Raw genomic sequence first — 115,343 nt, 5'->3', positions numbered from 1 at the left:
GGCACGAACAGGGTGGCGGCGAGAAGGCCGAGACCCCACCGTCGAATGTTCACGTCGTCTCTCTTCGCAGTAAGGGTCGCCCGGTCGACATCACGTCGCCGGGCGGGAGCCGACGCAGACTAGCCGATCCGATGCTCGGGTAGGTAAAGATTCAGCGCAGCGAGCCGGCGAGCTCGCGCAGCTCGTTCTCCCGAGCGTCGCCCACCACCATCACCGTTCGGTCCGGCTCCAGCAGCACCAGCGCCTGCTCGTTCTCGCGCGCGGTGTACCGCTGCCAGTTCCGCCCGTTCAGTTCGACCTGTCCCTGCGGTTGCGCCCGGTCGGTCAGCTCGGTCGGGATGAACTGCTCGGCGGGTACGTTGCTCTGCAGCAACTGGGCGCCCTTCCCCTCCGGCGTCACGTAGCCGATTCGCAGCGTCGAGCCGCCCTCCGCCGTCTGGTAGCGGGCGTTGACCGGGCGCCAGTCCTCGCCCAGACCGGCCGGTTGGCTCACCGGGAAGGCCTTGGCGTCCTGGGCCTGCTCGACGGCGGGCGCCGGGTCGACCGGGGTCGGCTGGTCGCCGCCGAGGAACCCCCGGTAGAACGCCAGCAGCAGCGCGATCGGAATCAGCAGGACCAGCAGCGAGATCGCCATGTCCTTCGGTGACCGGTCGGAGCGACGGACCTCGGCCGGGGCCGGCGGCGCGGACGACGTCAGCGGCGCGGCGGCCGGCTCAGGCTGGTCCTGCCGTGCGGCACCTGCCGACGCGACCAGGGCCGGTTCGCCGGCCGGCTGCCCGTCGGCCTCGATGCGAGCCTCGGTCGCCGGGGTCGGGCCGTCGGTCGGGGTCCGGTCGGCGGGTACGCGGTCGGCAGGCTGTGCGGGTTCCACCCTGCCATTCTCGCACCGCCCCGACGGGCGGTATCCAGGCCATCACCGCCCCGCCCCAGCGCCGTGTCCGGGATCGTGTGAGGATCAGCGACATAGCCGGCAGCGGAGGACACCCGCGACGCCGCACCACCCCGCACCGTCGCGAGGAGGAGCCGTCATGACGAACACCACGACCCGGGTCCCGCAGAATCTGGACCGCAACCTCGCCCTCGACCTGGTCCGGGTCACCGAGGCCGCGGCGATGGCCGCCGGCCGGTGGGTCGGCCGTGGTGACAAGGAAGGCGGGGACGGGGCCGCCGTCGACGCCATGCGCAAGCTGATCAACTCGATCCCGATGCGCGGCGTGGTGGTGATCGGCGAGGGCGAGAAGGACAACGCCCCGATGCTCTTCAACGGCGAGGAGGTCGGCGACGGGACCGGCCCGGCGGTGGACGTCGCGGTCGATCCGATCGACGGCACCACGCTGATGAGCAAGGGGATGCCGAACGCCCTCGCGGTGCTGGCGGTCGCCGAGCGGGGTGCGATGTTCGACCCCAGCGCCGTCTTCTACATGGAGAAGCTCGCCGTCGGCCCGGCCTACGCTGACGTGGTGGACATCAACGCGGGCGTGGCCGACAACCTGCGCCGCATCGCACGGGTCAAGGGCACCGACGTCTCCGAGGTGACGGTCTGCGTGCTGGACCGCCCCCGGCACAAGGACCTGATCGAGCAGATCCGGCGGGCCGGCGCGGGTATCCGGTTCATCTCCGACGGAGACATCGCCGGCGCCATCGCGGCGGCGCGGGGCGAATCGGACGTCGACGTGCTGATGGGCATCGGCGGCACCCCCGAGGGGATCACGTCCGCCTGCGCGCTCAAGTGCATGGGCGGGATGATGCAGGCGAAGCTCTGGCCCAAGGACGACGAGGAGCGGGACAAGGCCCTGGCCGCCGGCCACGACCTGGACCGGGTGCTCTTCACCGACGACCTGGTGACCGGGGACAACTGCTTCTTCGTGGCCACCGGCGTCACCTCCGGGGATCTACTGCGGGGAGTGCGCTACCGCTCGGGCGGGGCGTACACCCAGTCGATCGTGATGCGCTCGAAGAGCGGCACGATCCGCGTGATCGACTCGTACCACCGCCTGGAGAAGCTCGCGCTCTACTCGGCCGTCGACTTCGACGGCCGCCCGCTGGCCGAGCAGGAGTGAGCGCCGCCACCACCGACCGGCCCGTCCTGCCGGCGACCCAGCGGATCGCCGGGGTGGGTCTGGCGACCATCTCCGGCGTCGCCGTCGCCGTGCAGTCGAGGATCAACGGCGAGTTGGGCGTACGCCTCGGCGACGGGTTCGGCGCCGCGGTGATCTCCTTCGGCATCGGCCTGCTCGTGCTGCTGGTGCTGGTTCCCGCCTCCCCGGCCGGGCGGCGTGGCCTGGTCACCCTGCGCACGGCCCTGGGTAACGGCGCGTTGCGGCCCTGGCAGTGCCTGGGCGGGGTGTTCGGTGCGTTCCTGGTGGCCACCCAGGGACTCACCATCGGCACGCTCGGCGTGGCGGTCTTCACCGTGGCCGTGGTGGCCGGTCAGTCCGGCAGCAGCCTGGCGGTCGACCGGGCCGGCATCGGCCCCGCCGGCGCACACCCGATCACCGCCCAACGGCTGGCCGGGGCCTCGCTCGCCGTGGTCGCGGTGCTCCTGTCCGTCAGCGACCGGTTCGATCAGCCGGACACGCTGGTGCTCGCCGTGCTGCCGCTGCTCGCCGGCGTCGGCATCGCCTGGCAACAGGCGGTCAACGGGCGGGTGCGGGGCGCCTCGGGCAGCGCGCTGACCGCCACCCTGGTGAACTTCACCATCGGCACAGTGGCTCTGCTCGTGGCGTTCGCCATCGACGTGGCGGTACGCGGCTGGCCCACCGGGAGCCTGCCCGCCGAGCCCTGGCTCTACCTGGGCGGCCCGATCGGCATCGTCTTCATCGCGGTCGCCGCGGCGATCGTCCGCTTCACCGGCGTGCTGCTGCTCGGCCTGGCCACCATCGCCGGCCAGGTCGTCGGTGCCGTCCTGGTGGACCTGGTCGTGCCGACGGCCGCCTCGCACCCCACCCTCACCACCCTGGGCGGGGCCGCTCTCACGCTGGTCGCCGTGCTCATCGCCGCAGTGGCCCCGCAACGGTCGGCGCGGCACTGACGGCCTGGGTGGTGGGCCCGCCCGTCAGGCCGGTGGCCTGATCGGCACCCACGGGTACGGCGGGTCGACCAAGCGGGTGGGTGGCGCGACGAGACGGGCCGCGCGCCATCCCAGGAGCAGCCCCGGCACGCCGGCCAGGAGCGCCAGCACCAGCGCTGTCCACAGGTAAGCGGGCCGGCCGTAGAGCCACCCGACCAATGGCAGGGCGGCCATCGCCCCGGTCAGCGCGGCGGCCAGCGCAACCTCCAGCGCCCACCGGCGCGCGACGTTCGGGGCTCCGACCGGGGTCAGTGCCAGCGCGGCCACCCCGATCAGCAGCGGCACGAGCCCGACGGGCGCTACTGCGCCGAGCACGGCGGAATCGAGCCAGACCACCAGCAGCATCCCCACCACCAGCGCCCCGAGAAGCCCCAGAGTGACGGGCAGCCAGTGAGCCGCACCGGTTCGCCTCCCAGCCCGGGCACCGGACACGGCCAGGACGAGCACCGCCAACCCGGACAGCAGCAGCACCACCCGTAGCGGATCCTGACCCCGGGACTCGGGGCTGCTCTCGCCCAGCGTCGGTGCCCGCCCGTCGTACGGATGGTTGCCCACCGTCGCGCCGGCGAAGCCGATCCGCGCCCAGACACCGTCGGCGCTGCGGAGTGCGAAGCCGTCGCGGCCGTTGGCGACCAGCACCAGGTGCCGACCGTCCGTCGTGTCCCGGACGACCAGTTCCTGCCCGCTCACCCGCGGACCCCTGAGGCCGGACTCCTCGTACTGCCGGATCAGCTCCGACCGCTGCTTCTCGGTCACCTCCCAGGCTGTCCGCCATGTCCGGCCCGCGTCGTCGCTCTCGTCGACCCGGAGCCGTCCGGCCACGAGCCGGTAGCACCGCGCGGGGTTCGTCGCCGAACAGGCATGCCGGGCCGGCTCGCCCGCCGCGCCGATCCGGCTTCCCAACCCCTTCTGTTCCGTCTCGGTGGCGTCCCGCCAGGTGGCTCCGTCGTCCTCGCTGATCCGCCATGAGTCGGCTTCGGTCGCGTAGTCGCCGTAACCGCTGCCGATGGCGGCCACGAGACGATCCTCGACGACCGCGACCCGCACCGCGTCCGGGTAGTGGATCGCGCTGGTGGCCGCAGCCGCGAACGTCGCCGCCGGCAGCAGCACCAGTAGCCGGACCATCCGTGCCGTACGTAGCCGTACCCGCTCACGTCGAGCGCCGATCCAGCTCAAGGCGGCCACGGCCAGCGCGGGCAGGGCCAGCAGATCGGTGAGGTCCGCCCGGATCAGCGACGGTCCGCTCACGACGCTCCAGATCGCCGAGGCCGCGGCAGCGGCGCCGGCGTCGGACTTGACCAGAGTGAAGACGGCGCCGACCAGCCCGAACCCGAGCCCGACCGCCGTACGGGCCGGCAGGCGGGGTGCCAGCAGCGTGAGCAGGACGGCGGTCAACGGCGGCGCGACCACCAGACCCGCCACGTCGCTGAGCTTGCCGGTCACCGGTCCCGGGAACTCCACCTTGAGCAGCCGGTCGTTGACCAGGAGCAGGACGAGGGCGGCCACCGAGATGGGGTGCCCCAGCCAGGCCAGCATGGCGGAAGCGCTGTCCCGTGGCTGCGGACTCCGCTCGGTCATGCGCCCAGGCTGGCAGCGGTGCATCTCGATCCGGCCACGCGTTGAACAGCATCGGGTACCGGTGCGCGGTCAGGTGCCGTCCGAGGAGTGGCCCGGGAAGAGGTGGGCACCCGGGTCGATGGCGACGGCCGCGTTGTTCACCGCCGTGGCGGCCTCGCCGAACCCGGTGGCGATCAGCCGGACCTTGCCCGGGTACTCGGTGATGTCCCCGGCCGCGAAGACGCGGGGCAGGTTCGTGGCCATCGTGCTGTCCACGACGATGTGCCGGCGGTCCAGCCGGAGGCCCCACTCGGCGAGCGGGCCGAGGTCGGCGGTGAAACCGAGCGCCGCCACCACGGTGTCGACCGGCAGGAGCTCCGCAGCGCCACCCCGTACGGTGATCTCCGCACCGGTGACCGTGCCTTCGCCGTGCAGGCGGGTGACCTCGGCGTTGACCAGTATCCGGATCGGCAGCCCCAGCACCCGGGAGACGGTGGCCGCGTGTGCCCGGAACTTCTCCCGCCGGTGCACCAGCGTCACGGAGCGGGCCAGCGGGTGCAGCGTGAGCGCCCAGTCGAAGGCGGAGTCGCCACCGCCGACGATCAACACGTCCCGACCGGCCAGCTCGGCCGGCTGCGGCACGAAGTAGACGACCCCGGCGCCGACGAAGTGTTCGGCGACCGGCAACGGGCGTGGGGTGAAACTGCCCAGCCCGCCGGTGACGACCACCGCGCCGCAGTGGAGCCGCTCACCCCCGGCGAGGCCGAGCACCGGGCGCTCGTCGGCGTACGTCAGCTTCTCGGCGCGGGTGCCCAGCAGGTAGCGCGGATTGAAGGGCGCAGCCTGGGCGACCAGGTTCGCCACCAGATCCCGTCCCTTGATGGACGGGAACCCGGCCACGTCGAGGATGAGTTTCTCCGGGTACATCGCGGTGACCTGGCCGCCGGGCTCCGGCAGTGCGTCGATCACCGCCACCGAGAGCCCTCGGAAACCGGCGTAGTACGCGGCGAACAAGCCGGCCGGGCCGGCCCCGATCACGGCGACATCGACCTCGCGCATGGCGTACCGTCGCTTCCCACTCGCGGATCAACGCGTGCTGATGTCGACGGTATGGCCCCCGCGCGGCTCTGGGCAAGCGTGTCGCGCCGACGAAGCACCGGCAGGTCACGACGGGTACGCGGCCCGGCGGCGTGGCCCGGGATCGCGGGATCCGCGGCCCGGCCGGCCCGCCTCACGGCATCGAGAACGTGGACTCCGAGCGGCTCGGGTCGTGCCGGCGGCGCCGGAAAAGGATGGCGGCGACCACGCCGCCGAGCAGCCCGAACAGGTGCCCCTGCCAGGAGATCCGCTCGTCGGTGGGCAGGACGCCCACCAGCTGCCAGCCGTAGAGGAGCCCGACCAGCAGGAAGACCGCGAAGTTCCACCAGCTGCGTTCGAAGATGCCGCGGGTGAGCAGGATCCCCAGGTAGCCGAAGATCACCCCGCTCGCGCCGACCACCACCGAGTTGGGCGAGCCGGTGAACCACACGCCGAGCCCGCTCACCACGATGATCAACAGAGTGGACCAGAGGAAGCGGCGGGCGCCGGCGGCGAGCACGAACGTGCCGAGCAAGATCAGCGGAATGCTGTTGCTGTAGAGGTGGTCGAAGCCGTGGTGCAGGAACGGTGAGAAGAAGACGCCGTCCAGGCCGTCGATCCGCTTCGGGATGATGCCGGCGGAGGCGTCCAGTCCGAACGCGAGACCCTGGTCGACGACCTCGATGAGGAAGAGGAACGGCACCACCGCGCACATCGCGACGAAGGCCCGGCCGAGCGCGGCGTAGAACGCCTCGGTGCCGAACCGATGGGGGTCGTTGCTTCCGGAGAGCAGGGTCACCCCACCACTGCTATCAGTAAACCCGCCCGGCCGCCACTCGCGTCCCGCGCCGACGCACGGAAGAACGGGACGGATGTACGCCACCCGCCCCGTTCCCGACGTGCTCTCGGCTCAGTACCAGCCGCTGCTCTGGGAGTGCGCCCAGGCCTTGCACGGGGTGCCGTAACGCCCCTCGATGTAGCCCAGACCCCACTTCACCTGCGTGGCCGGGTTGGTACGCCAGTCGTCCGCGACCGAGCCCATCTTGCTGCCCGGCAGCGCCTGGGGAATGCCGTACGCCCCGGACGAGGAGTTGCTGGCCTTGTGGTTCCAGCCACTCTCCTTGGTCCAGAGCTTGTCGAGGCAGGGGAACTCCTTGATCGGGAAGCCCGCCTTGATCATCTCTGCGCAGCCGATCTTCCGGTTGCCGCTGTACTCCTCGCAGGAGGCGGGGATCGGTCCGTCGTACGGCTTCGCGGCCGCGTTCGCGGCCTCTTCGGCCTTCGCCCGCTCGCGCTTGCGGGACGCGGCTGCCTGCTCGGCCCGCTTGGCCCGCTCGGCGGCCTCCTTGGCGGCCTCGGCGGCCCGCAGCTTCGCCTGGTACTCGGCGGCGCGCTGCTGCGCGAACTGCATCTGGTGGGCCGCCTGGCGCTCGCGCAGGTACTCGTGCTCCGCCTGGTCGACCTCCGCGCTGACCTGCGCCGCCAGGCCATCCTGCTGGGCCTCCCGGTCGTCGCCCAGATAGACGCCGCCGGCAACGCCCACGGAGAGCAGCGCGACGGCGGCCGTGCGGGCGCCCAACCGGCTCCACAGCCGACTCACGAAGTGGTCCCTTCGTCGGGGGCAAGGACACGGCGGGGTCCCGGGCCGTCGAGGGCCGGGCCCACGCCGTGAGCGCCCCGACCGTCGCCGGCCGCAGCCGACGCACCAGTGTCGTGGCGGGTGTGACAAATGATCCGTGACGATCTTTCCGGTGCGTGGGCGCTCGTGGGACACGATTGCGCACGGTGAGGCCGATGGGAAACCAAGCGACGGATTTGTGACCTGGACCACACAAATAATCCGGACGAACCACCATCAAGGTGTCATTACGTCGGGATGTCCTCCAGCAGGTCGGTCACCATCGCCGCGATGGGCGAGCGTTCCGAACGGCTGAGCGTGACATGGGCGAAGAGCGGATGGCCCTTCAACGCCTCGATCACCGCGGTCACCCCGTCGTGCCGGCCGACCCGGAGATTGTCCCGCTGTGCCACGTCGTGGGTCAGCACGACCCGGGAGCCCTGCCCGATCCTGGACAGCACGGTGAGCAGGACGCCACGTTCCAGGGACTGCGCCTCGTCCACGATCACGAACGCGTCGTGCAGGCTGCGGCCACGAATGTGGGTCAGCGGGAGCACCTCGAGCAGCCCCCGGGAGGTGACCTCCTCCAGCACGTTCTCGTGCACCACCGCCCCGAGGGTGTCGAAGACCGCCTGCGCCCAGGGCGACATCTTCTCCGACTCGGTGCCGGGCAGGTAGCCCAACTCCTGGCCGCCTACGGCGTAGAGCGGACGGAAGACGACAACCTTCTTGTGCCGGCGCCGCTCCATCACCGCCTCCAACCCCGCGCACAGGGCGAGTGCGGACTTGCCCGTGCCCGCCCGGCCGCCCAGCGACACGATGCCGACCGACTCGTCGAGCAGGAGGTCCAGGGCGATCCGCTGCTCCGCCGAGCGGCCGTGGACGCCGAACGCCTCCCGGTCGCCGCGGACCAGCCGTACCGTCTTGTCCGGCAGCACCCGGCCGAGTGCCGACCCCCGTCCGGAGTGCAGCACCAGGCCGGTGTGGCAGGGCATCCCTGCCGCCTCGTCCAGGTCGAGCGTCTCACCGGCGTACAGCTGGCCGATCTGCTCCTCGCTCAGCTCCAACTCGGCCATGCCCGTCCAGGTCGGGTCGCTGGCCTGGCCGTGCCGGTACTCGTCGGCACGCAGACCCACCGAAGCGGCCTTGACCCGCAGCGGCATGTCCTTGCTGACCAGCGTGACCGCCCGCCCCTCGGCGGCGAGGTTCAACGCCACGGAGAGGATGCGGGCGTCGTTGCTCTCGTTCCGGAACCCGGGCGGCAGCACTCCGTCGTCGGTGTGGTTGAGCTCCACCCGCAGCGTGCCGCCGGCATCGTTCGCAGGTACCGGCCGGTCCAGCCGCCCGTGCTGTACGCGCAACTCGTCGAGCATGCGCAGCGACTGCCGGGCGAACCAGCCCAGCTCGGGATGATGACGTTTGCCCTCCAATTCGGAGATCACCACGAGCGGCAGGACCACCTCGTGCTCGGAGAACCGGTGGAACGCCGCCGGGTCGGAGAGCAACACCGAGGTGTCCAGAACGAAGGACTGGCCGGCTGGTGGGGGCTCCTTGGCGTCGGCCGGCGCGGTGGCCGCCGTGCGGCGGCTCCGGGTGGCTCGGCGGGTCACGGCAGTCGCAGCCGGGGTCTGATCGGCACCGGCAGTGGTACGGCGAGTCGTCACAGGCCTGCTCCGGCGGATGTGCACCCGGCCATCCGCGTTCCGCCTCCGCCGGTGCCCGGGGACACGGGGTCGGATGCGGGCCCCATGCGCGAGGGTCGCAGGTCCGGGCTTGCCGGTTGGCCGGGGGAACCCCGTGCCATGCCTAGACGCTAGCCCGGTACGGGCATCCCGGCTAGAGGTTGAAGGTTGCTCTCCGCCGACCGGTACCTGAACGGCAAGTCACCGGCACGGCGGCGCGCAGGTCCCCGACCGGGCTACCCAGCTCGTACGCCGGCCGCGCGGAGGACCCCGCGGCAGCCGGCGCGATCGGGCACGCCGGCTGCCGAACCGAGAGCGGCGGAGCCGGCCGGGATGCATGCCCCCTGCGCGCATCCCGGCCGGTGGGACCACCGTCACCGGTCTGACGTGGCCCCGACGGTGCGTGTCCGCCGCGGACGACGCACCGCGTCTTCGACCGGACCGCCGGGTGGCGGGCGGCGAACCCGGTCGACCGTCTCAACCGGTTCGCCTGACCAGAGTGCCGGTCGGGTGCCGCCCGGTGACCGGGGCGGCCGGCGCCGAGAACGACGAGCCGGTGTAGGTGGTGCCGGGACGGGCCACCGTCCCGCTCACCCGGATGGTGCTGGGCGGCGGGGGCGCGGAGAGCGCCGACGCGATGGCGGCCTGCGCGTCCCGGCGGCGCCGGTTCCAGGCGCCGCGGTCGCCGTCGAAGTAGCCCTGCCGGTAGCCGAACCGGTAGCCGATGCGGTAGCTCAGCTGCCCGTGCAGCCGGCCGGCGGCGTAGCTGGCGGCGCCGAGCACCAGCACGAGGAAGATCGCGAGGAAGGGACTCATCGGGCGGCTCCCGGGTGCCGCCGGGGCCGCGTCATCGCTCCTCCGGATCGACCGAGGCGGGATCGGCGACCAGCAGCTGGTCCAGGTCGCCGGTGCTGACCTCCTCGACCAGCTCGACGCTGACCCGGCAGCCGTCCAGGACCACCTCCGCCACCGACGATCGGCGGATCTCCCCGCCGGCGTCGTAGACCCGTACGCTCAGCTCCGGGCAGCCGAGGTGGGTACGCCAGGCGTTCCACTCGGCCCGGTCACCGACGCTCAGCGACAGGTAACGGCAGCCCCGGGCGAGGTAGAGGCGCCAGGGGGCGCTCAGGCCGGCGGCGACGCCCTCGGCGATCAGACCGAAGGCCTGGGCACGCGTCGCGAGTTCGGTCACCACACCCCCCTCGCACCGGGGGCGTGACGCATGTGAGCACCAATCGTCTCAGGCACGTGACACACCGTAGATTGTCCCATGGGCGTGACAGTATCAGCTTTTCGTCCGGTTACGGCACCACCAATGGTCATCTATTCTGCCCAGGTGACACCCCTCAGAAGCCGCACTGGATCGTTAACCGCAAAGCCGAGCCTGCCGTCACGTTCACGTGACAACGGCGTGCCAGAGACCGCGCCCGCAGCCGAGTGGCCGTACCGTCACGAGGTGACCGAGACCGCCAACGCACGGAAGATCGCCTTCGCCACCTTCGTCCGACGAGCGCTCGACGAGGCACGAGCCACCCGGGCCTGGAGCGGCACAGAGGTCTCCCGGCGCACCGGCGTCTCCAGGCAGACCATCAACCGGTGGGTGCGCGGCGACTGGGCCAGCGATCCGGAGGCCGAGCGGGTGGTCGCCTTCTGTGAGGGCCTCGGTCTGAACCCCGCCACCGCGTTCGCGGCCCTCGGCTGGGACCGCACCGCCGCTCCCCGCGACACCCGGGCCATCCCGCCGATGGACCCGGACGTGGAGGCACTACTGCGGCGACTCGTCGACCCGAACGTTTCGGACGCGGAGAAGTTCCACATTCGGGAAACCATTCGCTATCTCGCTTATCGCCCAACCCTCCCGGTCGATGTCCGAAAGCGCGGGAAACAGGCCGGGTAGTTCCTCAGATAGCGAAAGAACAGCAGGTCAGACTCATTCGTTTCGCTCCGGGGCCGTAACGGGCACGCTAGCGTCCCTATTCGTACTGCTTGGGCTCGTCGTCGGCGGGGGGACGGGACAAGGCCGAACCCAGCCCTGCGGGACAGAAGGAGGGGTCTGTCCATGACCCTGAAATGGTTGGCAGTCGTGGTGGCCACGGTGTCGATGACACTGTGCGTCACCGGGAACGCGGTGACACTCGTGGTCGACGGCGGGCAGCTTCCCCTGCTCGTCAATCTCCTCGCGCTCACCACCGCCGGCACCGCGGTCGTCCTGGCCGTCCTGGCCGAGCTGCACGAACGGCTGAACGACCGGGTCAGCGCGCTCACCGAGTTCCTCGTGGCGCGGCTGAACGAGATCGAGTCGCGCGCCGGCGACCGCAACACCGGCTTCGTGGAGGGCTACCTGCTCAGCCACGGCCAGGATGCGGCGATCGTACCGTTCGGAAGACGGGGAAGAGGAGCCGCCGAACGCTGATCCGACGGCCTCACCGCAGGGTCCGCTGGAGCACGAATGACCCCGCGGTGCCGGGGTACGCTGACGCGCGTGCCGCCGTTGAATCCGGGCAACCAGCAGCCAAGGGACCTGTCGAGCGCCGACGAGGCCTGGCGCGCGAACGCCGGCCGCGCGGCCGGGACCGTGCTCTTCTTCGACTTCGACGGCACGCTCGCCCCGGTCGGCGACGATCCGACCGCGGTCCAGCCCGCCCCGAGGGTGCTGACCGCGATCGAAGCGCTCGCGCCCCTGGTACGCCGGATCGCCATCGTCTCGGCCCGCCCGGTGGATTTCCTCCGTGATCGCCTCGGCGGCCTCGCCGGGGTCGACCTCTACGGTCTCTACGGCCTGGAGCACAGCCACTCCGGGGGTGACACGGTGACCGAGCCCGCCGCGCTGCCCTGGGTGCCCACCATGGCCGAGCTGGCCGAGCTGGCCCGCGCCGAGCTTCCCGCCGGCACGCTCGTCGAGTTCAAGCGGCTCTCGGTGGCGCTGCACTGGCGTACCGCACCCCAGCTCGGTGAGGCGGTGCGGGAGTGGGGCCAGGCTCAGGCCGACCGCCTCGGGCTGCGGGTGCAGGGCGGCCGGATGGTGCTCGAACTCAAGCCCCCGGTCGACCGGGACAAGGGCATGGTGATCGGCGAGGCGATCCAGGACGCGGACGCCGCGTGGTACTTCGGCGACGACGTCTCCGACATCAAGGCGTTCGCCGCGCTGCGCGCCCGCGCCACCGCCGAGCCGAGCTTCTTCGGCATGTGCGTGGCGGTCGCCAACCCGGAGACCGGTCAGGAGGTGGCCGACGCCGCCGACCTCACCATCGACTCACCCGCCGCGCTCGGCGACTTCCTCACCCGCGCCGCCCAGCACCTCGGTTAGCCCCGCACCACCTCGGGCAGAGGTCAGGCGCCGAAGCGCCGCTGGCGGTTGGCGTACGAGCGCAGCGCGCGGAGGAAGTCGGTCTGCCGGAAGTCTGGCCAGTTCAACTCGCAGAAGTAGAACTCGGAGTGCGCCGACTGCCACAGCATGAACCCGGAGAGGCGCTGTTCCCCGCTGGTCCGGATCACCAGGTCCGGATCCGGCTGGCCACGGGTGTAGAGGTGCTCGGCGATGTGCTCGACATCCAGCCCCTCGGCCAGCTCCTCGATGCTGCCTCCGGTCGCCGCGTGCTCCAGCAGCAACGAGCGCACCGCGTCGACGATCTCGCGCCGCCCGCCGTAGCCGACGGCGATGTTGACCTGCGCGCCGCCGCTGCGGCCCCGCGTACGTTCCTCGGCCGCCTTGAGCGCGGCGGCGTGGTGCGCCGGTAGCACGTCGAGCGCGCCCACCATCCGCAGCCGCCAGGGGTTGCCCTCCTCGGCCAGCTCGGTGGTGAGGTCTTCGATGATCTGGAGCAGCGGGTCCAGCTCGGCGGCCGGTCGGGAGAGATTGTCGGTGGAGAGCAGCCAGAGCGTGACGTGGCCCACGCCGGCGGCGTCGCACCAGCGCAGCAACTCCTTGATCCGCTCGGCACCCATCCGGTGGCCGTCGTTCGGGTCGACGTAACCCATTTCCCGGGCCCACCGGCGGTTGCCGTCACACATGACGCCGACGTGCCGGGGCACCGGCTTACCCACGAGTTTCGCCTTGAGGCGCCGCTCGTACGCCGAGTAGACAAGGTTCCGGAGAGACATCACCTAGCAGCGTAGCGACCTGCGCGGCGCATCAGCGTCGCGGAGCCTCATCACGCGCCGGAAGACCGATCCCGATCATCGCGAGGGTACGGGCGTTCAGCCGTCCGTCGCCCAGCCCGAGCTCCACGACGCTGCGGTAGACCCGGTCGTCGCGCCGGGCGGCACGGACCGCCGCGTCCACCACCCGCCGGTGCCGGGCCAGCGAGGCCGCCAACGAGCTGTGCCGCAGGTGGGTACCGAGTCGCCGGCGGAGCGAGTGGGCGTACCGCTGGGCGGCCCGGTCCGGCGTACCGGCCGCCGCAGCGCCGGCCAACGTCCCGGAGACCAGCGCGTAGAAGATCCCCTCTCCGGTGAACGGATTGATCAAGGAGAGGGCGTCGCCGGCCAGCACCACGCGCCGGCGGCCGGGCGCCGGACGGTGCGTCGACAGCGGCAGGTGATGGGCGCGCAGCCCGTCGACCGCGGCCGGGTCGATTCCCGGCAGCAACGCGGCGAGCCGGTCGAGCAGGTACGCCCGGGTCAGCGGCTCCCCCCGCAGCACCTCCCCGTACCCGACGTTCGCCCGCCCGTCGCCGATCGGGAACGACCAGGCGTACGCCGGCCAGCGCTCGCCCGAGGTGACGATGAGCTGCTCCGGTGACCCGGCCGGGGCCGGGGCGTACCCGCGCATGGCCAGCGCGAGGTGGCGGTCCGGGTTGACCGGGTGCCCGAGCAGCCGCCGGACCACCGATCCGGCGCCGTCGGCACCGACCACTGCCCGCGCCACGATGTCCTCGTCGAGCACCACCCGGTCGGTGGTCTGCTCCATCCGCCGCACGGTGTGCCGGCGCAGTTCCGCACCGGCCGCCACCGCCGCTGCGACGAGCCGGGCGTCGAAGACCTCACGGGGCACGGTGTACGCGGGGCGGGGCAGCGGGCGGGCCACCGTGCCGCCGCCCGGCCCGACCAGCCGCAGCGCCGGCAGCGGCGGATAACCGGCGACCGCATCCAGCACCCCCAACTCGGCGAGGGCGTCCACCGCGTGTGCGGCGATCCCGTCACCGCACGCCTTGTCCCGGGGGAAGTCCGCCCGGTCCAGCAGCAGCACCCGGGCGTGCGCCCGCCGGGCAGCCAGCGCGGCTGCCGCGCCGGCCGGGCCCGCGCCGACCACCACCACGTCGAACTCGTCGCTCACCGCGTCGCCCTCCTCCGGCCTGCTGATCGGGGTCGCGCTCGCCGGGTCGCACCCGCACGAAGCCCTCAGGTGACCAAGCTCACTGCCCCCATCCTGCCCGGTCCCCTCCCCCGACCGCTGACACCGCATCTCCGGCGCGTCCCGGTCGTGTGCCGGGACCGCAGGGAGGGTGGTCGGGCGAAGAGCCACCGCCCCTGCTCCGGACGCTGTCGGGCTGCCCCGGACATGCGGCGCTACCGTCACGGACGGTGCGAGCGCAGTGCAGTGCAGTGCGAGCGCCGTGCAGTGCCACCCCACCAGACGGCGGACGGCCGCCGGACCTCGGTCCCGGCGGCCGTCCTGACGACGAGCGATGATTCCCGTAACTCGGGAGCACCTAGCGGGTGGGCTGCTCCGCGTCGAGCCGGGCGCGCAGCGCGTCCAGCTCGGCCCAGAGGACACCGGGCAGCTTGTCGCCGAACTTCTCGAACCACTCGGTGACGAGCGGCAGCTCGTCGCGCCATTCCTCCGGGTCGACCTTGAGCGCGATCCGGACGTCCTCGGGCGTCATGTCCAGGCCCTCGACGTCCAACGCGTCCTGCGCGGGCACCATGCCGATCGGCGTCTCCACCGCTTCGGCCTGTCCCTCGATCCGCTCGACGATCCACTTGAGAACCCGGGAGTTCTCGCCGAATCCGGGCCACAGGAAGTTGCCGTCCGGATCCTTGCGGAACCAGTTGACGTAGTAGATCCGCGGCAGCTTCGACTCGTCGCCGTCGACGCCCTTGCCCATCTCGATCCAGTGCCGGAAGTAGTCGCCGCCGTGGTACCCGATGAACGGCAGCATCGCCATCGGGTCACGCCGCACCACCCCGACCGCGCCGGACGCGGCAGCGGTGGTCTCCGAGGAGAGCGTCGCGCCCAGGTACACGCCGTGCACCCAGTCGCGAGCCTCGGTCACCAGCGGAACCGTGTCCCGGCGGCGCCCACCGAACAGGATCGCGTCGATCGGTACGCCGTTCGGGTCGTAGTAGTCCTCGGCGAGGATCGGGCACTGCGTGATCGGGGTGCAGAACCGGCTGTTCGCGTGCGAGGAGAGGCTGTCGCTCTCCGGCGTCCAGTCGTTGCCCTTCCAGTCGATCAGGTGCGCGGGCGGTTCGCCCATCCCCTCCCACCAGATGTCCCCGTCGTCGGTCAGGGCCACGTTGGTGAAGATGGAGTTGCCCCGGTCGAGGGTGCGCATCGCGTTGGCGTTGGTCTTCCAGTCGGTGCCGGGCGCGACGCCGAACAGTCCGTACTCCGGGTTGACGGCGTAGAGGCGGCCGTCCGGGCCGAACCGCATCCAGGCGATGTCGTCACCGATCGTCTCGACCTTCCAGCCGGGGATCGTCGGCTCCAACATGGCCAGGTTCGTCTTGCCGCAGGCAGACGGGAAGGCGCCCGCGATGTGGTAGACCCGCCCCTCGGGCGAGGTGATCTTCAGGATCAGCATGTGCTCGGCGAGCCAGCCCTCGTCCCGGCCCATGACGCTGGCGATGCGCAGCGAGTAGCACTTCTTGCCGAGCAGCGAGTTCCCGCCGTAGCCGGAGCCGTACGACCAGATCTCCCGGGTCTCCGGGAAGTGCGAGATGTACTTCGTCTCGTTGCAGGGCCAGGCGACGTCCTGCTGACCGGGTTCGAGCGGCGCACCGATCGAGTGCAGCGCGTGCACGAAGTCCGCGCTGTCCCCCATGGCGTCGAGGATCTTCCTACCCATCCGGGTCATGATGCGCATCGAGGCGACCACGTACGGGCTGTCCGTGATCTCCACGCCGAACATCGGGCTCTCCGCCTCGACCGGTCCCATGCAGAACGGAATGACGTACATCGTCCGGCCGCGCATGGAACCGCGGTAGAGGCCGGTCATGGTGCGCTTCATCTCGGCCGGCGCCATCCAGTTGTTGGTGGGGCCGGCGTCCGCCTCGTCGACCGAGCAGATGAAGGTACGTTCCTCGACCCGGGCCACGTCCGAAGGATCGGTACGGGCGTAGAAGGAGTTCGGCTTCTTCTCCGGGTTCAGCCGGATCAGCGTGCCCGCCTCCACCAGCTCATCGGTGAGGCGACGCCACTCCTCGTCGGACCCGTCCACCCAGACGACCCTCTCCGGGGTGGTCAGTTCCGCGACCTCACGGACCCAGGCGAGAAGTTTGGGATGGGACGTCGGGGCCTGATCAATACCCCGAACAACAGCCGGAGCAACCATGACACATCTCCTTGTGGTCGACGCTGACCGATCTATGGGATGCACGAGTGTCGGCGGGCGGGAACCGCTTCGCCTTCGTGGAAACCTGGGATTGGGCTCAGCGTAAACCGGGCAGCCTCCCCAGTCAGTGGGACTGGTTGTGAAGAACTGCACAAGGTACGGCCACGCTGCGGCATCGCGATCTGATACCCGTTTTTGCGCGCAGTTTCACGCAAATCCTTCAGAGAACCTCTGCCGGCGCGGTATCTGATGGAGCGCGGCCCGGGACCTTCGGGCGTCGATGCGTCAGGCCGTGTGCCGCCGCGGACCCGCCCCGTGCGACGGATCGGGCGATTACACTCTGTTCATGTCGACCGCGGTCGCCGCGGGTACCGCCGATGCCAGTCGTCCCCGCTCGTCGTTGCTACCGGTGCCGCATGCCCTCACCCGGTAGGCTCAGCGCGTGGCCGCGACGATGACGGGAGAGCAACAGGGCTCTCCACGGACCGGTAGGGGCCCACTCCGAGCGCTCTTCGACCGTTTCGGTCACCTCGTCCACGAGCTGAGCAAGTTCGCCACGGTGGGCGGGATCGCCTTCCTGCTCGACTTCGCGCTCTTCAACTACCTGACCGCCGCGCAAGGTCTGGAGCAGGTCACCGCGAAGACCATCTCCACCGTGATCGCCGCGACCGTCGCCTTCCTGGGCAACCGGTTCTGGACGTGGCGGCACCGCCAGCGCAACAACCCGGCGCGGGAGTACGCGCTCTTCTTCTTCTTCAACGGGGTTGGCCTGGGCATCGCGGTCGCGTGTCTCGCCATCAGCCGGTACGGGCTGGGCAACGTCTGGCCGGAGGTGTTCCGCACCCCGCTGGCCGACAACATCGCCAGCTTCATCGTCGGCACCGGGCTCGGGACGCTCTTCCGATTCTGGTCCTACCGACGGTTCGTCTTCCCGGAAGCGGGAACCCCAGCCGTTCCGGAAGTGACGTACGACCGAGACCACGGGGCGTGACCTGCCGCCCAGTCAGTCCGGCCGGAGACTGCCGGCCCAAACCACTGTCTTAAGGTGTTTCGCATGCGTCTTGTCCGTCTGCTGCCCGAGCGCTGGCAGAAGTTCGTCCACGAGGCGCTCAAATTCGGCATCGTCGGTGGCATCAACACCGTCATCAATTACGCAGTGTTCAATGCGCTGGCACTCACCGTTTTCGAGGATGGCCAGCTGAAGGCGACCGTGATCGCCACCGTGGTGGCGACGATCACGTCGTATCTGATGAATCGCCACTGGACATACCGCGATCGCCCGAAGTCGGCACTTAAGCGCGAATATGTCCTGTTCTTCCTCTTCAACGCGACCGGCTTGCTCATTGAGCTCGGTGTCCTGGCCGCCGCCAAGTACGGCCTCGGCGTGACCAGTCTGCTGGCGTTGAACGTCGCGAAGACCGGTGGCGTGCTGCTGGCCACCTTGTTCCGCTTCTGGTCCTACCGGACGTTCGTGTTCCAGCCGGCGCCGGCTCCGGACGAGAAGACCTGGCACAGCGTTCCGCGGGACGAGTGGGACACGATGGCCGAGATGGACCCCGTCGCCGAGCTGGCCGAGTCCGTCTCCGAACTCGAGGAGGCCCAGCCTCCGACGGCCGGCGACCGGCACACGTCGACGAACGGCAACACCCCGCCGACTCAGAAGCGGCTACCGCGTCTGACCGACACGGACCTGGACGCCGCGCTGGCCGCCGAGTTCGAGCCGATCACCCGCCCCCGCCCCCGCCGCTAACCCCACCCCACCCGGCCCGGGGCCCCAGCCCGACCAAGCGGTGGGTGGGCCGGGTGAGCGCGAGGCGGGTCAGGCGGAGGGGTCGCGCAGGGGCTTGCCTTCCCGCATGTCGGCGAGGATCTCACGCATCTCGCCGTCGCCCAGCGAGTGCTTGTCGTGCTGCTCCTCGACCAACTCGTAGAGCTTCGTCTGCACCTGCCCCACCTGCGGCACGTCGACCAGGACGGACTGACCGCGCTCACCGGCCGACTCGATGGTCAGCGTGCCCGCGCCGAGCAGCCGCTCGATGAACTTCTGGCTCATCGAGTGGTCGTTGACCCGGGTGAGCGGGATGTCCCGCCGGTCGCGGGAGAAGACACCGTGCTGGAGCAGCACCCGCTCGTTGGTGAAGAGGTAGTGGGTGGTGCGCCAGACCAGGAACGGCCAGAGCGCGAACCAGAGCACCGCCACCAGGGCGAGCACACCGATCACGGCCAGCCCGATCGACCCGCCGGTACCGTCGGGAAGCAGGACCAAGCCGGCCACCACCGCGGCGACAGCCAGCACCAGCGCGACCACCGGCCCGATCAGGGCCTTCCAGTGCGGGTGCAGGTGCAACACGACATGCTCGTCCTCGGTGAGCACGTCTTCAGGGAACGCCACACGAACCTCCTCGCAGAAACGGACGCGGTGACCGTAACCGGCCACCGCACATCCGACCATCACCCGCCCGGTCGGCCCTCACTGACCCCCCGCGATCCTGCCGATCGGCACCGGGTGCGCCGCACGAACGTCCCGGCCGTACAGGTGGACACTCCGTCCGGCCAGCCGGCCCAGGTCAGCGCAGGTGCAGGACGTCGCCGGCGGCCAGATGACGCGGACCCTCCGAGGTCTCGACCACGAGTTGCCCGTCCGGGTCGATTCCGGTCGCAGTGCCGGTCAACTCACCACCGTCGGGAAGCAGCACGCGTACCGGCCGGTCGATCGTGGCGCAGGCGGCCACGTACGCATCCCGGAGGCCGCTGGCGGTCGCATCCCCACCGGCGGTACGCCAGCGGTCGTACCAGTCGGCCAGCGAACGCAGCAGCGACCGCAGCACCGGGTCACGGTCGGTCGCCGTGGCACCGGCCAGTAGCAGCGAGGTGGCCGGCAGCCCGGTGGGATTCTCGGGCAGCTCGTCGGCGCGGAGCGTCACGTTGAGCCCGATGCCGATGACGACGGCCGGCGGCTGGGCCGGCGACGTGCCCGGCACGGCCTCGGCGAGCACCCCGGCGCACTTCGCGTCGCCGATCAGCAGGTCGTTCGGCCACTTCAGCACCGCGTCCAACTCGGCCAGGCGGGCCACCGCCGACACGAGCGCGACACCGGCCAGCAACGGCAGCCAGCCGTACCCGGTGTTCGGTGCCGCCGACCAGCCGCGCTCCGCGACCGCCTCGCCGGGGCGGAGCAGCACGCTTGTCGCGATGCCCGCTCGCGGCGGCGACTGCCACGTCCGACCGCGCCGGCCACGCCCGGCGTTCTGCCGCTCGGCGACCACCACCAGCCCCTCGGGTTCACCGGCCCGCGCCGCCTCGGCCGCGTCGGCGTTGGTGGAGCCGGTCTCGGCTCGCAGCTCCAGCCGGGTCCACGGGCCGTACGGGACGACCAGCGCCCGGCGCAGCCGGGCCGCCGACAGCGGCGGTCGGTCCAGATCGGTGTACGGAGAGCCCGGCATTCCGCCAGCCTACGGCGGGGGTGAGCAAGCGTACTGAGGTGTACTGCACAGCGGCTCGGCCCTGAACCATCGTTATATTCCCTGGGTGACTACCGACACCGGGATCAACACCCACACCACCGCGGGCAGGTTGGCTGACCTGGAGCGCCGGGTCGACGAGGCGGTGCACGCCGGGTCGGCGCGGGCGGTCGAGAAGCAGCACGCCCGAGGCAAGAAGACGGCTCGGGAACGGATCGAACTGCTGCTCGACGAGGGCTCGTTCGTCGAACTCGACGAGCTGGCCCGGCACCGTTCCACCAACTTCGGGCTGGAGAAGACCCGCCCGTACGGTGACGGTGTCGTGACCGGCTACGGCACGGTGGACGGCCGGCAGGTGTGCGTCTTCGCCCAGGACTTCACCGTCTTCGGCGGGTCGCTCGGCGAGGTCTTCGGCCAGAAGATCGTCAAGGTGATGGACCTGGCCATGAAGATCGGCTGCCCGGTGATCGGCATCAACGACTCCGGCGGCGCCCGTATCCAGGAGGGCGTGGTCAGCCTCGGCCTCTACGGGGAGATCTTCTTCCGCAACGTACGCGCCTCCGGTGTCATCCCGCAGATCTCGCTGGTGATGGGGCCGTGCGCGGGCGGTGCCGTCTACTCCCCCGCCGTCACCGACTTCACCGTCATGGTCGACCAGACCTCGCACATGTTCATCACCGGCCCGGACGTCATCAAGACGGTCACCGGCGAAGACGTGGGCATGGAGGAGCTGGGTGGGGCGCTCACCCACAACACCCGCAGCGGCAACGCGCACTACCTCGCCACGGACGAGGAGGACGCGATCGAGTACGTCAAGGCGCTGCTGTCGTACCTGCCGTCGAACAACCTGGACGAGCCGGTCGCCTACGACGCTCCCGCCGAACTCGAGGTCACCGACGCCGACCGGGAACTGGACACGCTGATCCCCGACTCGGCCAACCAGCCGTACGACATGCACCGGGTGATCGAGCACGTGCTGGACGACGGGGAGTTCCTGGAGGTCCAGCCGCTCTACGCGCAGAACATCGTCGTCGGCTACGGCCGGGTCGAGGGGCGGCCGGTCGGCGTTGTCGCCAACCAGCCGATGCACTTCGCCGGCACGTTGGACATCGCCGCGTCGGAGAAGGCCGCCCGCTTCGTACGCACCTGCGACGCGTTCAACATCCCGGTGCTGACCTTCGTGGACGTTCCCGGCTTCCTGCCCGGCACCGGGCAGGAGTGGGACGGCATCATCCGCCGGGGCGCGAAGCTGATCTACGCGTACGCCGAGGCCACCGTGCCGAAGGTCACCGTGATCACGCGGAAGGCGTACGGCGGCGCGTACGACGTGATGGGCTCGAAGCACCTCGGCGCGGATCTGAACTTCGCCTGGCCGACCGCGCAGATCGCGGTGATGGGCGCCCAGGGCGCGGTGAACATCCTCTACCGCTCCGAGCTGGCGGGCGCCGAGGACCCGGCCGCGGTGCGGGCGGAGAAGATCGCCGAGTACGAGGACACGCTCGCCAACCCGTACGTCGCGGCCGAGCGCGGGTACGTCGACTCGGTCATCCCGCCGCACGAGACGCGGAGCCAGATCGTCCGCGCGCTGCGCGTGCTGCGCACGAAGCGCGAGACGCTGCCGCCGAAGAAGCACGGCAACATCCCGCTGTAGCCGAGCTGCCGGGGCGCCCGCGGGTGCCCCGGCAGGTCAGCAGCGTCGGTCGGCGTCGGCGCACATGCGGCCGGCCACCGTCCTCGCCAGCTCGCGCAACTGGTCGTCGGTGAGCTGCGGCTCGTCGATGACCGGACGGACGACTCCGGCGTTGGGCGTTCCGCCCACCGCTACCAGGTCACCGACCCGCACCACGAACAGCACCGCCGCCGGCTCTTCCCCCCGGGTGGACACCACTGGTGAGTTGTTCGGAGACGTGACCCGCCGGAGCAGGAGCGCACGATCGCCGGCGAAGTCGCGCGCCACCACCTGCCAGCCGTACTCGATCGCGGTTGCTCCGGACTGATCGTCCAGCTGGGTCGGCTGCCGCCACCACGGGCAGCTCGACACCGAACGGTCGAGATCGGCGAGGATCCGGTCGGCCTCGTCGGCGTTGACCCGGTAGAGATCCTGCGTGAGCACCGATTGCACATTGTTCAGGCGCCCGTCGATCTCCAGATGCCGCACCAGGCTACGAGACCGTGAGTAGCGGGAAACCACCGGAGTCACCGACAACCCGTGGTCCCTTGCGCACGCGTCGAGCAGCGGATCGACCCGCACGGATTCTCGGGCACCGGATTCGCCGATCTCGACATCTACCGGCACCGGCAGATCGGACTTCGACAACAGCGCTTCCGCGGGTACCCCCGAACTGGATGCGCCGGCCCGGCCCCCGTTCGCGGTGACCATGCCCGCCCCACCGGGGCGGTTGACCAACGTCACGGAGACGCCCGAGAGCACCAACACGGCGACCGCCGCCGCCATGACCCTTTGCCGGCTACGTCGACGGGCGCGGGCGCGCAGTTCGCTCGATTCAGCCCAGCGCACGCTCTGCAGATCGCGGTGCACGAGCTCCACGAACGACAGATCATCGTCACGCATCGGCGGCCTCCTCCAGGTCCGAGACGGCAAGCAAACGGGCGAGCGCGGTGCGCCCGCGGGAGAGCCGGGCCTTGACGGTCCCCACCGGGGCGTCAGTCTGCCGGGCAACCTCCGCTACCGGCATGCCGAGCAGGTAGTAGAGCGCGATCGCGGTGCGCTGCTCCTCGGGGAGCCGGCGCAGCGCGGCCACCACCTCCACGGTGTCGGTGCCGGGCGCCGGGATGCTCTCCGGCGCGCCGTGCCGCAGGTACGCCCTGGCCCGGCTGCGCAGGCTGCGCCACCGGCTCACCGCGATCCGGGATGCGACGACCCGGGTCCACGCCTCCGGGTCGTCGTAGCCGCTCACCGTCGACCAGCGCTGCCAGGTCCGGATGTACGCCTCCTGCACCGCGTCCTGCGCCTCGGCGAGGTTGCCGGTGAGCACGTACACGAAGCCGAGCAACCGTTGCCGGCTGCCTCGGTAGAACTCGTCGAACCCTTCGACGTCCGGCACCTGGCTACCTCCCCGTGTCGGGTCGCAGGGGACACGCGTCGGACGGTGTGCGTGGTTGCCCGGTCAGCCGAGCATTTTCTCCAGCTCTGGCGACGGGAACTCGCCGGCCGGGATCCGCTCCCGCACGGCCCGGCGGACCGCCTGCTGCACCGCGGCGTTGACCGGCGTCGGAACGCCGTGCAGCCTGCCCAGCAGCACGACCTCGCCGTTGAGGTGGTCTGTCTCGACCGAGCCGGCGCCCCGGGCCAGGCTCTGCCAGGTGGACCCGCCGGACCGTTGCTCGCCGCCGACCGGCCGGTGCTGCACGAGGTCGCCGCGTTCGGCCGCTTCCTCGGCCTGGTCGGTGTGCGGGATGCCGGCCGCGGCGAGTACCGCCTCGCCCTCGGCTCGGACCCGGCCGGTCAGCTCCGCGGGGATGTCCCGGCCGAAGAGCGCCTGGAGCCCGTTGCCGAGGTTCCCGAGGAGCTTGCCGTACTTCCAGCGCATCACGTCCGGCCGCACCGGCGCGACGAAACCGGCGACGGTCAGGTCGGCGGCGACCGCACGATCGGTGTCGTCCGAACCGGACGGATAGCGCCCGACGTGCAGCACCCCCGGATGCGGGTGACCGTTCGCCACGACCACGCCGGGTTCGAGGTGGGTGGCGGGGAGCCAGACGCAGACGCCGTGCACCCGGGCGAAGAGCCGCAGGGCAGCGGGCTCGTTGACCACGCCGTTCTGCGCGGTGAACAGGGGTAGCCGCTCGCCCGCGGTTCCGCCGCCGTCCACCGGGGCGTCGACCCAGGCGGCCAAGGCCCCGGCGGTGTCCTGCGACTTGACGGTGAGCACGAGCACGGTGTCGGGTGGCAGGGGACGCCGATCCGGACCGTCGACCGCCGGCAGCCTCACGGTGCGTTCCTGCTCCGGCTGACGAAGGGTCAGGCCGCGGTTCCGGAGCGCGTCCAGGTGCGCTCCCCGTGCCACGAGTGTGACATCGTGACCCGCCGCCGCGAGCCGCCCGCCGATGGTCCCGCCGACGGCGCCGGCCCCAATGATCACGTACCGCATGCGGCCCATTCTGCCCCGTCCCGCTCTGCCGGCCGACGCTCTCCACGGCCTCGCGCGGCGCGACGCACGCCCGACCGGCGGACGGCGAACCGGGCACGGTCAGCGGGTGGGGAGAAGGGTGCCGTCCAGGAGGGGGTCGGCCAGGAGGATGGCGCCGATGGCCAGCACGACCAGGTTGACCAGGGCGAAGACGGCGACCCAGAAGAACGCCGGGAACGGGGTCAGTCCGGCGAGCTGGTCGGCGTCGGAGGCGGGCATGCGCCCCCGGGAGCGCAGCCGTTGCAGCTCGACCACCGGCCGCACCCCGCCGAGCAGCAGGAACCACACCCCGGTGTACGCGAACGCGGCCTGCACCTGCGGTGAGGTGTACCAGGAGACGGCGAGCACCACACCGCCGGTGACGAGCAGCGACACCACGCCGAAGGCGTTGCGGATCATCACGAGCATCGCGAGCAGCAGCACGACGGCCACCCACAGCAGCAGCGTGATCCGGTTGCCGCCGAGCAGCCAGGCGCCGGCGAGCCCGACCAGCGGCGGGGCGACGTACCCGGCGAGCAGCGTGAGGATCATGCCCGGCCCGGAGGGACGACCAGCGGAGAGGGTCAGTCCCGAGGTGTCCGAGTGCAGCCGGATGCCGCGCAGCTTTCGGCCGGTGAGCAGGGCGACGAGCGCGTGGCCACCCTCGTGGGCGATGGTGATCGCGTTGCGCGCGACCCGCCACGGCAGACGGGTGGAGACCACCAGCAGCGCGGCGAGCCCGGTCAGCACGACCAGCAGCGGCGGCGGGTCGGGCTGCGCGCTGAACAGCCGGTCCCAGAGGTCGGTCAGCCCGTCGAACGACACCATGGGGCGCGAGCCTACCGGCCCGTGCCAGCAAAGATCACCTCCGTGACGCACGGTGACCCGTAGCGCACGTCACGTCCATACGTCGCGCCATCATGCCACCGCCGATGAAAGTTTCTTTTGCCCCCCTTGCGATCTTGGTTGCTTACCTCCAATGATTTTCATCAATGGATTCATCCTCGCCCCCCCCCCTGGAGGTATCCGTGTCCCGCACCGGATCGTCGCTACGTCGTCTCCTCGCAACCGGCCTCACCGTCGTCGCCACCGCCGCGACGGTCCTGGTCGCCACCGCCGGGCCGGCCGCGGCCGCCACCGTTCCCGGCATCGACGTCTCCCACTACCAGGGCGCCATCAACTGGACCAGCGTCCGCAACGCGGGCATCCAGTTCGCCTTCATCAAGGCCACCGAGGGCACCAGCTACAAGGACCCACGCTTCAACACCAACTACGTGGCCGCCTACAACGCTGGCGTCATCCGCGGGGCGTACCACTTCGCCCGGCCCAACATCTCCTCCGGCGCGGTCCAGGCGAACTACCTGGCCTCGAACGGAGGCGCCTGGTCCGCCGACAGCCGCACCCTCCCCGCGGCGCTGGACCTGGAGGCCAACCCGTACAGCGGCGGCTACTGCTACGGCCTCAGCACTACCGGGATGCGGAACTGGGTACAGGACTTCCTGAACACCTACCGCTCGCGCACCGGCCGCTACGCCGTCATCTACACCACCACCAGTTGGTGGAATCAGTGCACCGGCAGCTGGAGCGGGCCGTGGGGCAACCACCCGCTCTGGATCGCCCGCTGGGCCAGCGCTCCCGGCACCCTGCCGGCCGGCGCCCCGGTCTGGAGCTTCTGGCAGTACACCAGCACGGGCAGCGTCGCCGGCATCAGCGGCAACGTCGACCGCAACTACTGGAACGGCGACCGCTCGCGGCTGATCGCACTGGCGAACAACACCCCGTGACCCAGGTGGCGGCAGCGGGATCGACTGTCACCGTATGGTCGACAACCGGTCCGGCTGCCGCCACGCACCTGTGCGATCAGGCCCGACGCCGGTAGCGGACCGGCGCCGCCACCCGGGCGGGCAGCGCATCCTCGTGGACCTGGACGCCGCGCCGGGCCACCAGCCAGGCGCCCACCCCGGCGACGGTGACGGCCACGACGCTGAAGAGCGCGACGAGCGCCGGGATTCCGAGGCCGGCCAGGAGCAGAACGGCGTCACCGAACGCGACGAGCATCCACAGTGCCACCCGGGACCGAACGTCCCTCCGTCGGTAGCCCATGTCGTACCTCCTTCCGTCGTCAAGGTCCAGTTACCCCGGACGGCGGGAGGTCATGCGAGGACGACTCGCATCGGCGCGGTTAGCCGCTGTCAGTCCTGCCGATCCGGCACGAACTCGCGGAAGATCATCTCGAAGTCGGGCAGGCTGGCGTTCCAGTCCTTCTGCGCGACCTCCCAGCGGAGGGCGAACCCTCGGTTGTGGGCGGTCACGAAACCCCTGTTCCGGACGTGGATCCGGGTGCCGTCACGCGTCTCCAGCCAGTCCCAGTCCGCGCAGGTCCGCCACCGGCAGTCGATGGTCCGGATGCCGCGGTTCTCGTAGTTGTTGACCAGCCGATGCCGAGCCGGCTCGATGTCCCGCCACGCCTCTGCCGCGTCCGATCCCGGAGTGTTGGTCCGGTCGATCGTCAGCTCCCCGACGCCGTTCGGGTCCGCGTACCGCACCCAGGTGCCGCCGGCGCTGCGCGTCCAACCCTTCGGGATCGGCAGGGAGAAGCCGACCGGGTCCTTGCGCAACGACCAACCCGCCGGGAGGCCGCTGCTCGGGGAGACACTGGCGCTCGGCGTCACGCTCGGCGCGGCGCTGGTCGGCGGCGGCGAGGCGGGCGCGGACGTCGGCGGTACGGAGGCCGACGCCGAACCGACGCTCGATCCGGCCGTCGGGGTGTCACCACCCTCAGGGTCGTCGCCGCTGGTCAGCAGCGGCACGACCACCGCGAGGCCGACCAGGAGCACGGCCACCAGCACGCCGACGAGCAGGTTGCGCCGCTTGGTTTCGGAGGTCGTGCCGTCGGTCACCGGGATCGGCGCCCGCCCGGCCGGGGCGGCCGGTGGGCCCACCGGCAGCACCGACGTCGGGGTGGCCGGCCGGCGCGGTGTGGAGGCAGGCCGCTCGTCTTGCCGACCAGCGGACGGCTTCGCCGCAGTCCGGTCGGCCGCCTTTCCAGAGGCACCAGCACTCTTGGTCGGCTCACCGCCCCCCGCAGGTGCCGGACGGTCCACCTTGGCGGTGAGGTCGGCATCACGGGCCGGCAGGTCGACCTTTGTCGTCGGTCCGTCGTCAGTGCCCGACCGGTCGACCTTCGTCGTCGGCCCGGCGTCAGTGCCCGACCGGTCGACCTTCGTCGTCGGCCCGGCGTCAGTGCCCGACCGGTCGACCTTCGTCGTCGGCCCGGCGTCAGTGCCCGACCGGTCGACCTTCGTCGTCGGCCCGGCGTCAGTGCCCGACCGGTCGACCTTCGTCGTCGGCCCGGCGTCCACGGCCGGAAGGTCCATCTTCGCGGTCGCGCCCGCGCTCGCGGTGGACACCGACCGGTCGGCCTTCGTCGCGGCGTCCGCGGCCGAACGGTCGACCTTCGCCGTGGGGTCCGCGTCCACGGTCGAACGGTCCACCTTCGCGGTGGGCGCGGCGTCGGCACCGGCCGACACCTTCGCTGCGGCACCGGCTGCGGGGCCCGCCATGGCGGAGGCCGACGGCGTACGCGGTGCCGGCGGGGTGACCGGCGGGTCCGCCGGTTCGGCGGGACGCGGGGCCGGCACCACGGTCGGCCGCGGCACCCGTGGACCATTCGGCCCCGGCCTGCGTACGCCATCGAGCAGTGAGATCCCCCGCGCACGCCGGCCGTTGGCCCGCTGCAGCATGCGTTCCGCCGTCTCGGCGGTGATCCGCTCTCTCGGGTCCTTGCGCAGCAGCCCCTGCAGCACCGGCTTGAGCGGGCCGGCGTTCTTCGGCGGCGGCAGCTGCTCGGTGGCCAGCGCCGCGAGGGTGGCGATCGCCGACGGCCGCGCGTACGGAGACTTGCCCTCGACCGCGGCGTAGAGGGTGGCACCCAGCGACCAGAGGTCGGCCTCCGGCCCTGCGGTGCCGTCGTGCGCCCGCTCCGGCGCGATGTACGCGGGCGAGCCGAGCACCATTCCGGTGCGGGTCACGTTCGGGTCACCCGGGATGGTGGCGAGGCCGAAGTCGGTCAGTACCACCCGTCCGTCGTTGCCGAGGAGCACGTTGCCCGGCTTGACGTCACGGTGCATCACCCCGGCTTTGTGGGCGGCCTTCAACGCGCCGAGCACACCGAGGCCGATCTCGATCGCGCGGGCCGGCGGCACCGGGCCGGACTCGGCGAGGGTGTCCTGCAACGACTTCGACGCGACGTACTCCATGACGATCCACGGATCGCCGTCGGTACGCAGCACGTCGAAGATGCGGACGACGTTGATGTGGTTGAGCCGGGCGATGGCTCGCGCCTCCCGCAGCGAACGTTCCCGCATCTCACGGCGCTCGTCGTCGGTGAGGCTGGGCGGCGGAACAAGTTCCTTGATGGCCACGTCGCGGTGCAGCACCTCGTCGCGCGCCTTCCACACCCGACCCATGCCGCCCTGACCGAGCGGCGAAATCAGCCGGTATCGGTCAGCGACGAGTCGGGGAAGCGCGTTCGACATCGCAGAGACGGTACCCGGCCATGCTGACAGCCACACCGGCGGCACGCCACACTGAGGTGAAGCTGGAGTTCCTCGACGCGTACCCTGGCGTCCATGTCTGCCGAAGAGCCGCTGTTCCGGGTCGTCCGCGGGGTTCCGACCGCCGAGGAACTGGCCGCGCTGGTGGGCGCGGTCGTCGCCCGGTCGCGGCCGGCGGCCGTCGCCGCTCCGGTCGCAGCGTCCACCTGGGCACGCAGCGGTCGGCCGGCCGGCACGGGACCGGCCACCGGCGCCGGCGCCTGGCGCACCTCCGGCCTGCCCCGCTGACCCGGCGCGCTCCGCGCCACCGTTCCTTCACCGCAATCGTTCCGTCGCCCCGCATCGAGCCCACTCGCCATCGTGGGGCTGCCAAGGTCGCCTCCACCCGTTAACCTCACTCAGGGAAACGGAGCCGTCACGGCATGGGAGGGTCGATGATCCCTGAGGAGGACCGCCCCGAAGCCTGGCTGAGGGGCTACGGGGCCATCGACGCCGACATCCAGCAGCTGAGAGAGTTCGCCGACCGGCTCGCGGCCGAGGTCGAACGCAACTACGCGCCGCACCTGTCCTACATCGCCCAGGACGTGACGGCACCGCTGCCCAACCCCTGCGACGCATTCATCGAGCTGGTGCACTTCCTGCAGGCCCACCACGAGACGCAGCAGGCCAGCGTCGACATGGTCTGGGGCGTGTGCGGGGCCACCGGCCACCTCGCCGCCGCCGCGGGCACCGTCGCCGACCGGTACGCAGGCACCGACGCCCTCTCCGCAGCCCGGGTGGCCGACGTCGAGAACGCGCTCGCCGATCCGCGCGCGGTGCTGCCCGCCGGTCCGCCATCCGTGCTGCTCAGCGACCCGACCGGCCCGGAGACCGGCCTGGAGACCGGGCCGGTGGTGCGCCCATGATCGAGCGGGGCGGCGGCCGTACGTCCGGCCTCACCGACTGGCACCGGATGGACGTGAACAGCATGTGGGCCTGCCTGCAGGACCACGACACCACCAACCACTGGAAGCAGGTCGCCGGCTGGCGCAAGATCTGCGACCTGGCGCAGACCCACCTGAGCCGGCTCCAGGAGTACCGGCGAGGACTCGCCGAGGCGTGGCCTCCGGCCACCAGCGCTGCCGCCCACGCGTACCTCGCCCGACTCGACGAGCTGATCGACAAGGTCCGCCGCACCCACGACGCCGCCGCCACCAACTACACCACGCTCGCCGCCGCCACCCAGGCCATCAGCGGCACCCGGGCCAGATTGCAGAAAATCCACGAGGAGTACGCGGGCAAACTCCAGCAGAAGCAGGCGTACGAGGCGACAGCCGCCGACCCGAAGGCAGTCATGGGCAGCCGCCTACCGGATCGGCCAGTCACCGACGCCGACCTGGAGCAACTGAACGTACGAGCCCGCGGCATCATGTACGGCCTCAGCACCGAACTCCAACAAGCCCAAGCGGCACTGCGCCAACCACCATCAGCGCCGAAAGTCGGCCGGCAGCCCGAGGACCCGGACGTTTACGGATTTGGGCCGACACCCGTGATCCCAGCTATCGTGACGGCGCCGATGGCAACTAACCGCTCGACTCTTCGTAAACCGGCAGCGGAACGAGGCGGAGCAACTATTCACCCCTGGGGCTCACAATCTCCGGAGGCAGTTGGACCAATCTTAGGCGGAGTTGCCGGAAGCCCCGGGTTGCCAACAGGTGCCTCCACTCCATCCGGACTTCCGTCTACCACACCATCACCTACTCAATTCGAACTAGGCACGTCAGCACCCCCTCCCGCTAGGCCAAACGTTACGCCGGAACCGCCAGAGACATCAGCAAGGAAGCCTGGAATACCCAGGCCAGGAAATCAACTACTCCCAGACGGGTCGCTTCCATCGCAAAAACGGCCGCTGCCACACGGAGGCCTAATCGGTGGAATCCCTGGGATGGCGGTTGGTCAGCCCGCCGCGAGGACCAATCAATCATCTCGAGTCAGCCCTATCGGCGGTGTTATCGGTGGAGGAGGGGCCGGCACCGCCCCGACGGGCAGCGCAGGCTCACGTCCAGGCGGGAGCCGTGGTAGCTATTGCCCTCCACCCATTGACAAGTCGCCTCGTGGAGCGCCCGGACGATCCCACCATGAAGACGCCCGCGACCAACTCCGCCGATGGGACCCGGACCATCCGTGGCAGCTGGATCATGGAGTCGCCCCGGTGCTGCGGCCTCCAGATGAGGATGGACCCATCGACCCCGGCCCAGCCATTGGATTCATACGTTAATGCAGTCCAATTTTCCGATCGGCCTCGCCGCGATCGCGATTACCGCGACTCTCGCACCACCACCTCTGACGGAATCTGGGTTAGCCACTAAATTTGACGAGGCACGCAGGATCAGGAATGACCAATGGCACCTGCGCTATCTCCGTATCACCCAAGCCCACGAGTTCAATCAAGGCAAGGGCGTCATTGTCGCGGTCCCGGACACAGGCGTCGACCCACATCCCGACCTCCGCGATAACGTTCTTCACGGTACCGACATTATTGGCGGCGGCAGCGGAGAGGGGCGACAGGATAAAGACAGCCACGGCACTTCAATGGCTGGCCTTATAGCTGCTCATGGGAGATCCGAGAGCATCGGCGCGCTCGGAATAGCACCAAAGGCAAAGGTCCTACCCATCTTCGATAGCCCTCCCAACAGCGAGGGCAACCCGGATGATCTAGCATCGAGCATCGAGTTCGCACTGATGAAGGGCGCTGATGTCATCAGCATCTCCGCTGTGGCCGGTGCGAGCCCTCGCCTTCAACGGGCGCTTTCAGCTGCTCGCGCGGCTGATGTGGTCGTGGTCGCGGCGGCGGGAAATAGGCCGTCGGACGCGGGAGTCCGGTATCCGGCAACAGAGGAAGGCGTCGTCGCCGTAGGAGGCATCGACCGACTAGGGCAGCATGCCGCGGTTTCAGTCACCGGGTCACAGATTGATGTCGTCGCGCCGGCAGTAGACATCTACAGCACCAGCTACGACGGGAAATACTCAAAGGGGACTGGAACATCGGGTGCTACCGCGATCGTGGCCGGGGCGGTCGCTTTGATTCGGTCGAAGTACCCGTATCTGCCGGCGCGGGAGGTCGTGCATCGGTTGACCGCCACCGCCATCGACAAGGGCCCGCCCGGGCGGGACGACGAGTACGGCTACGGCGTGATCGACATCGTCGCGGCGTTGACTGCTGACGTACCGCCGCTTGGGTTCGAATCGCCGACGCCGAGCGCACCGGCCGGCGGTGGCCCGAGCACGACGGCGGCCGCTGCACCTCCCGACGACAGTCTCGGTAGCGACAGCGCGGCGACCGTCCGCGGGCTTGCCACGCTCGGTGTGATCGTGGCCGCCGGCGTGACGTGGGCGGTGATCGTGCGTCGACGGCGGCGCGGCGATGACCCGCCACCGCGGATCAGCCGCTGACGAGCCACGATGCGCGGTTTGTGGCAATCGCACCGAGGCGCGTGGCCTGGTGGCGGTTGGTCAACTCGCCTTCCTTGAAGTCGGGGTGTCCCAGGCGCGGCGATACCCCGACTTCAATGAGAGCGAGTTGATCTTGCCTTGCGTGACGCCAGGCCACGACAGGGCCGGCCGGGCGGGGCATGCGGGGTGCCGCACGGCCCATCGCTGACGTTGAGCCGGTAACGTCGACGAGGTGCGTGATCAGCTGCCGCTCCGCCTCGTGCTCGCATCTGCGAGTCCCGCCCGCCGAAAGATCCTGCAAGCCGCCGGCATCGAGCCGGATGTGCTGGTCAGCGGCGTCGACGAATCCCTGGTGGTCACGGACCGGGCCGACGAGCTCTGCCTGGAGCTGGCCCGGTTGAAGGCGCAGGCGGTGCTCACCCGGCTGCGTCCGGCCACCGACGAGCGCACTTTGGTGATCGGCTGCGACTCGGTGCTCGAGTTCGACGGCGAGATCCTCGGCAAGCCCGCTGATTCTGCGGACGCCGGGCGGCGCTGGCGGCGGATGCGTGGACGCAGCGGTGTCCTGCACAGTGGCCACTGCCTCATCGACGTCACGGCGGCGCGCCGCGCCGAGGCGGTCGCCTCGACGGTGGTCCACTTCGCGGACATCAGCGACGAGGAGATCGACACGTACGTGGCCACCGGTGAGCCGCTGGCCGTGGCGGGGGCCTTCACGATCGACGGCTTGGGCGGCCCGTTCGTGCAACGTATCGAGGGTGACCCGAGCACGGTCATCGGGCTGTCGCTGCCCCTGCTCCGCAAGCTTCTCGCCGACCTTGGCCTGCGGATCACCGACCTGTGGACGAAGGTCGCGCCGGGCGGCCAATCGGTCGAGCCGCTCGGTTAGCGTGCCACCATGACCACCAAGTCGATCCCGCTGACGGACGAGCTGCACGCGTATCTCGTCGGGCACGGCTCGCCGCCCGACGAGATCATCCGTGACCTCGCCGAGGAGACCCGCGCCGTGCTGCCGGACCAGGCGACCATGCAGGTCGCGCCGGAACAGGCGGCGTTCCTGACCTTCCTCACCCGGCTGATGGGGGCGCGGCAGGCGGTGGAGGTGGGCACGTTCACCGGTCTCTCCGCGCTGGCCATCGCTCGAGGGCTGGTCGAGGGCGGGCGACTCACCTGCTTCGACATCTCAGAGGAGTACACCGGGATCGCCCGGCGCTACTGGGCGCGGGCCGAGGTGGACGACCGGATCGACCTGCGTATCGGCCCGGCCGGGGACACCCTGCGCGAGCTGCCACACGAGCGGCACCTCGACTTCGCGTTCATCGACGCGGACAAGACGGGTTACCCGATCTACTGGGCGGAGCTCGTGCCCCGGATGCGCCCGGGCGGCGTCATCGCCGTCGACAACGTGCTGCGCGGCGGCAGGGTGATCGCCCCGCAGGACGAAGGCGACCGGGCGATCGCCGCCTTCAACGACGAGGTGCTCGCCGACGTCCGGGTCGATGCGGTGATGCTGCCGATCGCGGACGGACTCACGCTGGCCCGGGCGCGCTGACCGCACCACCAACGGCCGAGCCGACGGACTCACGCTGGCGCGGGTCCACTGACCGCGCCACCAATGGCCGAACCCCGCGGCCTGATCGACTCCAGTTCATTGATGTCGGGGTGTCGGACAGTGTCCGACACCCCGACATCAATGAAGCCGTGTGGATCAAGCGAGCCGCGGACCCCGAGCGGCCGCGAGCCGCGAGCCACCAGCCACGGACCGGCCAGATTTCAGCGGACGGTACGGGCGAACTGCCGGGCCGCCCAGTAGACGCCGAGCACGGCGAGCACGGCCACGATGCTCAACCCCTGCCAGACCTTGTCGTTGCCCAGGTCACCGGCGAAGAGCGCACGGGTCCCGTCGACGGCCCAGGAGAACGGGTTCCAGTCGGCGATGCCCTGCAACCAGCCGGGCGCGAACTGCAGCGGCAGCAGGATGCCGGAGAGCAGCAGCACCGGCTGAGCCACGGTGTTCATCAGTGGGGCCAGGGCATCCTCGCTCTTGACCTTGAGCGCGACGCCGTACGAGACGGCCGAGGTCATCAGCGCGATGAGGGCGAGCATCAGGTAGGCGAGCAGCAGGTCACCCAGGACGACACGCAGGTCGAACGCGAGGGCGAGCAGCGTGATGATGATCGCCTGCACGATCAGCGATACGACGTCCCGCAGCGAGCGGCCGAGCAGCAGGGCGAGCCGGCTGACCGGGGTGACCCGGGACCGTTCGATCACGCCGGCGCGCAGCTCGGCGATCAGACCGAAGCCCTGGAACAGGCCGCCGAAGATGGCCAGCAGCACCAGCAGACCGGGCACGAAGATCTTGTAGGCCGCGGCCTGGGTCGGCGCGTTGAGCGCCGGCTTGAGCAGCGGAGCGAAGAGCAGGAGGTACATCACCGGCTGGAAGACGCCGACGAAGACCCAGACCGGGTTACGGATGAGCAGCTGGAACTGCCGTTGGAAGATGAGCCAGGTGTCGCGGGCGAGCTTCATGATCAATCTCCTGCTGGTCAGGACTCGCGCAGCGAGCGGCCGGTCTTGGTGAGGAAGACGTCGTCGAGGCTGGGGCGGTGCAGCTCGATCGAGGAGAGCGCGACACCGACCTGGTCCAGCCGGCGGAGGATCTGCGGGATCGCCGTCGCGCCCTCCTCGACGTACAACCGCAGGCCGCCGTCGTCGACGGTCTCCAACTTCCGGACGTACGCCTCGCCGTCGAGCGCCTTCGCGGCCTGCGGCGTGGCGACGACGTCGAGGCCGACCTGAACCACGTCGCCGGAGATCTCACGCTTGAGGTCGGCCGGAGTCCCCTCGGCGACCACCTGGCCGTGATCCATGATGGCGATCCGGTCGCAGAGCGCGTCGGCCTCGTCCAGGTAGTGGGTGGTGATGAAGACCGTCATCCCATCGGTACGCAGCCGGCGGATCTCGTCCCACATGTGCGCGCGGCTCTGCGGGTCGAGACCGGTGGTCGGCTCGTCCAGGAAGACGATCTTCGGCTCGTGGATGATGCCGAGGGCGATCTCCACCCGCCGCCGCTGGCCGCCGGAGTAGGTCTTGCACTTGCGGTCGGCGAACTCGGCGAGCTGGAAGGCGTCGAGGGCGCGCACCGCGCGCTGGTGCGCCTCGGCTTTGCCGATCCCGTACAGCCGGGCCTGGAGCACCAGCTCTTCGCGGGCGGTGGATTCGTCCCAGGTGCTGCCACCCTGGGCCACGTAACCGATCCGGCGGCGCACCTCGCCCGGCGTCTTACGCAGGTCGGCGCCCGCGATGATCGCCTCCCCGTCGTCCGGCTCGATGAGCGTGGCGAGCATCCGCAGCGTGGTCGTCTTGCCCGCGCCGTTGGGGCCGAGGAATCCGAAGATCTCTCCCTCGGTGACGGTCAGGTCGACGCCCCGGACCGCTTCGACGGTCTTCGTCTCCCGCCCGGCGCGGGAGCGGAAGGACTTGCGTAATCCCCTGGTCTCGATCAATGCGTGCTCCTGGTCGTCCGGGCCGGTACGGCCGGTCGGCGGGGAAGGCAGCGCGTTCGGCCGCCGCCCGGGCCGCTGGTGGGCAGCGCGGGACGGCGTGCTTCCCCGTACGTCGCGAAGAGGCTAACGCGATATAGCTTTTCTGGTCAACGTTGATTATTCAGATTGGGACGGATGCCTGGGCAGGCGCTGCTCCCACCCGGACCAACCTTCCGCCCGTTCAAGTCCAGCAGGCAGGTACGACACACCGGAGTCGATACGTTCCGCGATGCGATCGCACCAGGCCGCCTCGGCTTCCGCCCGCCCCGTCCAGAGCTCGAACATCCACCCCACGTGGACCGGCTTGGTGTCGCGCAGCCAGTCCGACTCCAACGAGGTCCGCATCCACGCCATGCCGGCCCGCAGCAGGTTCGCCCGGTTACGCAGGGCGGCCGCCGCCTCGTCGCGCGGCAGCGCCGGCAGGAACGAGAAGGCCGCCGCGAACGGATCCGCCGGCTCGTTCAACTGCCACCAGAGCCCACGCAGCAGCGACTCGAACTCCTCCTGCCCCTTCTCGGTGATCTCGTACGTCGTACGGGCCGGACGGCCGCCGACCTGCTCGGTCGCGACCGTCCGCAGCAGCCCCTCCTCGGTCAGCTTGCGCAGTGCGTGGTAGATCGAGCCGGGCTGCACGTTCGCCCACTTGTCGGCGCTCCAGCTGAGCAGCTCGCGTCGCACGTCGTAGCCGTGCACGGGCTGCATCCACCGGACCAGACCGAGAATCATCATTCGCGTGGCAGACACGGAAGAAGCGTATTAGGCAAAGTTGACTAAGGCGCGATGTGACCGCGCCCCAACCCGCACTGAGCGATCGTTAGGGCCACTTCGGTGGCCTATACACTCCCGGGCAACGACCTCCCGGGAGGAGCCCCACGGTGCGTAAGGTACTCATCGCCAACCGCGGCGAGATCGCCGTTCGCGTCATTCGCGCCTGCCGCGACGCCGGTCTGGAGAGCGTCGCCGTCTACGCCGACTCCGACCGGGACGCGCTGCACGCGACGCTCGCCGACCAGGCGTACGCCCTGGGCGGCGACACCGCGGCGGACAGCTACCTGCGCATCGACAAGCTGATCGACGTCGCGGCCAGGTCCGGGGCCGACGCCGTGCACCCGGGCTACGGGTTCCTCTCCGAGAACGCCGACTTCGCCCAGGCCGTCATCGACGCGGGGCTGACCTGGATCGGCCCGACCCCCCAGGCGATCCGCGACCTCGGCGACAAGGTGACCGCCCGGCACATCGCCCAGCGCGCCGGCGCGCCGCTGGTCCCCGGCACCCCGGACCCGGTCGCCAGCGCCGACGAGGTGATGGCGTTCGCCGTCGACCACGGGCTGCCGGTCGCCATCAAGGCCGCCTTCGGCGGTGGCGGGCGCGGCCTCAAGGTCGCCCGCACCATGGAGGAGATCCCGCAGCTGTTCGAGTCGGCCACCCGCGAGGCGGTCGCCGCGTTCGGCCGCGGTGAGTGCTTCGTCGAGCGCTACCTGGACAAGCCGCGCCACGTCGAGGCGCAGGTCCTGGCCGACCAGCACGGCAACGTGATCGTGGTGGGCACCCGGGACTGCTCACTCCAGCGGCGACACCAGAAGCTGGTCGAGGAGGCGCCCGCGCCGTTCCTCACCGACGCCCAGCGCGCGCAGATCCACGAGAGCGCCAAGGCGATCTGCCGCGAGGCCGGCTACCACGGTGCCGGCACCGTCGAGTACCTGGTCGGCGGCGACGGCACCATCTCCTTCCTGGAGGTGAACACCCGGCTCCAGGTCGAGCACCCGGTCACCGAGGAGACCGCCGGCATCGACCTCGTCCGCGAGCAGTTCCGCATCGCGGACGGGGAGAAGCTGCGCTTCGCCGGGGACCCGACCCCTCGTGGGCACGCCATCGAGTTCCGGATCAACGGCGAGGATCCCGGCCGCAACTTCCTGCCCGCCCCGGGTGCCATCACCGCGCTGCGGCTGCCGACCGGCCCCGGCGTACGGGTGGACGCCGGCATCTCGGCCGGCGACGTGATCGGTGGCAACTTCGACTCGCTGCTGGCCAAGGTGATCATCGTCGGGGAGACCCGGACCGAGGCGTTGGAGCGGGCCCGCCGGGCGCTCGACGAGATGGTTGCCGAGGGCATGGCGACGGCCCTGCCGTTCCATCGCCTGGTGGTCCGGGACCCGGCCTTCACCTCGGAGCCGTTCACCGTGCACACCCGGTGGATCGAGACCGAGTTCGACAACACGGTCCCGCCGTTCACCGCGACTCCCGGCCCCGCCGCCGAGCCGGCCGAACGGGAGACCGTCGTGGTCGAGGTGGGCGGCAAGCGGCTGGAGGTCACCCTGCCGGCCGGTCTCGGTGCGGGCACGAGCACGGCCGCGCCGGCCGCCCGCAAGCCGGCCCGCCGGGGCGGTGGTGCCGCCAAGACCGGCGCCACGGTCAGCGGCGACGCGCTCACCTCCCCCATGCAGGGCACCATCGTCAAGGTCGCCGTGGCGGACGGGGACACCGTCGCCGAGGGTGATCTGATCGTGGTGCTGGAGGCGATGAAGATGGAGCAGCCGCTGCACGCGCACAAGGCTGGCACGATCAGTGGCCTGACCGCGGACGTCGGCGCGGTGATCACCGCGGGCGCCGCGATCTGCACCATCTCCTGACCTCTCCCGGCGGGGCCCGCCCAGGTGAAGGGGCCCCGTCCGGGTCTTGTCAGCGGAGGGTGTCGGCGGCCACCGCGCGTACGGCGGCGGTGAGGGCGTTCAGCGCCGCCGACTCCAGCCGCCAGTGCTGCCAGTACAGCGGCACGTCCACCTGCCGGCCCGGGGTGATGTCGACGCACGCCCCGGACGCCAGGTCGTCCTCGGCGATCTGCTCGGGCACCAGACCCCAGCCGAGCCCGTGCCGGATGGTTTCGCTGAACGCCGGCACCGACGGCACGTAGTGCACGGGCGGGTCGAGCGTCTGTCCGGTCAACGTGCGGATGAAGCGGTGCTGCAACCGGTCCTTCCGATCGAAGACGACCGCCGGCGCGGCGGCCAGCGCCGCCGGGGTCATCCCCTCGGCGAAGTGCGTCGCGGCCATCGCCGGGGCGGCCAGCGCCCGGTAGCGCATGGCACCGAGCCGACGTACCCGGCAGCCCTGGACCGCCTCGCGCTGCGCGGTCACCGCCGCCGTCACCACCCCGTCGCGGAGCAGTTCGGCGGTGTGGTCCTGATCCTCCTGCCGGATGTCGAGGGAGAGCTCCAGCCCTTCGGGCAGCCGGGCCAACGCGGCGGGGAACCAGGTGGCGAGCGAGTCCGCGTTCACCACCACGGCCAGCCGGGTCCGCGTACCGGCGCCGGTGAGCGGGCCGCGGGCGTCGGCCAGCGCCTCCCGCTCCAGGAGTACGAGTTGACCAGCGAGACGCAGCAGTGGCGCGCCCGCCTCGGTGGCCACGCAGGGGCGGGCCCGCCGGACGAGCACCTGCCCGACCGCCTCCTCCAGGGCCTTGACCCGCTGACTCACGGCCGACGGGGTGACGTGCAGCAGCCGGGCCGCCGCCTCGAAGCTGCCCTCCGAGACCACGGCGGCGAGGGTACGCAGCTGGACGAAGTCGAGCCCTTCCATCAGCACAGCTTAACTAGCCTCAAAATCTTTAGTTCGACTCATGCAATGCGCTCACCTACGGTCGGTGACGTGCTCAGCTCCGCCGCCGCCGGCTTCTCCGTCTCCATCGCCCTGATCGTCGCCATCGGGGCGCAGAACGCCTTCGTCCTGCGTCAGGGCCTGCGCCGGGAGCACGTCGTACCCGTCGTCCTCACCTGCGCCGCCTCGGACGCGCTGCTGATCGGGGCGGGCATCGCGGGAGTCGGCACGCTGGTGACCGGCCGGCCCGTCCTGCTCACCACGATCCGCTGGGGCGGCGCCGCGTTCCTGCTCTGCTACGCGGCGCTCGCCGCCCGCCGCGCCCTGCGGCCCGGCGCGCTGGTGCCCACCGACCGGCCGCCGGCCACCCTGGGCGCCACCCTGCTGGCCTGCATCGCCTTCACCTACCTGAACCCGCACGTCTACCTCGACACCGTGCTCCTCCTCGGCGGAATCGCCCAGCAGCACCCACACCGCTGGCTCTTCGGCGTCGGCGCCACCCTGGCCAGCGCGGTCTGGTTCACCGCGCTCGGCGGGGCAGCGCACCGGCTCGCCCCGCTGCTGGCGCGTAGGGCCGCCTGGCGGGTCCTGGACGGCGTGATCGCCACGCTGATGGCCGGGCTCGCGCTGGCCCTGCTGCTCGGCTAGCTCCCGACCACCGCCCCGTGATCAAGAGCTTTGCGTCAGGTCCGTGACCAGTTCTGACCGAAACCTCTTGATCAACGGGGTCCGGGCGGGGGGTGGGGGTGTTTTCCGCTACCAGTGGCGGCGGTAATGGTGCTCGCCAGCCATGATTGCCGGGTGCGGTTCCTTCATGGCGCGGTCCCCGCGCACGACCTGACCTACAACGACGTCTTCATGGCGCCGTCCCGCTCCGACCTGGGCTCCCGCCTCGACGTCGACCTCGCCAGCTCCGACGGCACCGGCACCACGATTCCCCTCGTGGTGTCGAACATGACAGCGGTCGCCGGCCGGCGGATGGCCGAGACGGTGGCCCGGCGTGGCGCGGTCGCGGTCATCCCCCAGGACATCCCGATCGACGTGGTGGCGAACGTCGTGTCCTGGGTCAAGCAGCGCCACCTGGTCTACGACACCCCGATCACCCTCGGCCCGACGGACACCGTCGGCGACGCCATCCACCTGCTGCCCAAGCGCGCGCACGGCGCGGTGGTCGTGGTGGACGGGACCGGCCGGCCGCTGGGCGTGGTCACCGAGGCGGACACCGTGGGCGTGGACCGCTTCGCCCAGTTGCGCCATGTGATGTCCACCGAGCTGCACACCATCCCCGCGGACGCGGATCCGCGTACCGGGTTCGACCTGCTCTCCGCCGGTCGCCGCCGGCTCGCCCCGGTGGTCGACGCGCAGGGTCGGCTGGTCGGCGTGCTCACCCGCAAGGGGGCACTGCGGGCGACCCTCTACCGGCCTGCGCTGGACGAGCAGGGGCGGCTGCGAATCGCGGCGGCGATCGGCATCAACGGCGACGTGACCGGTAAGGCCGCCGCGCTGCTCGAGGCCGGGGTGGACACCCTGGTGGTGGACACCGCGCACGGCCACCAGGAGCGGATGATCTCAGCGCTGCGGGCGGTGCGCAGGCTCGACCCGGCCGTCCCGGTGGCGGCCGGCAACGTGGTCACCGCCGAGGGCGTACGGGACCTGGTCGAGGCGGGCGCCGACATCGTCAAGGTCGGCGTGGGGCCGGGCGCGATGTGCACCACCCGGATGATGACCGGGGTGGGGCGGCCGCAGTTCTCGGCCGTACTCGACTGCGCGGCGGCGGCCCGGGCGCTCGGGCGGCACGTGTGGGCCGACGGCGGCGTCCGGCACCCGCGGGACGTGGCGCTCGCGCTCGCCGCCGGAGCGTCGAACGTCATGATCGGCTCCTGGTTCGCCGGCACGTACGAGTCGCCCGGCGACCTCTACACCGACCCGGACGGCCGGCGCTACAAGGAGAGCTTCGGCATGGCCTCGGCCCGGGCGGTCAGCGCGCGCACCGCCGAGGACAGCCCGTACGACCGAGCCCGGAAGGCGGTCTTCGAGGAGGGCATCTCCTCGGCGCGGATGCATCTCGACCCGACCCGCCCAGGCGTCGAGGACCTGATCGACGAGATCATCGCGGGTGTGCGGAGCTCCTTCACCTACGCCGGGGCCCGGAACCTGTCCGAGTTCCACGAGCGGGCGGTGGTGGGTGTGCAGAGCGCGGCCGGCTACACCGAGGGGATGCCACTGCCGGCCAGCTGGTGACCCGGGCTCGCGCGAGTCCGCTGGCCGGCCTCGCGAGACGGCCGGTCAGCCCTGCCGCAGCGGCGGCATCGGCACCGGGACGTCCAGCGCGGTCGCGCCGGCGCCGACCCCACCGGCGCAGGTGTACGGAGGAACGGTGCCGATGCCACGGGTGGAGGGGCGTTCGGCGGCCCAGAACATGAAGCCGAGCATGCCGGCCGTCGTGCCCGCGCCGTTGGGGGCGACCGTCTGGACGTACGGGGCGGTCGCTCGTTGCACTGAGGTGGCGTAGTCGACGCACTCGGGCAGCGCCCTGCCCCCGTAGGCGATGTAGATGCCGCCGGTGAACTTGGCGGGCGCTAGCGGCGGCACCGACGGGCTGAACTGCGGCTTGCCGTCGACGTGCTCCTGCCAGTTGTCCTGGGAGGCGTCGGCCGAGGCGGGCCGGGCGGAGACCATGGCGTTGGCGTAGTCCAGCACCGGTCGGTCCGTCCGCAGCCAGTCGGCGGTGGCCTTCCGGTTCAACGCGATCAGCCAGCGGTCACCGGCCGCGACGTCGATGGTGAGCCGAGCCTCCGGCCGGACGCCGGTGGCGTCGTACGGGTGCACCGCCCGGTACGCGTCGATGAAGGCCTGGAGCCCGGCGAGGTTCGGGTCGGTGTTCTGCTCGTAGTCGATCTCGATGCCGACCCCGAGCCGGCTGGCGACCGCTGCGGCGCGCTGACCGAAGAGCATCGGGTTCTCGGCGAGCGCGGCGTCCCAGTCGTCGGTGTAGGTGATGCCGCCGATGGAGAGCATCACCCGGACGCCCCGCGAGGTGAAGTAGTTGACGATCTCGGGGGTCATGCCCCGGGGAACGCCGTCGAGCGTGGCCTGGTCCGTGGTCTGGCGCAGCAGCGCCAGCGGGTTGACGAAGCTCAGTACGACCAGGTTGACCGAAGGGCGACCGTCGCCGCGGTCGACGAGCCAGCGGTTCTGGCTGTCGAACTCGGCGAGGCCACGGACCGTACCCCAGGTGCAGTAGTCGTTGCCGCAGTGCCAGGCGCCGTAGACCTGCACGGGGCTCGCTCCCGCGCTCACGGTGGCGGCGCGGGCTCCCGGGCGCGTTCCGGCGGGGGCCGGTGCCGCGGTCGCCGCCCCCGGCACGGCCGTGGCGAGCAGGAGCAGCACGGTCAGGAGGACCAGAGATCGTCGCATCGGGCCACCTCCGCGGACGCGCCATCAGTGCACCTTGTTTACAGCCGGATCACGACGTGCGTCAATATGTAGCGCTGGACGCCTTCCGCGCCTACTCGAAGAGGCGGCGGATGACGACCCGGGCGGCCTCGCGCGGGTCGTCGCCGACGCGGGGCGGCAGCGCGCCGGCGAGCCAGAGGGTGGCGAAGCCGTGCACGATCGACCAGGCGGCGAGGGCGTCCCGCCCGGGGTCGCCCGCGCCACCGTCGCGCGCCGGTAGGCCGGCCACCCGGTCGCGCAGCACGCCGCCGGCCCGGTCGCTGGCGGCCCGCACCTCCGGGTCGTGCGCTCGGTAGAGGTCCGGCCGGAACATCACCTCGAAGTGCGCGCGGTGCCGGACCGCGAAGTCCACGTACGCGACGCCGGCAGCGAGCAGGTCGTCGCCCGCGTCGCGCAGGGTCCCGGCGAGCAGGTCGAACCCCTGCACGGCGAGCGCGGTGAGCAGGCCGGCCTTGTCGCCGAAGTGATGCGCGGGTGCGGCGTGCGAAACTCCGGCCCGCCGGGCGAGGTCTCGCAGGCTGAGAGCGGCGGGACCGGATTCACCGATCGCCTCCACCGCGGCGTCGAGCAGGGCACGGCGCAGATCGCCGTGATGGTAGCCACGCGTCTGGGTCATGCCGCGATCCTATCTTGCCATTGACAAGATGGCACTCGGGGCGCAATCTTGTCGATGACAAGTTTCGCAGTCGAGGAGGACGTCATGGCTCCGCTGATCACCCTGATCGCCGGTTTCGCACTGGCCCGGATCGCCGGGCTGGCCGGCTTCGACCCCCTGGACGGCACGACCGACGCACTCCGGGTCGGACTGGCCGCCATGTTCGCGCTCACCGGGCTCGCGCACTTCACCGAGCCCCGCAGATCCGGCCTGGTCGCCATGGTCCCGTCACGCCTGCCCCGGCCGGCCCTCCTGGTCAGCGTGACCGGCGTGCTCGAACTGGCCGGCGCGGCGGCCCTGCTCATTCCGGCCACGGCCCGCTGGGCAGCGGCCGGACTGGGACTGCTGATGCTCGCGATGTTCCCGGCCAACGTCTCGGCGGCACGACGCCGGCTCAACCTGGGCGGACGACCGGTCACGCCACTGGGACCCCGTACGGCGCTGCAGATCGCCTTCATCGCCACCGCAGCGGTAATTTCGTTTGGTACCTGACCATCAGGTAGCTAACCTGTTGGTCGTGGATCTCGTCACCCTCAACGACGTACCGATGGGCCGCCTCCTGGCCCTGGCCGGTCACGTGGTCACCCAGCGGTGGAACCGCTTCCTCGCGGAGAAGTTCAACCTCACCCAGGCCGGGATGGTCGCCCTCATGACGCTCGACAAGCACGGCCCCCTGCCGCACCGCGAGGTGGCCGAACGCTGTTTCGTGCGGCCGGCCACGCTGACCGGGATCGTCGACACCCTCGAACGTGACGGGCTGGTCGAACGGCAGCGCAACGACAGCGACCGGCGCAGCGTACGGCTCGCCATCACTCCCGCCGGCCACGAACGGTTGGCGGGGTTGAGCGTCCTGATCCGGTCCGGGCGGCCGCTCACCTCGGTCGACGCCGACCCCGAGAAGGCGGCGGTGATCCGCGAGTTCCTGCTGGAGGTCATCGGTAGTGGAGAGGAACCTGGCATGACCGTGCCCGCAGACGGGACGGAAGGTCGGAAAAAGTGCTGATCCGACTGCTCCGTAACCATTTACGCCCGTACTCGAAGCCGCTGGCCGCCGTCGTGCTGCTCCAGTTCGTCGGCACCATGGCCTCGCTCTACCTGCCGAGCCTCAACGCCGACATCATCGACCTGGGCGTGGCTCGCGGCGACACCGGCTACATCATGCGAACCGGAGCCTGGATGCTCGCGGTGAGCCTGGTCCAGATCGTCTGCTCGATCGCCGCGGTGTACTTCGGAGCGCGTACCGCGATGAGCTTCGGCCGGGACACGCGGGCCGCGATCTTCCGGCACGTCAACCGGTTCTCCGCCCGCGAGGTCGCCCGGTTCGGCGCACCGTCGCTCATCACGCGCAACACCAACGACGTGCAGCAGGTGCAGATGCTCGTGCTGCTCAGCTGCACCATGCTCGTGGCCGCCCCGATCATGTGCGTCGGCGGCGTGGTGATGGCACTGCGGGAGGACCTCGGGCTCTCCTGGCTGATGCTCGTCTCGGTACCCGTCCTCGCCGTCGCGTTGTCACTGGTCATCCGGCGGATGGTGCCGGGGTTCCGGCTCATGCAGACCCGCATCGACACGGTCAACCGCGTCCTGCGCGAGCAGATCACCGGCATCCGGGTGGTCCGCGCCTTCGTACGCGAGCCGTACGAGACGGAGCGCTTCGGCGTGGCCAGCGCGGACCTGAGCGCCACGGCGCTCCGGGTCGGGCGGCTGCTGGCGCTGATCTTCCCGGTGGTGATGCTGGTGCTCAACGTCTCCAGCGTCGCGGTGCTCTGGTTCGGCGCGCAGCGGGTCGACTCGGGGGCCATCCAGATCGGCGCGCTCACCGCCTTCCTCCAGTACCTCATGCAGATCCTGATGTCCGTCATGATGGCCACCTTCATGCTGATGATGGTGCCGCGCGCGGCGGTCTGCGCCGAGCGCATCGTCGAGGTGCTCGACACCGACACCTCCGTGGCACCGCCCGCGACCCCGGTCGTCGAGGTGCCGGGACGGGCCGAGTTGGAGCTACGCGACGTGCGGTTCCAGTACCCGGGCGCGGCCGAGCCGGTGCTGCGGGACATCTCGTTCCGGGTGACGCCCGGCACCACCACGGCGATCATCGGCAGCACCGGTGCGGGCAAGACCACCCTGCTGTCGCTGATTCCGCGGCTGGTCGACGTCACCGACGGCGCCGTACTGGTGGACGGGACGGACGTACGCGATCTGGCACCCGACGAGCTGTGGCGCCGCATCGGCCTGGTGCCCCAGCGGCCGTACCTCTTCACCGGCACGATCGCGAGCAACCTGCGCTACGGCAATCCGGACGCCACGGACGAGGATCTCTGGGCGGCGCTGGAGATCGCGCAGGCCGCCGACTTCGTGGCGCAGATGCCCAGCGGGCTGGACGCACCCATCGCGCAGGGCGGCACAAACGTCTCCGGCGGCCAGCGGCAACGACTGGCGATCGCCCGGGCCCTGGTCCGGAAACCGGAGATCTACCTCTTCGACGACTCGTTCTCCGCGCTCGACCTGGGCACCGACGCGCGGTTGCGGGCGGCACTGCGACCGGTCACCGCAGACGCCGCCGTGGTGATCGTGGCTCAGCGGGTCTCCACGATCGTCGACGCCGACCAGATCATCGTGCTCGAGAACGGGGGGATCGTCGGAATGGGACGACACGAGGAGCTGCTGGAGAGCAGCCCGACGTACGCCGAGATCGTCGCCTCGCAGCAGACCGCGGAGGTGCCGGCGTGAGCGAGCGCACGGTACCGGCGCAGAAGCCGCCCGCCGGGTCGACACCGCGGCGGATGCCGGGCGGCCGCGGGCCGGGCTTCGGGGCCGGGATGCCCGCCGAGCGGTCGATGAACTTCGGGCCGTCGGCGCGGCGGCTGCTCGGCCGGCTCCGGCCGCATCGGCTCCAGCTCAGCGGGATCATCGCGCTGGCGGTGGTGAGCGTCGGGCTCAGCGTCGCCGGGCCGAAGATCCTCGGGCACGCCACCGACCTGATCTTCACTGGGGTGGTCGGCCGGAAACTCCCGGCGGGCAGCAGCGTCGATCAGGCCGTCGCGGCGGCCCGCGCGAGCGGCAACAACGCCTTCGCCGACATGCTCGCCCGGATGCATCCAGTGCCCGGGGCGGGCATCGACTTCAGTGCGCTGGGACGGATCCTGCTGCTGGCGCTCGGGCTCTACCTCGCCGCGGCGCTGCTGTCGTTCTGGCAGGGCTGGCTGCTGAACGGCGTGGTGCAGCGGACGGTGCTGAAGCTGCGTTCCGACGTGGAGGACAAGCTCAACCGCCTGCCGCTGCCCTACTTCGACAAGCAGCCGCGGGGCGAACTGCTCAGCCGGGTGACAAACGACATCGACAACATCTCGCAGAGCCTCCAGCAGACGCTGAGCCAGCTACTCACGTCGCTGCTCACGGTGATCGGCGTACTCGGGGCGATGTTCTGGATCTCGCCGCTGCTGGCGCTGGTGGCGCTGGTCGCCGTGCCGCTGTCGGTGCTGGTCACTCAGCGCATCGCGAAGCGGTCGCAGAAGCAGTTCATCGCCCAGTGGGCGCACACCGGCGAGCTGAACGGCCGGATCGAGGAGGCCTTCACCGGCCACGAACTGGTCAAGGTCTTCGGGCGGCAGCGCGAGGTCGAAGCCGCGTTCACCGAGAAGAACGAGCAACTGTTCAAGGCGAGCTTCGGGGCCCAGTTCATCTCCGGGATCATCATGCCGTCGATGATGTTCATCGGGAACCTGAGCTACGTGGCGATCGCCGTGGTCGGCGGCCTGCGGGTCGCCCACGGGTCGATGAGCCTCGGCGACGTGCAGGCGTTCATCCAGTACTCCCGGCAGTTCACCCAGCCGCTCACCCAGGTGGCCTCGATGGCCAACCTGCTCCAGTCCGGTGTCGCCTCGGCGGAGCGGGTGTTCGCCGTACTCGATGCCGACGAGCAGAGCCCCGACCCGGTCGAGCCGGCCCTTGTCGCCCAGCCGCGGGGCCGGGTCGAGTTCGAGCACGTGTCGTTCCGCTACGAGCCGGACAAGCCGCTGATCAACGACCTGTCGCTGGTCGCCGAGCCCGGTCACACCGTGGCGATCGTCGGACCGACCGGCGCCGGCAAGACGACGCTCGTCAATCTGATCATGCGGTTCTACGAGTTGGACGCCGGCCGGATCACCCTGGACGGGGTGGACACCAGCACCATGCGCCGCGACGACCTGCGTGGCCGGATCGGGATGGTGCTTCAGGACACGTGGCTCTTCGGCGGCACCATCCGCGACAACATCGCGTACGGCCGGCCGGACGCGACCGAGGAGGAGATCCTCGCCGCCGCCCGGGCCACCTTCGTGGACCGGTTCGTCCGCAGCCTGCCCGACGGCTACGACACGGTCATCGACGAGGAGGGCAGCAACGTCAGCGCCGGCGAGAAGCAGCTCATCACGATCGCCCGGGCGGCCCTCGCCGAGCCGTCGCTGCTGATTCTCGACGAGGCGACCAGCTCGGTCGACACGCGCACCGAGGTGCTGCTGCAGCGGGCGATGGCCGCGCTGCGTTCGGACCGGACCAGCTTCGTGATCGCGCACCGGCTCTCCACCATCCGGGACGCCGACCTGATCCTGATGATGGAGAACGGCCGGATCGTCGAGCAAGGCACGCACGAGCAGCTGCTCGCCGCGCGCGGGGCGTACCAGCGGCTCTACCTGTCGCAGTTCAGCCAGGCGCTCACGGAAGAGGACGAGCCCACCGACGGCGCCGCCCGGACACCGGCTGCGGCACAGGGGGCGCTGTCGGGGTGACCCGGCCGGCCACGGGCGCGCGCGACGCCCACGCCGGACGGCAGCACGAATTCCGCCCACCGGCCCGGCCGGCCGGTAGCACGGACACCACCCGTGCACCGGCCGGCTCGGGCGGCGCGCGGGCGAGTACCGGCCCGCGCCCACCCGTGCCCGGGTCAGTCGGGCAGCAGCTGCGCGGACCGGGTGGCCACCACACCGTTTACCAGGTCGAGCGCGGCCGCCACGGGCAACGGATCGAGTCCACGCCCGTCGCGCAGCCGCAGGGACACCCGCCCGTCCGCCGCCTCCCGGGCACCGATCACCGCGGCGTACGGGATGCGACGCCGGGTCACGTCCCGGATCCGGGCGCCCAGCGAGCCGGCGGCGTCCACCTCGACCCGCAGCCCGGACTCCTCGGCCCGGCGGGCGAGGTCGGCCGCGGCGCCGGCCTGGTCGGCGTCCACCGGGAGCACCACCAGCTGAACCGGCGCGTACCAGGCGGGGAAGGCGCCCTGATGCACCTCGATGAGGTAGGCGAACAGCCGCTCCATGCTGCCGACCAGGCTCCGGTGCACCATCACCGGCCGTCGCCGTGCCCCGTCCCGGTCGGTGTACGCCAGGTCGAAGCGTTCCGGCTTGTCGAAGTCGAGTTGCACGGTGGCGAGGGTCGACTCCCGGCCACGGGCGTCGACGATCTGGACGTCGATCTTCGGACCGTAGAAGGCCGCGTCCCCGGGTGCGACCGCGTACTCGACCCCGGTCAGGGCGTCGCGCAGCAGTTCCTCGGCGCGGGCCCACTGCGCGTCGTCGCCGACGTACCGCTGACCCGGCCCGCGCAGCGACAACCGGAACCCGGCCGGGCGTCCGCCGAGCGCGGCGTGTGCCTCGCGGATCAGCCGGAGGATCTCGGCGACCTCGTCCCCCACCTGCTCCAGCGCGCAGAAGTTGTGCGCGTCGTTGAGCGAGATGGCCCGTACCCGGGAGAGGCCGCCGAGCACCCCGGAGCGCTCCGCGCGGTACATCCCACCCAACTCGGCGATGCGCAGCGGCAGCTCACGGTAGGAGCGGCCGCGCGCGCCGAACACCAGGGCGTGGTGCGGGCAGAGCGCCGGCCGCAACACGAACTCGTCGTCGTCGGAGAGCCGCATCGGCGGGAACATGTCGTCGGCGAAGTAGCCGAGGTGCCCGGAGAGTTCGAAGAGCTCCCGCTTTCCCAGCGGTGGCGAGTAGACGTGCCGGTAGCCGGCCAGGCGCTCCAACTCCCGGACGTACTCCTCGACCGCGTGCCGGGCGGCGGCTCCGGCCGGCAGCCAGATGGGCAGGCCGGCGCCGGCCAGCGGATCGGAGACGAACAGCTCCAACTCTCGGCCGAGCCTGCGGTGGTCGATCATGTCGCTCTCCCTGATCGGGTACGACCCGGAGGCGATCTCGTCACCGAACGCCGCGCGGCCCCCGGGAGCGATCACCCCGGGGCCTCGTGGACGGAAACGTCAGTACGGCACGCCGGGATCTTCCGGCGTCGTGGTCCGTTCCGCACTGCGCATGCCCGAGACCGTACGCGCCACCCGCGAGCGAACGCACGCCATTTCCACCCCCTGCGCCCGCCCACCTCAGGATCGGCGCTCTTTCCCGGAAAGCGTGGCCTTCGCGCGCCGGGTGGCCACTTTTTCCGGGAAAGAGGCCACTGCTGAGGGGTGAAGAGGGGCGGGCCGCCGGCACGGGACCTGCCGGCGGCCCGATGCGGCCCGAGCGTCGAGAACGGGGGACCCGACGGTCGTATGGCCGCGCCCGACAACGGTACGCCGACGAAGGCCGATCCGCCGACCGTGACCGGGAGCGATGGACCGTCGTTGTACTGGGGTGGCCCTGCCGTGTCCATGGTCACCACCGGTCGGGTCCGTCCGTGGTGACGCCGGACACGTCGTCAGTCTCGGTACATCAAATCGGCCGCATATGGCGAGGTGGCGGGCGTGCCCGAACTACTCACTGACGTCACGTCACCGGCGTGGGCGTACCTCGCGCTGCTCGCTCTGCTGCTGCTGGACGCCTTCGTCCCGGTCATCCCCACCCAGGCCATCATGATCACCGGAGGGGCGCTCACCGTCTACGGCGGGCTGGACCTGCCCCTCACGATCGCCGCCGGAGCGGCCGGCGTCCTGGCCGGTGACCTCATCTGTTACCTGCTGGGCCGGAGCGCACCCGACCGGCGGGTACGCCGACATACCAGGCAGAGCCGCGCCCAGCGGGCCGCCGCGCGGTTCACCCAGGGCCTACGCCGTCCGGGGCCGCTGGTGATCCTGCTCTGCCGGTTCGTGCCCGGCGGCCGGATGGCGGCCTGCTTCTCGGCCGGCCGCAGCCGCTACCCGTACCGGCTCTTCCTGATCTACGAGACGATCGCCGCGCTGGGCTGGGCCACCTACGGGGCGCTGGTCGGGCACCTCGGCGGGACGGCGCTCGCCTCCTCCACCTGGCGTCTCGCGGTGGTCGCGGTCGTGGCGGCAACCGGTTTCGCCGCCGCCGGCTGGCTGATGACGGTCGTGAACGCCCGCCGCAACGCCGGCCTGCCGGTCGACTCGCCGGGCCCCTCTTCGGGTGCCCACGTCGCTGCCCGCCGGTAATGCAGGCATCAGGTCCTCGGCACGGCTCCTAGGGGTGGTCCCGGGGATCGAATTCGGTGGCACGCCCCGATCCGTTTCGGGTGGTGCCGGCGACAGGCTGAGGCATGCCTGGAACGCGGAGATCGGGCCTGCTGGCTCTCGGCGGTATCGCACTGGCGGCGCTGCTCGCCGTAATCGGACATCTTGAGGTGAACGAGGACCTGTCCCCCTGGTCATTGACCGTCAGCGACTTCGCCGTCTCCGACCGGGGCGGCGTCATCGACACCGCGATGGTGCTGCTGGCGGCGGCCACCGCGGTGCTCCTGCCCGCGCTGCGCCGCACCCCTGCCGCGACGACCGACGGCCACCAGGCTGCCCGGACCCGCCGAGCCCTCCGCCGGCGGCGGATCGGGTGGGCGGAGGGTCTGATGGCCGCCTGGGCGGCCGGCCTGCTGCTGGCCGCGGTCGTACCGACGAACGATCCCGGTACGCCGATGGGTGCCGCCGCCTACGTGCACCGGTACGCCTCGGTGGTCGCCTTCCTGGCGTTGCCGGCGGGCGGATGGCTGCTGGCGAACCGACTGCCCGCGACTGCGGCCCGCTGGACGCGCCGGTTCGTGATCGCCAGCGCGGTCCTCGCCGTGGCCATGGTCTGGTCGGCGTTCCCGGGTGACCGCGTGCTCATCGGGCTGGTGGAGCGCCTGCTGATCCTGGCCGAGGTCGCCGTGCTCACCATCTTCGCCCTGGTGGTCACGGGCTCGCCGGACGGCGGAGATCAGGCGGTCGTGGCGCCTCGGCGGAGGGCCACGACCGCACGGCCGCGTACGCCGGCCGGGGTACGGCCGGCAGAAGCGGCAGTCACTCCAGTTCGTGGAGCATGAGCTGGCGGGCCGACTCGGTGATCGATCCGGAGAGGCTCGGGTAGATGGTGATCGTCTGGGCCAGCTCGTTGACGGTGAGGTTGTTCTCCACCGCCATGGTGATCGGCAGGATCAGCTCGCTCGCCTTGGGCGCCACCACCACACCGCCGATCACCTGCCCGCTGGCCGGTCGGCAGAAGAGCTTCACGAAGCCGTCCGCCAGGTCGTCCATCTTGGCCCGGGCGTTGCCCGCCAGCGGCAGCATCACCTGCCGGGCCGGGACCGTGCCGGCGTCCACCTCGTTCTGCGAGACGCCCACGGTGGCCAGCTCGGGCGAGGTGAAGGCGTTCGCGGCGACGGTCCGCAGCCGCAGCGGGCGGACCGCCTCGCCGAGCGCGTGCCACATCGCGATCCGGCCCTGCATGGCCGCGACGCTGGCCAGCGCGAGCACGCCGGTGCAGTCGCCGGCGGCGTAGATGCCGGGCACGTTGGTCCGGGACACCCGGTCGACTCTCACGTAGCCGCCCCGGCCCAGCTCGACGCCGTACTCGGCGAGGCCGAGGTCGGCGGTGTTGGGGATCGAGCCGACCGTGATCAGCGCGTGCGAGCCGTACACCTTGCGACCGTCGGAGAGCTCGACCTCGACGCCGGTGTCGGTGCGACGGACCGCGTCGGCGCGGGAGTTGTTCAGGATGCTCATGCCCCGGGCGCGGAAGACCCGCTCGATCGCCTGCGCCGCGTCGGCGTCCTCCTGCGGCATGACCCGGTCCCGGCTGGACACCAGGGTGACCTCGACGCCCATCCCGAGGTACGCGCTGGCGAACTCGGCGCCGGTCACACCGGAGCCGACCACGATCAGGTGCTCGGGCAGCTCGGGCAGGTCGTACACCTGCCGCCAGGTGAGGATCCGCTCGCCGTCCGGGAGGGCCGTCGGCAGTTGGCGCGGGGTGGCGCCGGTCGCGATCAGGACCGTGGTGGCGTCGATCGTGTAGTCGGCGGCGCCGTCGGCGGGGCTGACCACCACGCGGTGCGTGTGACCGAGCATGTCCTCCCCCAGGCGGGCGGTGCCGGCCACGAAGGTGACGCCGGCCTTGAGCAGCTTGGCGTGAACGTCGGCCGACTGGGCGAGCGCGAGCCGCTTCACCCGCTGGTGCACTGCCGTCGCGTCGACGGTGACCGCCTCCAGCCCGTCCGAGTGCACCCCGAACTCCTCGGTGTCCCGGTAGCCGGTCACCACCTCGGAACTCGCGATGAAGGTCTTCGACGGTACGCAGTCGGACAGCACACAGGCCCCGCCGGCGCCCTCGGCCTCCACCACGGTGACGTCGGCGTCCAGCTGTGCGGCGACCAGCGCCGCCTCGTAGCCGGCCGGCCCGCCCCCGATGATCACGATCCGGCTCACCGCACTCGCCCCTCGTCGATGCTCACAGTGACTTTCTTCTCCTGAACGCGTCCGACACGCACCGTCGTATTCTCCCCCACCCGTCCGCCGGGCTATCGTCATCGCCGTGCGTCTTCACGCCGCCTACGGCTCAAACCTCGACCCCGGTCGGATGCGCGCCTACTGCCCGCATTCGCCCATGGTGGGCACCGGCTGGCTGGAAGGCTGGCGGCTGACCTTCGCCGGCGAGGACGTCATCGGCTGGGAAGGCGCGGTGAGCACCCTCGTCGAATCCCCCGGCGACCGGGTCTTCGTGGCGCTCTACGACATCCACCCGTACGACGCCGCCCAGCTCGACGAGATCGAGGGTGTGACCTCCGGCACGTACCGCAAGCTGCACGTCCGCGTCTCGACGCTCGACGGCGACGTGACCGCGTGGATCTACGTCTTCGACGGCTACGAGGGCGGACTGCCGACCTCGTGGTACCTGTCGGAGATCGCGACCGCTGCGGAGAAGGCCGGGGCGCCGGACGACTACGTCTCCGAGCTGCGCTCCCGCCCCACCGGCACCGCCTCGGCGTAACGTAGGTCGCACCCCACCAGTCTGCTACCGCGCCCGTACGCTCCACCGTCCGGGCTGCGCGGAGGGGTCGCCGATCACACATTCGAGCGGAACCGGTGCCGGACGGAAGTCGTCCGGCGGGACGTCAACCGACCTTCGACGCCGCGCTCGTCGACGCGGCCGGCACGACCAGCTCGTACATGTCGGTCCAGCGGGTCTCCCGCAGGCCCACGGAGCGGTAGAGGGACAGCGGCGTGGTCGGGTTGGTCAGGTCCACGCCCAGACCGGCGGAGGCGCGCCCCTTCTCGGCGTACCGGCTGAACGCCCGGCGCAGCAGCGCGGCCCCCACCCCCCGCCGCCGGAATCCGGGCAGCACGGAGAGGCTCCGCACGAAACCCTCGTCCTGGTCGAGCGCCTGGTCGGAGGATTGCAGCGCGCCGACCGCCACCCCGTCGACCTCCGCGACGAACCACTCGTCCCAGCTGGTGCCGTGCTGGGTGACCTTCTTGCGCCACTCGGCGTACCCGAGCGGCTCGTAGTCGGGCGTGTCCCGGAAGGCGGTGTCGAAGATCCGGTGGAACTCGCGCAGGTCCAGTTCGTCGTCGGGATCGACCGGGCGGACCGCCACACCGGGCGGCGAGGGCGGCTCAGCGGGCAGGTCGGCCAGCGAGCGGTGCATGCGGACGTAACGTTTCGCCAGGGTGAAACCGGTGTCGCGCAGGACCCGCGCCCAGTCCCGCTCCGGCTCGAAGGCCGCACACCGCACGGTGAGCGCCGGCAATGACCGTTCGGCGGCGCGCTCCGCGACCCGGTCGAGCTGGCGGGCCAGCAGCGACCCGCGTAGCTGCCTGCCCCGCTCCGGGTCGACGTAGACGTCCACGAACTCCCGGCCGGTGCCGGTCGGGTTGTCGATGCTCGTCCAGCCGACCACGTGGCCGTCCGGGTCGAGCGCCAGCCAGGAGTCGCGGGACGGGTCGACGTACGGGCCGCTCAGCGCAGCCTCGACGTCGGCGGCGTCGAAGTCCGGGTAGCCGACGGCGAAGGTGTCCGCGGCGTGCACCACCGCGAGGATCGCGGGCACGTCGTCGAGGGTGGGCCGGCGCGCGCTCCAACCAGCGGGAAGGGTCACGCCGCCGATCCTGGCAGAGCCGGTTCGCCCACGCCGCCCATTTACGACCTCGAACGTCGCGCTGCTTCTCGCCCGACGCCGAGGCGCGGGCCGGGCGGGTGCGCGTCGAGACGCGAGATCGCCGTCCCACCCCCGGTAGCGCTCAGGCCGCAGGATGCGCGCGGGCCACCGCGCCGAGGTGCGCGCGGGTGGCGGCCAGCAGCTCCACCAGCTCGGTGCCGTCGACCGGCCCGAGCGCGGCGAACGCCGGCGCGGCCAGCCGGTGGGTCACCGCCTCGGCCCAGAGCCGCCGCCGGACCAGCGGACCCACAGCCGGGTACGGCGGCGGCCAGCCGCACGCCATCGCGCCCGCCTCCCCCTCCGGCCCGCTGAGCACCGCCTCGAGCGGGGTCATCCCCCCGGCCCGGACGGCGAGCAGGTACGCACCCGTGAAGTACTCCCGGAGCAGACGTAACGCCGCCGCGGCGCGGGCCCCGGCGGCGCGGTGCGGCACTGGTATCGCCCGCCAGGCGGCGAAGAGCGGCATGCCGCTGCCGTCCGCGGCGTGGACCGCCCGTTCGAGCAGCCCGACGAGCCGGTCGACCCGGGGTAGGTCGTCCAGGTGCTGCGAACCCCACCGGCAGCACTCGGCGAGCATCGCGGCGGCCACCTCGGACGGCCGGACCGTGCGCGCCGCCCCGTCCCAGCCGTCCGCCACCGCGTCCGGCGCGAGGAAGCCGAGGGTGGCGGCCACCGTCTCGGCCCGTACGTCACCGAGGGCGCCGGCTCGACCCGCGACGTAGAAGGCCCAGCCGGAGATGCCGAGCAGCCGGGCCCGACGCAACGTCACCGGGCAGCGGCCGAAGGCGTCGCCCAGTTCCAGCACCAGGGGCTTGCTGGCCGCGGCGATCTGCTCCGGGGTCATCGGGCCCGCCCACGCGCGCCGGAGCGTCCCGCCCGCACCACACGAAAGTCCATCGACGTCAGTCTGCCTCGTCGCTGCCCGTGCTGGAATCCCCGTCCTCGGCGTCCAGTGCCTCCACGGCCGCCTCTACCTCGCCGGCGCGCCGCCGGGCCGCGGTCAGCGCCCGCTCCGCTGCGCGGCGGGCCAGCTTGGCCCGGCTCAGCTCCTGCTCGGCGACCGCCCGCCGCCGTTCCAGTTCGGCCAGCTCGGTCTCGATCTCGTCGAGCGCCGCCGCGCCGTCGTGTTCGACCTCGGTCGCGTCCGCCAGCTCCGACTCGGCCCGGTCCTGGTCGGCGCGCGCCTTCGCCAGCTCGCGTTCCAACGCCCGGCGCTGCCGTGCCCGCTCGGCCCGCGCCTTACGCTCGGCCCGTTCCGCGGCCCGCTCGGCCTCCCGTCCGCCGGGCGCGCGTTGGGCGGGGGCTCGACCGGCCTCCCGTCGCCGCCGTTCCTCCTCCTCCTCGTCCTCACCGCCGGTGACCAGGCGCAGTTGCGGGCGGGGCACTTCACCGAAGCCGGCGTAGCTGGCCGCCCGGAGCAGCCGTCCGGCGCGTACCTGCTCGGCCACCTCGCTGTCGGAGAGCGCCGCGGTCAAGGTCGCCTCCACCTCGGTCAGCGGCAGCTTCCCGGCCGGCGGGGCGCCGGCCTCCTCCGCGGCCAGCTTGCGAACCTCGGCGAGGAGCGCTCCGACCACCGTGCGCCGCTGCGCGGAGAGTTCCCGCAGCCGCGGACCGCGCAGTTCCCGCTGGGCCGAGCGCATCGCCTCGGCGAGCTGCACCAGGTCGGCGACCAGCTCGGGGCGGCGGATGGCGAGCAGGTTCACCAGCCAGGCGGCCACGGTGGGACGGCGCAGGCGGGCGATCTGACGGGCGGTCCCCGGGTCACCCGCCTTGCGCGCCTGCGCGACGGCCGCGTCCCGGGCGGCCACGAACCGGTCGGGAGGCGTGCTGTAGAGCTGCTGGACCAGCTCGGGCGAGGGGCCGGGCATCGCCTCAGGCGTCCAGCCGGGTACCGGGTTCCAGCCGCCGGTAGTCCGTCTGCGACAGCGCCGCGTACTGGCGGTCGAGCAGGCCGTACCCGTTGTCGTTGAGCAGCGCGTCGTGCAGTGCGTACACCCGGCGCGGCGCGACCGCCCGGATGAAGTCCACCACCTCGGAGAACTTCGACCAGGCGGCGTGGATCGGCGCGAAGAGGGTGTCGACCGGGAGGTCCGGCACCACCAGTGCGTCCCCCGGGTGGTAGACCACGTCGTTGATCAGGTAGCCCACGTTCTCCACCACCGGGATGTCCGGGTGGATCACGGCATGCTGACCGCCGTACGCGCGGACGGCCACCCCGGCGGCCGTGAACGACTCGCCCGGCTGGACCGCCCGCAGCGCCTCGGCCGCGTCGCCGAGGGCCGCGGAGAGCGAAGCCGGCCCGTACACCGGGGCGGGACGCCGGTCGAGCTGGCGGGTGACCGCCTCGACGTTCAGGTGGTCCGGATGTTCGTGGGTGATCAGCACCGCGTCCGCCCCGTCCAGCGCCACGGGGTCGCTGAACACACCGGGGTCGATGACGAGCACTCCCCCGTCGTGCTCCACCCGGAGGCAGGAGTGGGCGTACTTGGTGAGCTGCATCGTGACTCCTCGATTATCGAATCGTGATGTCCTCAGCGCAGTCTGCCGGAACCGGCGTGCTGGCGCGCCACGTCCGAGGTATCGCCCATCGGGCGAGCGGAGGGGAGCGGAGATGGACGTACGGAGCAGACGGCGTCGGGGGGTCCTGGTGGCGGTGCTGGTGGCGAGCCTGGCAGCCGGCGGGTGCAGCGCCGCCGACGGAACCGATGAGGCCGGCTCGGCTGCCGGTGCGGCGGACGCGGGGGCGGCGCCGCCCCCGGCCCGTGCGGGCGTACCCGGGGAGGCCGGCGCACCCGGCCCCGCCGGCGCGGGCGCCCCGGACCTGCGGGTGGACCAGCGCTCGATCATCTACACCGGAACGATGCTGGTACGGGTGGACGATGTGGACAAGGCGGCACGTGACGCCGTCGCGGCGGTCACCGCGGCGGGCGGCTTCGTCGGCGGCGACCAGCGGAGCAGCGTCGACGCCGACGCGCGGGCCGAGTTGAGTCTGCGGGTGCCGGCGGCGCGTTTCACCGGGATCGTCGACGAACTCGCCAAGCTGGGCCGGCAGGAGCGGCGGGAGATCCGTACCGAGGACGTCACAGAGGAGACCGTGGACCTGGACGCGCGGATCGCCACTCAACGCGCCCGGGTGGACAGCGGCCGGAAGCTGCTGGCCCGGGCGACCACCATCAGCGACCTGGTGTCGCTGGAGGGCGAGCTGGCCAAGCGGGAGGCGGACCTGGCCTCGCTGGAGGCGAAGAAGCGCCGGCTGGCCGACCTGACCGCACTGTCCACGATCACGCTCACGCTGCTCGGGCGGGACGTGAGCACGGCGGACGAGTCGACCGACCTCGGCTTCATGACCGGGCTGCGCGGTGGCTGGAAGGTCTTCCTGTCCTCGATGACCCTCCTGCTGACCGTGCTCGGCGCGCTGTTGCCGTGGCTGGTGGTGCTCGGCGTACCGCTGGCGGCGCTGCTCGTGCTGCTGCGCCGACGGCGGCGGCGGAACCCGCCGGCGGCACCGGTCGGCGCGCCGCCACCTCCGCCGGTCGGCGGGCCGCAGCCACCGCAGGTCAGTGGGCCGCAGCCACCGCAGGTCAGTGGGCCGCAGCCTCCAGTGCCCGCAACGCGGTCTGCACCATGACGCGTACGCCGGCGGGGATCGCCCGCTCGTCCACGTCGAACGAGGCGCGGTGCAGGTCGACGTTGGGTCCCGACCGGCCGACGCCGAGCCGGGCGAGCGCACCGGGGACGTACTCCAGGTACCAGGAGAAGTCCTCGCCGCCCATGCTCTGCGGGGTCTCCGCGACGCCCTCGGGCCCGAGCGCGGCCGTGGTGGCCGCGGTGAGGACCTGGATCGCCTTGGCGTCGTTGCTGACCGGCGGACGACCGCGCAGGTACTCCAGGTCGACCGTGGCGCCGGTGGGGGCGACCACGTCCCGGACGACCTGACCGACGATCTTCGGCGCGAGTTCCCAGGTGTCGCGGTCCATCACCCGCAGGGTGCCGGCCGCGCACGCCTCGGAGGGGATGACGTTGTAGCGGGTGCCGGCCGAGGCGTGGCCGAAGACCAACAGCAGCCCGCTGTTGGCCGGCACCCGGCGGCTGACCAGGGCGGGCACCTCGGTGATGATCCGGCCGAGCGCGTCCACCAGGTCGACGGTCAGGTGCGGACGGGCGGTGTGCCCGCCGGGCCCGGTGAGCCGGACTGTCACGTTGTCCGCGGCGGCGGTGATCGGGCCGACCCGCAGGCCGATCTGGCCGACCGGCAGGTTGGGGTCGCAGTGCAGGGCGAAGATCTGCACCACGTCGTCCAGGCCGCCGGCCTCGATGACCTCCAGCGAGCCGCAGGGCAGGATCTCCTCGGCCGGCTGGAAGATCAGCCGGACCCGGCCGTTCAGCTCGCCACGCTCGGCGAGCTGGCCCAGCAGCATCCCGACGCCGAGCATGATCGTCGTGTGCACGTCGTGCCCGCACGCGTGGCAGACGCCATCCACGGTGGAGCGGTACGGCACGTCCTTGACGTCGGTCAGCGGCAGCGCGTCGATGTCGGCACGCAGGGCGATCACCGGCCCGTCGGGGCGGCCGTCGATGTCGCAGAGCACGCCGTTGCCCTTGGGCAGCAGTCGCGGGTTGAGGCCGGCCAGGGTGAGCTCCCGGGCGATCAGCGCCGCGGTGTCGAACTCCTGACCGGAGAGCTCCGGGTGGGCGTGAATGTGACGGCGGGTGCCGATGAGGCTGGGCATCCGAAGGTGGAGGAGATCGTCCAGCTCGAACGGCAGAGGTAGGGACCCGGATGGCGTCTCCGGCCAGGACGACGCCAGCTGGCTGCCAGTGGGCAGCGTCAACGCACTCGTCACGTCGAATTCTCGTTCAGTAGAGATGGATGGATCATCATGAACAGCAGACAGCCTAGACCTCCGCCGGTGACGCTGCGCAACCTCGTTCCGGTAGTGGTCGGAGCGCGCAGCGTCACGAAAGCCCTGCTGAGAGCGCTCAGAAGTCAGCGGCACAGCAGGTAGATCGCGTTCGGACGCCGCCATCTGCCGCATCACCTCCTACAACGCGTAACCGATTCGGCGGTCACGAATTCGAGCGCGGCTACCCGGGCCCTTAGTTCTGAATTGTCGCATTAGTCAGCTTGATGAACATACACTCCGCCAACTAGGCGACCACTCTCCGCAACGAGCCGGACAGACGCTCACATGTGCCCGTGCGACTGGGGCGCACAGGGTGTCCGTTCCGTTCACCCGGCCGAGGTACCCGCAAACCCCACGAGCACACGCCGTGCCGGGTCGGGGCAGCGGCGCCCCGGGGGCGACCCGCAGCGGTACGGCGACGTCGCGCGTATGCGCCGGGGGCGGGGCGAGGGGTGAACCCACCTCGACTGTAGCGCCCCAAGAACCCCGCGATCGAGTGGCTGACCAGCTAAAACGCGACAGCCGCCCGGCGTGGCGCAGGTGCCGGGCGGCGGTCGGTGGGGCCGGTCAGAAGCGGTCGGTGGGCCGGTACTGGCCCCACACCTCGCGCAGCGTCCCGCAGACCTCGCCAACGGTGGCTCGGGCGCGCAGCGCCTCCTTCATCGGGTAGAGCACGTTGTCGGAGCCGGCGGCCGCCGAGCGCAGCTCGGCGAGGGTCCGCTCAACCTCGGCCGCGTCGCGCGTACGCCGCAGCTCGGCCAGGCGCCCCGCCTGCGCCGCCTCGATCGCCGGGTCGACCCGCAGCGGCTCGTACGGCTCCTCCTCGTCGATGGCGAACCGGTTGAGGCCGACCACCACCCGCTCAGCTGAGTCGATCTCCTGCGCGATCCGGTACGCGGACTGCTCGATCTCCCGCTTCTGGAACCCGGCCTCGATCGCGTCCACGGCCGAGCCGTACTCGAAGACCCGGCCCATCAGCTCGGTCGCCGCCGCCTCCACCTCCGCGGTCATCGCCTCGACGACGTACGAGCCGGCGAACGGATCGACAGTGGCCGTCAGGTCCGTCTCGTACGCCAGCACCTGCTGGGTGCGCAGTGCGAGCCGGGCGGCCTTCTCCGTGGGCAGCGCGATGGCCTCGTCGAAGCTGTTGGTGTGCAGCGACTGGGTGCCGCCGAGCACCGCGGCCAACCCCTGCACCGCGACCCGGACCAGGTTGACCTCGGGCTGCTGGGCGGTGAGTTGCACGCCCGCGGTCTGGGTGTGGAAGCGCAGCATCATCGACTTCGGGTTCTTCGCCCCGAACTCGTCGCGCATCAGCCGGGCCCAGATCCGCCGGGCGGCGCGAAACTTCGCGACCTCCTCCAGCAGCGTCGTACGAGCCACGAAGAAGAACGACAGCCGGGGAGCGAAATCGTCGACCGCCAGCCCGGCCGCGACCGCGGCGCGGACGTACTCGACGCCGTTGGCCAGGGTGAACGCGATCTCCTGCGCGGGGCTCGCTCCGGCCTCGGCCATGTGGTAGCCGGAGATGGAGATGGTGTTCCACTTCGGCACCTCCTTGCGGCAGTAGCCGAACGTGTCGGCCACCAGGCGCAGTGAGGGCTTCGGCGGGAAGATGTACGTCCCCCGGGCGATGTACTCCTTGAGGATGTCGTTCTGGATGGTCCCGTTCAACGCGGACCCGGGTACGCCGTTCTCCTCGGCGACCAGCTGGTAGAGCAGGAGCAGCACCGAGCCGGGCGCGTTGATGGTCATCGAGGTCGACACCTGGTCCAGCGGGATGCCGTCGAAGAGCGTCCGCATGTCCTCGATGGAGTCGATCGCCACCCCGACCTTGCCGACCTCGCCGTGCGCGATCGGGTCGTCGGAGTCGTACCCCATCTGGGTCGGCAGGTCGAAGGCGACGGAGAGGCCCATCGTGCCGGCCCGCAACAGCTGGTGGTAGCGGGCGTTGGACTCGGCGGCGGTGCCGAAGCCGGCGTACTGGCGCATGGTCCACGGGCGGGACGTGTACATGGTCGGGTAGACCCCGCGCGTGTACGGGAACTCGCCCGGTGCACCGAGCCGGGAGTCCAGGTCCTCCGGAAGGTCGTCGGACCCGTAGACGCCCTTGATCGGAAAACCGGATTCGCTTGACCGCCGTTGGTTCATCCCCGGATGGTAGGACGACCGGGGACGGCCGGGGGTGAGGGGTTGGGTGAGGGGTTCCGCACACTGAGTCCCCGAAGATGGACCACAGGTGAGCGGCCGCCTACACACCGTTGACTTCGATAAACGTCCGAGCGTCGGCTTTCGCATCGGGCGTCGGAACAAGCAAGATAGGGAGGTTGTGTCCCAGCCCCCTCGATATCCCCCGGTGGCTTTTCTGTGACTCAAATCCCGACCTGGAGCGGCGGACCTGTCAGTCCCCCCAGCGGACGCGCGGCACCCGGCACCACCATCGGTGGTCGCTACGAACTGCGCTCCGCGGTGGGCAACGGCGGCATGGGAACGGTCTGGCGCGCGACAGACACCCTGCTGCGCCGGGACGTGGCGGTGAAGGAGGTCGTCCTCCCCCCGGGGTTGGCCCCCAGTGACCGCGACGCCATGTACGAACGCACACTCCGCGAGGCCCGCGCGGCCGCCGCGATCCAACACCCCGCAGTTGTTCAGGTCTACGACGTGGTCACCGAGAGTGGCCGCCCGTGGATCGTGATGGAGCTACTGGACGCCCGCAGCCTCGCCGACATGGTGATCGAGGACGGGCCGGTCGCGCCGCGCGTCGTCGCCAAGATCGGGATTGCGCTGCTCGGCGCGCTGGAGGTGGCGCACGCGATCGGCGTGCTGCACCGCGACGTCAAGCCGGCCAACGTGCTGATCTGCACCGACGGGCGCTGCGTGCTCACCGACTTCGGTGTGGCCCGGATGCCAACCGACGTGCAGCTCACCACGCCCGGCATGGTGCTCGGCTCGCCGCACTTCATCTCCCCCGAGCGGGCCATGGGCCAGGAGTTCGGCCCGCCCAGCGACCTCTTCTCGCTCGGCGTGACGCTCTACACGGCCGTCGAGGGGCGCCCGCCGTTCGACAGGGGCGACCCCATCGAGACCATGCACGCGGTGGTCGAGGACCCGCCCGCCCCGCCACAGCGCAGCGGCCCGATGACCGCTGTGCTGATGGGTCTGCTGGAGAAGGACCCGGCCCGCCGGATGGACGTGCACGGCGCCCGGGCCATGCTCCGCGAACTGCTGGCCGGCGCACTGAGCAACAACGCCGCCGCCGTGCACTCGATGACCGACCCGTACTCGGTGGTGCCGCTGCAGCGGCCGGTCACTCCCCCGCCGGTGGTCCAGCCCGAGCCGAAGCCGTCGGGCCAGATCGGTGGTCGGGCCATGCTCGCGCCGGGCGAGTCGCTGACCGACCGGCTGGCCGCGTTGCACCGCGGCGAACAGCCGCAGCCGACCGCCGCCGCAGGCACGGGAGCCCTCGACGAGACCAGCGCCGACGCGCTGGCCGGCCCGCTGCACACGCCCACCGGGGCGATGCCGGGTCCGGGCCTGCCCAGCGCCGGTCGCACCTACGGCGGTGCGGACGCCACCCAGCGGGTGGACGCCCACCGCGACACGACCCAGCCGGTGACCTGGGGCGTCCGGCCGGACGCCACCCAGGCGGTCCCGTACGCCGCCGCACCCGAGGCCACCCAGCGGATGGGCGGCACCTACGGCGGCGGCCAGTGGTCGGTGCCGGGCACCGGGCAGCCGTGGACCTCGTCCGACACCGCACCCCGCCAGGGCGGCAGCCTGGTCGACCGGGTCCGCCGGATGAACGGCGAGCTGGTCCGCACGGTCAAGGGGTGGCCGCGCAACATCCAGCTGGCCGCGGCGGGCGGCCTCGCCGTGGTGCTGCTGATCGCGGTGGTCGTCGCCGTCACCGGCGGCGACGACGAGACTCCGCCCGCCCCGCAGGCCCAGCCGACCGCCACCGCGCCCGCCGGGCCGGGCGTCGAGATGCAGGAGCACGCCGCGCGGGGCATCCAGGTGATGGTGCCGAAGGGTTGGAAGAAGGCGACCGGCGGCGTCTACATCGACTACATCGACCCGGAGGACAGCGGCCGCAAGGTCCGCGTCCTCACCGAGAAGTTCAGCGGCGACAGCTCGATGCGCTGGGCCGAGATCGCCGCGAACGGGCTCAAGAAGGCGAAGAGCTGCCCCAAGCCGTACAGCCAGCTCGAGATGGCGGAGAAGGAGCTCGCGGGCAAGCCGGCCGCCGAGTTCGAGTACACCTGCGGCGAGGGCGACACCATGCGGCACGGTGTGTGGCGCGGCGTGGTCAGCGACGGCAAGGTCTACTCGTTCTACCTGACCTCCAACGACGGCCGGTTCGCCGAGAGCAAGCCGATCTTCGACGAGATGGTGCAGACCTTCAAGCTCACCGACGCCAGCTGAGCCGAGGTCGGGCCCGGCTCGGGCCGGGCTCGGGCCGGGCTCGGGCCTGAGTGGCGGGACCCGCTGAGCCGGGCTCGGGCCGGGCTCGGGCTCGGAGTGGCGTGACCCGCTGAGCCGGAGGGAACTGTCAGCGGTGCTCCGCCGGCGTGCTATCAAGAGGCATGCCGGCGGACACCACTGACATCGACGACATTCGCGAGCAAGCCCGGCGCTGGCTCGACGACGATCCGGACCCGGCCAGCCGCGCCGAGCTCCAGGCGGTCCTCGACCGGCTGCCGACGAGCGCCCCGGACCTCGCCGACCGGTTCGCCGGTCCACTGACCTTCGGCACCGCCGGCCTGCGCGGGCCGCTGCGCGCCGGCCCGAACGGCATGAACCTGGCGGTGGTCACCCAGGCGGCCGCCGGGCTGGTCGGCTGGCTCGCCGCCCAGGGCGGCACCGGTCCGCTGGTGATCGGGTACGACGCCCGGCACGGTTCCCGCGAATTCGCCGAGCGCACCGCCCAGGTCGCCACCGGGGCGGGACGTCCGGCGCTGCTGCTGCCCCGCCCGCTGCCGACGCCCGTGCTCGCGTACGCGGTGCGCCGGCTCGACGCGGTGGCCGGGGTGATGGTCACCGCCAGCCACAATCCGCCCCAGGACAACGGCTACAAGGTGTACCTGGGCGCCCAGTTGGGCGGGACGCTGGGCGCCGGCGCCCAGATCGTGCCCCCGGCCGACGCCGGGATCGAGGCCGCCATCCGGGCCGTCGGTCCGCTGACCGAGGTGCCGCTCGGCCCGGCAGGCCAGGTGCTCGGCGACGACCTGGTGGCGTCCTACGTGCAACAGGTCGCCTCGGTGATCGCGCCGGACGGGTCCCGGGAGCTCTCCGTGGCGTACACCCCGCTGCACGGGGTGGGCGGGGCCGTCCTGACCGCGGCCTTCGCCCGGGCCGGCTTCCCGGTGCCGGGCATCGTGCCCGAGCAGGCCGAGCCGGACCCGGCCTTCCCCACCGTCTCCTTCCCCAACCCGGAGGAGCCGGGCGCGGTGGACCTGCTGGTGGCGCTCGCCGAAGCGACCGGCGCGGACATCGCCATCGCCAACGACCCGGACGCGGACCGCTGCGCGGTGGCGGTACGCGACGGCGGATCCGGCTGGCGGATGCTCCGCGGTGACGAGGTGGGCGTGCTGCTCGCCGACCACCTCATGCGTCGCGGGGTGACCGGGCTCTACGCCACCACGATCGTGTCATCGTCACTGCTGCGGGCGATGTGCGCCGCGCGGGGGTTGCCGTACGACGAGACGCTGACCGGGTTCAAGTGGATCGTCCGCGCCGGTGGCGGATCGGTGCCGCTGGTCTTCGGGTACGAGGAGGCGCTCGGCTACTGCGTCGCGCCCGACCTGGTCCGTGACAAGGACGGGATCAGCGCCGCGCTGACCGTCGCCGAACTGGCCGCCGGGCTGAAGGCGCAGGGGCGCACCCTCACCGACCGGCTCGACGAGCTGGCCGCCGAGTTCGGCGTGCACCACACCGACCAGCTCTCGGTGCGGGTGGACGACCTGCGGCAGATCGCCGACGCGATGGCCCGGATCCGGGCGGCGACGCCGACCACCCTGCTCGGGCACCCGGTCGACACGACCGAGGACCTGCTCCCCGAGGCGGACGTCGTGATCCTGCGTACGGCCACCGCCCGGGTGGTGATCCGTCCGTCCGGCACCGAGCCGAAGCTGAAGGCGTACCTGGAGGTGGTGGAGCCGGTCACGGGCGGCGACGTCGCCACGGCCCGCGAGCGCGCGCAGCAGGCGGTCACCCGCCTCCGCACCGAGATCGCCACCGCCCTCAACCTCTGACCCCACCCTGGCACGTGTTGATCAAGAGCTTTGCGTCAGGAAACGCGGAGAACCTGACGCGAAGCTCTTGATCAACCGGGTTCAGCGGCGGGGGCCGAGGGCGGCGTCCACCGCTTGGGCCAGCGCGGCTACCACCAGACCCACCGAGGGGCGGACCACGGAGTCGTCCAGGCTGACCTCGCCGGAGAAGCCGGCGCCGCTGGCGATCTCCGCCAGCCGGTGCCGGGCGCTCTCGGCGGCTCCGTCGCTCAGCCCGAGCGCGGACTCCATGCGCAGCACGGCGACCAGCGTGGCCAGCGCGGCGGTCCGCTCGTCGGGGGCCAGGCCGCTGGTGAGCGCGTCGGCCAGCCGGCGTCGGGTGTCGGCTTCGACGGAGGCGTCGACCACCGGGTAGCGGTGTACGTGGATGAAGCCCAGCTCGGTCTCGTCCACGTCCCGGACCACACCCTGGCTGCACAGGTCACCCAGGATCCGGTCGCGCAAGCCGTGCCGGAGCCGCTGCACCCAGGAGGACGGGGTGTGCGGGCTGTCCCCGGCGATCCGGACGAGCACATCGTCGGCGACCGGCTCCCCGGTGGGCGTCGGATCGACCGCGGTCAGGTTCCCGTCGGTGAACGCGATCCGGCCCGCGAGAGCCAACTCGATCAGCACCGCCGCGGCCATCCCCAGGTCGAGGCTGATCCGCGGCATGGTCGCCTTGCCCGTCTCGTCGTCGTACGCGAGGAGGAGCAACTCTTCGGCGAGCGCAACACCAGTCATGGCCGCAGACGCTATCCGGTCCACGCACCCCACGCACCCACTGCGCGATGACGAGACGCCGCCGCGCCCGGGCGCCTCGTCATCGCCGCAGGCTGAGCGGTCAGTTCACCGTGTCGGTGCGACGGGCCTCGAGCATGAGCAGGTAGTGCAGCACGCGCCGGTTCGGTGCCGTCTCCAGGTATTCGTAGGCGAGCAGTTCGCCGGTCGACGGGTCGAAGACCAGCAACATCTGCGCCCGCTGCAGGCGCTCTCCCGGCGGCGGGACGAGGTCGGCGGTGACGGCGACGCCCCGGCGGCCGGCCCGGTCGACGACCTTCCCATGCCACACGAAGCCGGGCTTCTCCGCCAGTATGGTGAGGAGGTCGGCCCGAGTCCGCCGTGGCACGAGGTAGCTGCTGTAGAGCTGGTACGTGCGCATGACCAGTTCGCCCGCCGGCCGGTCGGTCCGGAGCCAGCGGGCGAGTTCCGCCCGGTCGGCCGGCAACCGCCGGTCCACCGGGTCCGGCGGGATCTCACGGATCCCTTGTGGCGGCCGGGTGGCCGAGGGGTCGGCACTGGGCGACCGCAGGCGCGTGGACCAGTATTCCCGGGACGCCGTGTCGGGGAACTCGACGCCCAGGGGCTTGTCTTCCTGCCACCGGCGGCCGTCGTCTGCCACAAATTCACGCCTCTCCCGCACGTCGCTCATCATGTGGCCCTCGGGCGACATCGTCGCCGAGCCGCCCCAGGACTTGGTGTGCCAGTACGAGTAACGGCCGCCGCTCGCGTCTTGCGGGGCGTCCACGAGGCGGGCGGCGAGCGCCCGTAGATACGGCCCGGCCGGTTCGCCCGCAGGGACCTCGTAGGCCACCGGCTCGAGCACGGTCCCGGTGACCGGGTGCGCGGGCGCGGTTCCGGTGGACGCTCCGTTCCGGAGCACCTGTGCCACCCCGGCGGGCCCGAGCACGGTCAACGCGGCGGCCGCGCCGACAAGCACGTTGCGCCGGGACGCGGCCCGCCGCGCCGGCCCACCCGGCGTGGCCGTCGCGTCCTCTGCCCGGAGGATCAGGTCGTGGGCGGTCAGGGGTGACGGGGGTACGACGGCGTCACGCGCCGGGTCGGCCGGGCCCATGAGCTCTCGGACCTGCTGCTTGGTGTGCATGCTGCTCCTCTCAGACATGGGTGGACGCCGGCCTGACGCCTCGAGCGGGGGCGGGGGTGGTGAGGGCGGAGCGCAGTCGGCGCCGGGCCCGATGGAGCCGCACGGCGGCCGCGGACCGGGTGCACCCCAGGGCGACGGCGGCATCGGCGACGCTCAGGTCCTCCCAGCCGACCAGCCGGAGGATCTCCTGGTCGAATTCGGGCAGCCTGCGCAGCGCCCGGTGCAGGTCGAGCACCGGCGCGACGGCGTCGGGCTCGACGATTCGTGCCGGCACGTGGTCCGCCTCGGCGAGCGTGAGCAGGCTCGGACCGCCGCGCCGGGACCGCCACCGGTTCGCCACGACGTGACGCGCGACGGCGTAGAGCCACGGAAGGGCGCGCTCAGGCACCTCGCCGCGCCGCCGCCAGACGACGACGAACACGTCCTGGGCGAGTTCGGCCGCCGAGTCGGCATCGGGAAGCCGACGCATGCCATATCTGACGATGTCCGGGTAGCGCGCGGCGTAGAGCTTGGTGAACCAGTCCTCGCCCCGCTCGCTCACCGGTTTCAATATCGATCTCCTGACCGCAGTACCTGACACGGACACCAGGTATGTGTCGGTTGCGGGGCGGATCGTTACCGGCGACCAGGCGGAAAGTCACCGGCCGGGGCGGGACGGCCTGTCGACCGGTGGCCACCCGCCTCGACGGGTAAGCGCTCGTTCACGGAAAGAGGGCCCATTCTGCGAGGAATGAGCCCTCTTTCCGTGAACGAGTGGGGCGGAGCGGGTCAGAAGCGGGGCATGCCGCCGAACTGGCGGTCGCCGGCGTCGCCGAGGCCCGGAATGATGAACTTGCGGTCGTTGAGACCCTCGTCGATCGAGGCGGTGACCAGTCGCATCGGCAGACCGGAGCGTTGCAGCCGTTCGATGCCGGCCGGCGCGGCGAGCACGCAGAGCACGGTGATGTCGGTGCAGCCGCGGTCGGCCAGCAGGCGGCAGCAGTGCTCCAGCGACCCGCCGGTCGCGAGCATGGGATCCAGCACCAGCACCGGCAGGCCGGTCAGGTCGCGGGGCAGCGACTCCATGTACGCGCGCGGCTCGAACGTCTTCTCGTCCCGGGCCAGCCCGACGAAGCCCATCGAGGACTCGGGCAGCAGGCCCAGCGCGGCGTCGGCCATGCCTAGGCCGGCCCGCAGCACCGGCACCAGCAGCGGCGGGTTCGCCAGCCGGGTTCCCTCGGTGCCGGTCACCGGCGTCCGGATGTCGTACCGCTCGACCGGGAAGGAGCGCGCCGCCTCGTACACCAGCATGGTGGTGAGTTCGTGCAGCGCCGCCCGGAAGGAGGCGGAGTCGGTGCGCTCGTCCCGCATGGCGGTCAGCCGGGACTGCGCCAGCGGGTGGTCAATGACGTGTACATCCACGATCGCTCAACCTACCGAACGGCCGGGCCCTGGCGTGCGGGTGCGGGCGAGCGGGGCGACGCCGCTCACCCGCAGCGAGCGCTCGCCGGCACCGTCGAACGTGACCAAGATCACCGTGTCGATGGATGCGTAGACTTCCTGGCATGACGGCGACAGCGACGTCGGCCCGGTCGGACCTCTCCGAGCTGGGACGATCCGAGACCGCTCTGCGGACCTTCCTGCACGGCCTGCCCGGCGTGGACCAGGTCGGCGCGGAGCAGCGGGCGGCACAACTCGGCACCCGCTCCATCAAGACCACCGCCAAGGCCCAGGCGATCGACCTGGCGATCCGGATGGTCGACCTCACGACCCTGGAGGGCGCGGACACCCCGGGCAAGGTGCGGGCGCTGGCCGCCAAGGCGTTGCGCCCCGATCCGGCCGACCCGTCCTGCCCGCACGTGGGCGCGGTCTGCGTCTACCCGGCGATGGTCCCGTACGTCGCCGAGGTGCTGAAGGGCAGCAAGGTGCACCTGGCCAGCGTCGCGACCGCCTTCCCGTCCGGCCAGGCGCCCCTCGACGTCAAGCTCGCCGACACCCGGGCCGCCGTCGAGGCCGGCGCCGACGAGATCGACATGGTGATCAACCGGAGCGCGTTCCTGGCCGGCCGCTACAAGGAGGTGTACGACGAGATCGTCGCCACCAAGGAGGCCTGCGGGGACGCCCACCTCAAGGTGATCCTGGAGACCGGCGAGCTGGCGACGTACGACAACGTGCGACGCGCCTCCTGGCTGGCCATGCTGGCGGGCGGCGACTTCATCAAGACCTCCACCGGCAAGGTTCCGGTGGCCGCCACCCCGCCGGTGACCCTGGTGATGCTGGAGGCGGTACGCGACTTCCGCGCCGCCACCGGGCGGCAGGTGGGTGTGAAGCCCGCCGGCGGGATCCGCACCACCAAGGACGCGATCAAGTACCTGGTGATGGTGAACGAGACCGTCGGCCCGGACTGGCTCGACCCGGACTGGTTCCGGTTCGGCGCGTCCAGTCTCCTGAACGACCTGCTGATGCAGCGCACCAAGCTGACGACCGGTGTCTACGCCGGTCCCGACTACTTCACCCTGGACTGAGCGCGATGTTCGAATACGCCCCCGCCCCCGAGTCCCGCTCGGTGGTGGACATCAAGCCCGCGTACGGACTCTTCATCGACGGCAAGTTCGTCGACCCGTCCGACGGCGGCAGCTTCAAGTCGATCAACCCGGCCACCGAGGAGGTGCTCGCCGAGATCGCCGAGGCCGGCTCCGGCGACGTCGACCGCGCGGTCCGGGCGGCCCGGACGGCGTACGAGAAGGTGTGGGGCCCGATGCCGGGCCAGGACCGGGCCAAGTACCTGTTCCGGATCGCCCGGATCATCCAGGAGCGCTCCCGCGAGCTGGCCGTCCTGGAGTCGCTGGACAACGGCAAGCCGATCAAGGAGTCCCGCGACGTCGACCTGCCGTTGGTCGCCGCGCACTTCTTCTACTACGCCGGCTGGGCCGACAAGCTGCCCTACGCGGGCTTCGGTCCGGACCCGCAACCCCTCGGCGTGGCCGCGCAGGTCATCCCGTGGAACTTCCCGCTGTTGATGCTGGCCTGGAAGATCGCCCCGGCGCTGGCCGCCGGCAACACGGTGGTGCTGAAGCCGGCGGAGACGACGCCGCTCACCGCGCTGCTCTTCGCCGAGATCTGCCAGCAGGCCGACCTCCCGCCGGGCGTGGTCAACATCGTCACCGGCGCCGGCGAGACGGGCCGGGCGCTGGTCGAGCACCCGGGCGTGGACAAGGTCGCCTTCACCGGCTCGACCGAGGTCGGCCGGGCGATCGCCCGGTCGGTCGCCGGCAGCCGCAAGAAGCTCACCCTGGAACTGGGCGGCAAGGCCGCCAACATCGTCTTCGACGACGCGCCGATCGACCAGGCCGTCGAGGGCATCGTCAACGGCATCTTCTTCAACCAGGGGCACGTCTGCTGCGCCGGCTCCCGCCTGCTCGTCCAGGAGTCGGTCGCCGACCGGGTGCTGGAGTCGCTGAAGCGGCGGATGGCCCAGCTGCGCCTCGGCGACCCGTTGGACAAGAACACCGACATCGGTGCGATCAACTCCGCGGCGCAGCTGGCCCGGATCAAGGAACTCTCGGACGCGGGCGCGGCCGAGGGCACCGAGCGCTGGTCGCCCCCGTGCGAGCTGCCGGACCGGGGCTTCTGGTTCGCCCCGACCATCTTCACCGGGGTCACCCAGGCGCACCGGATCGCCCGCGAGGAGATCTTCGGACCGGTGCTGTCCGTGCTGACCTTCCGTACCCCGGCCGAGGCGGTGGAGAAGGCGAACAACACCCCGTACGGGCTGTCGGCCGGAATCTGGACCGACAAGGGCTCCCGGATCCTCTGGATGGCCGACCGGTTGCGCGCCGGGGTGGTCTGGGCCAACACGTTCAACAAGTTCGACCCCACCTCGCCCTTCGGCGGCTACAAGGAGTCGGGCTACGGTCGCGAGGGCGGCCGGCACGGGCTGGAGGCGTACCTCAATGTCTGAGCGGGTCGCGGTACGCAAGACGTACAAGCTCTACATCGGCGGGAAGTTCCCGCGCAGCGAGTCGGGACGGTCGTACATCGTGCAGGACGCCAACGTCGCCCTCTCCTCCCGCAAGGACGCGCGCGACGCAGTGGTCGCCGCCCGCGCCGCCGTGAAGGGGTGGGCCGGCGCGACCGCGTACAACCGGGGTCAGGTCCTCTACCGCGTCGCCGAGATGCTGGAGGGCCGGCGGGAACAGTTCGTGGCGCTGGGCGTGCCGGGCGAGGAGGTGGACGCGGCGATCGACCGCTGGGTCTGGTACGCCGGCTGGTCCGACAAGCTCGCCCAGGTGTACGGCGGGGCGAATCCCGTCGCGGGCCCCTACTTCAACATCTCCGCGCCGGAGCCGACGGGCGTGGTGGCCGTGGTCGCCCCGGAGCGGCCGGCGCTGCTCGGGCTGGTCAGCGTGATCGCCCCGGCCATCGTCTCCGGCAACACCGTCGTGGTGGCGGCCTCGCCCGCGGAGCCGCTGGCGGCGATCACCCTGGCCGAGGTGCTGGCCACCTCGGATCTGCCCGGCGGGGTGGTCAACCTCCTCACCGGGAAGATCAGCGAGACGGTGCCGACGCTCGCCGCGCACATGGACGTCAACGCCATCGACCTGACCGGCGTGGCTGACGCGGGGCTGGCGGCAGAGCTGGAGATCAAGGCCGCGGAGAACCTGAAGCGGGTGCTCAGGCCGGCGCCGGCCGACCACGACTGGTTCGCGGACCCCGGAGTGACCCGGATGACCACGCTGCTGGAGACGAAGACGGTCTGGCATCCGAAGGGGGTGTGATCGCGGGTCACCGCCGGGTTTCCGGGGGAGCCCACCCACTCCGGGCGGTCAGGCTTGATCCCTCCGTGGGCGGGCTCCCCCGGAAACCTGTTCCGGTCGCGGTCCGTGGGAGGGGTCAGCTCAGGGGCGACTGCCGTGGGAGGGGTCTACTACCGGGGGTAGGATTCAGGTGTGACTCGGCTCGGTGATCTCGAACGTGCGGTGATGGACGTGCTGTGGGACTCGGTCCCGAGCACGTCCGACGGTGTGACCGTGCGCGAGGTCGCCGACGCGCTGGCCGGCCGGGAGCTGGCCTACACCACCGTGATGACGGTGCTGGACCGGCTGGCCGGCAAGGGCATGGTGCAGCGCCAGCGGGAGGGGCGGGCCTGGCGCTACCGGGCCGCGGCCAGCCGCGAGGCGCACATCGCCCAGCTCATGCTCGACGCGCTCGACCTCGGCGGCAGCCGGGACGCGGCGCTGGTGCGCTTCGCCCGCTCGGTGACCGGCACGGAGGCCGAAGTGCTCCGCGCCGCTCTCTCCGCCGAGGCCACGGGGGTGTCGCCGGTCGAGCACGCGACAGGCGGGGCCGGGCGGGCCGGCGCGTTGGCCGATCGGGTCGAGGCGCCGACCAGCACGAGGGCCGACCGCCCGACCTCGGCTGACGAGCCAGCGGACAGGTAGGGCGGCGGCCGTGGCGTACGCCCTGCACTTCTCCCTGACGATCCTGGCCTGCTGGGTGACCGCCCAGGTGCTGGCCCGCTCGACCTGGCCGTGGCAAAGCCCCCGGGTGGCGATCGTCTGCTGGCAGGCGGTGGGTCTGGCGCTCGGCCTCTCCGCGATGGGTCTGCCGATCGCCCTCGGGGTGAGCGCCTACGACCTTCCCCCCGGCAGCGGGCTGGTCGCCCTCTTCGACGACCTGCTGCACAACCGGCTCCCCGCCGGGGTCAACGCGCTGCACCTGAGCTGGGTGGGCATCGGCTTCGGGATCGGCGCGGTGCTGCTGACCACGACCGTACGCAGCACCCACGCCGCCCTGCGCGCCCAACGCCGGCACCGGGACCTGCTCGCCCTGGTGGCCCGGGACGACCCGGCCGTGCCCGGCGCACTCGTGCTCGACCACCCCAGCGCGGCGGCGTACTGCCTGCCGGGGGTGAAGCCGCGGGTGGTGGTGAGCGCGGGAACGCTGAGCCTGCTGGACCCCGCCGAACTGGACGCGGTGCTCACGCACGAACGGGCGCACGCCCAGGAGCGGCACGATCTGGTGCTGCTGCCGTTCACCGCGCTCGGCCGGGCCCTGCCCTGGCTCCGGTGGGTGCGCCAAGCTCACGAGCGGGTCGCCCTGCTGGTCGAGATGCGGGCCGACGACAAGGCCCGTGAGCTGCACGCCGAGGCTCCGCTGGCCGGCGCGCTGCGCCGCTTCGCGACCGCCGGGCACCGGATCACCCCGGCCGGCGCGCTCGGCCTGGGCGATCGTGACCTTGACGTCCGGGTGCAGCGGCTGCTGGTCGTGGACGAGCCCCGCCGGCTGATCGTGGTCACCGCGCTGGCCGTCGCGTCGACGTTGGTCATGCTCCCCATCTCGCTCTTCCTGAGCTGATCTGCCTCCACAACCACTACTACGCCCTGTCGTATAGTTGACTACGACAAGGCGTAGTAGTTATAGGTAGTAAAACTACGTGTAGGCTCGCTACGAAAAGCGAGTCAACTCGTTGGAGTGCCGGATGGACACCCTGCTCCTCGCCCGACTGCAGTTCGCCACCACGACCTCGATCCACTTCCTCTTCGTGATCGTCACGCTCGGCCTGGTCACCCTGCTGGTCGGCCTCCAGACGGCATGGGTGATCACCGGCAAGCAGAAGTACGAGCGACTCACCCGGTTCTGGGGCCAGCTCTACGTGATCAACTACGTGCTCGGCATCGCCACCGGCATCGTCATGGAGTTCCAGTTCGGCCTGAACTGGAGCGGGCTGTCGCGCTACGTCGGCAACGTCTTCGGCGCTCCCCTGGCGATCGAAACGCTCGTCGCCTTCTTCCTCGAATCCACGTTCCTCGGCATGTGGATCTTCGGATGGCACCGGCTGCGGCGCGGCGTACACCTCGCGCTGCTCTGGGGCGTGGCGCTGACCGCGTACGCCTCGGCGTTCTGGATCCTGGTGGCCAACTCCTGGTTGCAGAACCCCGTCGGCTACGAGGTCCGCGACGGCGTCGCGCACCTCACCGACTTCCCGGCGCTGCTCGGCAACCCCACCCTCACCATGGCCTTCGGGCACGTGGTCTCGGCGGCACTGCTGGTCGGCGGGATGCTGATGGCGGCGGTCAGCGCCGGGCACCTGATCCGCCGCACTCCCGACCACGCGCTGCACCGCACCGCGCTGCGGATCGGGCTGGTCACCGCAGCACTGTCGATCACGCTGGTGCAGGGCTTCGGTTTCGCCCAGTTCGGTCCGGTCGGTGCCGTGCAGCCCACGAAGTTCGGCGGCGGCGACGAGGCCCAGGCCATGATCGGCGAGTGGACCGCCCGCTTCGGCCCCGGCGACTACACGCCTCCGGCGCTGGCCAGCGCCGGGCTCGGCTTCATGATCACGATCGGGCTCACCCTCGGCGCGCTCTGGCTGCTGGTGCCGCTGCTCTGGCGTGACTGGATCATCCGGCTGCGCTTCCCGCTCTGGCTGCTGCTGCTCGCCCTCCCGCTGCCGTTCGTCGCGACGATCCTCGGCTGGATCGCGCGCGAGGTCGGCCGCCAGCCCTGGGTCGCGTACGGACTGCTCCCCGTCGACCAGGCGGTCTCACCCGTCGGCGCCCCGGTCATGCTCACCTCGCTGATCGGTTTCAGCCTGCTGCTCGGCACGCTCGCCGTCACCAACTGGGTGCTCATCGCCCGGCACGCCGCTCGCGGAGCGCAGGACCCGGCCCTCGGCCGCCCGCCGGGGCAATCGATCCACCTCCGTACCGAGCCTGCCTTCACGTGAGGAGCTGACGTGGAACTCATCTGGTACGTCCTGCTCGGCCTCTTCTTCGGCACCTACCTGGTGCTCGGCGGCTACGACTACGGCGTCGGCCTCTCGCTCGCCCGCAACGCCGACCCCGGCCGGCGCCGCGCGGCGCTCAACGCCGTCGGCCCGTTCTTCCTCGGCAACGAGGTCTGGCTGGTGGCGGCCGTGGGCATCCTGTTCGGCGCCTTCCCCGTGCTGGAGGGCGAACTGCTCTCCGGCTTCTACCCGGCGGTGCTGGGCGCGCTCGCCGGGGTGATCCTGGTGACCGCCGGGGTGCAGCTGCGCAGCCGGCCCGCCCACGAGCGGGTCCGCGCCCGGTGGGACCGGGTGGTGGTCGTCGGCAGCGCGCTCGCCGCCCTCGGCTGGGGGGCTCTGCTCGCCGGGCTGCTCCAGGGCGTACCGCGCGACACCGACGGGCACGTCGTCGGGCTGACCCACCTCGTCACCCCGTTCGCGGCCACCGCCGGACTGGCCATGGTCGCGCTGGTGGCGGCGCACGGTGCGACCTTCCTCACGCTCCGGCTGCCGGCCGACGACGCCGCCCGAACCGGTCGGCTGGCCCGCCGGCTGCTCCCGGTGGCGCTCGCCGCGATCGGCGTGGCCACCGTCGTCGGCCTCCTCTCCGAACGCGTACGGGCGACCGCGCAGCAGCCGCTGGCGGGTGTACTGCTGCCGGTGCTGCTGGTCGCGGCGCTGGTGGTCGCCCGCGCGGCGCTCACCCGCGGGCGCGCGGGTGTGGCCTTCACCGCCACTGCGGTGGCCCTCGCGCTGCCGGTGGCGCTGGTCGGCGCGACCCTCTGGCCCTACGTGCTGGTCTCCACGACCGACCCGGGCGCGTCGCTGACCGTGGCCGACGCCGCCGCCAGCGCACCGACCTTGCGCCTGCTCGGCTGGCTCGCGATGCCGCTCCTGCCGGCCCTACTAGGCTTCCAACTGATGTGTTGGTGGGTGTTCCGGGGACGGACGGACGGCAGAGCACCGGTGTACTGGTGAACCGCCGCCCCTTCGACCCACGTCTGCTGCGTCGGGTCCCCGCGGCCCGCCGCGATCTCGCCCTGCTCGCCCTGCTGGGTGCGCTCGCGGCTGGGCTGGTCGTCGCGCAGGCGACCACGTTGGCCGCCCTGCTCGCCACGGCGTTCGACGGGCGGCTGGACCGCCCCGCGCTGGCCGGCTTCGCCGCCACCGTCGCGGCCCGCGCGCTGTTGGTGTGGGCGCAAGGCACCGTCGCCGCCCGGGTCGCCGCGACCGTCAAGGCCGCGCTCCGCGCCGACCTGCTCGCCGCCGTCGGCCGCAACGGGCCGGGCTGGGTCGCCGGGCAGCGGGCCGGGCAGCTCGCCACGCTGGCCGGACGCGGACTCGACGCGCTGGACGCCTACTTCACCGGGTACCTCCCGCAGTTGGTGCTCAGCGTCACCGTTCCGCTGGCCGTACTCGCCCGGATCGGGCTCGCCGACTGGAGTTCGGCAGTGATCATCGCGCTGACGCTGCCGCTGATCCCGATCTTCGGAGCACTGCTCGGCTGGCAGGCTCAAGCGGCCACGGAACGTCAGTGGCGCCGCCTCTCGCTGCTCGGCGGTCACTTCCTCGACATGGTCGCCGGGCTGCCCACCCTGCGCGCCTTCGGCCGCGCCCGGGCGCAGGTCGGTGTCGTACGCCGGATGGCCGACGGGCACCGGGTCGCCACCATGCGTACGCTGCGCATCGCCTTCCTCTCCGCCCTGGTGCTGGAGCTGGTGGCGACCCTCTCGGTGGCGCTGGTGGCGGTGCCGGTCGGCATCCGGCTGCTCGGTGGCGGAATCGCCCTGCAGACCGCGCTGCTGGTGCTGCTGCTGACCCCGGAGGCGTACCTGCCGCTGCGGGCCGCGGGCAGCCGGTTCCACGCCAGCCAGGAGGGGCTCACGGCGCTGAACGACGCGTTCGGGGTGGAGGCGGGCGCGCCCACCTCGCCCGCATCGGAGAGCCGCATCGTTCCGGACGGGCGCGGCGAGATCCGGTTCGAGTCGGTGACCGTGGCGTACGAGCGGACCGTCGCGCTGCGCGACGTGACGCTGACCGTACGGCCGGGCGAGAAGATCGCCGTGGTCGGGCCCAGCGGCGCCGGTAAGAGCACGCTGCTGGGGCTCCTGCTCGGCTTCGTGACCCCGACCAGTGGCCGGGTCACGGTCGGCGGCGTGGATCTGGCCGACGTCGACCTGGACGCCTGGCGCCGCCAGCTCGCCTGGGTCCCGCAGCGCGCCCACCTCTTCGCCGCCTCGCTGGCCGACAACATTCGCCTCGGCGCCCCGGACACCCCGGACGCGGCGCTCGCCGAAGCGGTCCACGACGCCGCGCTGGACGAGGTGGTCGCCGGCCTTCCCGACGGGCTCGGCACGGTGCTCGGCGAACGCGGGCACGGCCTGTCCAGCGGGCAGCGGCAGCGGGTGGCACTGGCCCGGGCCTTCCTCCGGGACGCGCCTGTGGTGCTGCTCGACGAGCCGACCGCACGGCTGGACAGTGCCTCCGAGGCGGTGGTGCTGGCCGCCACCCACCGGCTGGTGGCCGGGCGGACGGCACTGCTGGTGGCGCACCGCCCCGCACTGCTCTCCGACGCCGACCGGATCCTGCGGATCGAGGACGGCCGGGTCACCGAACTGAGCCCCGTACCGACCGGGGAGGCCTCCTGATGAGCACCGCGCCGCGCGAGCCCGCACCCGGTACCGCCGGCCCCGCCCCGGACGGCGCAGCCGAGGTCGACGTCGCCAGGGCCGGCGCGCTCGGCCCCGCCGCCGCCGCCGGTGTGGCCGTTCCGGCGGAGTTCGACATCGCCGGTCCCGCCGCGATCGACCCGACCGCCGGGACGGCCGAGCGCCCCGGTCCCGGTGTCCGGACGGGTGCCGCCGAGCGGGCGGTACTGCGCCTGGCCCGGCCGTACCTGGGCCGCCTGGTCGGCGCCGGGCTGCTCGCCGCAGCCACCGAGTTCGCCGCGCTGGCCCTGATGGCGACCGCGACCTGGCTGCTGATGAGCGCCGCCGGGCGGCCAACGCTGGACCGGCTCACCGTCGCCATCGTCGCCGTGCGTGCGCTCGCGATCAGCCGGGGCGTGTTCCGCTACACCGAACGACTGGCCGGGCACGACGCCGTACTGCGGATGATCACCGACGTACGGGCCCGGGTGTTCGCCACGCTCGCCGCCCGCCGCACCGCTCCACCCCGCAGCGGCGACGCGCTGAGCCGGCTGGTCTCCGACGTGGAGGCGGTCCAGGACCTGCTGCTGCGGGTACTCGTGCCGGGCGCGGCCGCGGTGCTGGTCAGCCTGGTCGCGGTGGGCGGGGCCGCGTTCATCTCGCCGCCCGCCGCGGGGGTGCTCGCGGTCGGGTTGCTCGTCGCCGGGCTGGCCCTGCCCGTCCTGGCCACCACGCTGACCCGGCGCAGTGCCGCCGAGCTGGCACCACTGCGCGGCGCGCTGGCCGCCGACGCGATCGACCTGACCCACGGCGCCGCCGACCTCGCCGCGTTCGGTGCCACCGGTTCGGCGCTGCGGGCCGCCACCGGACGCGCCACCCGGCTGGCCCGGCTGGAACGTCGCCTCGCCGCCGCCGGGTTCGCGGTGGACGCCGTCGGCACCCTGGTCGCCGGGCTCACCGCCGCCGCGGTGGTGCTCGTCGCGCTGTCCGCGGGCGTGCCCGGCGTACTCGTCGGCGTGCTGGCCGTGGGCACCCTGAGCGCCGTCGAGATCGCGTTGGCACTGGTCGGGGCGGCCCGGCAACGCACCCAGCTCGGCGCCGGCCTGACCCGGGTGGCCGTCCTGCTCGGCGACACCGCGGTGGGCCGCCCCGCCGCACCACTGCCCGACACCACGTCGGACCTGGTCGACCGCGGGCACGACATCCGGCTCGACGAGGTGACGGTCCGGTACCGGCCGGGCGCCGCGCCCGCGCTCGACCGGGTGAACCTCGAACTGCCGGCCGGCCGGCGGATCGCGGTGGTCGGCCCGAGCGGCGCCGGCAAGAGCACGCTGGCCGCCGTCCTGACCGGCGCCGTACGCCCCAGCGGGGGGCAGGTGACCGTCGGCGGACGCGACGTGACGACGTACCCGGAGGACGAGTTGCCGGGGCTGATCGGCGGGCTGCTCGCCGAGGCGTACGTCTTCCACGCCACGGTCCGGGAGAACCTGCTGCTCGGCCGGTCGGGCGCGGACGAGGACGAGCTGGTCGCGGCGACCGCCGCTGCCGGCCTGCTCGACTGGGTACGCGACCAGCCCGCCGGCTGGGACACGGTGGTCGGCGAGGAGGGTGGGCAGCTCTCCGGTGGACAGCGGCAGCGCTTGGCGCTGGCCCGGGCGCTGCTGGCCGCACCGCCGGTGCTGCTGCTGGACGAGCCCACCGAAGGGCTGGATCCGACGGCCGCCGACGCGGTGCTCGCCTCGGCGCTGGCCGCCACGCCCGCCGGGCACTCGGTGCTGCTCATCAGCCACCGGCTCACCGGGCTGGCCGGGTTGGACGAGATCGTGGTGCTCGACGCCGGCCGGGTGGTGCAACGCGGCCGGCACGCGGAACTGGTCGCCATCCCCGGCTGGTACCAGGACCAGTGGCTGCTCCAGGAGGCCGCTGAACGCGGCTACCTCGCTCTGGCCCCCTGACCGTTCTCCGGGTCGGACCAGGGTATTACCGGACAGCACGAAAGCGCCGGACGTGGCAGGGTGGCCTCATGCCGCGCTGCCACGAGATCCTGGTGGAGGACCACCTGCGGGACCTGGCCGGGTTGCTGCGCGGGCCGGCCCGGGTGAAGGCCGACCTGCTGACCGAGGCTCGGCACGGGCTGCTCGACGCGGTCGAGGCGTACCGCGCGGAAGGGTTCCCGCCGGCGGAGGCCGAACGGCGTGCGGTGACCGAGTTCGGCAGCCCGGCGCAGCTGTTGCCGGCCTGGCAGGCCGAGCTCGCGGTGGCGGCGCTGCGCGGGCTGTCGTTACGGGTGCTCGCGGTCGCCTCGGTGATCGTCGTCGCCGGGGATCTGACCTGGCGCGGGTCGAGCTGGAGCGACGGCCCCCGGCCCCCGGCCGGCTACCGGCTCCTCTCCGCGTCGGTGCACTGGCTCTGGCTGGCCGCGTTCGTCATCGCGGCGGCCGCGCTGCTGCTGGTGAGGGTGGCCGCTCGGTCGGCCAATCCCGGCCTCGCCGTGCTCGTCCGGCTGGTCGGCGCCGGGCTCACCGGTTCGCTGGCGCTCGGCGTACTGACCGGGGCCGGTCTCTTCGCCTGGTCGATCGACCTCTGGGACGCTGCGCTCACCTGGCCACCGATGATCATCGGGTCGGTGCTGGCGAGTGCCGGCTACCTCTGGCTCGGCCGGGCCGCCCGAGGCTGGGTGCTCGCGGTCCGCTGAGGTCCGCCCGCCACTGCGGCGCTTCGACCGTCCCGGCCCCCAGGCCACGCCGGGCACCCGTCACTGCGGCGCTCCGGTCCGTCCCGACCTGCGCCACGCTGGACGCCCGACCGCATCGGCCGGTCTCGTCACGCCGGCGCGGTGGGCGCCGCGCCGGGGTCGAGAAACCGACCGACGGTCGCGCTGAACTCGTGCCAGCCGGCACGCTCCCCCGCCAGAGCCCGATGCCCGGCGTCGGTGAGCTGATAGGTGCGCCGCTCCCGGCCGTTGACCGTGCTCCAGGCACTGGCGACGTGCCCGGCGCGCTCCAACCGCCGCAGAGCGGGATAGATCGTGCCGGTCGGCAGATCGAGATTGCCGTCACTGCGGGCGCGAAGTGCCTCGATGATGGCGTAGCCGTGCAGTGCTCCCCCCTCCAGCACCGCCAGCAGCAGGGCGTCGAGGTGTCCGTGCAGCGCCTGGGCCTTCATGTGTAGTTACGCTACTTGTCTGCGGACCGGACCGCCACCGGGAACGGCGATGGGCGCACCGGGGTGCGGCCACCGGTGTTCCGGAGCGGCCCACTAGGGTATGTGCCCAGAGTCACTCACCGGCCGCAGCGCCGGAAGTGGGCAGCCCGAAGCACACGGAGGTCAGCGTGGCCCGCCAGTCGCCTCAACGGCCCGACGCCGACGAGCCCGAGCTCGACGACACCACTGAGCCGGTCGAGCCGGAGGAGGTCGGCACCGATCGCCCTTCGGCGAACGTCGACCGGTCGCTGTGGGAGAAGGTCGGCATCGACCCGGTGGAGATCGCCCTCCCCGCCGGCACCGGCTTCACCCTGCGCGCGTACCGGCCGGCACGGGAACTGACTCCGACCGACGTCACCGAGCGGGACCAGGACGACCCGTTCCTCGCCCGACGCCAGGTGATCGAGGAGGAGGACGACGAGACCGTCGTCATCCTCGACGAGGACGTGGCCGACGAGTTCGCCGCGAGCGACGAGGAGGACGAGCGCGGGCGTGCCGCCGACGCCGATGAGCCCGACGAGGAGGAGGCCGCGGCCGAGGAGGCGAACGACGAGGAGGTCCCCGCCTTCCTCACCCACAAGGGGCGGCTGCTGCTGTTCAAGACTCCCGAGTCCCTGGTCAGTTTCATCCGATCCGGTGCGCCCAACGATCTGTCCCAACTGGACAGTTGGCAAGAACTGTCCGAACGGGTCGAGCCGGCCGACATCGCCCCGCTGGACGAGGACACCTACGAGCTCGACCTGGTGGTGGAGAACCTCCGCGGCGGGCACGACACGTGGGATCCGACGCTGCTGATCGAGGCCGGCGAGGTCGCCCGTGACCTGTCGTACGCCCTGCGCCTACCGGCCGTACTCGACATGCTCTCCGCCGGCTCCAGCCTCGATGACCTGGACGAGGCGCTGCGGGCCTCGGTCAACGGCGGAGTCGGTGGTTTCCTCGGCCGACGGCGACTCAAGAAAATCGGGGCACAAACCGCAAGTCTCGGTTGGCGCACCATTGTCGGGAAGATCTCTGCGGTAGTGGACTGGCGCGACTGACCCTTACCGGGGAGCATCAGTCACTGGCAGAGGAACACCTGTCCCGGGAGGAGGACGACGCTGTGGCGCTCGTGCGCGTGTACTGCGGTCTAGCCTCGGCGGATCCGGCCGACCGACCGGCCTCGGCCGGCTCGACGCTGACGTCCGCTGTGGTCGATGACGCAGGCCGTCTGCTGCTTGTCTGCGAGATCGGCGACGACCCGGCCGGCTACGCCCAGCTGGTCGCGCTGCTCGTCGAGCGGTCGGGCGGGCCGAGCGGTGCGGCGATCGCCGCCGACAGCGACGACCACACCGTCACCTCACTGCTCAGCGCGGCCGGTCGCCCCCTCGCGATCGCCGACGACGACTCGGTCGACGACTTTGCCGAGCGGTTCGCCGACGACGACTCGCTGGAGGAGATGCAGTCGCCGCCGGCGGAACGGCGGGCCGTCGGCCTCGCCCGAGCGCTGCAGGCCGGCGCACTCTCCGCCGTGACCCTCCCCGCCCCCCGGGACCTCGCGGGCTACAAGCAGGTCCTCGCCGCGCACGCCGCGCTGGCCACCGGGCGGCACTCCGCCGCCGTGGCGCTGCGCGAGGTGCTCCGGGAGCTCTACCCGGCCGCGCTGCGCGCGTACCCCGATCCGGCCGAGCCGGTGCCGCTGGCCGTGCTGGACGCCCTGCCCGAGCCGAGCATGCTCGGCGGCGCGGTCGCCCACGGCCGGGAGGTGTCGGTCGCCGCGGAGGCCATCGCCGCGCACCTCGTGGCCGACGGCATCGCCGACGAGAAGGAGATCGACGAGGCGGTGACCGCACTACGGGTCGCCATCTCCGAGACGCCCCGGCGCGCCACGGTCAACCGCGCCCTCACCTCGGCGGTGGCGGAAACCGTCAGGCAGGCGGTGGCCTCGGTCCGGGCCTGCGACGCGGGATGCGACGCGCTGGTGGGCGCACTCAACTCCCGGGTCACCACGCCTGCCCCGGCCCCCGGTCGGCGGGCCGCGGCCCGGCGCGGTGAGCCCGTCGGTGAACTGGCCGGCCTCACGGGCAACACCAGCGGCCTGCGCGCCATCCGCCCGACCACGACCGAGCCCACGCCCTCCGGCGGCCGGCGCAGCCGTCCCGAGCCGGTCTCCGCCGGCAGCCCGCCGCTGCCTCCGCGACCGCTCGGGCCGCCACCGGTCGCGCCGGAACCGGTCGCGCCACCACCGGTCGCCCCCGCACCGGTGACGCCGGCCGCGGTGTCCGGGCCACCGGTGTCCGCGCCGCCCGTTCGTGCCGAGCCCGCAGCGAGCCAGATCGACGCGCCCACCAACCGGCCCGTCTCCGCGCCACCGCCCCCGCCGCCCGGGATCACCCCGATCGCTCCCGCACAGCGCGGCAAGGTGCCACCTGCCGAGGCCGGCGAGCCCTTCCGGCCCACGCTGACCACCGCCGCGATCCAGAGCGCCCGGGCGGAACGGCAACGCACCGTGATTCCGCCCCGCCCGAAGACCAACGGGGACGCGGGGCCGCCCACGGGCGGGTTCAGCGCCACCGATCTGAGCGTCCCGGTGCCCGCCCCGCGGGCGGACCAGGAGTCCGCCCCGCCCGGCTCGCGGGCGAACTGGCCGCTGGTGAACAACCCGGAGGACCCGGCCGACAGCTCGGCGGACAACCCGGTCACCTACCCGTACGGGGGCGGGCGCGGCGTCGACGCGCCGACCGACCCCGGAGCGGGCGAGGGACGGGTCACCCCGCCGTGGCTCGCCGACGATCTGCCTCAGGAGCCGCCGATGCTGCGGCTCGTCGAGCCACCACCGCTGGCCGACCGTGCGCTGCGCGAGAACACCGACCCGCAGCTGGAGACGCCGCCGCTGCGCCTGGTCGACACGGCCGACTCCGGTCGGGGTGGCCGCCCGGCCGCCCGTACCGAGCGCCCGCCCGTGGAGCACCGGCCACCGCCGCCGGTCGAGCACCGGCCACCGCCGGTGGCCGACGAGAGCGGCGACGGCGATCTGCTGATCTTCGCGCAGGCGAAGTCCGCCTGGTTCGTCGGGCACAACGACGAGTCCGACCTGGACTGGTCGAGCCTCGCCGACACCGGATGGCAGGCGGCCGAACAGGCCGCCCGTCCCGCGGTCGGCTCGGAGACCAGGGCCGGGTTGCCCAAGCGGGTGCCGCAGGCGAATCTGGTGCCCGGCTCACCGCTCCGGGAGGAGCGTCCGCTCCGGATCGTCCGGGACGCCGCGAGCCTGGCGGAGAACACCACCGGATACTTCCGCGGCTGGCGTCGCGGTCAGGAGATCGGCGGTTTCGCGGTCGGTGGCCGTCCGGGCCGCGAGGCCGCCGGGGGCTGGGACTTCAGCCGTGACCACGGTGACCGCGACGACGATCGGGAGTACGAGTACCGCTCCGCCGGCTACCGTTCCTGACGTCTCCGCAGCACCAGAGCCCCTGCTCGGGCCCGGCCGGTCGGCCGGATCGGAGCAGGGGCTCTTCGCTTGCCAGCGGCGCGCTCGTGGCGGCGCCCCAGCCTCTCGCAGGCGGCCTGGCCGCGGGCAATCGCCGTCGCCGGCTGGATGCGCCCTCGACAGCCACGATCCACGGCACCTGGCCTCGTCCCGGCGAGGTGAGGGCCGGGTCAGCCGTCACCACCGCCAAGAGCGACGAACGCCCGGCGCGGCCTCAGCCGCACCGGGCGCGTCGACGGTTGCCGGTCAGGCCGGCGCGACCGCGCGGGAGCGCCGCATGGTGAGCACGTACTCGACCAGCGAGATCAGCACGTGCTTGGTCGACTCCCGGTTTCGGGCGTCGCAGGCCACCACCGGGACGTCGCTCGAGATCGCCAGCGCGTCGCGGACGTCCTGCGGGTCGTGGTACTGCATCCCGTCGAAGCAGTTGATGGCCACCAGGTACGGCAGCCGCCGGTGCTCGAAGAAGTCGATCGCCGCAAAGCAGTCGGCCAGTCGCCGGGTGTCCACCAGCACGACAGCGCCGATGGCGCCACGCACCAGCTCGTCCCACATGAACCAGAACCGCGTCTGACCCGGCGTACCGAACAGGTACAGGATCAGGTCACGGTCGATGGTGATGCGGCCGAAGTCCATGGCCACCGTGGTCGTCGCCTTGCCCGGCACCTGCCGGGTGTCGTCGACACCCACACCGGCGGAGGTCATGATCGCCTCCGTGGTCAGCGGCGTGATCTCCGAGACCGAACCGACCAGCGTCGTCTTGCCGACGCCGAATCCGCCGGCGATAACGATCTTCGCCGACGTCACGCGCCCGCTCGGGGTCGGCGGGCGGTGCGACATGTCAGAGCCTGCGAAGTCCACGCAGCACCCTCTCCAGCAGTTCAGTGCCCACCGCGTCGTCCGAGTCGTCCAGGATGGTCGGCTCGTGGACTGCGACCAGGCCGTCCGTCGCCATGTCGGCGATGAGCACCCGGGCCACACCGAGCGGGAGCTGCATCCGCGCCGCGATCTCGGCGAGCGACTGGACGCGTCCGTCACACAGCGCGGCGATGTACTGGTGCTCGCGACCCTGGCCACCACTGCCGTTGGCAGCAGCGGCCCGGCCGCGCACCGTCGTCTCGACGAGCGCCTCCAGCGCGATGTCGAGTCGGGGGCGGGTACGACCACGGGTCACGGCGTAAGGACGGACCAACGCTCCGGTCGGTTCGTCACGGTCGGACATGTCGCCGCTCACCTCCTTCGTACCCGGCACCGGCTCCACTCGGTGGAGCCCCTCTCGTCGTCGTTGCTGCCCTGCCGACTCTGGTCAGCAGGACGTCAGCCCAGCATTCCCGCGGCAGCGCGCGGCGCCGGGGTGAGCGCGTCGCCCACCCGGTCGACGAGCAACGCCATCTCGTAGCCGACCTGCCCCACATCAGAGCTGCGGGCAGCCAGCACGGCGAAGGACGAGCCGTCGGAGATGGACATCAGGAACAGGAAGCCATTGTCCATCTCCACGACCGTCTGCAGCACCGCGCCTCCCTCGAAGCAACGGGCCGCGCCCTGGGTCAGGCTGACCAGGCCGGACGCGATCGCGGCCAGCTGGTCGGCGCGGTCACGCGGGAGATCCCGTGACCCAGCGAGGAGCAGGCCGTCCGCGGAGACGGCGACCGCGTGCGCGACCCCCGGTACCCGGTCGGCGAAGTTGGCGAGAAGCCAACCGAGATCCTGCGTAGTAGTCATCGTTATTGCTCCTTCTGCCCGCTCCCGGCCACTGGGCCTGAGTCGGACTGCGAGGATTGCTGCCCCCCCGGAGCCGCCTCCGGGTTGGTTGGGTTGCTCTCCGAGGGGTTGCTGCGCCCCCGCTGCACACCCCGGTGATAGGCCGAGAGCAGACCGCGGACGGCCTCCGGCGAACGCCGTTGGACGGACGTGGCCGGCTTCTCCACCGCGCCCGGCACGAGCTGCGCCATCGGGGTGCGCTTCGGCAACCCCGTCGGCGTGGTCGACCGCACCGGCACGTCGGTGGCTGCCGTGGCGGCCCGCCAGCCGTCGTCGGCAGCGCTCTCCCAGCTGTTGTTCTGTTGTGCGGGACGGCGGGGCATGCTCTCGGCGGCGGTCGGACGGCTGCCCCCGTTCGCGCCCAACCCGGTCTCCCGCGCCGTCGGTGTGTCTGCCATCGGTGCGTTACCTGTCGTCCCGGGTGTCGTCTTCTGGCCGGCCTGACCGATGGCGTCGACCGCGGCAAGCTGCTGGGTCGTCGCACCGTTCGTCGCCGCCGCCGGCTTCGCGGCCCCAGCCGCCTCCTCCGGCCCGGGCCGGCGGGTACGGAACCAGGCCGATTCGAGCTCCCGGAAGATCGGCAGCTCCATCGTCTCGTCCGCGTACCGCTGCTGGTTCTGGGCCTGCGGAGCCGGCGCGGGCCGGTTGGGTGCCGGCGGCGCGGCCGGCGCGGTAGCCGGCTGGGCCTCCGGCCGGGGCACCCGCGGCAGCTCGGTCGTCATGTCCAGAGCGGCGGCGAGGCGCTCCGGCACCGGCGGCGTGGCCGGCTCCCGCTCCGCGTCGGCCACCGGCGGCCAGGCCGGCGGCGCCGAGGCGCTCGGGCTGGGCCGGGACGGCAGTGGGTTCGCCGGCGGAGCCGGCGGCTGCCCGACGGCCGGCGGCGCGGAGTACGGCTGCGTCGCGGCCGGCGGCACCGAATAGGGCTGCGCCGAGACCGGTGGGGCCGAGTACGGCTGCGCCGTGGCCGGCGGCGCCGAATACGGCTGCGCCGTGGCCGGTGGGGCCGAGTACGGCTGCGCCGAGACCGGCGGACCCGCGTACGGCGAGGCCGAGATCGGAGCACCTGAGTACGGCTGCGCGGAGACCGGCGATCCGGACACCGGCCCACCGGAGACCGGTGGCAGCGGCGGCGCGGAGACCGGCGGCGAGTACGGGGTCACCTCGGGGCTGCTCGGCAGCTGCCGCGGAATGGCCGTCGGCTGGCCGTCGCCCGATTCACCGTCGACGCCCCGACGCTGCGGCAGTGGGTCGATCGACTGGCCGTTGGCGGGACGCGGAGTGAATGTGCCGTTGCCGTTGGTCGGGGCGACGCCGGTGAGGTCCGACCAGGCGGGCATGCCGCGTCCCGGAGCGGACGGCGTCGGGGTGCCCGATCCGTTACGGGATGCCGGATCGAAGGCACGGCCGCCGAGGGTGACCTGGTTGCCGGACTCGCTCTGCCGCACGCCCAACGCGGGCAGCGCACCGAAACTCGGCGTGGGGGTGGCCGGTGCCGGGCCGCCGGCCGGGGCCGGCAGCGCCGGGGGCTGCTGCACCCGACCGGAGAGCGCGCGAGGCACCAGCACCGAGGTGGGGAGCATGACCTCCGCCACGGTGCCACGGTCGATGCCCGGGCGCAGCTCCACCCGAACGCCGTGCCGGGAGGCGAGCCGGGCCACCACGACCAGGCCCATCATCCGGGAGACGGCCACGTCCACCTGCGGCGGCGTGGCGAGTCGCTCGTTGAGTTCCTGGAGCTGGTCCGCGCTGATGCCGATGCCGCGGTCCTCGACGTAGAGCGAGGAACGGTCGCCGACCCGGCGCGCCTCGACCTGCACCTGCGAGTCCGGCGGCGAGAACGCGGTGGCGTTGTCGAACAGCTCGGCGACCAGGTGGACCAGGTCGTTGACGGCGTGCGCGGCGATCTCGATGTCGCGGTCGATCACGCCGAACTCGATACGGGTGTAGTGCTCGACCTCGGACTGCGCGGCACGCAGCACGTCGATCAGGGCGGCTGGCTCCCGCTGCACACGGGTGGAGTCGGCGCCGGCGAGCACCAGCAGGTTCTCGTCGTTGCGGCGCATCCGGGTGGCCAGGTGGTCGAGCTGGAACAGCTCGGCCAGCCGGTCCGGGTCCTCCTCGCCGCGCTCCAGCCGGTCGAGGTGCCCGATCAGGCGGTCGACCAGGATCTGCGACCGGCGGGCCAGGTTGACGAACATCGTCGCGACTGACGCACGCAGCGCCGCCTGCTCGGCCGCGGTGCGGACCGCCTCGAGGTGGACGGCGTTGAACGCCTCGGTCACCTGACCGAACTCGTCCTTGCTGCGCACCGGGAGCGGCTCGGCGATCTGGTTGGCGAGCTGGACCGGGGAGAGCTGCCCGGTGACCTGCGGGTCACGCAGCCGGGCCACGGCCTGCGGGAGGCCGTACTGGGCCACGGCGAGGGCGCCCTGACGCAGCTCACGCAGCGAACGGGCCATCGAGCGGGCGACCAGGTAGGCGAAGAGGATGGCCAGCAGGAGCATGCTCAGCAGGAGGCCGGTCTCCAGGAACACCTGGCGCTGCACATCGGAGCGGATGCCCTCGGCCAGGCGGACCACGTCGCCGTCGAGCTTCGTCTCCACCGTCCGGATCAGCTTCGCGTTGGCGACCATGGCCGCGTCCCACTGGTCCGGCCCGAAGGGGGCGCCGACCATGCTGCCGCTGGTGTTGCCGTTGATCCAGCCGACGTAGCGCTCGGCCTCGCGCCGGTCGCCGCCCGCGATGGTCTGGTCGTGGAAGCGGACCTCGTCCTCGGTGGCGACCGCCTTGAAGTTCTGTGCGGCCTGGTCCTGCCCGGTGCCGCTGGCGATGTACTCGGTGCGCAGGGCCGGAGTCAGCTGTTTCTGCGCCAGTGCCTGGTGCACCACCACCCGTCGCAGGGAGAGGAACTCCTTCTCCCGCGCCACCGCGGCGGCGGCCCGCATCCGGTCACTCAGGTTGTTGTCACCGGCGAGCTGGGTGGCCGAGTCGCGGATGGCGAGCAGGTCGGTGATCACGTTCTCGTACGCCTGCGTGGCCTCGACCGGCCGGAGCTTGCCGTTGTAGACCTGGCTGCGAATGCCGGGCATGTCGGTGAGGCTTCGGTCGATCTTGTCGAGCAAGCCCTCGAGACTGCCCGGGAGCCCGTCGATCGACGCGCGCTGCCGCAGGTAGGGGCCCTTCGCCTGGTCGACTCGGGTGTTGACCCGGTTGTACGCCTCCTGGTACTGCGCTCTCGCCTGGCCCGGGGGCGACACCAGCAACAGCACGGCGGTGGTCCGCTCGTCCTGCAGGTCGTCGATCAGGTCACCCGAGTAGCCGGAGAGGTTGGCCAGATCGCCCGCCCGGTTGGCATTGTTGAGCGTCTCCAGGTGGTCGACCAGACCGTTGGCGCCCACCACGACCGTGGCGATGGTCGGCACGATCATGATGAGACCGAGCTTGGACCAGATCGGCATGTCCCGGAGTCGACTGGCCGGCTGGCGCAGCCGCGACAGGAAGGAGCCCGCCGTCTTCGGCCGTTTGCTCACGTCACCGTCCTCGCGATTACAGCGTCCGCGCGTTGCCCCGGGCAACGCCCAGCGACCGACCCGGCGGGTCGGACCCCCGAGATTCCATCACGCCGCTCGACAAGAGGAAAGCCCAGGTTGGCCGCCACCCACCGTGTGATGAGATGTTGAAGCGTTTTGATAGCACACCGTCTGGCCGGAGTTACTCAAGGTAATGAATCATCCGCACCGTGTTGTATTACTGGCCGGCCCTTCCGGCTCCGGAAAGTCATACATAGCGCAGCGAACCGGGCTCCCGGTGCTGTGCTTGGACGACTTCTACAAGGACGGCGATGACCCTACGTTGCCGCGACGAAACGGCCAGGTGGATTGGGAGTCACCACAGTCCTGGAATGCAGAGGCGGCGCTCGAGGCGATCGCCCGGCTCGCGCGAGAGGGCCAGGCGGAAATCCCCGTCTACTCCATCGACGCGGACCGCCGGGTGACCACCCGGACATTTGACATAGCCGGATCGCCACTTTTTGTGGCCGAAGGGATCTTCGCCGCCGAGATCGTCGGAGAGTGCCGCCGGCGCGGACTGCTTGCCGGGGCGTACGCGCTACGCCGGCCCCGCAGCGCCACCTTCTTCCGCCGACTCGCCCGCGACCTCTCCGAACAGCGCAAGGCACCGCGGGTGCTGGTACGACGAGGGCTGGCGTTGCTGCGCACAGAACCGGCGGTACTGCACCGCCAGACGAACCTCGGTGCGGAGGCGGCCCGGGGCCGCGAGGTGCTGCACCGGGTGGCCGGCCTGCTCGCCGGCCACCCGTACCATGCCGATCAGTCCCGCAACAGCGGCTCGTAGGCGGGCTTGATCACTTCGTCGATGATCTTCAGGCGCTCGTCGAACGGGATGAAGGCGCTCTTCATCGCGTTGATCGTGAACCACCGCAGCTCGGCCCAGCCGTAGTCGAACGCGTCCACCAGCAGCGCCATCTCCCGCGACATCGAGGTGCCGCTCATGAGCCGGTTGTCGGTGTTCACCGTGACCCGGAAACGAAGATCACGCAGCAGACCGATCGGGTGCTCGATGATCGACGGGGCGGCACCGGTCTGCACGTTCGAGGACGGGCAGAGCTCCAGCGGGATCCGCTTGTCCCGTACGTACGCGGCCAGCCGGCCGAGCACCGGATCCGGTCCTTCGGTGCTGATGTCGTCCACGATCCGCACCCCGTGGCCGAGCCGGTCCGCCCCGCACCACTGGATCGCCTGCCAGATCGACGGCAACCCGAACGCCTCACCGGCATGGATGGTGAAGTGGAAGTTCTCCCGCTGCAGGTACTCGAAGGCGTCCAGGTGCCGGGTGGGTGGGAAGCCGGCCTCGGCCCCCGCGATGTCGAAACCCACCACCCCGGCGTCCCGGTGCCGTACGGCCAGCTCGGCGATCTCCTGCGAGCGGGCGGCGTGCCGCATCGCGGTGAGCAGCGTGCCCACCCGGATCGGCTTGCCCGCAGCGGCGGCCTCGGCGCTGCCCTCCGCGAAGCCGGCGAGCACCGCCTCGACGACCTCGTCCAGCGTGAGGTCCCGCTCCAGGTGCTGCTCGGGGGCGAAACGCACCTCGGCGTACACGACGCCGTCGAGGGCCAGGTCGAGCGCGCACTCCCGGGCCACCCGACGCAGCGCGGGCGCGGTCTGCATCACGGCCACGGTGTGCGCGAAGGTCTCCAGGTACCGCTCCAGCGAACCCGAGTCGGCCGCCGCCACGAACCAGCGTCCGAGCTCCTCGGGATCGGTGGCGGGCAGCTGGTGCCCCACCTCCGCGGCCAACTCGACGATCGTCGCCGGCCGCAGGCCACCGTCCAGATGATCGTGCAGCAACGCCTTCGGGGCCTTGACGATGTCCTCGTACCGGATGTTCGCGACCATTCCCAGACCCTAGTGCGGCGCGGCCCTCGTCATTCCGCGGACCGGCCGCGTCCGGCACTACCGCCTTCCGTTCGTCCGGCTGTGCTGGACGGCCGGGTGCGGGCCTGCTCGGCGACGGGTGGGCCTACGGTAGTCGACGTGGAGCTGCCCGATCCCGATCGCCGAGCGCCCACCGCCGCGCTCCCGCCCCACCGCGACGACGACCACCGCCGGGTACCCGCGGTGCCGACCCGACTGGACGCCTGACATGGATTCCCGCATCCTCCAGCGGCTCCGCTGCCCGGTCTGTGGTGAGCCACTGAGCGAGACCCACGCCGGCACCGCCCGTGCGCTGCGCTGCCCGCGCCGGCACAGCTTCGACGTGGCCCGGCAGGGCTACGTCAACCTGCTGGCCGGTCGCGCGCCGCACCCCGGCGACACCGCCGAGATGGTGGCCGCCCGGGCCGATTTCCTGGCCGCCGGTCACTACGACCTCATCTCGGCGGCGCTGGCGGACGCGGCGGTGGCCGCGGTCGGCCCAGCCGCCGGGGCGTATCCCCTGGTGGTGGATGCCGGCGCCGGCACCGGCCGGCACCTCGCCGCGGTGCTGGCGGCACTGCCGGACGCCGTCGGCCTGGCGCTCGACGTCTCGAAGCCGGCGCTGCGGCGGGCCGCCCGGGCGGACCCGCGGGTCGCGGCGGCGCTGGCCGACACCTGGCAGCGACTTCCGGTCGCCGACGGTGCCGCCGCCCTGCTGCTGAACGTCTTCGCGCCACGACACGGTGCCGAGTTCCACCGGGTGCTGGACCCAGCCGGTGCGCTGCTGGTGGTGACGCCCGCGGAGGACCACCTAGCCGAGCTGATCGGGCCGCTCGGGCTGCTCCGGGTCGATCCGGCCAAGCAGGACCGGGTGGCTGCCAGCCTGGGTACGCACTTCACCTGCGCCACCGAGACCGTGCACCGCCGCGAGCTGGCCTTGACCAGGCCGGAGGTGGCCACACTGGTGGGTATGGGCCCGAGTGCCTGGCACACCGATCCGGCCGGGCTGGCCGCCCGCCTCGCGGCGGTGGCCGAGCCGGTACGGGTGACGGTCGCGGTCCGGCTCGGCGTGTGGCATCCGGTGCCGCGCTGACGGCGGCCGGTCCGGCTCAGGTGGAGAGGTCGACCTCTTCCCAACCGGGCGGCTCGTCGTGGTACGGCCCGCGCAGCACCACCGCCCACTCCAGCGCCCACCGCCGCTGACCGATCGCGTTGGCGTCGACCAGCCCGGGCGGCCGGCGGCCGTTCCGCTCCACCTCCAGGTACGCCCAGTCCAGGCAGTAGTGCAGGTCGAGCAGGGCGGCCGCGTCGGCGGGGTGCTGCGGCGCGGCGAGGATCCGGGACCGCCACTCGGCGAAGGTCTCACCGGCGGCGATGTCCGGCATCCGCTCGACCAGCCGTTCGTCCACCGGGAGGGTCGGGTCGAGCAGCTTGGTCAGGCCGAGCACCCACGCCAGCGAGAAGAGCGCGTCGTGGTGCAGCACGAAGGAGCGGTGATCCCCCTTGCTGCCGGTGACGAACTGCCACTCCGGCGGGGTGACCTTCTCCACCAGGTGCGAGGCGAGCAACCAGCTCATCGCGGCCTGCGGCGGCATCCCGAAGCAACGGGCCAGGATCAGGTGCAGTACCGCGATCCGCGCCTCGATCTCCGCGGTGGACCGCAGCTCGATCTGGTCGCCGGGTTCCCACACCAGCGGAAACTGCGGCGGCGGCAGCGGCAGGCCCAGCCGGGACAGCTCGTCCAGGCTCGCCTCACGCACCTCACGTGGGTCGGGGGCAGGTACGGTCACGGCGGTTCCCTTGCTCGCAACGGCTCAACGCCGGTTATCCCCCCTGGCCAGGCAGAATAGCGACCCCGGGTGACCGGCACCATGCCGGCCCGCCCGATACCGGGTCAGCCGATCCGCTCGATCACCAGGGGCCGACCGACCGGGGGCGTCTCGGAGATCCGCACCGCGCCGGCGGCCTCGGCCATCGCCGCGGGAATCCGATCGGCCTGCTCGGCCCGCAACTCGTAGAGGGTCTCACCGGCACGCACCCGGTCGCCGGGCCGCTTGTGCAGCACCACACCGGCCGGGGCACTCACCGGGTCCTCCTTGCGCGCGCGACCCGCGCCGAGTCGCCACGCGGCCACCCCCATGGCGTACGCGTCGATCGCTTCGACGTGGCCGTCGGCCTCCGCCCGGACCGTCTCGATCTCCGGAGCGGTCGGCAGCGGAGCGTCCGGGTCGCCGCCCTGGGCGCGGATCATCGCCCGCCACACGTCCATGGCGCGGCCGTCGCGGAGCGCCACCTGCGGGTCGGCGTCGCTGAGGCCGGCGGCGTCGAGCATCTCCCGGGCGAGGGCCAGGGTCAGCTCCAGGACGTCGGTCGGGCCGCCACCGGCCAGCACCTCGACCGACTCGGCGACCTCGACACCGTTGCCGATCGCCAGACCGAGTGGGGTGGACATGTCGGTGAGCAGCGCGACAGTCCGCACCCCGTGCGCCCCGCCCAGCTCGACCATCGTGCGGGCCAGCTCGCGGGCCTGCTCGACGGACTTCATGAAGGCACCCGAGCCGACCTTGACGTCGAGCACCAGAGCGCTGGTCCCCTCGGCGATCTTCTTGCTCATGATCGAACTGGCGATCAGCGGGATCGCCTCGACGGTGCCGGTCACGTCACGCAGCGCGTACAGCTTGCGGTCGGCGGGGGCGAGCCCGGCACCGGCCGCACAGATCGCCGCTCCCACGTCGCGCAGCTGGCCGATGAACTCGTCGTTGGTGAGCGTCGCCCGCCAGCCCGGGATCGACTCGAGCTTGTCCAGCGTTCCTCCGGTGTGCCCGAGGCCGCGCCCGGAGAGCTGCGGCACCGCCGCACCGCAGGCCGCCACCAGCGGGGTCAGCGGCAAAGTGATCTTGTCGCCGACACCTCCGGTGGAGTGCTTGTCCACGGTCGGCCGGTCGACGGCGGAGAGATCCAACCGCTCGCCGCTCGCGATCATCGCCGCGGTCCACCGGGCGATCTCCGGACCGGTCATGCCGCGGAGCAGGATCGCCATGGCCAGCGCGGACATCTGCTCGTCGGCGACCTGCCCCCGGGTGTACGCGTCCATCACCCAGTCGATCTGGTCGTCCGACAGCACGCCCCCGTCCCGTTTGGTCCGGATGACATCAACCGCAGTGAGAGCACTCATCAGAAAGTTCTTTCCTTGTTGTCATGGCGATACCGGCCCAGTACCAGCGACCACGGGGACACTCGCGACCGTGACGGGGACCAGGCTCCGCTACCACCGAGGATCGGGCCGACCGTCACCGGCGGAGGGATCAAGCCTGACCGCCCGGAGCCGGTGATGGTCGGCCCGATCCCCACGCTCGACCGGCCCCGGCTCCGAAGCTGAACCACGATCAACCCCAGCGGACCGGGATCTCCATCGGCGGCTCGCCCTCGCCCGCCCAGAAGATGGTGCCGCTCGCGTCGACCACCACCACCCGGGGTGTACGGGCCAGCCCCCAGGTGATCGCCTCGGCCGGGTCGTCCCAGCTCGGCCCTTCCTCCAGCACACCGGTTTCGGCCCCCGCGTCGTCCCCCGCCGACCGCTCCCAGTACGCCGTCCAGACCTGCTGGCCGGCGGAGAGATCCGGATGCACGAAGACCGTGCCCCGGCCGCGCCAGGCGGCCAACCGCTCCGGCACCACCGGCAGCGGGGTCTCCCCGACCACCGCCTCCAGGTCCTCGACGCCGAACGCGTGCGGCAGCAGCTCGGCCATCCGCAGCGGGCGCCCCTTCGTCTCGATCAGGCACTCCGGACCACCGTTCTCCCAGAGCAGCTGCCGGCACCGGCCGCACGGCATCAGCGGCTCCCCGGTCGCGTCGACGCAGGAGAGCGCTACGAGCCGGCCCCCGCCGGTGGCGTGCAGCGAGGAGACGACACCGCACTCGGCGCAGAGCACCACCCCGTACGCGGCGTTCTCCACGTTGCAGCCGACCACCACCCGGCCGTCGTCGACCAGACCGGCCGCTCCGACCGGAAACTTCGAGTATGGGGCGTACGCATGCCGCATCACCTCGGTGGCGGCGGCGCGCAGCCGCGTCCAGTCGATCTCCGTCACCCCTACATTGTGCCGAACAGCCGCTGACGGGAGGCGGTGAGGACCATGCCGGCCTGGAGAAAGGCCCGGGACGATCAGCTGATCGTCCCGGGCCCCCGCGTGCCCACGCTCGGGCTCAGCCCTTGACGTACGGCTTGCCGTCGGCGGCCGGTGCGCGCACCCGGCCGACGAGCCCGGCCACGGCCAGGATCGTCGCCAGGTAGGGCAGCATGGCGAGGAACTGGCTCGGGATCACGCTGTTGATCGCGCCCAGGTACGTGGCGAGCTGGTCGGCGAAGCCGAAGAAGAGCGCGGCGAGCAGCGCGCCGGTCGGATTCCACCGCCCGAAGATCAGCGCGGCCAGGGCGATGAAGCCCTTGCCGCCGATCATGTTCTTGGTGAACGAGTAGAGCGCCAGCGTGTAGGAAGCGCCACCGATGCCGGCGACCACACCGGCCAGCAGCACGTTGCGGTAGCGCAGCCGCAGCACGCGTACGCCGAGGGTGTCGGCCGCGATCGGGTGCTCGCCGACCGAGCGGGTACGCAGGCCCCACCGGGTGCGGAAGAGCCCGATGTGGATCACCAGGACCAGCAGCAGCCCGAGGTAGAGGAAGATGTTGCTGCGGAACAGCGCCGGGCCGAGCACCGGGATGTCCTTGAGCAGCGGGATCTCCCAGTTGCTGAACCGGGGGGCGCTGTTGTACCGCTCCGCGTTGGTCTGCATGAGCCGCTCGTAGAGGAAGCCGGTGACACCCACCGCGAGCAGGTTCAGCACGATCCCCATGACCGTCTGGTCGACCAGGTAGCGGATCGAGAAGACGGCCAGCAGCAGGGAGATGAACGCGCCGCCGATCGCAGCGGCGACCAGGCCGACCCAGACGTTGCCGGAGATGCTGCCGAAGAGAGCCCCACTGAAGGCGCCCATCAGCAGCTGCCCCTCGATGGCCACGTTGACCACACCGGACCGTTCGCAGAGCACGCCGGCGAGGGCACCGAAGATCAGCGGCAGGGCCAGGATGAACGTGCCGCGGATGATGTTGACGAGCGGCATGAAGTTCTGGCCGGCCGGAGCGGCGGAGACCTGCCAGCAGAGGAACGACAGCACGAAGGCGACCAGCCCGACGGCGAGCACCGGAAGGAACCAGCGCTTCGGCAGCCCGGCGAGCAGCGCCGCGCCGGCGGCGAGCGCGATGGCGCCGAAAAGGATCGCGCCGAACGTACCGTTGATCTCCAATGCGGTGCCGGCGGCGTCCTCGCTGAGCGTGAACCGGGCCTGCTGGTCGGTGGCGAGCGCGCCGAAGAGCAACGCCCCCAGCAGGCCGAGCGCCACCAGCACGAGACCGACCTTGCGGCTGCGGGTCCAGAATCCCTCGTCGACCGCGGCGACCGCCACGTCGGGGACAGCCATGGTGGACATGAGTTACCAGCCCTTCGCCAGGCTCGTCTGCAACCGGGCAGCCCGTGCGGCCCGGAGCTGGAAGATCGCCTTCACCATGGCCGGCGCGGCGATGAAGATGACGATCAGCGCCTGGAGCACGGTCACCAGCTCCAGCGAGATCCCCGAGTACGACTGCATCCGGTTGCCACCGGCCTGGAGCGCGCCGAAGAGCAGCGCGGCGAGCGCCACACCCCACGGCTTCAGCCGGCCGAGCAGCGCCACCAGGATGCCGTCGAAGCCGATCTGCGCCACCACCTGCGGGGTGAGTGCGGTGGCGGTCGAGCCGAGCACCATGTTCGAGCCACCCAGGCCGGAGAGGAGCCCGGCGAAGACCATGATGAGGACGAAGGTCCGGGTCACGCTGATGCCGGCGGTGCGGGCGGCCTCGGGGTTGGCGCCCACGGCCCGCAGCTCAAAGCCGAGCGTCGAACGGTTCAGCAGCCACGCCACCGCCCAGGTGGCCAGCACGGCGAGCAGGATGCCGGCGTGCACGCGCAGGTTGTCGCCGAGCAGCCGGGGAAGTTGCGCGGACGGGTCCACGGACTTGCTGATCGCGTCGGTGCGGTTCGGGTCCTGCACCCCGTTCTGCACGATCAGCCACGTGAGCAGGTACGTCCCGATGTAGTTGAGCATGATCGTGATGATCACCTCGTGGGCGCCGGTGCGCGCCTTGAGGATGCCCGGGACGAAACCCCAGATCGCGCCGCCGAGAGCGCCGGCGAGCAGCGCGACGATCAGGTGCAGCCCGGGTGGCAGCGGCAGCGCGAAGCCGGCCAGCGCGGCGAACACCACCCCGAGGGTGGCCTGCCCCTGGCCGCCGATGTTGAACAGGCCGCCCCGGAAGGCCAGCGCCACCGACAGGCCGGTGAAGACCAGCGGCGCGGTGTAGGTGAGCGTCTCGGAGATCGGGGCGAGGACCGCCTGCCAGCCGTTGCTGCCGTTCAGCCACCCCGTGAACGCCTCGGGGTCGAAGACCGAACCCTTGAAGAGGTTCGCGTACCCCCCGCTCACCAGCGTCCAGCTCGAGTTCAGCGCGTCCGACGGGCGGGCGGTGATGTACGAGTACGTCGACAGGACCGCCGGATCGGAAATGATCATGAGGACCGCGCCGACCACGATCGCCAGCACCAGCGACAGCACGGTGACCGTGACGGTGTTCGCGGCCCAGAGGTTCGCCAGGAACAGCCGCCCGAGGCTGGGCCTCGCCTCCGGCGCGCCATCGGGAGCCGCGCCGGCCGGCCCGGCCTGCGGTGTGGTGGCGTCCTCGGCCTGCTCGGTGTTGCCGAGCGAGTCCTGCGCCGCCTGCGCCTTGCTCGCCGGGTCCTTGTCCGGCGACCCGGGCTGCGGATCGGGGGAGCTCACACCGTCACCTCGCTCCGCTCGGCGCCGGCCTGGCGCACCGTGGCGCTGGGTCGATGATTCGCTCGCTGACGCTTGCTCATGCCTCTTCCTCGCTGGTCGGCACGTCGTCATCGGTCGCCGGCCGGGCCTCGGCCCGGTCGGCCGCCGCCTCGGGGGTGATACCTGCCATGAGCAGGCCGATCTCCTCGCGCGGGGTGTCCGGGCCGACGATGCCGATGATGCGGCCGCGATACATCACCGCGACCCGGTCGGCCAGCCCGAGCACCTCGTCCAGTTCGCTGGAGACCACCAGCACGGCGGTGCCGATGTCCCGCTCGTGGATGACCTGGCTGTGGATGAACTCGATCGACCCCACGTCGACGCCGCGGGTCGGCTGCGCGGCGATGAGGAGCTTCAGCGGACGGGACAGCTCCCGCGCCACGATGACCTTCTGCTGGTTGCCGCCGGAGAGGGTGCCCACCGGCATGCTGGCCGAGGAGGTACGGACGTCGAACTGCTCGATCCGCTCCTTCGCCGAGGTCGCGATGGCCTGCGGTTTCAGCGCGAGCCCACCGGCGAACGGCGGGCGGTCGTAGATGTCCAGCACCAGGTTCTCCGCGACGCTGAACTCCTTGACCAGTCCGTCGACGCTGCGGTCCTCGGGAACGTAGCCGACGCCGGCGCGGAGCACCCGCTTGGTCGACCAGCCGTCGACCCGCTCGCCGTCGAGGGTCACCGAACCGGCGAGCGTCGGCCGCAGGCCCATGATCGCCTCGATCAGCTCGGTCTGGCCGTTGCCCTGCACACCGGCCACGCCGAGCACCTCGCCCGCGTGCACGGTCAGGTCGATCCCGTCGACGGCGCGGATCTGCCGGTCGTCGTCGACGACCAGACCGGCGACCTCGAGTACCGCCTTGCCCGGCTTGGCCGTGGCCTTCTCCACCGTGAGCCGCACGTTCCGGCCGACCATCAGCGCGGCCAGTTCGTCCCGGCTGGCCTCCGGGGAGGCGGTGCCGACGGTCTTGCCGCGCCGGATCACGGTGATCCGGTCGGCGATCGCCTTGACCTCGCCGAGCTTGTGGGTGATGAACACGATCGACTTGCCGGCCGCCTTGAGCGACCGCATGACCGTCAGCAGTTCCTCGGTCTCCTGCGGGGTGAGCACCGCGGTCGGCTCGTCCAGGATGAGCAGGTCGACGTCCCGGGTCAGCGCCTTGACGATCTCGACCCGCTGCTGGATGCCGACCGGCAGGTCCTCGATCACCGCGTCGGGGTCGACGCGCAGCCCGTACCGCTCGGAGACCTCGACGACCTCCCGGCGGGCGCGCCGTCGGTCCAGGAAACCGGAGATGCCGCCGCGAACCTTCTCGGCGCCCAGCATGATGTTCTCGGTGACCGTGAAGACGGGGACCAGCATGAAGTGCTGGTGCACCATGCCGATGCCGGCCGAGATGGCGTCCGAGGGCCCGCGCAGCTTCAACGGCTCGCCGTCGACCAGGATCTCGCCCTCGTCGGGCTGGTAGAGCCCGTAGAGCACGTTCATCAGGGTCGACTTGCCCGCGCCGTTCTCGCCGAGCAGGGCGTGGATCTCACCAGGCTCCACCGTCAGGTCGATGTGGTCGTTGGCGACCAGATCACCGAACCGCTTGGTGATGCCGCGCAGTTCGAGTCTCAGCGCAACCTCCCGGAGTGCGAGCGATGGTGCAGCCTAGCCGCCGGCCGGCTGCCGGACGACACGGCCGGGCCGGCCGGTCGCCATCGTGCGCGACCGGCCGCCCCGGCCCGACGGAAGGTTCCGCGGGAGCCGGAGCGGCCGGGTCGTTCTTACCGTGTTGCCTACCGGCCCCCCGATGTTCTCACCAGGGGGAACGGCTGGTCGTCACTTGGTCGGCTGGGCCTTCGACGTGACGGTGATGGTGCCGGCGGCGATGTCCGCCTTGATCTTCTCGACCTCGGCCTTCAGCTCGGCCGGGACCTTGCTGTCGAAGTCGTGGAACGGGGCGATGGAGACACCGTTGTTGGCCAGGTCGCCGACGAAGCCCGGCTTGGCCTGGAGCTTCTCGCCACCGGCGGCCTTCAGCACGGCCTCCTTGACGGCCTCCGGAATGTTCTTGACCACGGTGGTCAGGATCGCCGAGCAGTCCGGGGTGCTCTCGCAGCCGTCGACGTCGACCCAGATGACGCTGTACTTGCCGTTCGAGGCCTTGGCCGCCGCGGTGGTGCCGAGGCCGGAGCCGCCGGCGACCGGCATGATGATGTCGGCACCCTGGGCGACCAGCGTGTCGGAGACCTTCTTGCCCTCGTCCTGCTTGGCGAAGTCGTTGGTGAAGGAACCCTTCTGGCTCGCCTTGTCCCAACCCAGCGCCTGGACGTTCTTGCCCTTGGTCTGGTTGTAGTACGCCACGCCGTCGACGAAGCCGTCCATGAAGATGGTCACCGGCGGGATCGGCAGCGCACCGTAGGTGCCCACCTTGCCGGTCTTGCTCATCCCCGCGGCCAGGTAGCCGGCCTGGAACGCGGCCTGGGCGGTGTCGAACTGCATCGGGAAGATGTTGTCCACGCCCGGGTCGGCGTCGACGATGCCGAACTGCTGGTTCGGGTTCGCCTGCGCGATCTTCTTGGTGGCGTCACCCATCAGGCCACCGACGGCCAGGATGAAGTCGCACTTCTGGTTCACGAACTGCGTCAGGTTCGGCTCGTAGTCGGCCTCGGCCTTCGACGCCACGAACTTGGGGTCGATGTTGCTGTTGGCAGCCTGCGCGTCCTTCAGACCCTGCCAGGCAGAGGCGTTGAACGACTTGTCATCGATGCCGCCGACGTCGGTCACCATGCAGGCGCTGAACTTCTTGCCGGCGTCACCGGCGCCGTTGTTCTCGTCCGGCGCCTCACCACAAGCGGCGGCGCTCAGCACGAGCCCACCCGCCGCCACGATCGAGGCGATCCGCATCCCACGCACCGAGCGCAAGACGTCTCCTTCCCATCGCACACCGCGCCTTGTGCGGTGGCTGCCCTTGAGCCGGCCTGCGCTGTTGCCGCCGGCGTCCCACGTTACGGACGGGAGCGTACGCCCGCGCCCACCCACCGGCCGCCAATCGTGCACGACCGTTGAGTGCCTGTTACCCCTACGTAACCGTCGCGTGGGGCAGATCACTCTTCGTGCTGGTAACAGTGCACCCTGGCGTCATGAAAGTCCGGTTCTGAAGCGGCCTTCAGGGCCGACGTTACCGCCAGAAGACCGCCACTGCGGCGTTGACCAGGGTCAACCCAACAATTGCCAGGAAATGGCCACGGTTGACCGTTTCCCGCTTTCGCGAGAAGAAGACCATCACGAAGATCAGCAGCGCGATCACGCCCTTGGTGGCCAGCTTGGCCGGGGCCGGCTCGTCACCGTCACGAAGCGGGGCGGAAAGCCCGATACCGGTCACCAGTTGAATCACGGACCCCCAGAGCATGGCCGCATTGATGCGCAGCCGCCCGCTGAAGTACTGGGCCAGGGAACCGCCCAGCAGCAACGCGAACCCGATCAGATGGACGTAGAGAAGAATCAGCCTCAAAGCTTCCACGCGCACATCCTCCCCCATCAACGACACGTTGTAGTAGGGGGCCCGGAGACGAGGCAGGCGTCGGCAAGGGTTTTCAGAGTATGAAAGGACTTGCAGAGCCCGCAAGAACTTGCCGGTCAGCTAGAGTGCCCGCCATGCGCGCTCGACTGTCCGACATCGCCCGACAGGCCGAAGTCAGCGAGGCCACGGTGTCGCGGGTGCTCAACGACCGTCCCGGTGTGGCCCAGGAGACCCGGCAGGCCGTCCTCACCGCCCTCGACGTACTCGGCTACGAACGTCCCGCGCGGCTGCGCAAGCGCAGCGCCGGCCTGGTGGGCCTGGTGGTGCCAGAGCTGGACAACCCGATCTTCCCCGCGTTCGCCCAGGTCATCGAGTCCACACTGGCGCAGAGCGGGTTCACCCCGGTGCTCTGCACCCAGACCCCGGGCGGGGTCACCGAGGACGAGTACGTCGAGATGCTGCTCGATCGCCAGGTCTCCGGGATCGTGTTCGTCTCCGGCCTGCACGCCGATGCCGCAGCCGACCACGACCGGTACCGCGCACTGATCTCCCGCCCGCTGCCGATCGTGATGATCAACGGGTACGTGCCGGACGTGCCCGCACCCTTCGTCTCCTGCGACGACGCAGAGGCCGCCGAGCTGGCCGTCGCGCACCTGGTGGCGCTCGGGCACCGTCGGATCGGCCTGATCACCGGGCCGGACCGCTTCGTGCCGGCGCGGCGCAAGGTCGCCGGTTGGCGCAGTGCGATGACCCGGATGGCCGGCCTCCCCGAGTCCGAACTGGACGGGCTCGCCGAGCTGAGCCTCTTCGGCGTGGAGGGCGGCGAGGCGGCCGCCGGGCGGCTGCTCGACCGGGGTGTGACGGGTGTGGTGTGCGGCTCGGACCTGATGGCGTTGGGTGCGGTCCGGGCGGCCCGGCAGCGCGGCCTTTCCGTACCGGCCGACCTGTCGGTGGTCGGCTACGACGACTCACCGCTGATGGCGTTCACCGATCCGCCGCTGACCACCATGCGGCAGCCGGTCACGGCGATGTCCGTGGCTGCCGTCCGGGCCCTGGTCGACGAGATCAACGGGCACGGCGCCCCGCACACCGAGTACCTGTTCCGCCCCGAGCTGGTGGTCCGGGGTTCCACCGCGGTCGCGCCCTCCGCGCCGACCGGTCCGGGCGGAGCCACCCGACGCGGGGCGGCCCCGCCCGCGCTGGCCGTGACGGCCTGACGGCTCCCGTGCGGCCGGCGCGGCCGAACCACTTCCTTGCGCAAGGGTTGCTTGACTCTTGCAGCACCCCGGCGGCATCCTGCTCAGACCGCCCGCGCCCGAGAGTGCGCCGGGTGCCGCCCCATCGCATCCGGGAACGAGGACCACCCATGACCGCCAGTCACCCCACCCCGCTCACCGACGACCCCGACTGGTGGCGCTCGGCGGTCGTCTACCAGGTCTACGTCCGCAGCTTCGCCGACGCGAACGGTGACGGGGTCGGCGACCTCGCGGGGATCCGGCAGCACCTGCCGTACCTGCGCGACCTCGGGGTCGACGCGCTCTGGCTGACGCCCTTCTACACCTCACCGATGATCGACGGCGGCTACGACGTGGCCGACTACCGTGACGTCGACCCGAGCTTCGGCACCCTCACCGACTTCGACGCGATGATCGGCGACGCGCACTCCCTCGGACTGCGGATCATCGTCGACCTGGTACCGAACCACACCTCCAGCGCACACCCCTGGTTCGTCGCGGCGCTCGCCGCCGGACCGGGCTCGCCGGAACGCGCCCGCTACCTCTTCACCGAAGGCCGGGGTGAGCACGGCGAGCTTCCGCCCAACGACTGGGAGAGCATCTTCGGCGGCCCGGCCTGGACCCGGGTCGAGGACGGCCAGTGGTACCTGCACCTGTTCGACCCGGCCCAACCCGACCTGGACTGGCGGAATCCCGAGGTGCGCGCCGAGTTCGAGGACATCCTGCGGTTCTGGCTGGACCGCGGCGTGGACGGCTTCCGGATCGACGTGGCGCACGGAATGATCAAGGCCGAGGGGCTGCCCGACGTCGGGTTCAGCACGATGACCACCGGCCGGCGTCAGGTCGAACTGCTCGGCAAGGGCCGGCTCCCCTACTTCGACCAGGACGAGGTCCACGAGATCTACCGTGCCTGGCGCCCCATTCTGGACAGCTACCCCGGCGGCCGGATGGCGGTCGCCGAGGCATGGGCCGAGACGCCGCAGCGGCTGGCCCGCTACATCGGCCCGAACGAGCTGCACCAGGCGTTCAACTTCGACTTCCTCGACGCCACCTGGTCGGCCGAATCGTTCCGTAAGGTGATCGACACGGCGCTCGCCGAGGCGGCCATCGTCGGCGCGCCGACCACCTGGGTGCTCTCCAACCACGACAAGCAGCGGCACGTGACCCGCTACGGCGACGGACCCGACGGGCTGCGCCGGGCCCGCGCCGCGGCTCTGCTGATGCTCGCGCTGCCCGGCTGCGCGTACGTCTATCAGGGCGAGGAGCTGGGCCTGCCCGAGGTGCTGGACCTCCCCGACGAGCTGCGCCAGGACCCGGCGTTCCGGCGTACCGGGGAGAGCCGGGACGGCTGCCGGGTGCCGATCCCGTGGGGTGGCGACCTGCCCCCGTACGGCTTCGGGCCGCAAGCGTGCGAGCTGAGCTGGCTACCGGCCCCGGCCACCTGGGCGGCGCTCTCGGTCGCCGCCCAGACCGGCGTGCCCGGCTCGACGCTGGAGCTCTACCGCGACGCGCTCCGGATCCGGCGTACCCATCCGGCGCTGGCGTCCGAGGGGGCCGGGATCAGCTGGCTGGAGGCCGAGCCGGGCCTGCTGGCCTTCTCCCGCACCGCGGGCGGCAGCGAGTTGACCTGCGTGGTCAACATCAGTGGCGTCCCGGCCCACGTCGCCGGGTACGGCGAACCGGTGGTCGCGAGCGAACCGCTCGCCGGCACGGGTGACGGTCATCTGCTGCCGGTCGACTCGGCTGCCTGGTTCGAACGGCGCTGAGCGGGTAACCGAAAGCGACCTGGTCGTCCGCCGTGCTCCGCGCCGGCGGGCGGCTGGGGCACCGACCCCTTGTGGTGGGGGTGAGGTGGTGCCGGCGCCTCGCGGAGTCCGCTCCGCGGGGCGCCGGCGTCCGTTCCCGCGACCGCCGAACGCTCACCGGTGCGGGCCGTGCTTCCCTGCGGGCACAGTGGGCGGTGTGTCACCGCGATCCCCTCGGGGTAACCCGGACATACGGCGGCGGCCGCGGGGGTCCATCGCGGGAGGAGCACCGCCCCGGCAGATGCGGGACGCACTGGAGGTGGCGCATGGTGGCCCGGGTGGCGCAGTACACCGTCGATGTCGAGGACGTCGACCTCATGGCGGCGTTCTGGTCCGCCGCGCTCGGCTACCGCGTCGAGCAGGGCGGCGACGGTAGCGCGAAGCTCTTCCCGGACCCGGCCGGGACCGGGCCGACCATGTGGCTGCAGGGCTCGGGCACTAACAAACCGGGCAAGAACCGCCTTCACCTCGACCTGGTCAGCGACGGCGACGCGGACGCGGAGGTGCGGCGGCTCGTCTCGCTGGGCGCCCGGCAGGCGGACGTCGGGCAGACCGGCGACGAACCGTTCGTGGTGCTCACCGACCCCGAGGGCAACGAGTTCTGCGTGCTGAACCACCCGCCGGACCGGCCCTGACACCGGTCGTGTCCGGCGACGACGTCGCCGCTCGGCGCCGCGCCGGCGGTCAGGAGCCCTTGGCGGTCAGTATCTCGGCGATCCGCCGGAACCCGGCCCGCAGCTCGGCCTCGGTCGGTGGCACGGTCGGCTCGCCGCGACCCACCTCGTCCGCCGCCGCGTCCAACTCCTCGTCGATGGTGTCCTCGAAGTCGCCGTAGAGGTCGACCTCGTCGACCTGCGCGGCCTCGTCCGCCGCGGCTATCTGGGCGGCGGCGATCTCGCTGCGGATCTCCTCGGCGGAGAGCGCCGGCAGCAGCGGCTCGACCACCGCCATCAGCTGCTCCTCCGCCACCACCGCCTCGGCCAGGGCGAGCGCGTGCGGCCGTTCGTACGGCCCGCAGACCACCGGCTCCCACTCGTCGGCGTCGCCGAGCGGGCCGAACGTGATGATCCACGGCAGGCCGAGCATCGGCGAATCGCTCGGCAGGTCCAACGTCACGAGTGCCCCCACCGGCCCATCATGGTCCGTCACCACCGGCCGCCGTGGAACAATCGCCCGATCCCGCTCGCGCCGGGTTACCCGACGGTCTCTCAGCCGGGGCGGGACGCGTCCAGGGCGGCCCGGACCAGCGCCAGCGCCGTACCGGGCGGCACACCGAGCCGGCGGGCCTCGAGGGCGTAGTCGGCGGCCGACCGCTGCAGCCGGTCCATCGCGTCGTCCCGACCCGGCGCCACGAACGTGCCGTTGCGGCCCCGGGTCTCGAGCAGCCCGGCACCCTCCAACTCCCGGTACGCCCGGGCCACCGTGTTCGGAGCCAGGTTGAGGTCCGCGGCGAGCTGCCGCACCGTGGGCAGCCGGGTGCCCACCGGAAGCCGCCCGTCCCCGACCATCTCGGCGAGCTGGCCGCGCACCTGCTCGTAGGGCGGCACGGGCGAATCCAGGTCGACCGAGATCAGCATGTCCGCCTCCCGCTTGGTCAACTGGCACCTCCCGGGGTGCCGGGATCGATCTGCTCGTCGAGGTTGGCCGGCGGCGGGCCCGCCGCCAGGTCGACCACCCGTCCCCGGGTGCTTGTCGCGGCGAGCGCCGCGCCGAAGAGCAGCAACTGGTTGAGCAGGTAGAGGTAGAGCAGCAGCCCGACCGCGCCGGCCACGACGGTGTACGCGGGGCTGTGCTCGGTGCGTACGACGTAGTAGCGGCCGACCGTGTTGAGCAGAGTGATGCCGACCGCTACGAGCAGCACGACCGGGCGCAGTCGCGAACGGCTCATCCGCAGCCGGGGCACCGCGACGAGCAGCAGCGTGGCGAGGACCGCGTTGACCACCACGCTGAGTACCGCGCTCAGCGTGGTCAGGCCGAGCGACCCGGTGCTGCGCAGCAGGAAGCGCAACGCCGACTCGAGCGCGTCGACGGCCGCCACCGAGGCGCCGAGCAGCACGAAGACGAGGACCATCACGCCGATGTCCACCAGCCGGCGGATCACCAGGTTGCCGGGTTGCTGGTTGAGCCCGTAGATCAGTCGCTGGGAGGAGCGGATCGCCTCGATCCAACCGATCCCCGTGAAGGTCAGGATGATCAGACCGATCACCCCGACCGTGCCGCTGCTGTTGGCGATCTGCGCCGGGTCGAGGAACGGCAGATTATCCCGGAGGAACCTGCTCGCGGCCATGCTGAAATCGCTGTTGTCGTTCAGGGTCGCGCCGAAGATGGCGTACACGACGAGAGCGAGCGCGAAGACCGCGAAGAAGCCGTAGTAGGCGATCGCCGCAGCCAGCCGGCCACCGAGCACCTCGGCGTAGCGGGCGCCGGCGCGCCATACGTGGTCGAAGAGCGCGGACCGGCGGCGGCCGGCGCTCACCCAGCGGTCGATGCTCGCCTCGACCCGGCCGATCACGTTCACGCCGTCATCCTCGCCGATGTCGCCCCGCCGTGGGGGTAACCGTCGCGCGTGTGCCCACGCGGTCGGTCAGCCGCCCAGCCGGAAGTCACGCCGGGGCTGCCACCGGGCCTGCCCACTGTGCAGGAAGAGGGTGAAGGCCGCCACCTCGAACACGGCCGAGAAGTCGGCGAGGTCCTCGTAGACCTTGTCCAGCGCCTCGGCCGGGACGTCCTGCGCCACGGTGACGTGCGGGTGGTACGGAAACCGTGCCTCCCGATTCAGCTCCGGGGCGGCGCTGATCGCGCCGGCCAGCAGTTCACACTCGCTGATCCCGGCGGCCACCGCCACGAAGACCACCTGGGTCACCGGCCGGAATGTGCCGGTGCCGCGCAGGTGCAGGGTGAACGGCAGGTGGGCCGACGAGACCGCGGCCAGGTGCCGCTCCACGGCGGGCAGGGCGGCGGCCGGTATCTCGGTCGGCCCGAGCAGCGTCACGTGCGCGGGGATGTCGGCCGCCTGCGGGTCGCCGGCCTCCGCGCGCCGCCGGGTCAGCTGACCACCCCATGGCTCCGGGATGTCGACAGCTACCCCGATCTGGATGAGGTCACCCTGCCCGGACGCCCCGTCCCTGCGATCCACGCTGCGCGCCACCTCTCCGGCCACCGGCCCGTGTCCACCCAGTCCTGTGCCGCGTCGCGGCGCTACTCGCCGCGCACCGGCGGGAAGAACCCGATCCGCTCGTACGCGAGGCGCAGCGTCGGGCCGGCCACCGCGCGAGCCTTCTCCGCGCCGGTCGCCAGCAGCTTGTCCAGCTGAGCCGGGTCGTCCAGGTAACCGCGCGTGCGCTCCTGGATCGGCCGGACGAACTCGGCGACCACCTCGGCCAGATCCTTTTTCAGGTCTCCGTAACCCTTGCCGGCGTACGCGGCGACCAGGTCGTCGATGTCGCGGCCGGAGAGCGCCGAGTAGATGGTCAGCAGGTTGGCGATGCCCGGCTTGCCCTCGGCGTCGAAGACGATCTCCCGGCCGGTGTCGGTGACCGCCGAACGGATCTTCTTGGCCGTACGGGCCGGCTCCTCCAGGAGATCGATGATGCCGGCGGGCGAGGAGGACGACTTCGACATCTTCGCGGTCGGCTCCTGCAGATCGGTGATCTTCGCAGTGTCCTTCACGATGTGCGGCGCGGGCACGGTGAAGGTCTTACCGAACAGCGAGTTGAACCGCTGTGCCAGGTCGCGGGAGAGTTCCAGGTGCTGGCGCTGGTCCTCGCCGACCGGCACCGCGTCGGCCTGGTAGAGCAGGATGTCGGCGGCCTGCAGGATCGGGTAGGTGAAGAGACCCACGCTGGAGCGGTCGCTGCCCTGCTTCTGCGACTTGTCCTTGAACTGGGTCATCCGGCTCGCCTCGCCGAACCCGGTGATGCAGCCGAGCACCCAGGCCAGCTGCGGGTGCTCGGGCACCTGGGACTGGACGAAGAGGGTGCTGCGTTCCGGGTCGAGGCCGAGCGCGAAGAGCTGGGCGGCGGCGACCCGGGACCGCTGCCGGAGCACCTTCGGGTCGTGCCCGGCGGTGATCGCGTGCAGGTCGACCACGCAGTAGAACGCCTCGTGGGTCTCCTGCAGCGCTACCCAGTGCCGCAACGCGCCCAGGTAGTTGCCGAGGTGGAACGAGTCGGCGGTCGGCTGGATGCCGGAGAAGACGCGGGGGCGGGCGGGAACGTCGGGCATGACGCCAATTCTGTCAGCCCGCCCGGGCGTCCGTCATGACGGCCCGGCGGGTCGGCCTCCGCCGGTCGAGGTGGGCGCTGTCACCTCACGCCGCTGCTCCGGCAGTCGTGCGGCGGCGACCGCGATCCGGGCCGCCCGCCGTCCCTCCAGGGCCAGCACCCGCAGCGCCCAGCCGCCGGGCGGGTCGCCCGGTCCACCGGTGCCGGCGTCGCTCGGACCGGGCGCCACCGGCACCTCGTCACCGGCGACCGGCAGCCGTCCCAGCACGGCCATCACGAACCCGCCCACCGTCTCGTACGGCCCGGGCGGCAGCGTGATCCCGGTGCGCTCCGCGAAGTCGGCGAGGTTGAGCCGGCCGTCGACCACCGCGGGCAGCCCGGTGTGCAGCGGGTCCGGGGTGGCGTCGTACTCGTCGTGGATCTCGCCGACCAGCTCCTCGATGAGGTCTTCGAGCGTGACGATGCCGGCCGTGCCGCCGTACTCGTCGACCACCACCGCCAGGTGGTGCCCCTCCCGCCGCATCTCGGTCAGCGCGGCGAGTACCCGTTTGCTGCCGGGCAGTCGCTTCACCTCCCGGACGAGCTCGCCGACGGTGACCCGCGGATCGGTGTCCGGGCGCAGCAGCACGTCGTGCAGGTGGACGAAGCCGACCACGTCGTCGTGGGTGCCGTCGGTGACCGGATAGCGGGTGTGCGGCTCGGCCCGCACCAGTCGCGCCGCCTCGGTGATGTTCAGTCCGGCGGGCAGGAAGACCACCTCGGTGCGGGGCATCATGACCTCGCGGATCAGCCGTGCGCCGGCGACCAGCACTTCGTCGATGATCCGGCGCTCGTCGGCGTCGAGCAGGGTGTTCGCGGCCACCAGGTCACGCAGGTCGGACTCGCTGATCTGCTCCCGACCGGCCGCCGGGCCGGCGCCGAGCAGGTCGGTGACCCGACGCGTGGCGGCGTCGGCCGCCCGCACCACCATCCGGGCCACGGCCCGGGCGAGCGGGCCGGGGTCGCGCCCCGGCCGTCGCCGGGTGCGTCGCCGGTGCTCGGGACCGCCTGCTTCCCGCATGTCAGAGATGGTAGACAGCGGGACGTTCCGGCACCGGGTTTCCCGCGGCCGGCGCTGCGGCCCGCCGCGGCCTGCGGCACCCTGGTCGAACCATCCGCACGTGTTCAACTCTGTTGGATCGTGAGAGTTTATGATGGAATTGCGATGCCCGGCGTGACGGGCCGAGCCACCCCACCCGCCCGTAGGGTGTGCACCGACAGCGGCCGCGTTCCGAGCCGGCCAGGCAGGAGGCAACGACGTGAAACTGCTCGTCACCGGCGGCGCTGGCTACATCGGCAGCGTCGTGACCCGGATGCTGCTCGACGCCGGTCACGAGGTGGTCGTCCTCGACGACCTGCGCACCGGCCATCGGGTCGCACTCGCCCCCGACGCCACCCACGTCGACCTGCCCGTCCACGAGGCGGCACAGATCCTCACCCGGGAAGCCGGATTCGACGGGGTACTGCACTTCGCCGCCCTCATCGCCGCCGGCGAATCGATGGTCAAGCCCGAGCTCTACTGGCACAACAACACCGTCGGCTCGCTCGCCCTGATCGACGCGGTCCGGGCCGCCGGGATCCCCCGCCTGGTCTTCTCCTCCACCGCCGCCGTCTACGGCAATCCGACGGAGCTGCCGATCCCGGAGACCGCGGTGAAGGCGCCGACCAACACGTACGGGGCCACCAAGCTCGCCGTCGACATGGCGCTCACCTCCGAGGCGATCGGGCACGGCCTGGCCGCCGTCTCGTTGCGCTACTTCAACGTGGCGGGCGCGCACCTCACCGACGACGTCGCCCTCGGCGAGCGGCACGCCCCGGAGACCCACCTGATCCCGATCGCGCTGGACGTCGCCGCCGGCCGGCGGGAGAAGCTCCAGCTCTTCGGCGACGACTACCCGACCGTCGACGGCACCTGCGTCCGCGACTACATCCACGTGGCCGACCTGGCCCGGGCCCACCTGCTCGCGCTGGACGCCGCCACCGCCGGCCAGCACCGGGTCTACAACCTCGGCAACGGCAACGGGTTCACCAACCGGCAGGTGGTCGACGTGGTCCGCGAGGTGACCGGGCATCCCCTGCCGGTCGAGATGGCACCGCGCCGCGAAGGCGACCCCGCCGAGCTCGTGGCCTCCTCCCGGCTGGCCCGCGAGGAGCTGGGCTGGGTGCCGCAGAAGCCGACCCTGCACGACATGGTCGGCGACGCCTGGACCTTCTACCGCACGCACATCATGGAGCAGGCATGACCGACGTCGCCGACCGCGCCACCGCCGGCTTCCGTCAGGAGTTCGGTGAGCCACCCGCAGGTCACTGGGCGGCACCCGGCCGGGTCAACCTGATCGGCGAGCACACCGACTACAACGACGGCTTCGTGCTCCCCTTCGCGCTGCCGCTGCGTACGGTTGCGGCGGCCGACCGGCAGGAAGGCGCGCGCTGGACGGTCTGGTCGGAGCTGTCCGGCGAGACGATCAGCTTCGGCGCCGACGAGGTCGACGAGCCCGGCCGGGTCACCGGCTGGGGAGCGTACGTCGCCGGGGTCGTCTGGGCCCTGCGCGACGCGGGTCACGACGTGCCCGGCGCCCGCCTCGCCATCGCGTCCGACGTGCCACTCGGCGCCGGGCTCTCCTCGTCGGCCGCGCTGGAGGCGGCGGTGCTGACCGCACTGGTCGACCTTGGCGACCTCGACCTGCCCGCCGACCGGCAGCCCCGGCTCGCGCAACGCGCCGAGAACCACTACGTCGGGGCGCCGACCGGCATCATGGACCAGTCGGCCTCCATCCGCTGCCGCGACGGGCACGCGCTCTTCCTCGACTGCCGCACCGAGGGCGTCGAACACATCCCGTTCGACCTGCGAGCCGCCGGGCTCGCCATGCTGGTCATCGACAGCCACGCCCCGCACCGGCACGCCGACGGCGAGTACGCGGCCCGGCGCAAGTCCTGTGAGGCCGGTGCCGAGCTGCTCGGTGTGCCCGCGCTGCGCGACGTCACCATCGACCAGCTCGACGCCGCGCTCGCCCGCCTCGACGACCCGGAGACCCGCCGCCGGGTCCGGCACGTGGTCACCGAGGACCAGCGGGTACTCGACACGGTGGCGCTGCTGCGCGCCGGCCGGGTCCGCGAGATCGGCCCGTTGCTCACCGCCTCGCACGTCTCGATGCGCGACGACTTCGAGATCACCGTGCCGGAGATCGACACCGCGGTCGAGGCGGCGCTCGCCGCCGGCGCACTCGGCGCACGGATGACCGGCGGTGGCTTCGGCGGCTGCGTCCTCGCCCTCGTCGAGGCAGCGGCCGCCGACTCGGTCGCCGCCGCCGTCACCGCCGCGTACGCCGAGCGGGGTTTCACCGCCCCCGGCAATGTGACAGTCCTCCCCGCCCCCGGCGCCATCCGCCTCGACTAACCCCTCCCTCCCCCACCCCCATACGCCTCTTTCACGGAAAGAGTGGCTGTCCGGGGCCGGACAGCCACTCTTTCCGTGAAAGTGCGCGAGAGGTTAGGGGTGGCTGCGGCGCGGGACGGGGTCCTGACGGAGACGGGGACGCGGGTGGAGCACCTGGTGCAGGGCGAGCGGCGCCGGGAAACGCGCATCGGGGCATGACCGCATCCGCCGGCCACGTGCTCGCCGGGTTGCCCGCTTCCCGTCGATGGCTGACGTATCTGGCATGCTCGGCCGGTGGAGCTCACCCGCCCCATGGTCGCCGGTGCGGTTGTCGCTCTCGCCGGGCACGGCGTTGCCCTCGGGGTCACGCTTGCCGTGGCCATTGCCGCTGGCGGCGGCCCGGATGCAGATCTCGATTCCGGTGGCAGGTTCGGCGTACTCTTCTCTGCCGCATTCACGTACGGCATTGCGCAGCTGGTGTTGCTGTGGGGCTGCGTCGCGCTGTCCGGCCCCCTCGGCCGTGGTTCGTCGTCGGGCCTCGTGGCGGGCTGGGTACTGGGACTGGCCGCAAGCCTCTCCTACGTTTGCGGCGGGTTCGGCCCATAACATCGGCTCATCGGCGTGAGCGTGCGACCAGCGGCAGATCCGCGCATCGGATCATGTCGGAACTCAGGACGTCGAGGATCGCCAGTCACGGGTCATCGCCATGATGCGGTCCGTCACGGCGCGTGGGTCCACCAGCTGGTGCAGATGCCCGCCCGGAACGTGGTCGACGGCCCAACCGCGCTGCCTCGCATCGATGGCGACCTCCTCATACGGTGGACCGAACAGCAGGTAGCCGCACGGCCGGTTGTCCCAGCCGGCCGGGGTGGGAACGAGTTCCTCGTAGTAGCTCAGCGGCAGCCGGGGCTGTTCGGCCGACACAGCTCTGCGCGTCTGCGCGTCCGGGAACATCGGCGCGACGTCGGACTCGTCCCACCACGCCGTCCATTGCGGAAGCCGGCCGCCGGTCACCTTCGGGCGTAGAAAGTCCAACAGCTCAGGTGGCGCGACAGGCGTCGGTCCGGCAGGTGACGGCAGCGCCGCATCGACGAACAGGCAGCCGACGATCCGCCGGGAGGTTGCTTCTACGATCACCGGCACGAAGAGGCCAGCGTTGCTGTGCGCCACGATGACGACGGCTTGGTCCGGCGGTAGCCGGTCGATCGCGGCTCTGACCTTCTCGGCGACGGACCACCAGAACGGCGGACGCGCATCCGCGACGCCCAGGAGCGACGGCACGATGGCCACCGCCCCCGAGCCTTCGAGTGCCTGCGCTGTCGACGCCCATGTCAGGGGCCCGACCGACGGACTATGCACGAGAACGTAGGCGGTATTCATGACCACACCCTTCAGGATTCGGCCAGCGAGCCGCCATCCCACCCGTCACGCTGACTGCGAACAACGGACTATGCCGTCAGGGCGGTTCAGCTTCATGGGCCCACGGGATCCATTCCTCGGCACGTCCGGACGCCCAGCGGCAGACGGCAACCGTCGGTGACGCGCGGTTGGCGGCTAAATGAGTGCGTTGCAGTGGGCGGGCCTCAGCCGACGTTGAGCAGCAGGACCTCGTCCGGCTGCAATCCGGACAACGTGTCGTGGAGAAGCTCCAGGCCATCCATGGCCGCCATCCCGGCCTCCTCGAATCCGAGGCGCTTGTTCTCGAAGTAGGCCCGGAGCTCGTCTTCGCGATGCGCGTCGGGCGCGAGCTTACCCAGATATTTCTTGTGCACCGGAGTGAGCAGGAGCGTCTCGCCGTAGACCCGGTTGATGGCCGACGACTCAGCTCTGAGATCCGAGCGCCGCAGCGGTACGCCGTGACGCTGTAGATAGTCCACCACCGCCAGCATGCAGTATCCCGACCACTCGTACCCGGGCCGCACTGGGCGTGCATGCTTAGCCAGTACCTGAAAGAACGCACCGTTCTGGTCGGTGGTGGCGCTGGAGCGAGGCAATCGAGCCCACCATGACGGCCGGCCGACCAGACCGGCCAGTTCCACGACCCGGTCTCGATCGAGCACGTACAGCGATGCAATCGCTGACACCCCAAAGACCTCCCCGGCTAGCGCTTGGTGCGACAGCATAGTGACGCAGCGGCGAACGCCGGCCCGCCTCTTCCACCGTGCCGATCAGCATCCTGCCGCGCTCATCGGCTACTTGTTTCATTGACCTGCGATCGTGGCCCGGCCAGGCTTCGGTCGAGGCGCCCGGGCTGTCGCTCACTTTTCGGCTGCCCAC

108 protein-coding genes (1 of these 108 running past the window's edge) are annotated in these 115,343 nt (G+C 71.7%); 47 read left to right on the top strand and 61 right to left on the bottom strand.

The features are described from left to right. Positions 1-53: the 5' end (the start) of a hypothetical protein gene (locus BXA10_RS15950; RefSeq protein WP_076471155.1), read on the bottom strand. 760 nt of this gene lie to the left of the window's left edge; 53 of the gene's 813 nt are visible here — the first part of the coding sequence; its start codon is at positions 51-53; its stop codon lies off the left edge, out of view. 98 nt (positions 54-151) lie between these two features. Next, on the bottom strand, positions 152-871 hold the full coding sequence (locus tag BXA10_RS15945) for a DUF4245 domain-containing protein (protein ID WP_076471154.1): 720 nt from the start codon (positions 869-871) through the stop codon (positions 152-154). A 157-nt stretch (positions 872-1,028) separates the two neighbouring features. Between BXA10_RS15945 and glpX the strand changes: the two genes are divergently transcribed. Together glpX and BXA10_RS15935 are read left to right on the top strand one after the other, a co-directional pair. Then, entirely contained in the window at positions 1,029-2,060 is a 1,032-nt protein-coding gene (glpX, locus tag BXA10_RS15940) for a class II fructose-bisphosphatase (protein WP_076471153.1), read from the top strand. A gap of 26 nt (positions 2,061-2,086) precedes the next feature. After that, positions 2,087-3,031: a DMT family transporter gene (locus BXA10_RS15935; RefSeq protein ID WP_139338016.1), complete on the top strand. Its 945-nt coding sequence runs from the start codon at positions 2,087-2,089 to the stop codon at positions 3,029-3,031. A gap of 24 nt (positions 3,032-3,055) precedes the next feature. On the opposite strand, the gene BXA10_RS15930 is transcribed toward BXA10_RS15935, so the two are convergent. The 7 genes from BXA10_RS15930 to BXA10_RS15900 form a co-directional block, all read right to left on the bottom strand. Continuing rightward, entirely contained in the window at positions 3,056-4,648 is a 1,593-nt protein-coding gene (locus BXA10_RS15930) for a hypothetical protein (protein ID WP_139338013.1), read from the bottom strand. A gap of 69 nt (positions 4,649-4,717) precedes the next feature. After that, positions 4,718-5,686, bottom strand: coding sequence for an NAD(P)/FAD-dependent oxidoreductase (locus BXA10_RS15925; RefSeq protein ID WP_076471150.1), 969 nt, complete (start codon positions 5,684-5,686; stop codon positions 4,718-4,720). A gap of 172 nt (positions 5,687-5,858) precedes the next feature. Next, the gene (locus tag BXA10_RS15920; RefSeq protein ID WP_076471149.1) at positions 5,859-6,503 is read right to left on the bottom strand and encodes a rhomboid family intramembrane serine protease; all 645 of its coding nucleotides are present in this window, start codon (positions 6,501-6,503) and stop codon (positions 5,859-5,861) included. A 111-nt stretch (positions 6,504-6,614) separates the two neighbouring features. Further along, positions 6,615-7,304: an aggregation-promoting factor C-terminal-like domain-containing protein gene (locus tag BXA10_RS15915; protein WP_076471148.1), complete on the bottom strand. Its 690-nt coding sequence runs from the start codon at positions 7,302-7,304 to the stop codon at positions 6,615-6,617. A gap of 266 nt (positions 7,305-7,570) precedes the next feature. Beyond that, positions 7,571-8,986 (bottom strand): RNA 5'-3' helicase PhoH2, encoded by a 1,416-nt coding sequence (gene phoH2 / locus BXA10_RS15910; protein WP_076471147.1) that lies wholly within the window; start codon positions 8,984-8,986, stop codon positions 7,571-7,573. 495 nt (positions 8,987-9,481) lie between these two features. After that, positions 9,482-9,820 carry a hypothetical protein gene (locus tag BXA10_RS15905; protein ID WP_076471146.1) on the bottom strand — a complete coding sequence of 113 codons (339 nt, stop codon included), beginning with the start codon at positions 9,818-9,820 and terminating at the stop codon, positions 9,482-9,484. A gap of 31 nt (positions 9,821-9,851) precedes the next feature. Further along, a complete protein-coding gene (locus tag BXA10_RS15900; protein WP_076471272.1) occupies positions 9,852-10,196 on the bottom strand; it encodes a hypothetical protein in 345 nt (114 codons plus the stop codon). Between the two features lie 264 nt (positions 10,197-10,460). On the opposite strand from BXA10_RS15900, the gene BXA10_RS15895 reads away from it, so the two are divergent. The 3 genes from BXA10_RS15895 (at position 10,461) to otsB (ending at position 12,311) form a co-directional block, all read left to right on the top strand. Continuing rightward, a complete protein-coding gene (locus BXA10_RS15895) occupies positions 10,461-10,901 on the top strand; it encodes an XRE family transcriptional regulator (protein ID WP_076471271.1) in 441 nt (146 codons plus the stop codon). 162 nt (positions 10,902-11,063) lie between these two features. Beyond that, the gene (locus BXA10_RS15890) at positions 11,064-11,417 is read left to right on the top strand and encodes a hypothetical protein (RefSeq protein ID WP_076471145.1); all 354 of its coding nucleotides are present in this window, start codon (positions 11,064-11,066) and stop codon (positions 11,415-11,417) included. Positions 11,418-11,486: 69 nt separating this feature from the next. Next, entirely contained in the window at positions 11,487-12,311 is an 825-nt protein-coding gene (otsB, locus tag BXA10_RS15885; RefSeq protein WP_076471144.1) for a trehalose-phosphatase, read from the top strand. A 23-nt stretch (positions 12,312-12,334) separates the two neighbouring features. Here otsB and BXA10_RS15880 read toward each other — a convergent pair whose 3' ends face one another. The 3 genes from BXA10_RS15880 to BXA10_RS15870 all read right to left on the bottom strand — a co-directional run bounded on the left by BXA10_RS15880 (position 12,335) and on the right by BXA10_RS15870 (position 16,500). After that, complete coding sequence (locus BXA10_RS15880; RefSeq protein ID WP_076471143.1) at positions 12,335-13,105, bottom strand: isoprenyl transferase; 771 nt, start codon at positions 13,103-13,105, stop codon at positions 12,335-12,337. A gap of 31 nt (positions 13,106-13,136) precedes the next feature. Next, on the bottom strand, positions 13,137-14,279 hold the full coding sequence (locus tag BXA10_RS15875) for an NAD(P)/FAD-dependent oxidoreductase (RefSeq protein WP_425436073.1): 1,143 nt from the start codon (positions 14,277-14,279) through the stop codon (positions 13,137-13,139). A 376-nt stretch (positions 14,280-14,655) separates the two neighbouring features. Further along, positions 14,656-16,500: a phosphoenolpyruvate carboxykinase (GTP) gene (locus tag BXA10_RS15870; RefSeq protein WP_076471142.1), complete on the bottom strand. Its 1,845-nt coding sequence runs from the start codon at positions 16,498-16,500 to the stop codon at positions 14,656-14,658. 454 nt (positions 16,501-16,954) lie between these two features. Here BXA10_RS15870 and BXA10_RS15865 point away from each other — a divergent pair, with 454 nt between their 5' ends. Then, on the top strand, positions 16,955-17,491 hold the full coding sequence (locus BXA10_RS15865) for a GtrA family protein (RefSeq protein ID WP_076471269.1): 537 nt from the start codon (positions 16,955-16,957) through the stop codon (positions 17,489-17,491). Positions 17,492-17,554: 63 nt separating this feature from the next. Then, a complete protein-coding gene (locus BXA10_RS15860; RefSeq protein ID WP_076471141.1) occupies positions 17,555-18,250 on the top strand; it encodes a GtrA family protein in 696 nt (231 codons plus the stop codon). Between the two features lie 69 nt (positions 18,251-18,319). Here BXA10_RS15860 and BXA10_RS15855 read toward each other — a convergent pair whose 3' ends face one another. After that, positions 18,320-18,892: a PH domain-containing protein gene (locus tag BXA10_RS15855; RefSeq protein WP_076471268.1), complete on the bottom strand. Its 573-nt coding sequence runs from the start codon at positions 18,890-18,892 to the stop codon at positions 18,320-18,322. 175 nt (positions 18,893-19,067) lie between these two features. Beyond that, complete coding sequence (locus tag BXA10_RS15850; protein ID WP_076471140.1) at positions 19,068-19,943, bottom strand: biotin--[acetyl-CoA-carboxylase] ligase; 876 nt, start codon at positions 19,941-19,943, stop codon at positions 19,068-19,070. 85 nt (positions 19,944-20,028) lie between these two features. Here BXA10_RS15850 and BXA10_RS15845 point away from each other — a divergent pair, with 85 nt between their 5' ends. After that, positions 20,029-21,612 carry an acyl-CoA carboxylase subunit beta gene (locus BXA10_RS15845; protein ID WP_076471139.1) on the top strand — a complete coding sequence of 528 codons (1,584 nt, stop codon included), beginning with the start codon at positions 20,029-20,031 and terminating at the stop codon, positions 21,610-21,612. 36 nt (positions 21,613-21,648) lie between these two features. Here the strand turns inward: BXA10_RS15845 and BXA10_RS15840 are convergent, their stop codons facing one another. The 4 genes from BXA10_RS15840 to BXA10_RS15825 all read right to left on the bottom strand — a co-directional run bounded on the left by BXA10_RS15840 (position 21,649) and on the right by BXA10_RS15825 (position 24,919). Then, complete coding sequence (locus BXA10_RS15840; protein ID WP_076471138.1) at positions 21,649-22,533, bottom strand: hypothetical protein; 885 nt, start codon at positions 22,531-22,533, stop codon at positions 21,649-21,651. Continuing rightward, positions 22,526-23,026 (bottom strand): SigE family RNA polymerase sigma factor, encoded by a 501-nt coding sequence (locus BXA10_RS15835; RefSeq protein ID WP_076471137.1) that lies wholly within the window; start codon positions 23,024-23,026, stop codon positions 22,526-22,528. Before BXA10_RS15835 ends, BXA10_RS15840 begins: the two co-directional genes overlap by 8 nt. A 63-nt stretch (positions 23,027-23,089) precedes the next feature. After that, positions 23,090-24,073, bottom strand: a complete 984-nt coding sequence (locus BXA10_RS15830) for a ketopantoate reductase family protein (RefSeq protein WP_076471267.1) — start codon at positions 24,071-24,073, stop codon at positions 23,090-23,092. Between the two features lie 99 nt (positions 24,074-24,172). Then, positions 24,173-24,919, bottom strand: coding sequence for a M50 family metallopeptidase (locus BXA10_RS15825; protein WP_076471136.1), 747 nt, complete (start codon positions 24,917-24,919; stop codon positions 24,173-24,175). A 200-nt stretch (positions 24,920-25,119) separates the two neighbouring features. Here BXA10_RS15825 and BXA10_RS15820 point away from each other — a divergent pair, with 200 nt between their 5' ends. Next, positions 25,120-25,875 (top strand): GH25 family lysozyme, encoded by a 756-nt coding sequence (locus tag BXA10_RS15820; RefSeq protein ID WP_076471135.1) that lies wholly within the window; start codon positions 25,120-25,122, stop codon positions 25,873-25,875. Positions 25,876-25,951: 76 nt separating this feature from the next. Here the strand turns inward: BXA10_RS15820 and BXA10_RS15815 are convergent, their stop codons facing one another. Together BXA10_RS15815 and BXA10_RS15810 are read right to left on the bottom strand one after the other, a co-directional pair. Then, positions 25,952-26,194: a hypothetical protein gene (locus BXA10_RS15815; protein ID WP_076471134.1), complete on the bottom strand. Its 243-nt coding sequence runs from the start codon at positions 26,192-26,194 to the stop codon at positions 25,952-25,954. A gap of 89 nt (positions 26,195-26,283) precedes the next feature. Beyond that, entirely contained in the window at positions 26,284-28,629 is a 2,346-nt protein-coding gene (locus tag BXA10_RS15810; protein ID WP_076471133.1) for a serine/threonine-protein kinase, read from the bottom strand. A gap of 93 nt (positions 28,630-28,722) precedes the next feature. On the opposite strand from BXA10_RS15810, the gene BXA10_RS15805 reads away from it, so the two are divergent. Then, entirely contained in the window at positions 28,723-28,935 is a 213-nt protein-coding gene (locus BXA10_RS15805) for an acyl-CoA carboxylase subunit epsilon (RefSeq protein WP_076471132.1), read from the top strand. A gap of 146 nt (positions 28,936-29,081) precedes the next feature. Continuing rightward, positions 29,082-29,552 carry a hypothetical protein gene (locus BXA10_RS15800; protein WP_076471131.1) on the top strand — a complete coding sequence of 157 codons (471 nt, stop codon included), beginning with the start codon at positions 29,082-29,084 and terminating at the stop codon, positions 29,550-29,552. A gap of 292 nt (positions 29,553-29,844) precedes the next feature. Here the strand turns inward: BXA10_RS15800 and BXA10_RS32570 are convergent, their stop codons facing one another. Beyond that, positions 29,845-29,982 carry a hypothetical protein gene (locus BXA10_RS32570; RefSeq protein WP_175649220.1) on the bottom strand — a complete coding sequence of 46 codons (138 nt, stop codon included), beginning with the start codon at positions 29,980-29,982 and terminating at the stop codon, positions 29,845-29,847. 921 nt (positions 29,983-30,903) lie between these two features. On the opposite strand from BXA10_RS32570, the gene mycP reads away from it, so the two are divergent. The 3 genes from mycP (at position 30,904) to BXA10_RS15780 (ending at position 33,631) form a co-directional block, all read left to right on the top strand. Then, complete coding sequence (mycP, locus tag BXA10_RS15790) at positions 30,904-32,079, top strand: type VII secretion-associated serine protease mycosin (protein ID WP_076471129.1); 1,176 nt, start codon at positions 30,904-30,906, stop codon at positions 32,077-32,079. A 232-nt stretch (positions 32,080-32,311) separates the two neighbouring features. Next, positions 32,312-32,968: a Maf family protein gene (locus BXA10_RS15785; RefSeq protein WP_076471128.1), complete on the top strand. Its 657-nt coding sequence runs from the start codon at positions 32,312-32,314 to the stop codon at positions 32,966-32,968. Positions 32,969-32,977: 9 nt separating this feature from the next. Then, entirely contained in the window at positions 32,978-33,631 is a 654-nt protein-coding gene (locus tag BXA10_RS15780; protein ID WP_076471127.1) for an O-methyltransferase, read from the top strand. 221 nt (positions 33,632-33,852) lie between these two features. Here BXA10_RS15780 and BXA10_RS15775 read toward each other — a convergent pair whose 3' ends face one another. The 3 genes from BXA10_RS15775 to BXA10_RS15765 all read right to left on the bottom strand — a co-directional run bounded on the left by BXA10_RS15775 (position 33,853) and on the right by BXA10_RS15765 (position 36,353). Further along, positions 33,853-34,608: an ABC transporter permease gene (locus tag BXA10_RS15775; RefSeq protein ID WP_076471126.1), complete on the bottom strand. Its 756-nt coding sequence runs from the start codon at positions 34,606-34,608 to the stop codon at positions 33,853-33,855. 17 nt (positions 34,609-34,625) lie between these two features. Further along, entirely contained in the window at positions 34,626-35,585 is a 960-nt protein-coding gene (locus tag BXA10_RS15770; protein ID WP_076471125.1) for an ATP-binding cassette domain-containing protein, read from the bottom strand. A 156-nt stretch (positions 35,586-35,741) separates the two neighbouring features. Next, complete coding sequence (locus BXA10_RS15765) at positions 35,742-36,353, bottom strand: PadR family transcriptional regulator (protein WP_076471124.1); 612 nt, start codon at positions 36,351-36,353, stop codon at positions 35,742-35,744. A gap of 146 nt (positions 36,354-36,499) precedes the next feature. Here BXA10_RS15765 and BXA10_RS15760 point away from each other — a divergent pair, with 146 nt between their 5' ends. Then, a complete protein-coding gene (locus BXA10_RS15760) occupies positions 36,500-38,254 on the top strand; it encodes an acetyl/propionyl/methylcrotonyl-CoA carboxylase subunit alpha (RefSeq protein ID WP_076471123.1) in 1,755 nt (584 codons plus the stop codon). A 49-nt stretch (positions 38,255-38,303) separates the two neighbouring features. Here the strand turns inward: BXA10_RS15760 and BXA10_RS15755 are convergent, their stop codons facing one another. Further along, the gene (locus tag BXA10_RS15755) at positions 38,304-39,200 is read right to left on the bottom strand and encodes a LysR family transcriptional regulator ArgP (protein WP_076471266.1); all 897 of its coding nucleotides are present in this window, start codon (positions 39,198-39,200) and stop codon (positions 38,304-38,306) included. Positions 39,201-39,269: 69 nt separating this feature from the next. Between BXA10_RS15755 and BXA10_RS15750 the strand changes: the two genes are divergently transcribed. Further along, positions 39,270-39,866, top strand: coding sequence for a LysE/ArgO family amino acid transporter (locus tag BXA10_RS15750; RefSeq protein ID WP_076471122.1), 597 nt, complete (start codon positions 39,270-39,272; stop codon positions 39,864-39,866). 153 nt (positions 39,867-40,019) lie between these two features. Beyond that, entirely contained in the window at positions 40,020-41,459 is a 1,440-nt protein-coding gene (locus BXA10_RS15745) for a GuaB1 family IMP dehydrogenase-related protein (protein WP_076471121.1), read from the top strand. 45 nt (positions 41,460-41,504) lie between these two features. On the opposite strand, the gene BXA10_RS15740 is transcribed toward BXA10_RS15745, so the two are convergent. Both BXA10_RS15740 and BXA10_RS15735 read right to left on the bottom strand, forming a co-directional pair. After that, complete coding sequence (locus BXA10_RS15740) at positions 41,505-42,635, bottom strand: glycoside hydrolase family 18 protein (RefSeq protein WP_245828269.1); 1,131 nt, start codon at positions 42,633-42,635, stop codon at positions 41,505-41,507. Positions 42,636-42,726: 91 nt separating this feature from the next. Next, positions 42,727-43,290: a TetR/AcrR family transcriptional regulator gene (locus tag BXA10_RS15735; RefSeq protein ID WP_076471120.1), complete on the bottom strand. Its 564-nt coding sequence runs from the start codon at positions 43,288-43,290 to the stop codon at positions 42,727-42,729. 84 nt (positions 43,291-43,374) lie between these two features. On the opposite strand from BXA10_RS15735, the gene BXA10_RS15730 reads away from it, so the two are divergent. The 4 genes from BXA10_RS15730 to BXA10_RS15715 are packed head-to-tail and all read left to right on the top strand — an operon-like array spanning position 43,375 to position 48,095. Beyond that, positions 43,375-43,821: a DoxX family protein gene (locus BXA10_RS15730; RefSeq protein ID WP_076471119.1), complete on the top strand. Its 447-nt coding sequence runs from the start codon at positions 43,375-43,377 to the stop codon at positions 43,819-43,821. A gap of 25 nt (positions 43,822-43,846) precedes the next feature. Continuing rightward, positions 43,847-44,332, top strand: coding sequence for a MarR family winged helix-turn-helix transcriptional regulator (locus tag BXA10_RS15725; RefSeq protein ID WP_076471118.1), 486 nt, complete (start codon positions 43,847-43,849; stop codon positions 44,330-44,332). Further along, complete coding sequence (locus BXA10_RS15720; protein WP_076471117.1) at positions 44,326-46,059, top strand: ABC transporter ATP-binding protein; 1,734 nt, start codon at positions 44,326-44,328, stop codon at positions 46,057-46,059. Before BXA10_RS15725 ends, BXA10_RS15720 begins: the two co-directional genes overlap by 7 nt. After that, positions 46,056-48,095 carry an ABC transporter ATP-binding protein gene (locus BXA10_RS15715; protein ID WP_076471116.1) on the top strand — a complete coding sequence of 680 codons (2,040 nt, stop codon included), beginning with the start codon at positions 46,056-46,058 and terminating at the stop codon, positions 48,093-48,095. Before BXA10_RS15720 ends, BXA10_RS15715 begins: the two co-directional genes overlap by 4 nt. A gap of 155 nt (positions 48,096-48,250) precedes the next feature. Here the strand turns inward: BXA10_RS15715 and thrS are convergent, their stop codons facing one another. Further along, entirely contained in the window at positions 48,251-49,465 is a 1,215-nt protein-coding gene (thrS, locus tag BXA10_RS15710) for a threonine--tRNA ligase (RefSeq protein ID WP_076471264.1), read from the bottom strand. A 579-nt stretch (positions 49,466-50,044) separates the two neighbouring features. Here thrS and BXA10_RS15705 point away from each other — a divergent pair. Both BXA10_RS15705 and BXA10_RS15700 read left to right on the top strand, forming a co-directional pair. Then, on the top strand, positions 50,045-50,692 hold the full coding sequence (locus BXA10_RS15705; protein ID WP_076471115.1) for a DedA family protein: 648 nt from the start codon (positions 50,045-50,047) through the stop codon (positions 50,690-50,692). Positions 50,693-50,796: 104 nt separating this feature from the next. Beyond that, positions 50,797-51,552, top strand: coding sequence for a DUF998 domain-containing protein (locus tag BXA10_RS15700; protein ID WP_076471114.1), 756 nt, complete (start codon positions 50,797-50,799; stop codon positions 51,550-51,552). Here BXA10_RS15700 and BXA10_RS15695 read toward each other — a convergent pair. Continuing rightward, positions 51,530-52,933 (bottom strand): NAD(P)H-quinone dehydrogenase, encoded by a 1,404-nt coding sequence (locus tag BXA10_RS15695; RefSeq protein ID WP_076471113.1) that lies wholly within the window; start codon positions 52,931-52,933, stop codon positions 51,530-51,532. The two genes, BXA10_RS15700 and BXA10_RS15695, sit on opposite strands and share 23 nt — an antisense overlap. Positions 52,934-53,039: 106 nt before the next feature. Between BXA10_RS15695 and BXA10_RS15690 the strand changes: the two genes are divergently transcribed. Further along, positions 53,040-53,495: a gamma-glutamylcyclotransferase gene (locus BXA10_RS15690; RefSeq protein WP_076471112.1), complete on the top strand. Its 456-nt coding sequence runs from the start codon at positions 53,040-53,042 to the stop codon at positions 53,493-53,495. Between the two features lie 124 nt (positions 53,496-53,619). Here BXA10_RS15690 and BXA10_RS15685 read toward each other — a convergent pair whose 3' ends face one another. The 4 genes from BXA10_RS15685 to BXA10_RS15670 all read right to left on the bottom strand — a co-directional run bounded on the left by BXA10_RS15685 (position 53,620) and on the right by BXA10_RS15670 (position 57,162). Further along, complete coding sequence (locus tag BXA10_RS15685; protein WP_076471111.1) at positions 53,620-54,603, bottom strand: GNAT family N-acetyltransferase; 984 nt, start codon at positions 54,601-54,603, stop codon at positions 53,620-53,622. A 142-nt stretch (positions 54,604-54,745) separates the two neighbouring features. Next, a complete protein-coding gene (locus BXA10_RS15680) occupies positions 54,746-55,507 on the bottom strand; it encodes an SCO6745 family protein (protein WP_076471110.1) in 762 nt (253 codons plus the stop codon). Positions 55,508-55,565: 58 nt separating this feature from the next. Beyond that, entirely contained in the window at positions 55,566-56,531 is a 966-nt protein-coding gene (locus BXA10_RS15675) for a hypothetical protein (RefSeq protein WP_076471109.1), read from the bottom strand. A gap of 4 nt (positions 56,532-56,535) precedes the next feature. After that, the gene (locus BXA10_RS15670) at positions 56,536-57,162 is read right to left on the bottom strand and encodes an MBL fold metallo-hydrolase (RefSeq protein WP_076471108.1); all 627 of its coding nucleotides are present in this window, start codon (positions 57,160-57,162) and stop codon (positions 56,536-56,538) included. Between the two features lie 112 nt (positions 57,163-57,274). Between BXA10_RS15670 and BXA10_RS15665 the strand changes: the two genes are divergently transcribed. After that, entirely contained in the window at positions 57,275-58,291 is a 1,017-nt protein-coding gene (locus tag BXA10_RS15665) for a DUF4349 domain-containing protein (protein WP_076471107.1), read from the top strand. On the opposite strand, the gene BXA10_RS15660 is transcribed toward BXA10_RS15665, so the two are convergent. Next, positions 58,245-59,507, bottom strand: coding sequence for an amidohydrolase (locus BXA10_RS15660; RefSeq protein WP_076471106.1), 1,263 nt, complete (start codon positions 59,505-59,507; stop codon positions 58,245-58,247). The two genes, BXA10_RS15665 and BXA10_RS15660, sit on opposite strands and share 47 nt — an antisense overlap. 627 nt (positions 59,508-60,134) lie before the next feature. Then, complete coding sequence (locus tag BXA10_RS15655; RefSeq protein ID WP_076471105.1) at positions 60,135-61,718, bottom strand: acyl-CoA mutase large subunit family protein; 1,584 nt, start codon at positions 61,716-61,718, stop codon at positions 60,135-60,137. A 216-nt stretch (positions 61,719-61,934) separates the two neighbouring features. Here BXA10_RS15655 and BXA10_RS15650 point away from each other — a divergent pair, with 216 nt between their 5' ends. Both BXA10_RS15650 and BXA10_RS15645 read left to right on the top strand, forming a co-directional pair. Further along, positions 61,935-63,989, top strand: coding sequence for a serine/threonine-protein kinase (locus BXA10_RS15650; RefSeq protein WP_076471104.1), 2,055 nt, complete (start codon positions 61,935-61,937; stop codon positions 63,987-63,989). A gap of 161 nt (positions 63,990-64,150) precedes the next feature. Then, positions 64,151-65,818: a phospho-sugar mutase gene (locus tag BXA10_RS15645; protein ID WP_076471103.1), complete on the top strand. Its 1,668-nt coding sequence runs from the start codon at positions 64,151-64,153 to the stop codon at positions 65,816-65,818. Between the two features lie 81 nt (positions 65,819-65,899). On the opposite strand, the gene BXA10_RS15640 is transcribed toward BXA10_RS15645, so the two are convergent. The 4 genes from BXA10_RS15640 to upp all read right to left on the bottom strand — a co-directional run bounded on the left by BXA10_RS15640 (position 65,900) and on the right by upp (position 69,119). Next, the gene (locus BXA10_RS15640; RefSeq protein ID WP_076471102.1) at positions 65,900-66,577 is read right to left on the bottom strand and encodes a GOLPH3/VPS74 family protein; all 678 of its coding nucleotides are present in this window, start codon (positions 66,575-66,577) and stop codon (positions 65,900-65,902) included. A 100-nt stretch (positions 66,578-66,677) separates the two neighbouring features. Then, entirely contained in the window at positions 66,678-67,718 is a 1,041-nt protein-coding gene (locus BXA10_RS15635; protein ID WP_076471101.1) for a CU044_5270 family protein, read from the bottom strand. A 10-nt stretch (positions 67,719-67,728) separates the two neighbouring features. After that, entirely contained in the window at positions 67,729-68,259 is a 531-nt protein-coding gene (locus BXA10_RS15630) for an RNA polymerase sigma factor (RefSeq protein ID WP_076471100.1), read from the bottom strand. Positions 68,260-68,486: 227 nt separating this feature from the next. Further along, positions 68,487-69,119 (bottom strand): uracil phosphoribosyltransferase, encoded by a 633-nt coding sequence (gene upp / locus BXA10_RS15625; RefSeq protein ID WP_076471099.1) that lies wholly within the window; start codon positions 69,117-69,119, stop codon positions 68,487-68,489. 143 nt (positions 69,120-69,262) lie between these two features. Here upp and deoC point away from each other — a divergent pair, with 143 nt between their 5' ends. The 10 genes from deoC to BXA10_RS15575 all read left to right on the top strand — a co-directional run bounded on the left by deoC (position 69,263) and on the right by BXA10_RS15575 (position 80,808). Beyond that, positions 69,263-70,222: a deoxyribose-phosphate aldolase gene (gene deoC, locus BXA10_RS15620; protein WP_076471098.1), complete on the top strand. Its 960-nt coding sequence runs from the start codon at positions 69,263-69,265 to the stop codon at positions 70,220-70,222. A gap of 5 nt (positions 70,223-70,227) precedes the next feature. Next, complete coding sequence (locus BXA10_RS15615; protein ID WP_076471097.1) at positions 70,228-71,658, top strand: aldehyde dehydrogenase family protein; 1,431 nt, start codon at positions 70,228-70,230, stop codon at positions 71,656-71,658. Next, positions 71,651-72,475, top strand: coding sequence for an aldehyde dehydrogenase family protein (locus tag BXA10_RS15610; protein ID WP_076471096.1), 825 nt, complete (start codon positions 71,651-71,653; stop codon positions 72,473-72,475). Before BXA10_RS15615 ends, BXA10_RS15610 begins: the two co-directional genes overlap by 8 nt. Positions 72,476-72,646: 171 nt before the next feature. Next, positions 72,647-73,138 (top strand): BlaI/MecI/CopY family transcriptional regulator, encoded by a 492-nt coding sequence (locus BXA10_RS15605; protein ID WP_076471095.1) that lies wholly within the window; start codon positions 72,647-72,649, stop codon positions 73,136-73,138. A gap of 10 nt (positions 73,139-73,148) precedes the next feature. Beyond that, the gene (locus tag BXA10_RS15600; protein ID WP_076471094.1) at positions 73,149-74,054 is read left to right on the top strand and encodes a M56 family metallopeptidase; all 906 of its coding nucleotides are present in this window, start codon (positions 73,149-73,151) and stop codon (positions 74,052-74,054) included. Positions 74,055-74,178: 124 nt separating this feature from the next. Then, positions 74,179-75,426: a cytochrome ubiquinol oxidase subunit I gene (locus tag BXA10_RS15595; RefSeq protein ID WP_076471093.1), complete on the top strand. Its 1,248-nt coding sequence runs from the start codon at positions 74,179-74,181 to the stop codon at positions 75,424-75,426. Positions 75,427-75,435: 9 nt separating this feature from the next. Beyond that, positions 75,436-76,443: a cytochrome d ubiquinol oxidase subunit II gene (cydB, locus tag BXA10_RS15590; protein WP_076471092.1), complete on the top strand. Its 1,008-nt coding sequence runs from the start codon at positions 75,436-75,438 to the stop codon at positions 76,441-76,443. Further along, a complete protein-coding gene (cydD, locus tag BXA10_RS15585; protein WP_076471263.1) occupies positions 76,440-78,113 on the top strand; it encodes a thiol reductant ABC exporter subunit CydD in 1,674 nt (557 codons plus the stop codon). The genes cydB and cydD overlap by 4 nt, the downstream gene beginning before the upstream one ends. After that, positions 78,113-80,068, top strand: coding sequence for a thiol reductant ABC exporter subunit CydC (cydC, locus tag BXA10_RS15580; RefSeq protein WP_084752860.1), 1,956 nt, complete (start codon positions 78,113-78,115; stop codon positions 80,066-80,068). The genes cydD and cydC overlap by 1 nt, the downstream gene beginning before the upstream one ends. A 68-nt stretch (positions 80,069-80,136) precedes the next feature. Beyond that, complete coding sequence (locus tag BXA10_RS15575; protein ID WP_076471091.1) at positions 80,137-80,808, top strand: permease prefix domain 1-containing protein; 672 nt, start codon at positions 80,137-80,139, stop codon at positions 80,806-80,808. 128 nt (positions 80,809-80,936) lie between these two features. Here BXA10_RS15575 and BXA10_RS15570 read toward each other — a convergent pair whose 3' ends face one another. After that, positions 80,937-81,278 (bottom strand): PadR family transcriptional regulator, encoded by a 342-nt coding sequence (locus BXA10_RS15570; RefSeq protein ID WP_076471090.1) that lies wholly within the window; start codon positions 81,276-81,278, stop codon positions 80,937-80,939. Positions 81,279-81,415: 137 nt separating this feature from the next. Between BXA10_RS15570 and BXA10_RS15565 the strand changes: the two genes are divergently transcribed. Further along, positions 81,416-82,354, top strand: a complete 939-nt coding sequence (locus BXA10_RS15565) for a DNA primase (protein WP_076471089.1) — start codon at positions 81,416-81,418, stop codon at positions 82,352-82,354. Between the two features lie 38 nt (positions 82,355-82,392). Next, a complete protein-coding gene (locus BXA10_RS15560) occupies positions 82,393-84,744 on the top strand; it encodes a transposase (RefSeq protein ID WP_076471261.1) in 2,352 nt (783 codons plus the stop codon). A 285-nt stretch (positions 84,745-85,029) separates the two neighbouring features. Here the strand turns inward: BXA10_RS15560 and BXA10_RS15555 are convergent, their stop codons facing one another. The 4 genes from BXA10_RS15555 to BXA10_RS15540 form a co-directional block, all read right to left on the bottom strand. Further along, positions 85,030-85,623, bottom strand: coding sequence for a GTP-binding protein (locus BXA10_RS15555; RefSeq protein ID WP_076471088.1), 594 nt, complete (start codon positions 85,621-85,623; stop codon positions 85,030-85,032). A 1-nt stretch (position 85,624) separates the two neighbouring features. After that, positions 85,625-86,005 carry a DUF742 domain-containing protein gene (locus BXA10_RS15550; RefSeq protein WP_076471260.1) on the bottom strand — a complete coding sequence of 127 codons (381 nt, stop codon included), beginning with the start codon at positions 86,003-86,005 and terminating at the stop codon, positions 85,625-85,627. Positions 86,006-86,100: 95 nt separating this feature from the next. Beyond that, positions 86,101-86,505, bottom strand: coding sequence for a roadblock/LC7 domain-containing protein (locus tag BXA10_RS15545; RefSeq protein WP_076471087.1), 405 nt, complete (start codon positions 86,503-86,505; stop codon positions 86,101-86,103). A gap of 2 nt (positions 86,506-86,507) precedes the next feature. Then, positions 86,508-90,074: a sensor histidine kinase gene (locus tag BXA10_RS15540; RefSeq protein WP_076471086.1), complete on the bottom strand. Its 3,567-nt coding sequence runs from the start codon at positions 90,072-90,074 to the stop codon at positions 86,508-86,510. Positions 90,075-90,417: 343 nt separating this feature from the next. Between BXA10_RS15540 and BXA10_RS15535 the strand changes: the two genes are divergently transcribed. Continuing rightward, a complete protein-coding gene (locus BXA10_RS15535; protein WP_245828268.1) occupies positions 90,418-90,897 on the top strand; it encodes an ATP-binding protein in 480 nt (159 codons plus the stop codon). Here the strand turns inward: BXA10_RS15535 and BXA10_RS15530 are convergent. Continuing rightward, positions 90,873-91,958, bottom strand: coding sequence for an adenosine deaminase (locus BXA10_RS15530; protein ID WP_076471084.1), 1,086 nt, complete (start codon positions 91,956-91,958; stop codon positions 90,873-90,875). The genes BXA10_RS15535 and BXA10_RS15530 overlap by 25 nt on opposite strands. Before the next feature lie 247 nt (positions 91,959-92,205). Between BXA10_RS15530 and BXA10_RS15525 the strand changes: the two genes are divergently transcribed. Next, the gene (locus BXA10_RS15525; RefSeq protein WP_076471083.1) at positions 92,206-93,069 is read left to right on the top strand and encodes a putative RNA methyltransferase; all 864 of its coding nucleotides are present in this window, start codon (positions 92,206-92,208) and stop codon (positions 93,067-93,069) included. Between the two features lie 16 nt (positions 93,070-93,085). On the opposite strand, the gene BXA10_RS15520 is transcribed toward BXA10_RS15525, so the two are convergent. From BXA10_RS15520 to BXA10_RS15485, 8 genes are all read right to left on the bottom strand, one after another. Further along, positions 93,086-93,766, bottom strand: a complete 681-nt coding sequence (locus tag BXA10_RS15520; protein WP_076471082.1) for a DUF4272 domain-containing protein — start codon at positions 93,764-93,766, stop codon at positions 93,086-93,088. Positions 93,767-93,870: 104 nt separating this feature from the next. Next, positions 93,871-95,151 (bottom strand): thymidine phosphorylase, encoded by a 1,281-nt coding sequence (locus BXA10_RS15515; RefSeq protein WP_076471081.1) that lies wholly within the window; start codon positions 95,149-95,151, stop codon positions 93,871-93,873. A 211-nt stretch (positions 95,152-95,362) separates the two neighbouring features. Beyond that, positions 95,363-96,067, bottom strand: coding sequence for a cytidine deaminase (locus tag BXA10_RS15510; RefSeq protein ID WP_076471080.1), 705 nt, complete (start codon positions 96,065-96,067; stop codon positions 95,363-95,365). Between the two features lie 115 nt (positions 96,068-96,182). Then, entirely contained in the window at positions 96,183-97,463 is a 1,281-nt protein-coding gene (locus BXA10_RS15505; protein ID WP_076471079.1) for an ABC transporter permease, read from the bottom strand. A 3-nt stretch (positions 97,464-97,466) separates the two neighbouring features. Next, complete coding sequence (locus BXA10_RS15500; RefSeq protein WP_076471078.1) at positions 97,467-98,846, bottom strand: ABC transporter permease; 1,380 nt, start codon at positions 98,844-98,846, stop codon at positions 97,467-97,469. A 76-nt stretch (positions 98,847-98,922) separates the two neighbouring features. Beyond that, complete coding sequence (locus tag BXA10_RS15495) at positions 98,923-100,440, bottom strand: ABC transporter ATP-binding protein (protein WP_342742887.1); 1,518 nt, start codon at positions 100,438-100,440, stop codon at positions 98,923-98,925. Positions 100,441-100,704: 264 nt separating this feature from the next. Further along, the gene (locus tag BXA10_RS15490) at positions 100,705-101,772 is read right to left on the bottom strand and encodes a BMP family lipoprotein (protein ID WP_076471076.1); all 1,068 of its coding nucleotides are present in this window, start codon (positions 101,770-101,772) and stop codon (positions 100,705-100,707) included. A 274-nt stretch (positions 101,773-102,046) separates the two neighbouring features. Next, on the bottom strand, positions 102,047-102,388 hold the full coding sequence (locus BXA10_RS15485; RefSeq protein WP_076471259.1) for a hypothetical protein: 342 nt from the start codon (positions 102,386-102,388) through the stop codon (positions 102,047-102,049). Positions 102,389-102,522: 134 nt separating this feature from the next. Here BXA10_RS15485 and BXA10_RS15480 point away from each other — a divergent pair, with 134 nt between their 5' ends. The 3 genes from BXA10_RS15480 to BXA10_RS15470 all read left to right on the top strand — a co-directional run bounded on the left by BXA10_RS15480 (position 102,523) and on the right by BXA10_RS15470 (position 106,063). Continuing rightward, positions 102,523-103,605, top strand: coding sequence for a LacI family DNA-binding transcriptional regulator (locus BXA10_RS15480; protein WP_076471075.1), 1,083 nt, complete (start codon positions 102,523-102,525; stop codon positions 103,603-103,605). A 149-nt stretch (positions 103,606-103,754) separates the two neighbouring features. Then, on the top strand, positions 103,755-105,389 hold the full coding sequence (locus tag BXA10_RS15475; RefSeq protein ID WP_076471074.1) for a glycoside hydrolase family 13 protein: 1,635 nt from the start codon (positions 103,755-103,757) through the stop codon (positions 105,387-105,389). Positions 105,390-105,694: 305 nt separating this feature from the next. Next, on the top strand, positions 105,695-106,063 hold the full coding sequence (locus BXA10_RS15470; protein WP_076471073.1) for a VOC family protein: 369 nt from the start codon (positions 105,695-105,697) through the stop codon (positions 106,061-106,063). A 49-nt stretch (positions 106,064-106,112) separates the two neighbouring features. Here BXA10_RS15470 and BXA10_RS15465 read toward each other — a convergent pair whose 3' ends face one another. From BXA10_RS15465 to BXA10_RS15440, 6 genes are all read right to left on the bottom strand, one after another. Continuing rightward, positions 106,113-106,556 (bottom strand): hypothetical protein, encoded by a 444-nt coding sequence (locus BXA10_RS15465; RefSeq protein WP_076471072.1) that lies wholly within the window; start codon positions 106,554-106,556, stop codon positions 106,113-106,115. A gap of 80 nt (positions 106,557-106,636) precedes the next feature. Further along, entirely contained in the window at positions 106,637-107,005 is a 369-nt protein-coding gene (locus BXA10_RS15460; protein ID WP_076471258.1) for a GntR family transcriptional regulator, read from the bottom strand. A 17-nt stretch (positions 107,006-107,022) separates the two neighbouring features. After that, the gene (locus BXA10_RS15455) at positions 107,023-107,946 is read right to left on the bottom strand and encodes a YihY/virulence factor BrkB family protein (protein ID WP_076471071.1); all 924 of its coding nucleotides are present in this window, start codon (positions 107,944-107,946) and stop codon (positions 107,023-107,025) included. Positions 107,947-108,012: 66 nt separating this feature from the next. Then, entirely contained in the window at positions 108,013-108,564 is a 552-nt protein-coding gene (locus tag BXA10_RS15450; protein ID WP_425436071.1) for a 2'-5' RNA ligase family protein, read from the bottom strand. Between the two features lie 62 nt (positions 108,565-108,626). Continuing rightward, on the bottom strand, positions 108,627-109,652 hold the full coding sequence (trpS, locus tag BXA10_RS15445) for a tryptophan--tRNA ligase (protein ID WP_076471069.1): 1,026 nt from the start codon (positions 109,650-109,652) through the stop codon (positions 108,627-108,629). Positions 109,653-109,685: 33 nt separating this feature from the next. Beyond that, a complete protein-coding gene (locus tag BXA10_RS15440; RefSeq protein WP_076471068.1) occupies positions 109,686-110,711 on the bottom strand; it encodes a hemolysin family protein in 1,026 nt (341 codons plus the stop codon). A gap of 292 nt (positions 110,712-111,003) precedes the next feature. Here BXA10_RS15440 and galE point away from each other — a divergent pair, with 292 nt between their 5' ends. The 3 genes from galE to BXA10_RS15425 all read left to right on the top strand — a co-directional run bounded on the left by galE (position 111,004) and on the right by BXA10_RS15425 (position 113,672). Continuing rightward, positions 111,004-111,933 (top strand): UDP-glucose 4-epimerase GalE, encoded by a 930-nt coding sequence (galE, locus tag BXA10_RS15435; protein ID WP_245828277.1) that lies wholly within the window; start codon positions 111,004-111,006, stop codon positions 111,931-111,933. Next, entirely contained in the window at positions 111,930-113,087 is a 1,158-nt protein-coding gene (gene galK, locus BXA10_RS15430) for a galactokinase (protein ID WP_076471066.1), read from the top strand. The genes galE and galK overlap by 4 nt, the downstream gene beginning before the upstream one ends. 273 nt (positions 113,088-113,360) lie before the next feature. Then, a complete protein-coding gene (locus tag BXA10_RS15425) occupies positions 113,361-113,672 on the top strand; it encodes a hypothetical protein (RefSeq protein WP_076471065.1) in 312 nt (103 codons plus the stop codon). Positions 113,673-113,735: 63 nt separating this feature from the next. Here BXA10_RS15425 and BXA10_RS15420 read toward each other — a convergent pair whose 3' ends face one another. Together BXA10_RS15420 and BXA10_RS30905 are read right to left on the bottom strand one after the other, a co-directional pair. Continuing rightward, on the bottom strand, positions 113,736-114,488 hold the full coding sequence (locus BXA10_RS15420; RefSeq protein WP_245828267.1) for an alpha/beta hydrolase: 753 nt from the start codon (positions 114,486-114,488) through the stop codon (positions 113,736-113,738). 161 nt (positions 114,489-114,649) lie between these two features. Continuing rightward, positions 114,650-115,150 (bottom strand): hypothetical protein, encoded by a 501-nt coding sequence (locus tag BXA10_RS30905; RefSeq protein ID WP_139338012.1) that lies wholly within the window; start codon positions 115,148-115,150, stop codon positions 114,650-114,652. Between the last annotated feature and the right edge of the window lie 193 nt (positions 115,151-115,343).

The organism is Micromonospora avicenniae (assembly GCF_900156065.1).
In the GTDB taxonomy this organism is placed as follows: Bacteria; Actinomycetota; Actinomycetes; order Mycobacteriales; family Micromonosporaceae; genus Micromonospora; species Micromonospora avicenniae.
The sequence above is the reverse complement of the archived record's forward strand: the minus strand, read 5'-3'. Positions and strand labels throughout refer to the sequence as shown.

Bases quoted from the DNA above. Each gene is read 5' to 3' on its own strand.
- BXA10_RS15805 (WP_076471132.1), top strand. From the start codon at position 28,723: ATGTCTGCCGAAGAGCCGCTGTTCCGGGTCGTCCGCGGGGTTCCGACC.
- galE (WP_245828277.1), top strand. From the start codon at position 111,004: ATGCTGCTCGACGCCGGTCACGAGGTGGTCGTCCTCGACGACCTGCGC.
- BXA10_RS15665 (WP_076471107.1), top strand. From the start codon at position 57,275: ATGGACGTACGGAGCAGACGGCGTCGGGGGGTCCTGGTGGCGGTGCTG.
- thrS (WP_076471264.1), bottom strand. From the start codon at position 49,465: ATGATCGACCACCGCAGGCTCGGCCGAGAGTTGGAGCTGTTCGTCTCC.
- BXA10_RS15840 (WP_076471138.1), bottom strand. From the start codon at position 22,533: ATGCGTGACGATGATCTGTCGTTCGTGGAGCTCGTGCACCGCGATCTG.
- BXA10_RS15925 (WP_076471150.1), bottom strand. From the start codon at position 5,686: ATGCGCGAGGTCGATGTCGCCGTGATCGGGGCCGGCCCGGCCGGCTTG.
- BXA10_RS15505 (WP_076471079.1), bottom strand. From the start codon at position 97,463: ATGTCCACCATGGCTGTCCCCGACGTGGCGGTCGCCGCGGTCGACGAG.
- BXA10_RS15680 (WP_076471110.1), bottom strand. From the start codon at position 55,507: ATGACCCCGGAGCAGATCGCCGCGGCCAGCAAGCCCCTGGTGCTGGAA.
- BXA10_RS15610 (WP_076471096.1), top strand. From the start codon at position 71,651: ATGTCTGAGCGGGTCGCGGTACGCAAGACGTACAAGCTCTACATCGGC.
- BXA10_RS15780 (WP_076471127.1), top strand. From the start codon at position 32,978: ATGACCACCAAGTCGATCCCGCTGACGGACGAGCTGCACGCGTATCTC.
- BXA10_RS15880 (WP_076471143.1), bottom strand. From the start codon at position 13,105: ATGTCTCTCCGGAACCTTGTCTACTCGGCGTACGAGCGGCGCCTCAAG.
- BXA10_RS15870 (WP_076471142.1), bottom strand. From the start codon at position 16,500: ATGGTTGCTCCGGCTGTTGTTCGGGGTATTGATCAGGCCCCGACGTCC.
- BXA10_RS15635 (WP_076471101.1), bottom strand. From the start codon at position 67,718: ATGCACACCAAGCAGCAGGTCCGAGAGCTCATGGGCCCGGCCGACCCG.
- BXA10_RS15555 (WP_076471088.1), bottom strand. From the start codon at position 85,623: ATGTCGCACCGCCCGCCGACCCCGAGCGGGCGCGTGACGTCGGCGAAG.
- BXA10_RS15515 (WP_076471081.1), bottom strand. From the start codon at position 95,151: ATGAGTGCTCTCACTGCGGTTGATGTCATCCGGACCAAACGGGACGGG.
- BXA10_RS15775 (WP_076471126.1), bottom strand. From the start codon at position 34,608: ATGAAGCTCGCCCGCGACACCTGGCTCATCTTCCAACGGCAGTTCCAG.
- BXA10_RS15825 (WP_076471136.1), bottom strand. From the start codon at position 24,919: ATGGTGTCGTTCGACGGGCTGACCGACCTCTGGGACCGGCTGTTCAGC.
- BXA10_RS15645 (WP_076471103.1), top strand. From the start codon at position 64,151: ATGCCGGCGGACACCACTGACATCGACGACATTCGCGAGCAAGCCCGG.
- BXA10_RS15930 (WP_139338013.1), bottom strand. From the start codon at position 4,648: ATGACCGAGCGGAGTCCGCAGCCACGGGACAGCGCTTCCGCCATGCTG.
- BXA10_RS15440 (WP_076471068.1), bottom strand. From the start codon at position 110,711: ATGCGGGAAGCAGGCGGTCCCGAGCACCGGCGACGCACCCGGCGACGG.
- BXA10_RS15830 (WP_076471267.1), bottom strand. From the start codon at position 24,073: ATGCGGTACGTGATCATTGGGGCCGGCGCCGTCGGCGGGACCATCGGC.
- BXA10_RS15595 (WP_076471093.1), top strand. From the start codon at position 74,179: ATGGACACCCTGCTCCTCGCCCGACTGCAGTTCGCCACCACGACCTCG.
- BXA10_RS15800 (WP_076471131.1), top strand. From the start codon at position 29,082: ATGATCCCTGAGGAGGACCGCCCCGAAGCCTGGCTGAGGGGCTACGGG.
- cydC (WP_084752860.1), top strand. From the start codon at position 78,113: ATGAGCACCGCGCCGCGCGAGCCCGCACCCGGTACCGCCGGCCCCGCC.
- BXA10_RS15755 (WP_076471266.1), bottom strand. From the start codon at position 39,200: ATGGAAGGGCTCGACTTCGTCCAGCTGCGTACCCTCGCCGCCGTGGTC.
- BXA10_RS15545 (WP_076471087.1), bottom strand. From the start codon at position 86,505: ATGACTACTACGCAGGATCTCGGTTGGCTTCTCGCCAACTTCGCCGAC.
- deoC (WP_076471098.1), top strand. From the start codon at position 69,263: ATGACGGCGACAGCGACGTCGGCCCGGTCGGACCTCTCCGAGCTGGGA.
- BXA10_RS15475 (WP_076471074.1), top strand. From the start codon at position 103,755: ATGACCGCCAGTCACCCCACCCCGCTCACCGACGACCCCGACTGGTGG.
- BXA10_RS15890 (WP_076471145.1), top strand. From the start codon at position 11,064: ATGACCCTGAAATGGTTGGCAGTCGTGGTGGCCACGGTGTCGATGACA.
- BXA10_RS15810 (WP_076471133.1), bottom strand. From the start codon at position 28,629: ATGTCGAACGCGCTTCCCCGACTCGTCGCTGACCGATACCGGCTGATT.
- BXA10_RS15550 (WP_076471260.1), bottom strand. From the start codon at position 86,005: ATGTCCGACCGTGACGAACCGACCGGAGCGTTGGTCCGTCCTTACGCC.
- BXA10_RS15480 (WP_076471075.1), top strand. From the start codon at position 102,523: ATGCGCGCTCGACTGTCCGACATCGCCCGACAGGCCGAAGTCAGCGAG.
- BXA10_RS15730 (WP_076471119.1), top strand. From the start codon at position 43,375: ATGGCTCCGCTGATCACCCTGATCGCCGGTTTCGCACTGGCCCGGATC.
- galK (WP_076471066.1), top strand. From the start codon at position 111,930: ATGACCGACGTCGCCGACCGCGCCACCGCCGGCTTCCGTCAGGAGTTC.
- BXA10_RS15675 (WP_076471109.1), bottom strand. From the start codon at position 56,531: ATGCCCGGCCCCTCGCCCGAGCTGGTCCAGCAGCTCTACAGCACGCCT.
- BXA10_RS32570 (WP_175649220.1), bottom strand. From the start codon at position 29,982: ATGACTGCCTTCGGGTCGGCGGCTGTCGCCTCGTACGCCTGCTTCTGC.
- BXA10_RS15615 (WP_076471097.1), top strand. From the start codon at position 70,228: ATGTTCGAATACGCCCCCGCCCCCGAGTCCCGCTCGGTGGTGGACATC.
- trpS (WP_076471069.1), bottom strand. From the start codon at position 109,652: ATGCCCGACGTTCCCGCCCGCCCCCGCGTCTTCTCCGGCATCCAGCCG.
- BXA10_RS15530 (WP_076471084.1), bottom strand. From the start codon at position 91,958: ATGGTCGCGAACATCCGGTACGAGGACATCGTCAAGGCCCCGAAGGCG.
- BXA10_RS15570 (WP_076471090.1), bottom strand. From the start codon at position 81,278: ATGAAGGCCCAGGCGCTGCACGGACACCTCGACGCCCTGCTGCTGGCG.
- BXA10_RS15525 (WP_076471083.1), top strand. From the start codon at position 92,206: ATGGATTCCCGCATCCTCCAGCGGCTCCGCTGCCCGGTCTGTGGTGAG.
- BXA10_RS15740 (WP_245828269.1), bottom strand. From the start codon at position 42,635: ATGCGACGATCTCTGGTCCTCCTGACCGTGCTGCTCCTGCTCGCCACG.
- BXA10_RS15655 (WP_076471105.1), bottom strand. From the start codon at position 61,718: ATGAACCAACGGCGGTCAAGCGAATCCGGTTTTCCGATCAAGGGCGTC.
- BXA10_RS15470 (WP_076471073.1), top strand. From the start codon at position 105,695: ATGGTGGCCCGGGTGGCGCAGTACACCGTCGATGTCGAGGACGTCGAC.
- BXA10_RS15865 (WP_076471269.1), top strand. From the start codon at position 16,955: ATGACGGGAGAGCAACAGGGCTCTCCACGGACCGGTAGGGGCCCACTC.
- BXA10_RS15850 (WP_076471140.1), bottom strand. From the start codon at position 19,943: ATGCCGGGCTCTCCGTACACCGATCTGGACCGACCGCCGCTGTCGGCG.
- BXA10_RS15670 (WP_076471108.1), bottom strand. From the start codon at position 57,162: ATGCAGCTCACCAAGTACGCCCACTCCTGCCTCCGGGTGGAGCACGAC.
- glpX (WP_076471153.1), top strand. From the start codon at position 1,029: ATGACGAACACCACGACCCGGGTCCCGCAGAATCTGGACCGCAACCTC.
- BXA10_RS15575 (WP_076471091.1), top strand. From the start codon at position 80,137: ATGCCGCGCTGCCACGAGATCCTGGTGGAGGACCACCTGCGGGACCTG.
- BXA10_RS15700 (WP_076471114.1), top strand. From the start codon at position 50,797: ATGCCTGGAACGCGGAGATCGGGCCTGCTGGCTCTCGGCGGTATCGCA.
- BXA10_RS15460 (WP_076471258.1), bottom strand. From the start codon at position 107,005: ATGCTGATCTCGGTCGACCTGGATTCGCCCGTGCCGCCCTACGAGCAG.
- BXA10_RS15860 (WP_076471141.1), top strand. From the start codon at position 17,555: ATGCGTCTTGTCCGTCTGCTGCCCGAGCGCTGGCAGAAGTTCGTCCAC.
- mycP (WP_076471129.1), top strand. From the start codon at position 30,904: ATGCAGTCCAATTTTCCGATCGGCCTCGCCGCGATCGCGATTACCGCG.
- BXA10_RS15640 (WP_076471102.1), bottom strand. From the start codon at position 66,577: ATGACTGGTGTTGCGCTCGCCGAAGAGTTGCTCCTCCTCGCGTACGAC.
- BXA10_RS15735 (WP_076471120.1), bottom strand. From the start codon at position 43,290: ATGACCCAGACGCGTGGCTACCATCACGGCGATCTGCGCCGTGCCCTG.
- BXA10_RS15815 (WP_076471134.1), bottom strand. From the start codon at position 26,194: ATGGGCTACCGACGGAGGGACGTTCGGTCCCGGGTGGCACTGTGGATG.
- BXA10_RS15490 (WP_076471076.1), bottom strand. From the start codon at position 101,772: ATGCGGATCGCCTCGATCGTGGCGGCGGGTGGGCTCGTGCTGAGCGCC.
- BXA10_RS15905 (WP_076471146.1), bottom strand. From the start codon at position 9,820: ATGAGTCCCTTCCTCGCGATCTTCCTCGTGCTGGTGCTCGGCGCCGCC.
- BXA10_RS15765 (WP_076471124.1), bottom strand. From the start codon at position 36,353: ATGATGATTCTCGGTCTGGTCCGGTGGATGCAGCCCGTGCACGGCTAC.